The 115343-nt window shown below is 37.2% G+C and carries 96 protein-coding genes, 1 pseudogene and 1 riboswitch (1 of these 98 running past the window's edge); of the genes and pseudogenes, 42 read left to right on the top strand and 55 right to left on the bottom strand.

The annotated features are described in order from the left end of the window. From GVN22_RS05925 to GVN22_RS05910, 4 genes are all read right to left on the bottom strand, one after another. Positions 1-707 carry the 5' portion of an amidohydrolase family protein gene (locus tag GVN22_RS05925; RefSeq protein WP_166550128.1) on the bottom strand. The gene continues 574 nt to the left of window position 1, outside the view, so the window shows 707 of its 1281 coding nt (coding positions 1-707); its start codon is at positions 705-707; its stop codon lies beyond the left edge, outside the window. Between the two features lie 151 nt (positions 708-858). Next, complete coding sequence (locus GVN22_RS05920; protein WP_166550127.1) at positions 859-2184, bottom strand: TolC family protein; 1326 nt, start codon at positions 2182-2184, stop codon at positions 859-861. A gap of 108 nt (positions 2185-2292) precedes the next feature. Further along, positions 2293-3873, bottom strand: coding sequence for a DHA2 family efflux MFS transporter permease subunit (locus GVN22_RS05915; RefSeq protein ID WP_166550126.1), 1581 nt, complete (start codon positions 3871-3873; stop codon positions 2293-2295). A 313-nt stretch (positions 3874-4186) separates the two neighbouring features. Beyond that, positions 4187-5206 (bottom strand): HlyD family secretion protein, encoded by a 1020-nt coding sequence (locus tag GVN22_RS05910; RefSeq protein ID WP_205690798.1) that lies wholly within the window; start codon positions 5204-5206, stop codon positions 4187-4189. A gap of 449 nt (positions 5207-5655) precedes the next feature. On the opposite strand from GVN22_RS05910, the gene GVN22_RS05905 reads away from it, so the two are divergent. From GVN22_RS05905 to GVN22_RS05890, 4 genes are all read left to right on the top strand, one after another. Next, a complete protein-coding gene (locus GVN22_RS05905; protein ID WP_166550124.1) occupies positions 5656-6180 on the top strand; it encodes a MarR family winged helix-turn-helix transcriptional regulator in 525 nt (174 codons plus the stop codon). A 180-nt stretch (positions 6181-6360) separates the two neighbouring features. Further along, positions 6361-6825, top strand: a complete 465-nt coding sequence (locus GVN22_RS05900) for a cytochrome c (RefSeq protein ID WP_166550123.1) — start codon at positions 6361-6363, stop codon at positions 6823-6825. A 167-nt stretch (positions 6826-6992) separates the two neighbouring features. Next, entirely contained in the window at positions 6993-7316 is a 324-nt protein-coding gene (locus GVN22_RS05895) for a DUF805 domain-containing protein (RefSeq protein ID WP_166550122.1), read from the top strand. A gap of 241 nt (positions 7317-7557) precedes the next feature. After that, positions 7558-7920 (top strand): DUF805 domain-containing protein, encoded by a 363-nt coding sequence (locus tag GVN22_RS05890; RefSeq protein WP_166550121.1) that lies wholly within the window; start codon positions 7558-7560, stop codon positions 7918-7920. 263 nt (positions 7921-8183) lie between these two features. On the opposite strand, the gene nuoH is transcribed toward GVN22_RS05890, so the two are convergent. Next, a complete protein-coding gene (nuoH, locus tag GVN22_RS05885; RefSeq protein WP_166550120.1) occupies positions 8184-9275 on the bottom strand; it encodes an NADH-quinone oxidoreductase subunit NuoH in 1092 nt (363 codons plus the stop codon). A gap of 80 nt (positions 9276-9355) precedes the next feature. Further along, positions 9356-10528, bottom strand: coding sequence for a PLP-dependent aspartate aminotransferase family protein (locus GVN22_RS05880; protein ID WP_166550119.1), 1173 nt, complete (start codon positions 10526-10528; stop codon positions 9356-9358). A 392-nt stretch (positions 10529-10920) separates the two neighbouring features. Between GVN22_RS05880 and GVN22_RS05875 the strand changes: the two genes are divergently transcribed. Further along, a complete protein-coding gene (locus tag GVN22_RS05875; protein WP_166550118.1) occupies positions 10921-12201 on the top strand; it encodes an amidohydrolase family protein in 1281 nt (426 codons plus the stop codon). A 137-nt stretch (positions 12202-12338) separates the two neighbouring features. Here GVN22_RS05875 and GVN22_RS05870 read toward each other — a convergent pair whose 3' ends face one another. Next, complete coding sequence (locus GVN22_RS05870) at positions 12339-12926, bottom strand: DUF4202 domain-containing protein (RefSeq protein WP_166550117.1); 588 nt, start codon at positions 12924-12926, stop codon at positions 12339-12341. Positions 12927-13084: 158 nt separating this feature from the next. Here GVN22_RS05870 and GVN22_RS05865 point away from each other — a divergent pair, with 158 nt between their 5' ends. From GVN22_RS05865 to GVN22_RS05855, 3 genes are all read left to right on the top strand, one after another. Continuing rightward, on the top strand, positions 13085-13861 hold the full coding sequence (locus GVN22_RS05865; RefSeq protein WP_166550116.1) for a PspA/IM30 family protein: 777 nt from the start codon (positions 13085-13087) through the stop codon (positions 13859-13861). Between the two features lie 84 nt (positions 13862-13945). Further along, on the top strand, positions 13946-14503 hold the full coding sequence (locus tag GVN22_RS05860) for a TerD family protein (protein ID WP_166550115.1): 558 nt from the start codon (positions 13946-13948) through the stop codon (positions 14501-14503). Between the two features lie 20 nt (positions 14504-14523). Next, positions 14524-15129, top strand: a complete 606-nt coding sequence (locus tag GVN22_RS05855) for a TerD family protein (RefSeq protein WP_166550114.1) — start codon at positions 14524-14526, stop codon at positions 15127-15129. A gap of 252 nt (positions 15130-15381) precedes the next feature. Here GVN22_RS05855 and GVN22_RS05850 read toward each other — a convergent pair whose 3' ends face one another. Together GVN22_RS05850 and GVN22_RS05845 are read right to left on the bottom strand one after the other, a co-directional pair. Further along, positions 15382-16467 carry a carboxypeptidase-like regulatory domain-containing protein gene (locus tag GVN22_RS05850; RefSeq protein WP_166550113.1) on the bottom strand — a complete coding sequence of 362 codons (1086 nt, stop codon included), beginning with the start codon at positions 16465-16467 and terminating at the stop codon, positions 15382-15384. A gap of 291 nt (positions 16468-16758) precedes the next feature. Then, positions 16759-17034, bottom strand: coding sequence for a hypothetical protein (locus GVN22_RS05845; RefSeq protein ID WP_166550112.1), 276 nt, complete (start codon positions 17032-17034; stop codon positions 16759-16761). Between the two features lie 269 nt (positions 17035-17303). Between GVN22_RS05845 and GVN22_RS05840 the strand changes: the two genes are divergently transcribed. Together GVN22_RS05840 and GVN22_RS05835 are read left to right on the top strand one after the other, a co-directional pair. Then, a complete protein-coding gene (locus tag GVN22_RS05840) occupies positions 17304-18260 on the top strand; it encodes a TIM barrel protein (protein ID WP_205690805.1) in 957 nt (318 codons plus the stop codon). Between the two features lie 143 nt (positions 18261-18403). Continuing rightward, positions 18404-19219, top strand: coding sequence for a mechanosensitive ion channel family protein (locus GVN22_RS05835; protein ID WP_166550111.1), 816 nt, complete (start codon positions 18404-18406; stop codon positions 19217-19219). A 162-nt stretch (positions 19220-19381) separates the two neighbouring features. On the opposite strand, the gene GVN22_RS05830 is transcribed toward GVN22_RS05835, so the two are convergent. The 6 genes from GVN22_RS05830 to GVN22_RS05805 form a co-directional block, all read right to left on the bottom strand. Beyond that, complete coding sequence (locus GVN22_RS05830; protein ID WP_166550110.1) at positions 19382-20635, bottom strand: aspartate aminotransferase family protein; 1254 nt, start codon at positions 20633-20635, stop codon at positions 19382-19384. A 3-nt stretch (positions 20636-20638) separates the two neighbouring features. Then, positions 20639-21835 carry a hypothetical protein gene (locus GVN22_RS05825; protein ID WP_166550109.1) on the bottom strand — a complete coding sequence of 399 codons (1197 nt, stop codon included), beginning with the start codon at positions 21833-21835 and terminating at the stop codon, positions 20639-20641. A gap of 62 nt (positions 21836-21897) precedes the next feature. Beyond that, positions 21898-22749 (bottom strand): type 1 glutamine amidotransferase, encoded by an 852-nt coding sequence (locus GVN22_RS05820; protein WP_166550108.1) that lies wholly within the window; start codon positions 22747-22749, stop codon positions 21898-21900. Between the two features lie 245 nt (positions 22750-22994). Further along, the gene (locus GVN22_RS05815) at positions 22995-24098 is read right to left on the bottom strand and encodes a carboxylate-amine ligase (RefSeq protein ID WP_166550107.1); all 1104 of its coding nucleotides are present in this window, start codon (positions 24096-24098) and stop codon (positions 22995-22997) included. Between the two features lie 66 nt (positions 24099-24164). Then, positions 24165-25142, bottom strand: coding sequence for a RimK family alpha-L-glutamate ligase (locus GVN22_RS05810; protein ID WP_166550106.1), 978 nt, complete (start codon positions 25140-25142; stop codon positions 24165-24167). A 63-nt stretch (positions 25143-25205) separates the two neighbouring features. Continuing rightward, the gene (locus GVN22_RS05805; RefSeq protein WP_166550105.1) at positions 25206-25910 is read right to left on the bottom strand and encodes an esterase family protein; all 705 of its coding nucleotides are present in this window, start codon (positions 25908-25910) and stop codon (positions 25206-25208) included. A gap of 369 nt (positions 25911-26279) precedes the next feature. Between GVN22_RS05805 and GVN22_RS05800 the strand changes: the two genes are divergently transcribed. The 3 genes from GVN22_RS05800 (at position 26280) to GVN22_RS05790 (ending at position 31724) form a co-directional block, all read left to right on the top strand. Further along, positions 26280-27143 carry an esterase family protein gene (locus tag GVN22_RS05800; protein WP_166550104.1) on the top strand — a complete coding sequence of 288 codons (864 nt, stop codon included), beginning with the start codon at positions 26280-26282 and terminating at the stop codon, positions 27141-27143. Between the two features lie 160 nt (positions 27144-27303). Beyond that, positions 27304-29934 (top strand): DUF5686 and carboxypeptidase regulatory-like domain-containing protein, encoded by a 2631-nt coding sequence (locus GVN22_RS05795; protein WP_166550103.1) that lies wholly within the window; start codon positions 27304-27306, stop codon positions 29932-29934. Between the two features lie 26 nt (positions 29935-29960). Next, a complete protein-coding gene (locus tag GVN22_RS05790; protein WP_166550102.1) occupies positions 29961-31724 on the top strand; it encodes a DUF6119 family protein in 1764 nt (587 codons plus the stop codon). A gap of 103 nt (positions 31725-31827) precedes the next feature. Here the strand turns inward: GVN22_RS05790 and GVN22_RS05785 are convergent, their stop codons facing one another. Then, positions 31828-34344, bottom strand: coding sequence for a PIG-L family deacetylase (locus GVN22_RS05785; protein ID WP_166550101.1), 2517 nt, complete (start codon positions 34342-34344; stop codon positions 31828-31830). Positions 34345-34773: 429 nt separating this feature from the next. On the opposite strand from GVN22_RS05785, the gene GVN22_RS05780 reads away from it, so the two are divergent. After that, the gene (locus tag GVN22_RS05780) at positions 34774-36978 is read left to right on the top strand and encodes a sodium-translocating pyrophosphatase (protein ID WP_166550100.1); all 2205 of its coding nucleotides are present in this window, start codon (positions 34774-34776) and stop codon (positions 36976-36978) included. 301 nt (positions 36979-37279) lie between these two features. On the opposite strand, the gene GVN22_RS05775 is transcribed toward GVN22_RS05780, so the two are convergent. Both GVN22_RS05775 and GVN22_RS05770 read right to left on the bottom strand, forming a co-directional pair. Then, on the bottom strand, positions 37280-38110 hold the full coding sequence (locus GVN22_RS05775) for a rhomboid family intramembrane serine protease (RefSeq protein WP_166550099.1): 831 nt from the start codon (positions 38108-38110) through the stop codon (positions 37280-37282). Between the two features lie 143 nt (positions 38111-38253). Beyond that, complete coding sequence (locus GVN22_RS05770; protein WP_166550098.1) at positions 38254-39243, bottom strand: Brp/Blh family beta-carotene 15,15'-dioxygenase; 990 nt, start codon at positions 39241-39243, stop codon at positions 38254-38256. Positions 39244-39377: 134 nt separating this feature from the next. On the opposite strand from GVN22_RS05770, the gene GVN22_RS05765 reads away from it, so the two are divergent. From GVN22_RS05765 to GVN22_RS05735, 7 genes are all read left to right on the top strand, one after another. Continuing rightward, positions 39378-39989, top strand: a complete 612-nt coding sequence (locus GVN22_RS05765; RefSeq protein ID WP_166550097.1) for a TetR/AcrR family transcriptional regulator — start codon at positions 39378-39380, stop codon at positions 39987-39989. A gap of 119 nt (positions 39990-40108) precedes the next feature. Continuing rightward, on the top strand, positions 40109-41365 hold the full coding sequence (locus GVN22_RS05760; protein WP_166550096.1) for a TolC family protein: 1257 nt from the start codon (positions 40109-40111) through the stop codon (positions 41363-41365). Positions 41366-41416: 51 nt separating this feature from the next. After that, on the top strand, positions 41417-42352 hold the full coding sequence (locus GVN22_RS05755) for an HlyD family secretion protein (protein ID WP_166550095.1): 936 nt from the start codon (positions 41417-41419) through the stop codon (positions 42350-42352). Positions 42353-42363: 11 nt separating this feature from the next. Then, complete coding sequence (locus GVN22_RS05750; protein WP_166550094.1) at positions 42364-43272, top strand: ABC transporter ATP-binding protein; 909 nt, start codon at positions 42364-42366, stop codon at positions 43270-43272. 28 nt (positions 43273-43300) lie between these two features. Further along, positions 43301-44047: an ABC transporter ATP-binding protein gene (locus GVN22_RS05745; RefSeq protein ID WP_166550093.1), complete on the top strand. Its 747-nt coding sequence runs from the start codon at positions 43301-43303 to the stop codon at positions 44045-44047. Between the two features lie 32 nt (positions 44048-44079). Next, complete coding sequence (locus tag GVN22_RS05740) at positions 44080-45186, top strand: ABC transporter permease (RefSeq protein ID WP_166550092.1); 1107 nt, start codon at positions 44080-44082, stop codon at positions 45184-45186. Positions 45187-45300: 114 nt separating this feature from the next. After that, on the top strand, positions 45301-46419 hold the full coding sequence (locus tag GVN22_RS05735; RefSeq protein WP_166550091.1) for an ABC transporter permease: 1119 nt from the start codon (positions 45301-45303) through the stop codon (positions 46417-46419). A gap of 239 nt (positions 46420-46658) precedes the next feature. On the opposite strand, the gene GVN22_RS05730 is transcribed toward GVN22_RS05735, so the two are convergent. From GVN22_RS05730 to GVN22_RS05705, 6 genes are all read right to left on the bottom strand, one after another. Beyond that, positions 46659-47225, bottom strand: coding sequence for a 50S ribosomal protein L25/general stress protein Ctc (locus GVN22_RS05730; protein ID WP_166550090.1), 567 nt, complete (start codon positions 47223-47225; stop codon positions 46659-46661). A 63-nt stretch (positions 47226-47288) separates the two neighbouring features. After that, positions 47289-48230, bottom strand: a complete 942-nt coding sequence (locus GVN22_RS05725; protein WP_166550089.1) for a ribose-phosphate pyrophosphokinase — start codon at positions 48228-48230, stop codon at positions 47289-47291. A 524-nt stretch (positions 48231-48754) separates the two neighbouring features. Further along, positions 48755-49975, bottom strand: coding sequence for a LysM peptidoglycan-binding domain-containing protein (locus tag GVN22_RS28385; RefSeq protein ID WP_166550088.1), 1221 nt, complete (start codon positions 49973-49975; stop codon positions 48755-48757). 210 nt (positions 49976-50185) lie between these two features. Beyond that, the gene (locus GVN22_RS05715) at positions 50186-51289 is read right to left on the bottom strand and encodes a LysM domain-containing protein (protein WP_166550087.1); all 1104 of its coding nucleotides are present in this window, start codon (positions 51287-51289) and stop codon (positions 50186-50188) included. A 502-nt stretch (positions 51290-51791) separates the two neighbouring features. Further along, positions 51792-52292, bottom strand: coding sequence for a DinB family protein (locus GVN22_RS05710; RefSeq protein WP_166550086.1), 501 nt, complete (start codon positions 52290-52292; stop codon positions 51792-51794). A gap of 103 nt (positions 52293-52395) precedes the next feature. Continuing rightward, positions 52396-53340, bottom strand: a complete 945-nt coding sequence (locus tag GVN22_RS05705; protein ID WP_166550085.1) for a YafY family protein — start codon at positions 53338-53340, stop codon at positions 52396-52398. Between the two features lie 113 nt (positions 53341-53453). On the opposite strand from GVN22_RS05705, the gene GVN22_RS05700 reads away from it, so the two are divergent. The 4 genes from GVN22_RS05700 to GVN22_RS05685 all read left to right on the top strand — a co-directional run bounded on the left by GVN22_RS05700 (position 53454) and on the right by GVN22_RS05685 (position 58740). Further along, positions 53454-54929, top strand: coding sequence for an adenylate/guanylate cyclase domain-containing protein (locus tag GVN22_RS05700; RefSeq protein WP_166550084.1), 1476 nt, complete (start codon positions 53454-53456; stop codon positions 54927-54929). Positions 54930-55061: 132 nt separating this feature from the next. After that, positions 55062-55655 carry an HD domain-containing protein gene (locus GVN22_RS05695; protein WP_166550083.1) on the top strand — a complete coding sequence of 198 codons (594 nt, stop codon included), beginning with the start codon at positions 55062-55064 and terminating at the stop codon, positions 55653-55655. Positions 55656-55702: 47 nt separating this feature from the next. Further along, complete coding sequence (locus tag GVN22_RS05690; RefSeq protein ID WP_166550082.1) at positions 55703-57568, top strand: patatin-like phospholipase family protein; 1866 nt, start codon at positions 55703-55705, stop codon at positions 57566-57568. 356 nt (positions 57569-57924) lie between these two features. Then, positions 57925-58740 carry a universal stress protein gene (locus tag GVN22_RS05685; protein ID WP_166550081.1) on the top strand — a complete coding sequence of 272 codons (816 nt, stop codon included), beginning with the start codon at positions 57925-57927 and terminating at the stop codon, positions 58738-58740. 174 nt (positions 58741-58914) lie between these two features. Here the strand turns inward: GVN22_RS05685 and GVN22_RS05680 are convergent, their stop codons facing one another. Further along, positions 58915-59445 carry a DinB family protein gene (locus GVN22_RS05680; RefSeq protein ID WP_166550080.1) on the bottom strand — a complete coding sequence of 177 codons (531 nt, stop codon included), beginning with the start codon at positions 59443-59445 and terminating at the stop codon, positions 58915-58917. Between the two features lie 180 nt (positions 59446-59625). Here GVN22_RS05680 and GVN22_RS05675 point away from each other — a divergent pair, with 180 nt between their 5' ends. Further along, the gene (locus tag GVN22_RS05675) at positions 59626-61176 is read left to right on the top strand and encodes a M61 family metallopeptidase (RefSeq protein WP_166550079.1); all 1551 of its coding nucleotides are present in this window, start codon (positions 59626-59628) and stop codon (positions 61174-61176) included. 224 nt (positions 61177-61400) lie between these two features. On the opposite strand, the gene GVN22_RS05670 is transcribed toward GVN22_RS05675, so the two are convergent. The 10 genes from GVN22_RS05670 to GVN22_RS05625 form a co-directional block, all read right to left on the bottom strand. Continuing rightward, a complete protein-coding gene (locus GVN22_RS05670; protein ID WP_166550078.1) occupies positions 61401-62477 on the bottom strand; it encodes a Gfo/Idh/MocA family protein in 1077 nt (358 codons plus the stop codon). Positions 62478-62932: 455 nt separating this feature from the next. After that, positions 62933-63811, bottom strand: a complete 879-nt coding sequence (gene ygiD / locus GVN22_RS05665) for a 4,5-DOPA dioxygenase extradiol (protein WP_166550077.1) — start codon at positions 63809-63811, stop codon at positions 62933-62935. A 209-nt stretch (positions 63812-64020) separates the two neighbouring features. Beyond that, entirely contained in the window at positions 64021-64584 is a 564-nt protein-coding gene (gene cobC, locus GVN22_RS05660) for an alpha-ribazole phosphatase (protein ID WP_166550076.1), read from the bottom strand. 10 nt (positions 64585-64594) lie between these two features. Continuing rightward, entirely contained in the window at positions 64595-65371 is a 777-nt protein-coding gene (locus GVN22_RS05655; RefSeq protein WP_166550075.1) for an adenosylcobinamide-GDP ribazoletransferase, read from the bottom strand. 251 nt (positions 65372-65622) lie between these two features. Beyond that, the gene (gene cobT, locus GVN22_RS05650; RefSeq protein WP_166550074.1) at positions 65623-66663 is read right to left on the bottom strand and encodes a nicotinate-nucleotide--dimethylbenzimidazole phosphoribosyltransferase; all 1041 of its coding nucleotides are present in this window, start codon (positions 66661-66663) and stop codon (positions 65623-65625) included. Continuing rightward, a complete protein-coding gene (locus GVN22_RS05645) occupies positions 66660-67364 on the bottom strand; it encodes a diphthine--ammonia ligase (RefSeq protein ID WP_205690797.1) in 705 nt (234 codons plus the stop codon). Before GVN22_RS05645 ends, cobT begins: the two co-directional genes overlap by 4 nt. Before the next feature lie 37 nt (positions 67365-67401). After that, positions 67402-67905: a bifunctional adenosylcobinamide kinase/adenosylcobinamide-phosphate guanylyltransferase gene (locus GVN22_RS05640; protein WP_166550073.1), complete on the bottom strand. Its 504-nt coding sequence runs from the start codon at positions 67903-67905 to the stop codon at positions 67402-67404. 99 nt (positions 67906-68004) lie between these two features. Beyond that, positions 68005-68937: an ABC transporter substrate-binding protein gene (locus tag GVN22_RS05635; protein WP_166550072.1), complete on the bottom strand. Its 933-nt coding sequence runs from the start codon at positions 68935-68937 to the stop codon at positions 68005-68007. Positions 68938-69237: 300 nt separating this feature from the next. Next, positions 69238-69834 (bottom strand): DUF6580 family putative transport protein, encoded by a 597-nt coding sequence (locus GVN22_RS05630; RefSeq protein ID WP_166550071.1) that lies wholly within the window; start codon positions 69832-69834, stop codon positions 69238-69240. A gap of 63 nt (positions 69835-69897) precedes the next feature. Further along, a complete protein-coding gene (locus tag GVN22_RS05625; RefSeq protein ID WP_166550070.1) occupies positions 69898-71865 on the bottom strand; it encodes a TonB-dependent siderophore receptor in 1968 nt (655 codons plus the stop codon). Positions 71866-72027: 162 nt separating this feature from the next. Further along, positions 72028-72231: riboswitch (cobalamin riboswitch) on the bottom strand. Between the two features lie 390 nt (positions 72232-72621). Here GVN22_RS05625 and GVN22_RS05620 point away from each other — a divergent pair. From GVN22_RS05620 to GVN22_RS05605, 4 genes are all read left to right on the top strand, one after another. Beyond that, positions 72622-74919 carry a GH92 family glycosyl hydrolase gene (locus tag GVN22_RS05620; protein WP_166550069.1) on the top strand — a complete coding sequence of 766 codons (2298 nt, stop codon included), beginning with the start codon at positions 72622-72624 and terminating at the stop codon, positions 74917-74919. A gap of 364 nt (positions 74920-75283) precedes the next feature. Next, on the top strand, positions 75284-75667 hold the full coding sequence (locus GVN22_RS05615; RefSeq protein ID WP_166550068.1) for a hypothetical protein: 384 nt from the start codon (positions 75284-75286) through the stop codon (positions 75665-75667). Positions 75668-75859: 192 nt separating this feature from the next. Next, a complete protein-coding gene (locus GVN22_RS05610) occupies positions 75860-76201 on the top strand; it encodes a hypothetical protein (protein ID WP_166550067.1) in 342 nt (113 codons plus the stop codon). 44 nt (positions 76202-76245) lie between these two features. Next, positions 76246-76575, top strand: a complete 330-nt coding sequence (locus GVN22_RS05605) for a hypothetical protein (RefSeq protein WP_166550066.1) — start codon at positions 76246-76248, stop codon at positions 76573-76575. Positions 76576-76659: 84 nt separating this feature from the next. On the opposite strand, the gene GVN22_RS05600 is transcribed toward GVN22_RS05605, so the two are convergent. From GVN22_RS05600 to GVN22_RS05580, 5 genes are all read right to left on the bottom strand, one after another. Further along, positions 76660-78132, bottom strand: a complete 1473-nt coding sequence (locus GVN22_RS05600; protein WP_166550065.1) for a calcineurin-like phosphoesterase family protein — start codon at positions 78130-78132, stop codon at positions 76660-76662. Positions 78133-78436: 304 nt separating this feature from the next. Beyond that, complete coding sequence (locus GVN22_RS05595) at positions 78437-79873, bottom strand: SusD/RagB family nutrient-binding outer membrane lipoprotein (RefSeq protein WP_166550064.1); 1437 nt, start codon at positions 79871-79873, stop codon at positions 78437-78439. A gap of 10 nt (positions 79874-79883) precedes the next feature. After that, positions 79884-83339, bottom strand: a complete 3456-nt coding sequence (locus GVN22_RS05590; RefSeq protein ID WP_166550063.1) for a SusC/RagA family TonB-linked outer membrane protein — start codon at positions 83337-83339, stop codon at positions 79884-79886. A 145-nt stretch (positions 83340-83484) separates the two neighbouring features. Continuing rightward, positions 83485-84462 (bottom strand): FecR family protein, encoded by a 978-nt coding sequence (locus GVN22_RS05585; protein ID WP_166550062.1) that lies wholly within the window; start codon positions 84460-84462, stop codon positions 83485-83487. A gap of 89 nt (positions 84463-84551) precedes the next feature. Continuing rightward, the gene (locus GVN22_RS05580; RefSeq protein ID WP_166550061.1) at positions 84552-85136 is read right to left on the bottom strand and encodes an RNA polymerase sigma factor; all 585 of its coding nucleotides are present in this window, start codon (positions 85134-85136) and stop codon (positions 84552-84554) included. Between the two features lie 187 nt (positions 85137-85323). Between GVN22_RS05580 and GVN22_RS05575 the strand changes: the two genes are divergently transcribed. Then, positions 85324-86925, top strand: a complete 1602-nt coding sequence (locus tag GVN22_RS05575; protein WP_166550060.1) for a DUF1800 family protein — start codon at positions 85324-85326, stop codon at positions 86923-86925. A 239-nt stretch (positions 86926-87164) separates the two neighbouring features. Next, on the top strand, positions 87165-88727 hold the full coding sequence (locus GVN22_RS05570; protein WP_166550059.1) for a DUF1501 domain-containing protein: 1563 nt from the start codon (positions 87165-87167) through the stop codon (positions 88725-88727). A gap of 255 nt (positions 88728-88982) precedes the next feature. Here GVN22_RS05570 and GVN22_RS28380 read toward each other — a convergent pair whose 3' ends face one another. From GVN22_RS28380 to GVN22_RS28375, 3 genes and pseudogenes are all read right to left on the bottom strand, one after another. Next, a complete protein-coding gene (locus tag GVN22_RS28380; protein ID WP_166550235.1) occupies positions 88983-89186 on the bottom strand; it encodes a tail fiber protein in 204 nt (67 codons plus the stop codon). Next, positions 89187-89582, bottom strand: a complete 396-nt coding sequence (locus GVN22_RS05560) for a hypothetical protein (protein WP_166550058.1) — start codon at positions 89580-89582, stop codon at positions 89187-89189. A gap of 598 nt (positions 89583-90180) precedes the next feature. Further along, positions 90181-90369: pseudogene (locus GVN22_RS28375) on the bottom strand (T9SS type A sorting domain-containing protein); the annotation flags it as partial. A gap of 139 nt (positions 90370-90508) precedes the next feature. Between GVN22_RS28375 and dinB the strand changes: the two are divergent. From dinB to GVN22_RS05535, 4 genes are all read left to right on the top strand, one after another. Beyond that, a complete protein-coding gene (dinB, locus tag GVN22_RS05550) occupies positions 90509-91663 on the top strand; it encodes a DNA polymerase IV (protein ID WP_166550057.1) in 1155 nt (384 codons plus the stop codon). A gap of 60 nt (positions 91664-91723) precedes the next feature. Next, positions 91724-92383, top strand: a complete 660-nt coding sequence (locus GVN22_RS05545) for a cyclase family protein (RefSeq protein WP_166550056.1) — start codon at positions 91724-91726, stop codon at positions 92381-92383. Positions 92384-92535: 152 nt separating this feature from the next. Further along, positions 92536-92811, top strand: a complete 276-nt coding sequence (locus tag GVN22_RS05540; protein WP_166550055.1) for a hypothetical protein — start codon at positions 92536-92538, stop codon at positions 92809-92811. 66 nt (positions 92812-92877) lie between these two features. Beyond that, the gene (locus GVN22_RS05535) at positions 92878-94059 is read left to right on the top strand and encodes a nitrate/nitrite transporter (protein WP_166550054.1); all 1182 of its coding nucleotides are present in this window, start codon (positions 92878-92880) and stop codon (positions 94057-94059) included. On the opposite strand, the gene GVN22_RS05530 is transcribed toward GVN22_RS05535, so the two are convergent. Next, a complete protein-coding gene (locus GVN22_RS05530) occupies positions 94049-94666 on the bottom strand; it encodes a LuxR C-terminal-related transcriptional regulator (RefSeq protein WP_166550053.1) in 618 nt (205 codons plus the stop codon). The two genes, GVN22_RS05535 and GVN22_RS05530, sit on opposite strands and share 11 nt — an antisense overlap. 251 nt (positions 94667-94917) lie before the next feature. On the opposite strand from GVN22_RS05530, the gene GVN22_RS05525 reads away from it, so the two are divergent. Beyond that, complete coding sequence (locus GVN22_RS05525) at positions 94918-95721, top strand: sterol desaturase family protein (RefSeq protein ID WP_166550052.1); 804 nt, start codon at positions 94918-94920, stop codon at positions 95719-95721. A 70-nt stretch (positions 95722-95791) separates the two neighbouring features. Next, positions 95792-96577, top strand: coding sequence for a TSUP family transporter (locus GVN22_RS05520; protein WP_166550051.1), 786 nt, complete (start codon positions 95792-95794; stop codon positions 96575-96577). A gap of 210 nt (positions 96578-96787) precedes the next feature. On the opposite strand, the gene GVN22_RS05515 is transcribed toward GVN22_RS05520, so the two are convergent. From GVN22_RS05515 to GVN22_RS05500, 4 genes are all read right to left on the bottom strand, one after another. Further along, positions 96788-99115: a glycoside hydrolase family 65 protein gene (locus GVN22_RS05515; RefSeq protein ID WP_166550050.1), complete on the bottom strand. Its 2328-nt coding sequence runs from the start codon at positions 99113-99115 to the stop codon at positions 96788-96790. A gap of 406 nt (positions 99116-99521) precedes the next feature. Continuing rightward, positions 99522-99938 carry a hypothetical protein gene (locus GVN22_RS05510; protein ID WP_166550049.1) on the bottom strand — a complete coding sequence of 139 codons (417 nt, stop codon included), beginning with the start codon at positions 99936-99938 and terminating at the stop codon, positions 99522-99524. A 60-nt stretch (positions 99939-99998) separates the two neighbouring features. Next, entirely contained in the window at positions 99999-100658 is a 660-nt protein-coding gene (gene pgmB / locus GVN22_RS05505; RefSeq protein ID WP_166550048.1) for a beta-phosphoglucomutase, read from the bottom strand. 206 nt (positions 100659-100864) lie between these two features. Next, positions 100865-102769, bottom strand: coding sequence for a glycoside hydrolase family 13 protein (locus GVN22_RS05500; protein ID WP_166550047.1), 1905 nt, complete (start codon positions 102767-102769; stop codon positions 100865-100867). Between the two features lie 461 nt (positions 102770-103230). Here GVN22_RS05500 and GVN22_RS05495 point away from each other — a divergent pair, with 461 nt between their 5' ends. The 3 genes from GVN22_RS05495 (at position 103231) to GVN22_RS05485 (ending at position 107382) form a co-directional block, all read left to right on the top strand. Continuing rightward, on the top strand, positions 103231-104949 hold the full coding sequence (locus tag GVN22_RS05495) for an alpha-amylase family glycosyl hydrolase (RefSeq protein ID WP_166550046.1): 1719 nt from the start codon (positions 103231-103233) through the stop codon (positions 104947-104949). A gap of 74 nt (positions 104950-105023) precedes the next feature. Beyond that, positions 105024-106355 (top strand): MFS transporter, encoded by a 1332-nt coding sequence (locus tag GVN22_RS05490; RefSeq protein WP_166550045.1) that lies wholly within the window; start codon positions 105024-105026, stop codon positions 106353-106355. Between the two features lie 181 nt (positions 106356-106536). Beyond that, positions 106537-107382 (top strand): N-acetylmuramoyl-L-alanine amidase-like domain-containing protein, encoded by an 846-nt coding sequence (locus GVN22_RS05485; protein ID WP_166550044.1) that lies wholly within the window; start codon positions 106537-106539, stop codon positions 107380-107382. 126 nt (positions 107383-107508) lie between these two features. On the opposite strand, the gene GVN22_RS05480 is transcribed toward GVN22_RS05485, so the two are convergent. The 7 genes from GVN22_RS05480 to GVN22_RS05450 form a co-directional block, all read right to left on the bottom strand. Beyond that, positions 107509-108453, bottom strand: coding sequence for a universal stress protein (locus GVN22_RS05480; protein WP_166550043.1), 945 nt, complete (start codon positions 108451-108453; stop codon positions 107509-107511). A 180-nt stretch (positions 108454-108633) separates the two neighbouring features. Then, positions 108634-109065 carry a hypothetical protein gene (locus GVN22_RS05475; RefSeq protein WP_166550042.1) on the bottom strand — a complete coding sequence of 144 codons (432 nt, stop codon included), beginning with the start codon at positions 109063-109065 and terminating at the stop codon, positions 108634-108636. Positions 109066-109335: 270 nt separating this feature from the next. Continuing rightward, positions 109336-110613, bottom strand: coding sequence for a sodium:proton antiporter NhaD (gene nhaD / locus GVN22_RS05470; RefSeq protein ID WP_166550041.1), 1278 nt, complete (start codon positions 110611-110613; stop codon positions 109336-109338). Positions 110614-110649: 36 nt separating this feature from the next. Next, positions 110650-110901, bottom strand: coding sequence for a hypothetical protein (locus tag GVN22_RS05465; RefSeq protein WP_166550040.1), 252 nt, complete (start codon positions 110899-110901; stop codon positions 110650-110652). 147 nt (positions 110902-111048) lie between these two features. After that, positions 111049-112455: an aldehyde dehydrogenase family protein gene (locus GVN22_RS05460; protein WP_166550039.1), complete on the bottom strand. Its 1407-nt coding sequence runs from the start codon at positions 112453-112455 to the stop codon at positions 111049-111051. Positions 112456-112562: 107 nt separating this feature from the next. Then, entirely contained in the window at positions 112563-113786 is a 1224-nt protein-coding gene (locus GVN22_RS05455) for a nitrate/nitrite transporter (RefSeq protein WP_166550038.1), read from the bottom strand. A gap of 11 nt (positions 113787-113797) precedes the next feature. After that, positions 113798-114193, bottom strand: coding sequence for a carboxypeptidase-like regulatory domain-containing protein (locus tag GVN22_RS05450; RefSeq protein ID WP_166550037.1), 396 nt, complete (start codon positions 114191-114193; stop codon positions 113798-113800). A gap of 269 nt (positions 114194-114462) precedes the next feature. On the opposite strand from GVN22_RS05450, the gene GVN22_RS05445 reads away from it, so the two are divergent. Next, entirely contained in the window at positions 114463-115044 is a 582-nt protein-coding gene (locus GVN22_RS05445) for a TetR/AcrR family transcriptional regulator (RefSeq protein ID WP_166550036.1), read from the top strand. Positions 115045-115343 lie beyond the last annotated feature (299 nt).

Raw genomic sequence — 115343 nt, 5'->3', positions numbered from 1 at the left:
GCAACTAATGCATTCATTTCTTCTTGTGAATATTGTGGTGCTCCAACCGACTCCTCTTCTGACAATACACCAGCTGTAGCGGTAAATTTGATTAAATCAGCCCCATATTTGATATTATAGCGTACTTGTTTGCGAATCTCATCGATACCATCGGCAACACCTGAAATGGCTTTAAATGAAAGATATGGAGAAAATCCACTTATATCTGCATGTCCACCAGTTGCGCCAATAATAGGCCCTGAAACAAATAAGCGTGGACCAGCAATATGCCCAGCATTAATAGAACGTTTTAAAGCTACATCTATCAATTCTGGTGCGCCCACATCACGACAAGTAGTAAAACCTGCCTCTAAGGTCTTTCTCGCAAAAATGTGTGCTTCAACCGCATAATCAATTGGCGATTTGCGAAACAAATCCTCCATATAATTATCTGGCTGCGAGGTAATATGTGTATGACAATCGATAAATCCTGGTAATACTGTGGCTTTGGATAAATCAATTATCTTAGCTTGAGCAGGATATTTAAGATTTGTCCCTACCGACTGAATGATATTCCCTTTAACTATGATCGTTTGATTTTCGAGAAAAGTACCTTTCTCACTATCAAACATACGTCCTGCTTTGATTACAATTAATGAATCGGATGTTTGAGCGAAAACAGCTCCATGTAATAAAAGACCAACTAGTAGCGTCCAGATTTTTTTCATAAAGAAATGTGTTGATGAAAAATTGATTTAAGCAAAGGTAAGTATTATTTGGCTATCGGCTATCAGCTATTAGAATTTGACGAAACTCTTAAAAATAAAAAACTCCAATCCCGCAAAAGCAGCATTGGAGTTAACAACAGAGATTGTTTTTCTACCAAAATTTTAAACCTGACAAACGGCTCACTTCAAGTTTTGCCTGTGTCATCATGTATTGATATTGTAACTGTGTCAATTGAGCCTCACGCAAAGCAGTTTGTGCAGCCTCAATTTCAACATTGGTAATTACGCCATTTTTGTAACGACTCTCAGCCAATTTCAAGGCATATTGTGCTTGAAATACGTTCTTCTCTGAAAGATCTAGTTTGTTTTTGGCAATGTTATAATCGTTCTCAGCTGCATCCAAATCACGCTTCAAAGCTTGATTGGTTGCTTCAGAAGAATATTTCAACATTTCTTTACTCAATTTCGCCATTTCTGTCGAATAAGCTCCACGACCTCCTGCATAAATAGGAATAGTCATTTTTAAACCTAAAACTGTATTGAATTTAAAATCTTGATCGATTGGAGGTATTTCACCATTAATACGTGGCAAATAACCGTTTTTGATACCAAATTGACCTACTGCTGAAACGGTTGGAGCCATGCTCAATTGAGCAATTTTTACATCCTTGTCTGCAATCAAATCCTTTTCTTTGATATTTTGTAAATCAACATTATTTGTTTGTGCTTGTTCAAACGCTGCGGCAACGGTCAAATCAGCCCAAGATGCCGAAAAATCTGCATCTGTCGGAACCATTACTCGTGCATCAGCTCCAATCAATGAACTCAAATAAATCAACTGGCGGTCTAATTGTCCTTGTAAGTCAGTCAATCTCGTTTCAGCATTTTTATAACGAACTTGAATCGATACTCGATCGTAATCCAAAGCATCGCCTTGTTTCAAACGATCAGAGATGAGTTTTTCGTTATTAGCAACTAATTTCAACTGCTCTTTTTGTACTTCAATTGCTTTTTGTAGATACACAATTCCGTAGTACAAATTAGCGACTTGATAAGCATAATTTTGTTTCAAACCCTCTACATTGTTTTTAGAAAGGTTGGTTTCTAACTTTGCTTTTTCAATGGCTAACGCTTGTTTACCCCAATCGGCAATCGTATAATTGGCACCAACATTGGCATTGTAGTTCATATTCGGCTGAAAACGCAACTCTGTGGAAGTTGAACCAAAGGCAAAACTTGCCTTGGCAACTGGGTCAACACGCGTTACACTTAATTCAGATTGAACTTGTGGTTTTAATGCTGCTTCTTGAATTTTTGTTTTATAATCTCCAATCGAAATCAATTGTTGTTGTTCTTTGATTCTTGGAGAATAATCAATAGCAGCCTTCACCAACCGACCCAAAGCGTCCGTATTTTTATCTTGTGCAAAGGTCATCTGAGCACATAGGATAAGTCCGAAAACTGTTAATTTTTTCATTATCTTCTTTAAAATTATGTCTGTTAAAATAGAGGTTAAGGAATTGGGTCATAAGACATCCGTTGCAATTTTGTCAACAGATGCCTATTCCCCGTGACCTTATGCCTGTTAATGACTATCTGCTGCGGCTTTTGCAGCGGCTGCAATTTCCTCCTTGGTTTTCTTCTTAGTTCTTAACAATAAGAGTAAGGGAAAAATAGCGACGAAAAACAACGAAACTACTCTGTAAGTATCTAAGTAAGCAAGGTAATATGCTTGTTTGGCAACTAATCCTTCTAATTGAGCATAAGCCATCTTGGTTGCACCGAAGTAATCACCTGTTTTAGAGGCAAAATTGGCAATACTACCGTTGAGGCGCTGTACAAACAAAGGATTATCCATTGTCATATTAGCCATCAAGTCCGAACGGTGTTGAGCCGCAGAGTTTGTAACGTAGTTGTTTGCTAAAGCAATACCAAAGGCTCCTCCCAGTTGACGAATCATATTAGTTAGTGCGATACCCGCAGGATATTCTCTTTGTTGCAAACCAGCTACTGCTTGGTTGATCAATGGCATTTGAAGCATAGCTACCCCTAATACACGACATACTTGCATCGGAAAGAAATCCCATTTGCCCATTTCTGGTGTGGCAGTACCACTATAGAATCCAAAGAATACAAATATGAGAATCCCGATGGCCATATATGGTAAAGGAGAATCTCCTGCTGCCATACGTCGTCCAATCACAGGGAATAGCACAACTCCAAGCATGGTTGGCGCAATTAATGACAAACCCGTTTCGAGTGGCGTAAACCCATTGATACGCTGAACCATTACTGGATACACAAATACTGAGGTAAACAAACCAAGGCCTGCCACAAAGGTAAATATGGTAGAAAGCCCAAAAACTTTGTATCTAAATATCTTCAGGTCTACAACAGGATGTTCGGTGGTTAATTCTCGCCAAACAAATCCAACTAAGCCGACAGCTGCCGATAAGCTCAAGATTACGATAGTTCTTGATTCAAACCAGTCATCTGACTCTCCTTTTTCTAATACATATTGTAGAGAACCAATACCTAGCGTGAGTAAGAAAATCCCTGGATAATCAATTACAATTTGACTTTTCTTCTGTCCTTCTCCTTCTTTTCTTTCAATATAAAGAATCGTCAAAATCGTGGCAGCAATACATATTGGAATATTTACGAAAAATATATCTTGCCATGTAAAATGTTCAACGATATATCCACCCAATGCAGGACCTAAAGTCGGTCCAAGGATAATACCCATCCCGAAAATACCTGATGCTATAGGTCTATCTTTAGGTTCGAAGGCATCAAACAAAATTGCTTGTGAGGTCGATAGCAAGGCTCCTCCCCCTACACCTTGTATAAATCTCCAAAATACTAATTCCCAAAGTCCATGAGAAGCTCCGCAGAAATAGGAAGAGACACCAAATAATAGAATAGAACCTAAGTAATATGTTTTTCGTCCGAAGTAATCTCCTAAAAATCCCGTCATTGGGATAATGATTACGTTAGCGATGGCGTAAGAAGTTACTACCCAAGCTACGTCCTCGATTGTAGCACCCAGCGAACCAGCCATCTGGTTGAGGGCTACGTTAACAATTGTGGTATCCAAAAGCTCCATCACCGCTGCCGAGATGGTGGTTATCACAATCATTGCTCTTGCTAATCCTTTAGCCGCCATAGTTAAAAATTATTTTAGTTTCGAAACTAAAGCTGAGCAATTCAAGAAGTGTTGGATATGTCTCCAATCAGTCCCTTATCATTGGTAGTCAATATCTACATGAGGCATTGTTACACTTGATATCAAATGGCTGAAGAATTACAATTATGAATTGTGAGTCTAATCTAGATTCAACAATTGACAACCGCGCAATCCCTTGCTTATTTCTTCACCTCAATTTGTCTTTAGATAAGCAAAACCCTAAATCGTGATTACTCACAAAACTTATCTAAGCCTCCACTTCTTATAACCAATTACCCAGCTTTATCTCGAATTATTTTACAGGAACAGAAACCTCTAAAGAAAGACCTGCACGTAAAATATCTTTGTTTTTAGCAATATCCTCAATTTCAATTTTCACAGGAACTCTTTGAGTTACTTTTACGAAGTTACCTGAAGCGTTATCTGGTGGCAACAAAGATGCTTTAGCACCAGTTGACTCTGCAATTGAAATGATTTTTCCTTTTAATGGACGGTTTGGATACGCATCCAATACCAATTCTGTTTCGTCTCCTACTTTCAAACGAGAAATTTGATTCTCTTTAAAGTTAGCTACTACCCAAAATTGTTGGTCTTGCACTACTGTCATCAACGTTTGACCAGCTTGAATAAACTGACCAGCCTCTACAGTTTTCTTACCGATACGTCCTTCAGATGGAGCGTACACTTTAGCATAAGAAAGTTTTAATTCTTGCTGTGCAATTTTTACTTTTTTGACAGCCAAAGTTGCTTCAGCTTTATGCAAAGCCGCTGTCAAAATTCCCATTTTTGACTTGTTTGACGCGATGTCCTGTACAGCAGCATTATATTGAGCTACTAACACATCGTAGTTTGAACGAGAATCTTCTGCTTGTTTTTTAGTAATGGCATTGTCTGCTACCAAGGCATTGTCACGGTCAGCATCACGTTTTGCTTTGTCACGACGAATAGCGGTAGCTTTCAAGTTAGCATCCATCGCTACAAGGCTCATTTTTAAGTTTTGAATGTTTGCTTTAGCATTCTCCACGTCAGTTTCTGCTTGTAACAAATCTGCTTTCAATTCCTCTAAAGCTAATTTTCCCTCTTCTGAATCAATTTCAATCAGGAGTTGGTCTTTTTTAACCACATCATAATCTTTTACAGAAATTGATTTTACATAACCTGATGTACGAGGCAATACTGGTACAAAATAAGACTCAATCTGAGCATTATCTGTATCCTCATGCGTCTGAGAATATTGATATTCTCTATATCCCAAAAATCCACCTACTGCGACTACTGTTAATAGAATTAACTTTGGCAATTGCTTTTTCATTGAACTCTGATTTTCCATAATTTTTATAAACTTAAATAATCATTGTATTTGGTCTACTCGCTGTTTGCTTATAGAATCAATTCGTACAGATGGCCCCTCGAACTAATCTTTTTTACTGCTTCTTCAAATGGTAAGAGATGAATATGTATAAGAAAAATTCAATTTGTGTGTGAATTGATGATGCAAAGGTAAACTAAGTTTACTAAATTAGTCAAGTAAGTTGACAAATATTTTTTCATTTATTAACTTTGTATCAGATTCAACGAAAAAACAGTCAAAATTTCCTTGGATTATTCATCTTTTTGGTAAAAGATACTTAAAACTACTACTGCAATTGTCTGTAACAATTCGTAATTTTGAGCTTCTAAGCCCCAAGATGATATAAAATGATTTGTACCACAGAATAACCGAGGTATTGTTTTTGTACAAAACAGTACTCTTAAACAGTTATGACAGAAGAGGATGTAATAAAACTCAAACAGTTCCGTGACAGCAAGAATCGCTTGATGGGACGTCTCCTAAATCGCTCATATCGATATATGTCCACATTGGCCGTAAAATTTTTGAATGAGCGTGGCTATAATAATTTCCGTGTTGGTCAAATAGTGGCCCTAGTCAATATTGATGTAGAAGGAACTAGTGTAAATAAAATTGCGCAAAAGGCAGGCATGACCAAACAAGGCATGAGCAAACTCATCAAGGAATTGGCTGATGAAGGTTTTGTATATACTGAAAAAGACCCAAGCGACGCTCGTGCTTTAATTGTTAAACTCACAGACCTAGGCGTCAGATGTATTTTAGACTGGAAAGCATGTACAGAGTATATCGACCAAAACTTTGAGGAGGTGATCGGTGCAGAACAATTGAATATACTCAAGGATATTTTGAGGAATCTGGTTGATAAATATGAAGAAATGATAGAAACAGGTGAAGTGACTTGTGAGCCCATTCCGTTAGCTTTTATCAAGAAATAAATATCAGTTTTTTAGCCAATTAATATCATTGAAGGAACTGAGCTGATTCCTGAAATTGCATACCAAATAATAGAATATAGCATAAAAATTAAGGCAATTATTCCAATCTGTGTACCCGATTTGGGATATTATCTTTATTTTTGCCCTGCTATTTTCCTCCAAGGCACTAAAAACAAAAAAATGGAAAACAAAATTTTCAAAACCCTACGTGTAGTAAACACCCTTTTAATTGTAGTTGTAGTTTGCTTTATTTTTACTTTATTGGCGTTTGCGATGATGCCTAGCCAAGCCGAAACTGCGGCAGCTGGTGCTACTTCAGGAGCAGTCCCTGTAGCTGCGGCTCCAGCAGCACTTTCAGCAGAAGCGACAAAAGGTAAAGAAATTTTCACAAACAACTGTGCAGCTTGCCATGCTTCAACCGACGAGGTTGTAGTTGGTCCAGGATTGAAAGGAATCGAATCACGTAGAGATGCGGCTTGGGTTGAGAAATGGGTACAAAATCCACAAAAAGTGTTGGCTGGCGGTGACAAATACGCAAACGACCTTTTCAAGAAATTTAATGGTACTCAAATGACAGCTTTCCCTAATTTAGGCACTGAGGACATCAAAAACATTTTGGCATTCTTAAAAGAAAGTAACCCTTAAGAGCAAAATTACTTTAAACAAAAAGGCGAACTAATTGACAAAATTGGTTCGCCTTTTTGTTTGTTTAATGTAGTATATTAATAAATATCTTATCAACTTTACAAATTTCAATTTCTTTAAATTATATTGCCTAACAATAGATTTTCGCCACTAAAACCTATCATTTAATGTTTAAAGCACCATTCTCTTTCAAAGGTCGCATTCGTAGAACCGAATATTGCCTTTCGTTTATTATCTATATCCTAGGTCTTATGTCTTCCTTTATCACTTATGAAATCATTGATCTTGTAGGAATTAATATGGAAAAAATCATCCATACTTATATCCTTTTAGGATCTTTCTGGCTGAATTTGGCGCAGAGTGTAAAGCGTAGTCATGATAGAGGAAATAGCGGCTGGTTTATCATTATACCTTTTTACACGATTTGGTTGTTTTTTGCAAAAGGTAAGTCAGATACAAACAGGTATGGACCTAATCCTAAAAATAAATAACTATTACTACATAGAATCACTCAAAAGTGCCAATGCAAAATAAAATGGCATTAATATGCTTTAGGTTGTAAGCTGCAGGCATTAGACAAAAGGTTTATCTATTTCGAGAGAAATACTTTTTGACGTTTAGACTTGAGCTTAAAGCGGGTAAAATTATTTTAATGTTGCCCACTAACTTACTTCTCGATTCTCAAATAAAGTTTTATGTATCATATTTCTCCACTTAAAAACTCTTCTTCAAATGTTTAAAGATTGCTTTGGTTTCGAAGGACGTATTCGCCGACTCGAATATGGTCTAACATATATCATCGTCGTTGTTGGTATCAACCTAATTTTTGTATTTGGTGGTTTTCTAGGCAAGTTTTCTAATCTTTTTTTTATCATCACATTTATTCCTCTGGCAGTTTTCAGAGTGGCTCAAGCAACCAAGAGATGCCATGATTTGGGTAATTCTGGCTGGTTTCAGCTTATTCCATTTTACACTTTCTGGTTAATTTTTGCGGATGGGCAACTCACTAGGAATGAATATGGCTCAAATCCGAAAGCTATTAAGCAAATAGATATTAGTCAATTAGGAAAACATTTGGAAGATGACAATCACTAAACATGAGTCATCCCTAATTTAGGGATTATGTTAAAATTTCTATTCTAGTAGTAGAGACGCAATGATTGCGTCTTAAGCCAAGTTATATTTAGGATAGTAGCATCAAAAAAGCGGTTGGGAAATATTTCCTAACCGCTTTTTTGATGAAAATTTGGAGAATAACCCTAATCCTAAAATTCGAGATGACTCATATCTGTTAAATAAACGCGTAGTTAAAAAGTTTAAACAGCTTCATGCTTTAACCTAGAGAAGATTATCCTCTGCTAAATCATCAACATTCTCCAAATGGCAGATAAAAATACTGCTAAAATAGAAAATGGGGTTAGTACTTTCCACGTCAAATACATCAATTGGTCAACACGCAAGCGCGGGAATGTCCATCGAACCCACATTTGTACAAAAATGAGCATATAGGCTTTGGCTAACAGCCACACAAACCCCCAAATTGCTCCAGACCATGAACCTGGTTCCCCAGAAGTCCAATTCGCTAATTTGACAGAACCAATATTAGGAAAAGGCGAATTCCAGCCTCCTAAAAACAGGATAACAGCTAAAACGCTTACTAATAGCATCATGCCATATTCTGAAAGGAATATCAATGCCCATCGCATTCCTGAATATTCGGTGTGAAAACCACCAACTAATTCTGATTCAGCTTCGGGTAAATCAAAAGGTGCACGGTTACATTCTGCCAAAGAAGCAATAAAGAAAATGATAAACACGCCAAAGAAGAATGGAACTCTGAAAATATTCCATGTCAAAAACCCTCCTACTTCAGTTACATCAATTCCTAAAGACTTCAGACCAAAAAGATAATTATCATGACCTGAAAAAATACCTTGTTGTGTACTTATTTCTTGCAGGTTTAAGGTTTGAGAAACCATCACGACACACAAAACTGACAAGCCTAACGGAATTTCGTAAGACACAATTTGTGCAACTGAGCGCATAGCACCTAACAATGAATACTTATTGTTAGAAGACCAGCCAGCCATTAAAACCCCAATAATATCAATTGAGACAATTGCCAACAGATAAAATACGCCTATTTGTGCTTGTGAGCCTTGTAGGTATTCGCCTGGACCAAGCGGTATTACCGCGAAACCTGCAAATATTGCCACAAAAATCATACAAGGTGCTGCTAAAAACAGCCACTTATCCGCCAGTTTGGGTACAATATCTTCTTTTAACAAAAGTTTGACTAAGTCTGCAATCAGTTGAAGTGAACCGTATTTTCCTACAACCATAGGTCCCAAACGATCTTGCATAAAGGCAGAGACTTTGCGTTCGGTATATACGCCAATCACAACATTTGCTAATACTAAGCTCAAACAAATTAGTAATGCAACGAACATATCTTATTCTTTTAATATTTCGTCGTTGAGCAAAAAAGTATTCGATTTATCTCTATATACTCTTTTGCTCAAAAACATTATTATTCAGCAATTGCTTTTTCTAGCGCTTGTTGGAAATCTGCAATTAGATCTTCCACTGACTCTAAACCTACAGCAATACGTACCAATCCATCGGTGATTCCCACCTCAGCACGTTGTTCTGCACTTAACTTAGAGTGTGTAGTCGATGCTGGGTGTGTGATAATCGTGCGAGTATCTCCCAAGTTTGGTGAAATAGAAGCAATTTTCAAGTGTTTCGACATTTTGTTTACCACTTCAAAACCACCTTTTACATCCATCGTCATAATAGCACCACCCATTTTCATTTGTTTCTTCGCTAATTCATATTGTGGGTGCGAAGTCAAGAATGGATATTTTACCGAATTTAGTGCATCGTTTCCTTCCAAAGCAGAAGCCAACTTATGAGCATTTTCTGAATGCTTCTCCATACGAAGGTGAATCAACTCTAAGCTTTTTGATAAAATCCAAGCATTGAATGGCGACATAGATGGACCTGTATGACGAGCAAAGAAACGAATTTCTTTAATCAAGTCGGCACGACCACATACTACCCCACCCAAAACACGACCTTGTCCGTCAATATATTTCGTAGCTGAGTGAATTACTAAATCTGCACCCCAATCAGCAGGAGTTTGAATAACTGGCGTAGCAAAACAGTTATCGACAGCCAAAATCAAGTTATGTTTTGCTTTCAACTGAGCGATTGCTTCAAGATCGATCAAATCCAAACCAGGGTTTGAAGGACTTTCACAAAACAAAAACTTGGTATTAGGTTGAATAGCATTTTCCCACTCTTCAATATTATGTCCATCTACGTATGTACAAGTGATACCCCATTTTGTAGTGATTTTGCTCAAAATCTGAATCGCGGAACCAAACAGCGCTTTTGATGCTACCACGTGGTCGCCTTGCTGTAATAATGCTGCCATAGCTGCAAAGTTGGCAGCCATACCCGAAGCAAAAGCAAGTCCATCTTCCGTGTTTTCGAGCATACACATTTTCTCTACAAACTCATCCACGTTGGGATTCATATATCGAGAATAAATATTTCCTTCCATTTCTTCTGCAAAAATGGCTCTTCCTTGCTCGACATCTTCAAAAGTAAAACTTGAAGTAAGGTACAATGGCACTGAATGTTCACGATTGTGTGAGCGTTCTGCCTGAATTCTGATGGCTTTAGTTTGTTTCTTCATCTTGGCCCTCCATTTTCTACCAAAATCATCGGTCAATTTTGGTAATTTGATTTCGTTTTTGATTAACAAAGGTTTTTTCAAACCTACGCTTTTTATAAATCTAAAGCGATTTTTATCTCTGTTTCTTCGACTTCCTCTTATAATACTCGATAAAATCAATATACTAAATTGGGTATTTCTTTAAAACAAAAGAATCTGACCCCTAAGTTACGCCCAAAAGCTCGAATGGCGAGCAAAAATCGTCTCTTTTTCAAAAAGAAGCGACATTTTTCGATTTTATAATTCTGAATTCTTATTTTTAGGAAGTGGTATATAAATGTTGATCTTGTGATTGAGTTATCAGCATCCCACTTTTCACCGCCATTTTGGCTAAACTACCTTTATTAACAAACATGAAAAAAACGCTACAGACCATCGCCGCTATTGCGATTTTCAGTACGGCTTCACTTGCCCAACGCACACTTCTTCACTGCGGTACATTTATCGATGTTACCAAGGGAAATACCCAAAGTCAGGTTACTGTCATAGTCGAAGGCAAAAGAGTCACAGGAGTACAAACAGGCTATCTGGCTCCTAAAGGTACCGACAAAGTCATTGATTTAAAGTCAAAAACCGTTATGCCTGGCCTAACAGATATGCACGTGCACATTGAGGGCGAAACCAGTAAAGATCAGCTGGTAAAACGTTATCAATTTAATCAAGCAGATGTAGCTTTTGAAGCAGCTCGTAATGCCAAGACTACGCTCATGGCTGGATTTACCTCAGTGCGTGACTTGGGCGGTTCGGGTGTGAATATCGCACTTCGCAATGCGATCAGTAAAGGTATTGCTGTAGGTCCTCGTATTTATACGGCTGGCAGAACTATTGCTACCACAGGAGGACATGGCGATCCGACCAATGCCTTGAGCGAAAACTACACTCCAGATCCACACATGGTTACAGGAGTTATCAATGGCGCTGAGGAGGCACGTCAGGCAGTTCGTCAGCGTTACAAAGATGGTTCTGATTGTATCAAAATCACGGCAACTGGTGGTGTTTTGAGTATTGCTAAAAATGGGAAAGCTCCACAGTTTCAAGAAGACGAGTTAGAGGCAATTATCAAAACAGCTAAAGACTATGGGTTTCATGTGGCAGCTCACGCACATGGTGCTGAAGGAATCAAGCGTGCGGCTAAAGCAGGCGTAACAACGATCGAGCATGGTACTTTTATGGATGACGAAGCCATTGACATCATGAAACAAAAAGGTACTTACTTAGTGGCTACAATCTTAGCTGGTAAAACTGTTGCCGATTCTGCTAAAGTCCCTGGCTATTATCATCCTCTGGTTGTTCCAAAAGCTTTGGAAACAGGTCCACTTATCCAGAATATGTTTGGAAAAGCTTACAAAGCAGGTGTAAAAATTGCTTTTGGTACCGACTCTGGTGTGTCATTGCATGGATTAAATGCCTACGAATTTCAATATATGGTAGAGGCTGGTATGCCAGCAATCGAAGCCATTCAAGCGGCCACCGTAACGCCTGCTAAGATTTTAGGTGTTGAAAAAGATCTTGGGTCAATTGAAGCGGGTAAATTTGCTGATATTATTGCTACCGATGGTAATCCTTTACAAGACATTACTCAAATGCGTAAAGTAAGCTTCGTGATGAAAGATGGTGTTGTTTATAAGCAGTAGGGGTTGCATTATTCGTTAGGCATAGAATCTGCTATTCAGCGGCTCTTTTTGAACAAAATTTCCAATCGGGTGCGACTTAAGTCGCGCCCGATTGGAAATTAAACGTTTTAGTGTACAAAATGACTCATGTTTTTCTCCTACCCCAATCGCTCCAACGCTTTTTGAATCAAGGCTAACCCTTTTTCGCTGTAAGACAATTGTAAGGCAAAACTATGACCGTGAGCATCCATCTTCAACAATGATTTTCTGATAATCTCAATCATTTTTTCTTCATCATGTTTTTGAAAAAATGCTTCGTATTGAAACTCCAAGAAAACTAAACAAAGTGCATTTTCGATGGTTTGAACATCGGCATCCTGTTTAATTTTTTGTTTAGTAATTATTTGCTTTACTCTTTCTATTACAGATTCATTATATCCAACTTGCTCCAATATCTTAGCGGCTGTTTCGGCATGAAACTTTCCTAAATCCTTTCTCCATGTCAAATATCCTACTTTCCCATCAGGATAAGTATTGCGAGGAATACTCCAACGTCCAATATGTTGACTTCTCGATGCTAATTGTAGCTCTTCACTTGCTTGAGGATCTAGTTTCAGAACCCATTCCGAACATTTCAATGCCATAAAATATTCTTGTGGATAGATTTCTCCATTCCATTCAAATGAATTGGGGTCTTGTTTGTTATAATCATCGAACTTTTCGAAAGCTTGAGTAATTTTTTCCATATATTTAGAATAGTGTTTGATACCTGTTCATTTATTTTTGATTCTATCCAAAGCTACAGCACATCATCCACACTAGCAACCAATCATCCCGATTTTGCTTGTTAGTTCAAGATTAAACCTGTTAAATTTCGAACAAATAAACCAAAACATGATTTAAAATGTGGTCTGACTTACTACAAATCCTATTTAACCATGAAAAAAAGTCCTCCACCGACCCTAACCCTCAAGACCCAAACGTTTTGTTGGCGCTGGCCGAAAAAGAACTCATTAAAGCGATTGCTGATGCCGAACAAGTAAAACGTGTTGCCCAAAATAATTATCATAGTCTTCTCGCCAAAGCGGAGGAACTTCAAGGGCAAGCCAATCAAATGTATCAGGCTGCGCAAAAATCGTTACAAACTGGCAACGAGGAACAGGCTCAACAATGGTTACGCAAAAAATCACTCGTCGATGAACGTATTAGTGAGTATAAAACATTGTTGGCTCAAGCTCAACAATTACTTCATCAACTTGAAGCGCAGCATCAGGATTTACAATTTCGCCTAGAGTCTACTCGGCTAAAAGGTCAGATGCTGATTGCCAAAGTTGAAGCGGCCAAGACTCAAAAGCTAGTGGATGGAGTACAAAATTCCGAGAATTCATCTGCATTCGAGCAAATTTCAGTTTTGGAACAGCAGTTTCAAATCAAAGAAGATGAGCGAAGCATGCGAGAGGAATTACAGCAAAATGATACGATAATAAAAAAGGCATTTGAAGAAATTGCCTTTCAACAAAGTATTGAAAAAGATTGGGAAAAACTCAAATCGGAAAAAGATTTGAAATTAAATGATAAACAAGCTAAAAAAATAGAGGACTTTTTTAGCAAAACAAAAGAAAACCCAACTGAGAAACCTCAAAGCGATAAACAGAAAAAAATTGACGATTTCTTTAAATAGACAAGATTTTATACCATTTCAAAAATTAGGTAGCTCTAGTCTGAAACCTGTTTACTATTTTAAAACACTTAAACTCAAAACAAAATGGCAATCAATCTCAAAAAAGGCGGTTCAATCAACCTATCAAAATCAATGACGAAGCTCAACAAACTGATGATTGGGCTTGGCTGGGAATATGCATCTATCCCTGTAGACCTCGACGCCTCAGTGTTCATTCTGGGTGCTAATGGCAAACTCTTATCTGATGAGTATTTTATTTTTTACAACAATCTAAAAGCTCCTGACGGCTCAGTGCAACATACGGGTGACAATCGTACTGGTAGCGATAATGATGACGATGAGGTTATTTTAGCAAACCTAGATAATATCCACCCCAACGCCACCGAAATCTGTATTTGTGTAACAATACACCAAGCACTACTCCGTAATCACACCTTCGGAATGTTGCGTGATGCCTACATACGTATAGTGGATATGGATACCAAGGCGGAGGTAGTAAATTATGATTTGGATAGTTCACATAATTCAGAAAATTCCCTAGTTTTTGCAAGAATCAAAAAATCAGGCAATGAATGGTATTTCTATGCAGATTCTCAAGGTTCAACCTCCGAATTGCAAGCACTAGTTGATATGTTCGTTTAATAGAAAAACACCTTAATTTCATGATAAATCTGACCAAAAACAGCCGTATTTCTTTAGAGAAAAACGGTACTCAACTCAAAGAAATTAGTATCGGACTAGACTGGGGAAGTATTCAACATTCATTCTTGTTTGGGCTTTTGAAAGATTCTACTGCCGTTGATTTAGATGGGTCTGTTTCGCTTTTTGACAGTGACAAAAAAGAAATTGAAACCGTATATTTTCACAATCTAAAATCCAGAGATGGAGCTATCAAGCATAGCGGTGACGATAGAGTTGGTGATAGCAGCGCCGACAACAAGGATAACGAAATTATTTATATCAATCTTGAGCAAATAAATCCTAAAGTCACATCGATTTTCATTTATTTAAACTCCTACAAACAACAAGATTTTGCATCAATTCCTTATGCCAAAATCAAAATTGTAGAAGGGAAAAACCATAATCCACAACAGACTTTTGCTACTTACAATATTGCCTCAGACGATACTTATAGTGGATATGTCTCTATGATTATGGGTAAAATCGAAAAACTCAATCACAACTGGACTTTTACTGCCTTGGGAGATCCAATTAAAGCGAAGAATATTAAAGAGACTGTCATGTTGATTCAAGACAGATATATGTAGATTGTCAGAGTGCTTTTAATTGCCATTGCTGGAGTTTTCTTCAGCAAATTAGCGTCAGCAACAAACCGACTTATTTATCTCCTCGATACCTGATTTGTTGCTGACGCTTGTTTCATTGGAAAAAACTCCAATGAAGGCGAAAGAAAACATCTTCTGTATTGTCATTGCTGGAGTTTTATCCAGCGAATTGGCGTCAGCAACATATCAAACTAGTTATGCTCCCTAAATTTGACGTAACTTATTATTCATTGGTTATTCTATGATAAAATCTGCTGGCAAAGACACAGAAAGTCCTTCATTAGCCCAAAAACCTGTAAGAATCATACCATTTGGTTTTATTAGCCAACCTCCTTTTGAAAAAGTCAGAGTATTATGGGGAAGAATTACCATCGCATTTTTATAAGGATAATCTGAAAAGATTGGATTTTCCTCCTCTCTATCCATCAAAAAAACTAATAACTGTTTATTGGTAAAAAGAATATGTTCATCTGTCCTTTTATCATGAAAATAAAAGTCCGAGAGCTTACACGGAATAATATTTTTCTTAATAATTTCCTCATAAACAAAGGTATTAAAAGTATATGTCTTCTCTTTAAAATTAGTTTGAAATACCTCAAACTTATCTTTTTTAAGTCTATTGTTGGCAAGAGAAACCAAAAAATTCCGAAACGACCTTTTGAATGCGATTTTTCTATTTTTGTTCCAAATAAATTCTTGTTCAGCATCTTTAGGCACTAACTTCTCGAAAAATTGATCAATAATGGATTCTGATTCGCTACCATTACACTTAAAATATGACATTTGTATTGTTATTTTATAACCCAAAGCATCATTTTGAACATAAAAAGGTTCAACAGCAGAAGCAAATAAATTCTTATTATCATCATATTGAAGCCTTATTACATCTGGGTTCAATATCTTGCATTCTCTAGCAAAATCTGATTGTCCCAACAATGCTGTCTGAAATAACTGCCATTTTCTTTTGAAATCTTTAGGTTGTTTTGCTGTTATAGTAACTTCTGGGATGGCTATTGACTTTAGAGAAAATGTAAAATTTTGCTCTGTGCCTAATTGCTGAGTAATATTTTCTCTCAAGCCTTGAAAACCCACAAAGGAAACCACCAGTTCTATATTGGGAATTGTATTTGGAATTTGTAGTTTGAAACTACCATTTGAATCAGTTGTAGTCCTAAAAGAAGTGTTGTTGGCAAAAACATTAGCAAATTCAACAGGCTTTTGTTTTTCGTCGATTACTTTACCAGTGATTTCCCAAAATAATTTTTGAGAAAAAGAACTCTGAATATTTAACAGATAGATGAAGAGTAGTAATTTTTTCATAAAAATAAGTTTGTTAATCTAACTAAAAATGAGAACTAGACAATAGGCTCCAAACATAATATTAAACCATTTAAATTCAGACAATTACAGATTATAATTACATTATAATCTAGCAAAACCGATATTTTTATAAATAGAAGTAGTTTTAACTTTTTGCCGTTAATGCAGTTGCTGGAGTTTTCTCCAGCAAATAGGCGTCAGCAACTTATCAACGTACTTATATCCTATAAACTTGGCTCGTTGCTGACGCTAGTCTCTTTGGAGATAATTCCAAAGAGGGCTAAATCTTATTTAGGTAAGACAAACACCTTCCTCATAGTGGAAATGGTCAACTGATGCACAACTAAATTGTCCAATGTATTTGGGGCTTTTTTGATATTCCTTTTTGATATCGAAATATTTTTTTTCAATTGCCCAATCATACAATAGCATATCAATTGGGTATAAACTTAGTATACCTGTCAAAGAATAGCGTTTAATAACTTCCTCAGCTTTTTCCTTACTTTCAAATATTCCTGCTGGAAAATTCGCCCCTTCTCCCATAAAAACATAGACTTGGTTTTTCATTCTTTATATATTAATGTACTGATGAAATTACAGCTTTTAATTACTCTATTGGAAATTTCTCCAGCAAATTGGCGTGAGCAACCCATAAGCGTACTTATATCCTCTAAACTTGGTTAGTGACGCATTAAGCTCATTGAAGATAGCTTTACCTAGGGCAAATATGGCATGTAATGGATTTATATTTCAAAAAAATCAATTATTCTTTTTGATACAATAAAGCAAATATTTACATTTACATCTATAAATAATCTAAAAACTATCCAATTATAATGAATACTAGAAGAGATTTTCTGAAAACTTCAGGTGGTGCTTTAGCCGCAAGCTTATTACCTTGGAATAATTTGTTTGCGCAGGCAGGTCTGGTTAACAAAGTCGGAATTCAATTATTTTCTCTCCCAAAAATGCTCGATAAAGACTTTGCAGGTACAATGCAATTCTTATCTAAAATGGGCTACAAAGAAATTGAGCTATTTGGACCTTATCCATTTAGTGCCGAAGCTGCCCGTGAAAGTTGGAGTAAAGTAACACCGATGCTTGGGTTTAGCGGAAGTGGTTATTTCGGAAAATCAGCTAAAGAAGTAAAGCAAATTCTTCAAGATAATGGTTTAAAAACTCCTTCAGCACATACTGATTTAGCAACGCTTCTAAATAATATGCCACAACTTGGAGAAGCTGGACGCACTTTGGGTTTTGAATACGTGGTATTGCCTGCCATTCCTGAAGACCGTCGTAAAAACTTGGATGACTACAAAAGAATTATCGACGATTTTAATAAAATTGGTGAAAATGCAAAGAAAGAAGGCTTAAAGTTTGGTTACCATAACCATGGATACGGGTTAAGTAAAATGGATGGAATTGTTCCATTAGAGCTGATCATGGAAAAAACGGATCCAAATTTGGTTTTCTTTGAAATGGATATTTATTGGACAACCGCTGGTGGACTTGACCCAATTGCATTATTGGATAAATACAAAAATCGCTATCACATGCTCCATTTGAAGGATATGAAGGAGAAAAAACGCTTCTCAGGTGATGGTAATAGCTCTAACCAATGGTTTGAATTATTCCCATATATGACATCTGCTGGTGATGGTGTTTTGGGTGTGAAAGAGATTGTTGAAAAAGCTAAGCAAGTGGGTGTAAAACACTATTTTGTAGAGCAAGATTTAGTAGCTAATCCAGATGTGGCTTTAAAGAAAAGTATCGATTTTATTAAGTCGGTTTAAAAATATTGACCTGAACATTACTATCCACTATTAATTCGTATGAAGGGAGACTACAACGGTCTCCCTTTTTTGTTTTCAAAGGTGACTATTCCAAGCAATTACGTCCGAAAGTCAAATTATTCACTTAAACCTCACTTATTACCATGGACGTTAGTTTCTCAAATCTCAAAGACCAAATCTTTCTTGCTATTACACAGTATGGTGGAAAAATTTTATTAGCACTTATCGTTTTTATTATTGGTCGTAAAATTATCACAAAAGCCTCTCAGCTTTTAGGCTCCAAAATGACCAAAAGTAATTTTGACAAAGATGTCCAGCCATTTCTAATCTCTCTCGTTTCGGTTGGTTTAAACATCATGTTACTGCTAAGTTGTGCAGGTATTTTAGGTATTCAAACCACTTCTTTTGTTGCTGTACTAGGAGCAGCTGGCTTGGCTGTTGGATTAGCATTACAGGGGAGTTTATCAAACTTTGCTGGTGGTGTATTAATCCTCATTTTCAAACCTTACAAAGTTGGTGACCTGATTAGTGCACAAGGATTCACAGGAACGGTAGAATCGGTACAAATATTCAATACTATTTTGGTAACGCCAGACAACAAAACATTGATTTTACCCAACGGATCATTAGCCACATCTGCAATCACCAATATTAGTGGCAAAGGAACAATACGTGTAGATATGGTTTTTGCCGTGGGAAATCAAAATTCGTTAGAATCAGTCAAAAAAGCATTTACAAATGCGGTGAAACTATGTCCTACTGCTTTACAAAACATTGAACACGATATTTTGCTCAACTCAATGACCAAAAATGCGTTAAAATTTGATGTGAGAGTTTGGACGAACTCTGAAAATTACTGGGCAACTTATTATGGTGTTACAGAATTGGTATATGAACACTTGAAAAAAGAAGGTATTGAAGCACCTAAAATTCATTTAAACTTGCATCAATTATCATAGAACGAATCTTTTTTGAGTTTAAGAAAAAGGTTACTTTTAACACTTTTCACAAAAAAGGCTATCGAAAACAATTTTCGATAGCCTTTTTTGATGCTTAGATGCAGGATGATAAATCCGTAGACGCAAAGCATTGAGTCTCTACGATGGATACCTTATATTTTCTTACTCAATACATGAAAGTATAATTTCACAAGCAGTTCTAATTTGTTCCTCTGTGATGATTAAAGGTGGAGCAATTCGCATCGAATTATCACAAAACAAAAACCAATCTGTCAATAAACCTTTTTCAATCGCTCGGTCGATAATCCCCTTTAGTTCATCAAAATCAGCAAATTCTACTGCCATCATCAAGCCTTGATTACGGACTTCTTTGATTTTGGGATGCACTAACAATGAACGAAATAGAGCTGCCTTTTCAGGAACTGACTCATACAGTTTCTCTCCTCTAATCAAATTAATTGTTGCCAGCGATGCTGCCGCCGACACAGGATGTCCGCCGAAAGTAGTAATATGCCCCAAAATCGGATTATCCTTAAATACACTCATTACTTTCTGATTCGCAATAAATGCTCCGATAGGCATACCTCCGCCCATTCCTTTGGCACTGGTAATTACATCTGGATAGACACCAAATTGCTCAAAAGCCCAAAAGCTTCCTGTGCGACCAAAACCAGTTTGTATTTCGTCAATAATTAAAAGTGCTCCTACCTCATCACATTTTTTTCGTAATGCCTGAAAATACGCTATGGTTGGCACTCTTACCCCTGCTTCTCCACCAATGATTTCGATAATAACGGCGGCAGTTTGCTCGGTGACTTGCTCTATATCAGCCATATTCCCATGCGTGATATTTTTAGTCATTGGCAATAGAGGTCTAAAATTTCGTTTGAAATTTTCACTGCCTGATAGCGACAATGCACCCTGTGTAGCGCCATGGTAAGCGTTATAGCAAGATACAAACTCTGTTCTTTGTGTGTATCGTTTTGCCAACTTCATTGCTCCTTCGATGGCTTCAGTGCCAGAGTTGGTAAAATATACATTGTCCAACACAGGTCTATCTCCTGCGCTTGGGGTTAGCGAATCTACCAAAGCTTTGGCTAATTGCACCTGTGGACTTTGTACAAATTCTCCATAAACCATCAAGTGCATATATTTGTCGACTTGGTCTTTTATCGCCTCAACGACTTTGGGGTGACGATGCCCCACATTGGATACCCCAATACCCGAAATCAAATCTAGATAAGACTTTCCTTCTGTGTCATATAAATAAACCCCTTCGGCACGCTCGATCTCCAAGGCTAATGGAAAATCTGAGGTTTGGGCTACGTTTTTCAAAAATAACTCACGCTGCGTAATCAAAACCGTAATGTTTAATATGTGATGAAGCCACAAAATTACGAGATTTTGTGGCTTCATTTCTTATTTTTCCATAAAACAAACTGTTCCCCCCACCCAATCAAAGTCTTTATTGAACCTCACCCCTATCATTTCACCTCTGGACAAACGAGCAAGGTTGGTCAATAAGGTTGGTTTGGGAGCTCCTTGTTCCCAGCCATACAATAGACGAATTTCAGCTTTTACTTTGCTTCCGTCCGTGGTTTCGATGACTGGTAAATATTTGACTTTCCTTTGTAAAATATACTCAGCAGGATTTTCAACTTCCTGTAAGTCGGATTCGGTAATATTGATTTTCACGCCACTTCCTGCAAAAGAAAATAATGGTTTTAACACATAATTTTCTAAATCTTTCGGAAAATCTCCTTGAAAATCAGATAGATAATGGCTTTCGGGGATATATTGATGATTGAATAATGGCAAAATGTATTTACTAATCCTGAAAAACCAATTGGGATGTCCAACCCATTCTACGTCTACATCGTCTGTAAAATTAAATGCCGTTTGAAGCCCAGGATAATTAGCCAAATCATCAAATATCAATCGATTATAAATACGATTGATTGGGACAAGCTCTCCTGAATCTTCGTAAAAGAGTAATTTTCCCTTCTTAATAATCTTGGTAATGCATATTGCCTTTACCCCCAATAATTCCTCAGTGACTTTAAAATCAATTCTCGTTTTTTGTGTTTCGGGATAAATTTCCAGCAAAATAACATTTTCAGGTTTTTCTTCTCCGACAATTAAATTTCTTAAAAACTCCACATATTTTGGTCGAGTCAAATCATTAAACAGAAAATCAAAGTTATCAGGAATAGGATATTGATTTTGAAACTGTTTTGAAAGAAAATATTGAAAAGCAAATAACGAAGGAAAGCCTTGCAATTCAATCAATTGAGGCTCAATTTCTCCCTTCTCATTTTCACAAATGGCAAAATCTATCGCCAAAAAGGAAGAATTCAAGTTTTCACGAGGCACATTTTGCCCGTAAGGAATAGCCTTATTTGTTTTTTCCTTAAAATCTGTTGAAGTTAATACAGAAATGATATGCTCACAGGCATCTAGCAATTGATTTTTAAAAGATTTTGGCACAAAAACAGGAGTTTCCGCCACTCGAAAATCTAATTGTTGAGGATATTCACGGTGAATCGATGCAAGGAATTGCTGATAGGTATCAGAAGAAAATTGAGCATTAAAGTTTTGTCGAGAAGCTTTATGCATATTTTTCAATCGGACGGCCCTATCCGAGGGTATTTATCGTGAACAGATAGGGCCATCCGTTGTTAATTCTGTGAAGTAGTTTTGAAAATTGCTGAGGTAGCAGTTTTCAAAAAATTAGGTAAAATCACGGCTTCTGTCAACAAAATCTTGTCTGGGTCGGCCAATTGTTCTACCATACTATTATATTTTGCCAAACCATGCGATTTGACCACGGCCTGTCGCTTATCTTCTTTTTGTAAATAACGCAACATCCCTTCGCCATCGGCTTCTGGGTGAAACTGCGTCCCGAATACCTCTTTAGAAAAACGAATGGCCATAATAGCACGTTCCAAATTTACATGCGGACGTTCCTTTTCTAACCGTAAAATAGTCACACCCAAATCCTTAATGCGCTTTTTGTTGGGACGAACCAATTGATAATCTCTAGAGTCGACCACATAAAAAGGTTCTGGCAATCCATCAAAAAATGGTTCTGAACCAGCCTCAGTCGTACGATGTACAGGAAAAACTCCAAAGGAAGTACTTCTACGTTTAGAAACCATTCCTATACCCAAATGACGAGAGACCAATTGAAAAGAATGGCAAATCAAAAACATATATTTAGGTTTTTGAATACCTGCGATGACTTCTTCACCACGATTATAGGCAAAAATGGAATCTATAAAAGTAAAATATGGAGCTTCCCAAGACTCGCCAGATTCGAGAGGACTCCCTGGACCGCCTGTAGAGATATAAATATCATAACTCAGGTCTGGCAATGCCATTTCGGCACGAACGTTATAAATATTGTATTGTAAAGGAATATGAGATTCCTCCTCAAAGTTTTTGATCAAATTTAGGATACAACGCATACCTTCATTGGCTACGTTGTCGTACATATCGAGAATGGCTATTCGGAGACTATTATGATTCATCTGAAACAAAGTTGATGGAAATGCTTTGGGATTATTAGTGGAAGCACTTGTCTTTAGAAACTAGCTTTTATTACCTAAAGTGCTTAATTACTTAATATTAGAATGTAAAATTAGCCATTTTAAGTCATTTTTCGGGCTAAAATTTTACATTTCCCTAATCTTTATTTCTCAAAAACTTTATTTAATTTTTATTTCAAATAGTCAGAATATTCAGCCAAGAAATATTATTTTGTATTTCTTAAATCTTAAAAAACACCTAGCTTAGTTTCTTCAACGATATAGTCCACTACCTTTTTCAAATCTCCTCCTGATTGCTCAAAAACGGCCAATTGGCGATCTGCACCAGTGCCATTATCCAAAATTGTACGAATATATTCTACTTCATGACGACTTCCTAGTTCGTCTAACACATCGTCTACAAAATCGAGTAGTTCATCACAAAGATTGCGATAGGGAACTTCCTCTTGCTTGCCGAAATCAATCAATTTCCCCTGAATACCATAACGTGCAGCACGCCATTTATTTTCGTTGATCAATACTTTTCGGTAGCTTCTAAAATTGAGATTTTGTTTCAACAATTTATAAATTTTGGCTACCAAAGCCTGCATCAAAGCCGCCAAACATATTGTTTCGTCAGCACGCATAGGAATATCACAAATACGAAATTCAATGGTATTGAAGTAAGGATGTAAGCGAATATCCCACCAGATTTTTTTACCATCGTCAATACAATTTGTTTTTACCAACAAATTGACATAATCATCATATTCGCTTGCAGAGGCAAAAAACTCAGGGATACCTGTACGAGGGAATTTGTCAAAAACCTTTGAACGATAGGATTTGAACCCTGTGTTACGACCACACCAAAAAGGAGAATTGGTAGATAAGGCATATATATGGGGCAAGAAATAACGAACAGCATTAAGTATTTCTAGACCTTGATTTCGGTTTTCGATACCGACATGGACATGTAGACCGAAAATTAAATTTCCTCTTGCTACGTCACGCATTTCATCGATGAGAGCATCATAACGTGGATTGTCCGTAATAAGTTGGTCTTGCCAGTCAGCAAATGGGTGAGTTCCTGCGGCTGCTACTTTTAGATTTTGGGCATCAGCCAGCTCAATGATATGTTTGCGAAGATAAATTACCTCATCACGAGCTTGTTGGATATTGTAACAGATATTCGTACCAACCTCCACTACTGCCTGATGCATTTCGGCTTTTACTCTTTCTTGTAAACTGATTTTCCCCCCTTCTACAATTTTGGACATGTGCGAACGCAAATCTCTCGTTTCAGGGTCTATTGTTTGAAATTCTTCTTCAATTCCTAGGGTAAATAATGACATAGTTATTTGCGGTTGGGTGGTTTGATTGAGAACTATGTTGTTTCCAAACACAGTTCTCAATAAGGTCTATTTTTCCATCATTTTATCGCGTGCTACGCCTGCTACGGAGCTACGAACAAATGTTCCCCAAGTAAGATTATCTTTTCCTGGCTTATGCTTTTTGGCACGGTCAATAGCAAACTTCGCAGAGGTTTCGACCACCCATTCAAAGTTTTCTTGACCGACTGAATTAACATCTGCATCTGGCGCAGGGTTGCAGAAGTCAATCGCATAAGGAATACCATCGCGCACAGCAAACTCAACTGTGTTGAAATCATAGCCGAGAGCATGGTTTAGCGCCAACACATAGTCTTTGACGGTAGCTAAAAGTTTCTTAGCAGCTGGTCCCGTTGGCAGCTGAGCATCATAACGCAAATGATGAGGATTTCTTGGTTCGTAAGGCATGATACGTACATCTTTGCCACCGATACAGTAACAACGGAAATAATCCGTAAAGAGAATTTCTTCTTGTAATAGCATCACCAATTGCCCTGTTTCGTCATAAGCATTAAATAGCTCATCGGCGTCACGTACTTTGTACACGTTTTTCCAACCACCACCAGAGTGAGGTTTCATATAAGCCGGGAAACCAATATAATCGAAGATATCGCCCCAAGGCATAGGAAATTTCAAGTTTCTAAAAGAGGTATCAGAAGTATCGTCTGGGCGAACTTTTGAGGGTAAAATCACAGTTTTAGGTACAGGTACACCAATATTTACTGCCAACGCATTATTAAAAAACTTTTCATCAGCACTCCACCAAAAAGGATTATTGATTACGGCTGTTCCTGCCATGGCGGTATTTTTCAACATCGCTCTATAATAGGGTACGTCTTGTGAAATACGGTCGATAATTACATCATATCCAGAAGATTCTCCTTGAACTACTTTATCAATCAAGGCTCTTTCAGCGACAATTCCCTTTGGCGCAATCTGATTCACGCGCTCTACAAATGCTTCAGGAAAAGTATTCTCCATTCCATGTAAAATACCGATTTTCTTCATAGTTTTATTCGTAAGTTTTTTGTTGAGTGAACTTTATAAAATTTCTTTTAAGTTTATTTTTCGTTAAATCCTTGACAGATATTCTGGAAACATTTCTCTCCAAATTGGCCAATCGTGCGTTCCATGCCAGCGCACATCTAACCAATGATCAATATGTTTGCTTTTCAGTATTCCTGAAAGCCTCTCCGTTTCTGGTCTACAAAAATCCGCGTTACAAGTACCTAGTATGATATTCATTTGCCACAAATCTGCATTATTCAAATTTGGCAAATAATCTGGCGGGTTATTAAAATATACCTGATCATTGTAAAAACCATTGAGGAAGGAACGAATATCAAAAGCAGCTCCCATGGTAAAGAGATGAGAAACCTTGTCGGGATGTCTAAAGGCAAAATTTGCGGCATGAAAACCGCCAAAGCTACAGCCTGCAACTGCCACCTTTGCTACGCCACATTCTCGCTGAATGGCAGGAATCAGCTCTTCGTTTAGGTATTGATCATAATAGATATGGTTTTGGATACGCTCTGAAGGGTGAAGGTGTTTGGCATACCAAGAGTATTTGTCTATACTATCAGGACAATAGATTTTGACTTTCCCATCATTAATCAAACCTTTGGCAGCGTCAATGAGCTTGAAATCTTTGGCCTCGTAATAACGCCCCATGGTAGTTGGAAACACAATCACTGGATATCCCCAGTGTCCATAAATTAAGATTTCGTTGTCAGCCCCCAAATGATGCGAGTAGTATTTGATGTATCTTTCCTGCATAAGGTTAATGGTTTTTGAAGTGTTTGGGCTATTCGAGGTAAAGGTCAAAAATTGTATTTCAAAGGAAAAACGGTGCTTTTGACTCTCTCAAACTTGCATTCCTTGGAGGATTTTCTCTTAAAAATAGGCATTGTTTTTTATTTTCAAAATTTTTCAAAATAATTAACTCATTAATTTATTGTTTATCCGAAGAATCCTCCAAGGATTCTGTATTTTTCAGGAAAATCTCAAATTTCGTTCCCCAATACAAGGTTATTGGCAAAATTTGTACTTTACCAATGTTTAGGGTGAATCATTCTTGAGTTATACAAATTCAGGCGAACATTCTCGAAGAAAAGCTTCTATTTTCAATCAACAAACTCTATTTTTATGAAACTGACTTTAACCTTGTTAGGACAATTACTCTTTTTTTCATTAAGCTACTCACAAAAAAATATTAAACCAGTGCAGCAAACCACATATAAAAACGATAGTATTTATTCACAATATCTTCAAAGAACTGTCACCTTATCTATCATTATTCCTACGCAACACCAGCAAAAATTATCATTGCTTTTGGTCAACGATGGGCAAGACTTTCCAGCGCTTGGTATGCAGGCTAGTGTAGAGTCTATTTTAGGCGATAATCATATTCTTCCTTTTCTGACGGTGGGTATTCATTGTAATCATGAAAGAATTTTAGAATATGGTACAGCTGCACAGGCAGACTACAAAAATCGAGGAACAAAAGCTGGACTTTACACGCTTTTTGTCATTAACGAACTCATCCCTTATTTAGAGCACCATTATTCCTTAAAGAGAGAACCTGAAGCTCGAGTGCTCGCAGGATTTTCTTTAGGAGGTTTATCAGCATTTGATATTGTTTGGCATCATGCCAGTGTATTCTCAAAAGTCGGAGTGTTTTCTGGTGCTTTGTGGTGGAGACAAAGAGAGGAAGGATATACCGACGAACACGATCGAATTATTCATAAATTGGTGCGTGCAGGATTGTATAAGGCTGGATTGAAATTCTGGTTTGAAGCAGGAACCAATGACGAAAAAGACGACAGAAATAATAATGGCATCATCGACGCCATCGATGACACCTTAGATTTGATGAAAGAGCTTCATCAAAAGGGATATAATGCAAATGCTGACACCCATTATCACCAAGTTGAAGGTGGCGAACATAATCCTCAAACCTGGGGAAAGGTTATGCCAGTGTTCTTAAAATGGGCATTTGAGAAGCCATAGATACTTTTTCTTAATTTTTGTTAACAATAAAACACTATATCCTATAACTGACTATCTTGCCAACGAGTCCAGAGTTCCCTATTTTTCTCTATAAACTCAACCTCAATCCTACTCTTCTCAATCGCCTGATAGAGAAGATACAAACCCCATTTCTCACTATATGAAATTACTACAGTCCGTAATTGCTTTTATTCTATGCTGTTTATTTTCTAATGATTCGTTCGCTGAAGGCGGAATTAAAGGCAGTATTAAAAACGTCAAAGGCGAGTCGCTCTCATTTGCATCTATCATTATCAAAGGACAAAATAAAGGTACGATGGCCAACGAAGATGGCTTGTACGAATTGTCCCTACCAAGTGGAACCTATACAGTGGTTTTCCAATATTTAAGTCATAAGTCATTAGAAAAAACAGTAAATGTCGAAAATGATTATGTTACGCTCAACGTAAGCCTAGAGGAACAATCTATTAGTCTCAACGAGGTAAAGTTTTCCGCTAAAACAGAAGACCCAGCCTATACTATTATGCGCAAAGCCATTTCAATGGCAAGATTTCATATTTTAGAAGTAAGCAACTACAATGCTCGAACGTATGTAAAAGGAACGGGGAAAGTCAACTCCGTTTCGAAACTTCTCAAGGCTGTAGCTGGCAATAAAATGGAAAAAGAATTAGGATTAAAAATTGGACAAACCTATATTCTTGAATCAATCAACGACATCAATTTCTCACAACCCAATACAGTAAAAGAGAAAATTGTTTCAAGCAGAAGTAATTTCCCTAAACAAATCCAGTCGAGTAGTGGTAATATTATCACTTTTGCCAGAACCAACTTCTATGTTTCCAACGTTGGAGGCGTTGTATCACCTTTATCTCCGTCGGCATTGGCGTATTACAAGTTTAGTTTTGAAGGTATGTTTGAAGACCGTGGGGTGCAAGTCAACAAAATTAAAGTTACACCCAAATCATGGGGCCCAGATGTTTTTTCAGGAACCATCAATATCATCGAAGATTCGTGGGCCATTCATAGTCTAGACTTAAAGTTTAACGACGAAAATGGCAATTACACCTTAAAACAACTTTACGCACCATTCAAAGACGTTTGGATGCCTGTATATATGGATTCTGGATTCAATTTCGATGCTTTTGGAATTGTTGCTGAAGGCCGCTACGTAACCAACGTTCGCAATTACAATGTAACTATCAATCCTAAATATCATCAACAGCCCGTAGTAATTGACGAGAAAATCGATAAAGCAGAAGCGAAAGAATTGAAAGGTCAAAAAGTAGATAAGAACTTAGCGTTAAAACAGCAGTCGATGACACGCAAGCAGCTGAAAAAAGTGTTGAAGGATTTAGAAAAAGAAGACAAAGCTGAGAAAAAAGCCCAAAATCAAAACGTAGATGTCGTGCGAGATTATAGTCTGGATGTTGATTCCCTGTCTACCAAGCGCAACAATGATTTCTGGAATACTGAACGCCAAGTTCCGCTTACTGAATATGAAGTAATAGGCTACAAACAAGCAGATAGTTTGAATAAAGTCAACGAAGGACAAATTAAGAAGGACTCACTTAAAAACCTTCCAAAATTCAAATTAAGCCACATTTTTGCTGGTCATACCTATAACTATGGTCCACGTACTCCTTTGTATGGTTATCAAAAAAGTTTGATTTACTCGTCGCCATTGATGCCGAACTCCAATGTTGATGGTTTTTACTACAATACCGTAGAAGGCTTTTATTTGGAATCAGGATTGAAATATATCAAACGTAATAAGCTCTTGAGTAGAATGGAAATTGGCACAGACTTACGCTATTCATTTGGAAGAGAAAAATTAACAGGATTGTTGTATGGCACCTACGTGCATAATTATACCCAAATTTCGGTTAAAGGTGGTCAGTTTGTTTATCAATACAATCAAAATCAACCTATTACCTCTTTGGTGAATACCTTCTATACTTTGTTATTCGAACAAAACTATATGAAGTTGTACGAAAAAACTTTTGCTCAGATAGATTTTCGTCATCAATTTTCTCCAAAAATTACAGGGACTATAGGTTTAGAAACTGCTGAGCGCCATATTTTGGAAAACGCAGCTAATGCAAAGCCTATTTTTGACAACAAGAATAGAGAGTTTTCGAGTAACTTACCAATAAGCAGCGAGTTAGCCAACGTCTCTTGGAGTAATCATTCTATACAGTTTCTCAACGCAGGATTAACGATTCGTCCTTTTGCTAAAACAAGTAAATTTAACGGACGTGAATTTATTTCAAACTACCGTAACCCTAATTTCAGAATCAGAAGCAAATGGGGCTTTAGCAAAGCGGGAGACTTTAACAATACTGAAATTGAATACGAACAGGTATTCAATCTCAATCGACTAGGCGACCTTCGCTTGATGGTAACTGCTGGTGATTTCTTGAAAAAACCAAGCTATTTCCTCGACTACAAACACTTCAATGGCAATCAGGTTTTGTTCAGAAGAGAAGGATTGTTTAATTCATTCAGAAATCTAGATTACTACAACTACAGCACAAACGGCTCGTATATTGAAGCACATGCACAACAAGATTTTAGATCGTTGCTGTTAACAAAAATCAACCTATTGAGATTGTATGGTTTGAAGGAATCAGTATTTGCCAACTATTTATACACAGGCAACAAACACTTCAACTATTTAGAAGTCGGATACGGAGTTTCAGGTATAGGAAAAATATTTGGCTTGGAAGTCGTAAGCAATTTTATCAATGGCAAATACGATGCAACAGCTTTGAGAGTGAAGTTTAGTAGATAATCTAAATTGTCTAAATCTTTGATACTATGGTAGCGAAACAGTATACGGATCTAAAAGTCTATCAAATTGATAAAAACTTTTACGAATTATCTGAATTTAACGAAAATGAAAAAATTATAAATTTTATAATCAACTATCATAAAACAAACTTCAAAAGTATTCATAGAGTTGAAAGCTCTACAGAAGAATATACATTAAATGGTATCAAGTATAATTTATATAGTTTTACTGAAGGGGAGAAATCATCTGTGTGGACTAACTATTTTCCCAAGTCTTTAAGTAAAGAAAATGACTTCGTTACCAAAAGTACTTCATTCGTACTATTCTGTATAGTAGAAGAAAATATCTTTTGTGTTATAGGAGGGAAAGGAATATCTGTGATTAAAAGATATTTAAACCCAACATTTGGACTTGATATATATGAACGAATTGCCAATCCAATGACTGATACTGTTCAAGAAATGGAATCCAGAGGTATTTCAGGCAAACTTACTTCTGAACAAGTTATATATAGAACTGAACAAAGACTCCAAGACATATTGAGTATAGGAAGACTTTTAAAACGTGTCAGTATAACTTTGAGCCAAGAAATTCTAGATAGTATTTTTGATTTTTTGGACTTTGATGATTTAGAAAATAAATCCGTCGAAATAGGAAGTGCATTTTCATTAAAAACTAAATTAACCTTCCAACAGCTACATATATTACTTGAAAAACTTAATGAAATATCGAAATTCGAGAATAGGACATCGATAAGTAGATTTGAAAGAATAAGGGATGAACCTTTTATCAATCAAACTTTGATTCCAACTTTACTTGGAAAGCTCAGAGATGAGGCCGTTAACCTTTCAAATCCTCAAGGAAGATACAGCCTTCCATTTGATATTGACTTTTTACATCCGAATAAATTAAATAAATTTTATGAATGCGAAACATATAAATTATTTTTCAAAGGTAAACAGAACGGTTTCTATGAAACATCAAACAGATTTAACTTATTTAAAGAAGGTTTAAAAGGTATTTATGAACAAGTTAGCCCTTCAGATCCATTTAGTTTTAATTCAATCCTATTGGGAGTAAGAGTAAAAGGATACAAAAATGGAGAACTCTTGACAGATGCACCATTTATTAGCCATTTAACTTGTGAATTAACCTTAATGAAAACAAGCTATTTCAAAATAGACAATCTATGGTATATAGTGAAAGGAGACTTCATAAATTCAATTTCATCTACATGTATAGAATTGATTAGCAGAGATTTGGTCTCCCCTAATCCACTAGAATTAGAATGGAATCGAACCACGCAAAATGAAGGAGATTATAACTTGTCTTATGAAAACTTGAAGAATTATTTTGTTTTTGACAAGGTAATATTTCAAAATATTGAGCTTTGTGACATTCTATACGTTTCGAATAATACATTATATGTAATTCATGTAAAAGAAGGTTTTGATGCTAAAATAAGAGATTTAACTAATCAAATCTCTATATCATCCAGGCGACTATGGAATGATTTAAAAAGCGACAAAAGTTACCTTAAAGGCATTTACGATAGATATAATGATATGAAAAGAAATCATAAAAACATTTCATGGATAGATTTTGAAATGCTTTTTACAACGAAAGAAATCCGATATGTATTGGCATTTACTTCGAGTTTTAAAGGAAAATCTTTTTTTGAAAATTATGAAATTCATAAATCAAACATTGCTAAATTCTCAATAATAAATATAATTAGTGAGCAGTCTGAAAGCTATCCAGTTAATTTTGCAGAAATTAAGTATATATAACTTAAATAACGTTTTTGACAGTTTAAAATAACAAAAGGCACAAAGCGAGAAATCTCACTTTGTGCCGTTGTGCCTTAATCACTTTGCCTCTAACTAACTCAACCTATTTCCCTACCGAAATCAAGTTAGCAAATAGTCTGTATGCACCTGAAACACCTGCAGGAAGTTGGCGGAAGAAAGCATACCCTGTAAAGATGTAATTACCTTTTCCATATTTGGCATATAATAAACCTCCATCTGCTGGTTTTTCGTTAGGGTCGTTAGATGAAATAATGGTTTCATATTTACCATCCCATTCGTTTGAGAAATACAAACCTCTTTCCTGAATCCAGCCATCAAAATCCTTTGCTGTAATTTTGTTTGGAACATTCAAAATCGGGTGTTCTGGTTTTAAGAATCTAATCTCCGCTTCCTCCACCGTTACACGGTCACGCGAAAGTTTAAAATCATAAGGACCTAAACCACCATCAACTTTTTGTAGGTTATTATTTACCTGATATTGCACAACCATATTACCTCCATTTTGAACATATTCCATCAATTTCTTTTGATAGAATTTCAGGCGTGGCTCCGTATTATAAGCACGTACACCAACCACAATAGCATCGTATTTGCTCAAATCTTCATCCAATTCTTTCTCACCTAGCATGGTTACTTTATACCCAATCTGACGCAATGCCGAAGCCACTTCGTCACCCGCACCCATGATATAGCCAATATTATTGCCCTTTTTCTTGATATCTAATTTTACAATTTTGGCCTCTGCTACAGGAAATAACGTTTGAGGAGGAATATGGTCATAGGCAACTGTCAATAAACCTTTGTCTGATGTGCCACTTGGCGTAGTTACCACTGCACGGAAGGTTGCTTCGCTTGCTCCTGCATGGGTAATATCTGCTGGAGACACCTTAAACACCACCTTTTGTTCTTGGTATTTATTCGAAAACTGAAAAATAGTTGTCGTCGGGTCAACCTTCCATCCTTTTGGTACTTCAAGCGCTACACTACCACGAGCATCTGCTTTGTTCGCCTTCAGTGTTACCTCCACTTCCTTGGGTTGATTATCAGCAAATACATATACTTTGTCAGCAATGTTGGCAGTTACTTCAGGACGAATTTCGTAAGTACGGTACAACTCGCCTCTAACTTCGTCGGTGTATTTGTAGATAACTGGCGTTTTGAAAGTAAAATCTTTGCCCTCAATCGTAAAAGTAAGTTCAGCTTGTAAATCGGCAGGTTTTTCGGGTAAACCGATAATAGAAGCATCATCTACACGGTACATTCCTTTGCCCATTTTCTTTTCGGCTAACCAATATGGTTGTGTCAAAGGTTGGTTGGCAGGAATAGTTACAGGAAAAGTAATACGATTCAACTCATTATTGCCAAGGGATTGAGTCATAGTTGTATCTTTTTCAAAACCTGTCAAGTGCACTTTTTTCAGAGAAACATTTGCATCAGAACGTTTGATATAGCTTAACGCAACATTGACTTTTTCGCCACGAACTGCCGAAAACTCATTAGGATTTGCTTCAAAATAAAGTCCAGAACAAGCTACAATTAGGCTTTCTAGTTCTTTTTTCTTTTGAGTTTTCCAGTATTCATCCTGAATACCTTCTACCTTTTGGTAAGCCTTTACCAAAATAGGCACAATAGTTTCAGGTTTTTCTGGATTAAACTTTGAAACAGCTTCATTGATTAAATCCTGAATTCCTTCACTCCCTTTTACACGACTCCAAGTGATATCTACACCATCAAAAGCATCTTTTGTTGCCTTTTCACCCGCTTTGTGAACCAAATATTCAGGGCGGGCGCCACGACCACGAGGAACACCAAAGCCTTGAGATTTATGTTGAGAACGGCTTTCAGCAGCAATTTCGTTATAAGATTCACCCAAAAGAGGATTATACACCCCAATATCAACTTGGATAAAATCTTTCTCCGCAGGCTTTTGGGTTTGTGCTACTGTTCCAAAATTGAAAGTATTCCACACAATACGCTTTGCTTGCCAAGGTTTTACAAATTTTAATTGTTCTGGAAACTTTGTCGGGTCGGCGGCAGCGGCAAATGCCTCCTCTGCCAATGCTGCCGAAGCAGAGTGATTACCATGTCCTGCACGTGCATCAGGCGGAAAACGACAAATAATTACATCAGGACGCAAATTGCGAATACGCCAAACGACATCACCCAATACAGCATCTTTTCCCCAAATTTGAAGCGTTTCTTCCGTAGTTTTTGAAAAACCAAAATCATTGGCTCTTGTAAAATATTGTTCAGGACCATCTATTGAACGTGCCGCCAAAAGCTCTTGAGTACGAATCAAACCCATGAGTTCGGCTTGTTCTGGACCAATCAGGTTTTGACCACCATCGCCACGTGTAATCGACAAATAGGAGGTACGGACTTTTCGCTCTTTTGCCAACCAAGACAACATAATGGTATTTTCGTCGTCTGGGTGAGCAGCGATATACATTGCCGAACCTAATACATTTAATTTTTTTAGATTGAGAATCATTTCGCCAGTAGGCATAGGCTTGATAGCTTGGGCAGTTGCACCAAAACTTAAAGCCGAAGCCGCCAACACTTGGCAAATCAAACGGTTTAACGGGTGGTTTCTTCGCATGAGAATAAAATCAATTTTTATGAAGTCTTTTAAAGGCAGTATTCCTCTCTACAATAACTACAAATCTAAACTTTTCCTTTGGGTGTTTGTCGCAATTCAGACCAATCGTAAGGTAAACTCGACCAATTGGAGGTAGCAACAGATTTATGTAGTCTATCTACAGAGTCGAGAATTGATAATTATCAGTACTGTCTTAGCATTTTTCTTTTCTTTTTCTGGTCAAAAAACTTACAATTTGCCCATCGGTAGGTATCAAAGTGCTCCGAAAACAATCATATAAATTAAATACAATAAAATCTTGGAATAATTTTTTTATACCAAAGCAAAAATTATATTTGCATAGTAGGGCATTTTGCCCAAACACAAACGTAAGTGTTCTTATAAATCTCATTTACTCAACATTTTAACCAACCAAACTATTTAACTCTTATGAATGACATTATTTATTTAGTTCCTGCTCTGGGTCTCGTTGGCTTGTTGTACACATTTTGGCGTTTTAATTGGGTTTCGAATCAACCAACTGGTGACGAAAACATGCAAAAACTCTCAGGATATATTGCCGATGGAGCCATTGCTTTTCTTAAAGCCGAATGGAAAATTCTAGCCTACTTTGCAATTCCAACCGCTATCCTACTTTTTTGGTTAGGCTCTGACGAAGGAACGCCAGACCATCCTATTCATTCTTCACCAGTAATTGCCTTAGCCTTTTTGATTGGGGCTGTATTTTCGGCCACAGCGGGTTATATCGGAATGAGAGTAGCAACCAAGGCCAATGTAAGAACAGCTCAGGCGGCTCGTACTTCCTTAGCAAAAGCTTTAGAGGTGTCATTCACTGGTGGTTCAGTAATGGGTATGGGTGTTGCAGGCTTAGCAATTCTTGGTTTAGGCGGTTTATTTATTGTATTTTATCAAATGTTCGCTGCAGGTCATGAGCTTACTTCTGTAGAAATGAAAAAAGCTATTGAAGTACTAGCAGGCTTTTCACTTGGTGCCGAATCTATCGCGCTATTTGCTCGTGTAGGTGGTGGTATTTATACAAAAGCAGCCGATGTTGGTGCTGACTTAGTGGGTAAAGTAGAGGCAGGTATTCCTGAAGATGACGTACGTAACCCCGCTACGATTGCCGATAACGTGGGGGACAACGTAGGTGACGTGGCTGGTATGGGTGCTGACTTATTCGGCTCGTATGTAGCAACTATTCTAGCAACCATGGTATTAGGTCAAGAAATCCAAGTGACAGATCATGTAGGTGGGTTTTCTCCTGTCATTTTGCCAATGTTGATTGCAGGTGTTGGACTTTTGGCATCTTTGGTATCTACCTTTTTTGTAAGAATTTCTAGCGAAACGGCTTCAGTTCAAAATGCTTTGAACTTGGGGAACTGGCTTTCTATTGCGATTACTTTTGTTTCATCATATTTCTTGGTTCATCATTTATTACCCGAAACCCTTAATCTTCGTGGATTTGAGTTTACTTCGAATGGCGTATTCCTTGCTATTATTGTTGGTTTGGTGGTAGGAGCCTTGATGTCTGCTATTACCGAATATTATACTGCGATGGGCAAACGTCCTGTTTTATCAATCATTGAAAAATCAGGGACTGGACACGCTACGAATATCATCGGTGGTTTGGCTGTGGGTATGGAATCTACAGTATTACCAATTCTAGTATTGGCGGCAGGTATTATATTTTCTTACAAATTTGCAGGCTTATATGGCGTATCTATTGCAGCAGCAGGTATGATGGCAACTACGGCCATGCAGTTGGCGATCGATGCTTTTGGGCCTATTGCAGATAATGCTGGTGGCATTGCCGAAATGTCTCAATTACCTTCTGAGGTACGTGAGCGTACCGACAATTTGGATGCTGTAGGTAACACTACTGCTGCCACTGGTAAAGGTTTTGCTATTGCTTCTGCGGCATTAACTTCGTTGGCATTATTTGCAGCATTTGTTGGTATTGCAGGTATCAAAGCAATTGATATTTATAAAGCTGATGTTTTGGCTGGCTTATTTGTTGGCGGTATGATTCCATTTATTTTTAGTGCATTGTGTATTTCTGCCGTAGGTAAAGCTGCGATGGAAATGGTAAACGAAGTACGTCGTCAGTTCCGTGAAATTCCAGGTATTATGGAATACAAAGCTGAACCAGAATACGAAAAATGTGTGGCTATTTCTACGCAAGCTTCTATTAGACAAATGATATTGCCTGGTGCAATTGCCTTAATTTCGCCAGTACTCGTTGGATTCACTTTTGGTCCAGAAGTATTAGGTGGTATGTTGGCAGGCGTGACGGTATCAGGTGTATTGATGGGAATGTTCCAGTCAAATGCTGGTGGCGCTTGGGACAATGCTAAAAAATCATTTGAAAAAGGGGTTCAAATCGATGGTGTAACCTATTACAAAAAATCAGAACCACACAAAGCTTCAGTAACTGGTGATACCGTTGGTGACCCATTCAAAGATACTTCTGGTCCATCGATGAACATTTTGATTAAATTGATGTCGATTGTTTCTTTGGTAATTGCACCTTATATCGCAGTAAAATCTGATGCCTCTGTAGGACAAAAAGAATTACAAAAAATTGAAAAAACTGCGGCAAAAGTTGTCAAGATTTCAACTTCGAACAAGAGTTAAAATTTTCTCATGAGTCATCCCTAATTTAGTGATTTAGTGATTGAGCGAATTAGTGATTATTTTTAATCTAGATTTTACTAGTAGAGACGCAATGCTTTGCGTCTAAAGAGATGTCATGTTGAAATATAGTATGTAAAAAGGCGGTCGAAAAACTAATTTCGACCGCCTTTTTACATAAACAATACAATGGTTCACCTTGTAAATCCCAATAAGTACAAACAAGAGGTCTCTATTTTAAATTATTACAAAATTAGGGATGACTCATGCTTATTGAAGTACCACCTATATCCCTCGCCCTTTTCTAATTCATTCTTTTGGAATACTCCTCCAATGCAGCCTTTTCACTGGTGCTTAAGCTGTCAATTCCTTTGGATGCGATTTTGTCCAAAATTTCATCTATTTCATGCTGTTTTTTAGCCTTATTGGCATTGTATCTTTCATCAATGGTATCATGTTGTTGATTATTTTTGAAATAGAAATTGTCAATCAATAACAAATAAGGACGAGTCACAATGATATAGATAAATACCAAAGATGGAATTAAGAGTAGTAAAATAACCCAGAGATTTTCCTGTAAAATTTCAGGAATGAACAGAATTGCGAACAACATTCCAACAATAGCTCCGCCTAAATGGGCATCGTGTCCAATATTGTCTTTATTGGATTTGATTCCATAAATAGATACACCTAAATATAATAGCCCAAAAACCCAAGCTGGTAAAGCTATAGGAATAAACATAATTCTTAAGTCCATTTCTGGAAATACTGCTATCGATGCAAACATTATCCCAAATACCCCACCAGAAGCGCCCACCGAGGTATATCCATCGTCTTTTCTGTGAATTAATACCGAAATAAGGTTGCCTCCCACTATACTTCCCAAATAGAGAATTAAGAACTTAGCTTCTCCGAAAATATTAATTGTAAGTCCTGAAAATACATACAAACTGTACATATTGAAAAAGAAATGTAGCCAGTCGACATGCAAAAAACCTGAGGTCAACAAGCGTTTATAGTCCTTTTGTAAGAGTACTGGAAAAACGTGAAATTTATACTTATCGAAAAATAGGAAGTCACGAAAACCCTGATAGGTGAATACTAAGGTGATTATGATAATGAATAATGCAATCATGGCTAAGAGTTATAAAATGAATTAAGACTACTAAAATACATTTTTTCACATAACAAACTAAATCCTTCTTTAGGTCTTTATCAAAAACACAAAAGCCCCAAATGTGATTATTGGGGCTTCTGTGTACAAAACTTTAACTTTTTTTAAGAAATCTTATCTCGATTAATCTGTCCCACGAGCCATTGATGCGGAAATGTCGTACACATCACCAACAAATACATCATCGGAATAGGATTCATACTTTTTGCAAAAGCTGCCCAGAAATAAGCATACCCCAATGTCATCACTACAGCAATTAAGGTAATCGGCATGGCATGTAACCACAACTGAAAAGCTGAGTTTGTACTACGACCTTCGGGCAAAAAGTAACGATGAGCATCTGAAAATGCATTCACGGCGTGCCAGCCACCAAAATACAATGCCATTGCAGGTAATAAAGGCAGATATTCACACAATACCAAGATAATCACTAGAGATATAACTTTTCTTGCTGTGAATTCAGAAGGGTTTCGATATTGAGCAAGAAACAATAATAGTAGCGTGATCATACAAACTACTCCAATAATCAACTCTTTTGATGCCGTTAACATCAACCAAATTTGCATCATCAGCATATCTTGACGCGTAATACTTGCCCACAGAATACTGGCTTGACTGCCATGTCCTAGAAAAAGCCACAGTACAATCATCATTCCATAACTATAGCGAGTCCAAGTCCACAGAAAATTGTTAGCTTGTGGTGATTTCAAATCAGACTCACCAATATGCCATGCGGTAATTAATAAAAACAAGAAAACGCTCCCAGTTGGCCAATACCACCATAGCGCTCCAAATAACACAATAGCGAGAAGATAACGGACATAAAAAGTCCATTTTTTATACACTTTCCCTGTTCTTTTAAATAACTCTTGTTCCAACCAAATATCCAAGGTTCGGTGAGGAATCCCTATAAAAAATACAAAACCAAAGGCAAAAAAGATTTGTACCCAAATAGACAAACTTCCCTGTAGCTCTTGCCATAGTAGCAATAATACGCCCAAAATAATCGTCAAACTTGTCGGATTGTAGGCAATTTTCTTCAAATACTTTACCACGTGCGATTGAATTTTTACTTGAATGGCAAAGGTAATCAATTGTTGTTGCTTATTTATAATGTGCTATTGTGTTGAAAAAATTTCCAAGATTTATTCCTTAAAATCTTGACTTTGTCAAAGAGATTATTTTCCTTTGAATCATATTTAACCAAATGGTTAAACCTTTTGATAAAATGGAAGTAGAGATAACAACAGAGGAAAAGATTTTAATTGCAGCAAGAAAGGTTTTTATCGAAAAAGGCTGGGATGGTGCCCGTATGCAAGAAATTGCAGACAATGCTGGTATCAATAAAGCGCTATTACACTATTATTTTCGTAACAAAGAACAATTGTTTAAAAGAGTATTGGCAGGAATTGTAGGAAAACTGATTCCTAATCTCAATACAATTATTCAATCTGAGCAGCCCATTTTTGAAAAGATTCAGGCATTTATTGATGCCTATCTCGATTTCCTGTTGGCTAATCAAGAATTACCACTTTTTGTCGCGAATGAGTTATCACGAAATGCCAATCTTATTGTAGGTGCTTTTGAAGAAAATGGACTCAAACCAATGGTTGGTCAGATGGTCATGGAAATTTTCCAAGCTATTGAAAACAAACAAATTAGACCTATCAATCCTGCACATCTTTTGATGAGTATTGTTTCCATGTGTGTTTTTCCTTTCATGGGAAGGTCAATTTTTCAAAAAGTCTTGATGCAAGTCCCTGAAGAAATGTATCAAGAATTATTAAAACAACGTAAAAAAGAAATTTACGAAATGGTTTATCATTCAATCGTTTTGTAAAATTTCCTTATTAAAGTAAGAGTAACAAATCAGTAGTCCGCCCAATGTATTACCTACTTATTTGTTGCTTTTTTAAAGATATATTTTTAACCAAATAGTTAAACATTTTAGTTAAAACCATGAGAAAAACCATTTATATTCTCCTCATTAGTTTGATTGTCAATCATACACGTGCTCAGGAAGTGCTTCCTTTGAGCCAGTGTTATACCTTGGCAAAACAAAACTACCCCATTGCCAAACAAAAGGGCTATATCAATGAGAATTTGGAACATCAAATTGCACAACTCAAAAGCAATTTCAAACCACAAATTGACATTATTGGTCAGGCAACCTATCAGTCAGATGTAACTTCTGTGCCCATCAAAATTCCTAATATAGACATTCCGCAGATTTCTAAAGACCAGTATAAATTGTATGCTGAGGTAAAGCAAAATCTGTATGATGGTGGTATAACCAATTCTCAAATTTTGGTACAAAAGGCTGCTGCTCAGACCGAACAGCAAAAACTTGCAGTTGAGCTCGACAAACTAAAAGAGCGTGTCAATCAGAGTTATTTTAGTGTATTGTTGAGTCAAAATCAGCTCAAATTAATTGACATTATTAAAAACGAATTACAGTCAAAAATCAATAAAATCAAGGCTGGTATCCAAAATGGCGTTAGTACACAAGCCAATTTGAATCAACTAGAAGTAGAAATTTTGAAACTTGATCAACGTATTGGTGAAGTAAAATCTCAGGAATTGTTGGGGAAGAAAATCCTAGGGATGCTTATTAACCAAGATTTATCCTCAGCCCAATTGATTTCACCTCTGCTAACCAATAGCCAAGAAACCAAAATTCAACGTTCTGAACTTTCTCTTTTTCAAGAACAACAAAATCTTTTGAGTACACAGGAGCAACTTATTACTGCCAAAAATATGCCTAAAGTAGGGCTATTCTTGCAAACAGGCTATGGGCGTCCTGCTTTGAATATGTTAGAAAATGACTTTAAAGGATATTATATCGGAGGGGTACGATTCAATTGGTCTTTAGGAGGATTATACACAAAAAAGCATGAAAAAAGCCAGTTGCTAATTTCTTCCAAAAATGTAGATGCGCAACAAGAAGCTTTTTTACTTAATACCAATATTGCTTTGCAACAATTGGATGCTGAAATCAAAAAGCTGGATAATATGATTGAGTTGGACCAAAAAATCATTGTTTTACGAGAAAAAATCACTAAAACCTCTAGTGCACAACTCGACAATGGTATTATCACAGCAAGCGATTATGTAACTGACCTTTCTGCCGAATTACAAGCCAAAGAAAATCAGTTAATTCATACACTACAACAAGCACTCAGCAAGGCCAATTATCAAAGCACATTAGGGCTTTAATCTTCTTTTCTTAGTTACGAAACGCGAAATTCGCACAACCCAATATTTGAAATGAAAAAGCAATTTATATTCATATCTCTTGTAAGCACGCTTATTTTTTCTTGTAAAAAAAATGAACAAACTTCGGATGCTACAGGCACTTTTGAAGCTACAGAAACCATTATTTCGTCAGAAGTGGCAGGTAAAATCCTCCAACTCAACCTCGAAGAAGGTGACACTTTAGCCTTAGCTCAAAAAGTTGGAAATATCGATGTAGCAAACTTACAACTTCAAGAAGCCCAGATTGAAGCAAGTATCAAAAGTTTACCACAAAAATTCAATGATGCTTCAGCTCAAATCAAAGTTTTGGAAAATCAAATTGCTGTTCAGAAAGAGCAGTTGCACATCCAACAGAGAGAATTCCAACGCTTAACGAATTTAGTAAAATCAGAAGCCGTTCCGAGCAAACAGCTTGACGATATGGAAGGAGCTATTGCCCTGACCAAAAAACAAATCAGCGTACTAGAGAGTCAAATCAGTGCTCAAAAAACACAAGTCACTATCCAAAATCGTAGTATTAACAGTGAACTTTCGCCACTCGAAAAACGTGCCGATCAGGTGACCGACCAAATCAAACGTGGCGAGATTATCAATCCTGTTCGAGGTACAGTGTTGACCAAATATGCAGAACAATACGAAATGACAGCACCTGGAAAAGCGCTTTACAAAGTTGCTGATTTATCAGAAATGATCTTGAAAGTATATGTTTCTGGAAATCAATTAACAAAAGTGCAACTCAATCAACCCGTAAAAGTGCTTATCGACAAAGCAGAAGGACAGTCGGACACCTTACAGGGTAAGGTTTATTGGATAGCCTCAAAGGCAGAGTTTACACCAAAAACCATTCAGACCAAGGAAGAGCGAGCCAACTTAGTATATGCGGTAAAAATCCGTGTAAAAAACACTGGTGCATTGAAAATTGGTATGTATGGAGAAGTGATATTTTAACCCCAAAAGCTATGAATGCAATCATTGCAAATCACCTTTTTAAGTCATTTGAAAAAGGCAAAATCAAGGCATTGGAAGACATTTCTTTTGAGGTCAAACAATCAGAATTATTTGGACTAATCGGACCAGATGGCGCTGGAAAAACTACGCTATTTAGGATTCTTGCCACTTTACTATTAGCCGAATCTGGAGATGCAAGTGTTGATGGCTTGGATGTAAAGAAAGACTATAAAGCAATCCGAAAAAGAGTGGGCTATATGCCAGGGAAATTTTCCCTGTATCAAGATTTGAGCGTAGAAGAAAATCTCAACTTTTTTGCGCATGTTTTTGGTACTACTATAGAACAAAACTACCATCTTATCAAGGATATTTACCAACAGCTAGAACCTTTCAAAACTCGTAAAGCAGGGAAATTATCGGGTGGAATGAAGCAAAAGTTAGCCTTATGCTGTGCTCTGATTCACGAGCCAAGCGTATTGTTTTTGGATGAACCCACTACAGGAGTTGACCCCGTTTCGAGAAAAGAGTTTTGGGAAATGCTGAAATATCTTAAGTCGGAAGGTATCACGATATTGGTTTCAACACCCTATATGGACGAAGCCAGTCTATGCGATAGAGTTGCTTTGATGCAAAAAGGGAAGATATTAGATATTGATACGCCTGTGGGTATTATTGAGAAATATCCGAAAAAAATCTGGTCTATTCATGCCCCCAATATGTATGCCTTATTGCAGGTAGCAAGAGCATTTCCGAATACGCATACCTGTTTTGGTTTTGGAGAAAGTCATCACCTGACGCTCAAAAACGATGATGAGGATTATCAAGCTTTTTGTCAGTACGTTCAAACGCATTACAAAGAGCCTTTCCAAATCCAAGAAATTACAGCTACCATTGAGGATTGCTTTATGGCTTTGTCCTGATGCTTTCAAGAAATAAAATGTGCCAAACATGGAAAATAAAGAAATAGTCATTCAAGCTCAAGGACTAACCAAACGTTTTGGGGATTTTATCGCCACCAATGCCATTACCTTTGAAGTTTACAAGGGTGAAATATTTGGTTTTTTGGGAGCCAATGGTGCTGGAAAAACAACAGCCATGAAAATTCTCATTGGCATATCCAAACCCAGCGGAGGCGAAGCAAAAGTCGCAGGTTTTGATGTGTATTCTGAAACCGAAGATATTAAAAAGAATATCGGATACATGAGTCAGAAATTTTCACTTTATGAAGATTTGACCATCCGAGAAAATATTCGATTCTTTGGCGGAATTTATGGTTTAGACCGAAAAACCATCAAAGAAAAAACGGATGTATTGCTCAAAACACTAGGTTTTGAGGCTGAGGCAGACAAATTAGTCTCTTCTCTCCCATTGGGCTGGCGACAAAAACTGTCATTTTCGATTGCAATTTTACATAATCCTAAAATTGTATTTTTAGACGAACCAACAGGCGGAGTTGACCCTGTAACTCGTCGTCAGTTTTGGGATTTAATCTATGAAGCCTCCAATCGTGGCGTGACTATTTTTGTCACCACACATTACATGGATGAAGCCGAATATTGCAATAGAGTGTCAATCATGGTAGACGGAAAAATCGAAGCACTCGATACTCCAAAAAATCTTAAAAAGCAGTTTCAAGCCGAATCTATGGACGATGTATTTCACCAGTTGGCTCGTAAGGCAAAAAGAAGTGAGTGAGTTGGTACAAAACACTATTAAATATTTCAACCATGAAACTATTCTTAGCATTCATTACCAAAGAATTCAAGCATATTCTGAGAGATACTCGAACCTTAATCATTCTGTTTGGGATGCCCATTGTTCAGATTATCCTCTTTGGCTTTGCTTTGACCAACGAAGTAAAAGATTCTCGCATTGGTATTTTGGATTACTCAAAAGACCAAGCAAGTCAACATATTATTCAGGAACTTGATGCCAGCAGATATTTTGATGTAGAGGCCAACTTTAGCAGTCCTCAGCAAATAGACCAAGCTTTTAAAGAAGGTAGAATTAGATTAGCAGTGGTATTTCCTGCCCATTTCAGACATTCTCTTTTTCAACAAAATACGGCTTCTATTCAACTAATAGCAGACGCCTCAGACCCAAATACTGCTACTACAGTAGTCAATTATGCCAGTTCCATTCTGAAATCATACCAAGACGAAGTGCTAGGCGAACAGACCTTGCCTTATACGATTCAACCAGAAATTCGTATGTTGTATAACCCACAGCTCAAAGGTGCATATAACTTCGTACCTGGGGTAATGGCAATGATATTGTTACTTATTTCAGCTATGATGACCTCGATTGCTATTGTTAGAGAGAAAGAACTAGGAACCATGGAAGTTCTTTTGGTATCGCCTGTCCCTCCTATTTTGGTCATTGTTACGAAAGCAATCCCTTACGTTTTGCTCTCATTTATCAATGTAAGCACCATCCTCATTTTGAGCGTAAACCTCCTCGATGTACCTATCCAAGGCAGTTTATTGCTTCTTTTAGGCGAAAGTATGCTCTTTATTTTTGCTGCTTTGGCATTGGGTTTATTTATTTCGACCATCACCAATTCTCAGCAAGTGGCGATGTTGGCATCTTTAATGGTGTTATTATTACCTACTTTGATTTTTAGTGGCTTTATGTTTCCTATCGAAAATATGCCCAAACCGATGCAATTTATCTCTAATTTGATTCCGTCAAAATGGTATTTCTTCATCGTTAGAGACGTAATGATAAAAGGATTAGGCTTCAAAAGTGTCCTAAAAGAAAGCCTGATTTTGGTAGCTATGACAATAGGCTTTGTGCTAATAGCTTTAAAAAATTACAAAACGAGGTTGGAGTAGTTAAAAGGAGGCATAAGGGGTAAGGCAAAGAGGCAATAGTAAATAGAATTTTAACTTTCAGAACATTACTGTTGCCTAGTGCCTCTTGCCTATACCCTATTAATTCAAACAATCATGAAAACACTACTTTTTTTACTAGAAAAAGAGTTTCGGCAGATATTTCGTAACTCATCGATCATTCGTATCATTTTTGTGATGCCTATTATCCAGCTGATTGTTTTGCCCATAGCAGCCGATTATGAGGTAAAAAACGTGAATATTGCCGTAGTCGACCACGACCATTCGAGTTATTCAAGACAGCTGGTTCAAAAAATTATCGGTTCAGGATATTTCCGATTAGTTGAAAATACAGATTCTTACAAAAAAGCACTCAAAAGTGTTGAGCAAAACGATTCTGATGTAATCATCGAAATTCCTGCACATTTTGAAAGAACCTTAATCAAAGAAAATGAGGCTAAATTATTACTTGCGATTAATGCCGTAAATGGCACAAAAGGCAACATGGGTGGGGCGTATCTCAACTCCATTATCAAAGATTTTAATCAGGATGTGCGAACAGATTGGGTTACCTTTCCAAGAATGAATCCTATGCCATTATTAGATATTGTTCCTCGTTTTTGGTACAACACCCGTATGAATTACCAGCTATTTATGGTTCCTGGGATATTAGTTATTTTGGTAACAATGGTCGGAAGTTTCCTAACAGCATTGAATATTGTAAAGGAAAAAGAAGTAGGAACTATTGAGCAAATCAATGTTACGCCTATCAAAAAACACCATTTTATTTTGGGTAAATTGATTCCATTCTGGGTATTGGGTTTGGTCGTAACTGCTATTGGTCTGACCGTCAGTAGAGTCGTATTTGGTATTGTTCCGGTAGGGAGTTTGCTTGTGATTTTTGGCTTTACAGCTATTTTTCTATTAGCCGTTTTGGGACTTGGACTACTCATGTCTAACTTTTCAGATACACAGCAGCAAGCCATGTTTTTTGCCTTTTTTATGATAATGGTCTTTGTCCTAATGGGTGGTTTGTACACCTCCATAGATGGTATGCCTGAATGGGCGAAGATTATGACAAAGTTTAACCCTGTTGCCTATTTTATCGACGTCATGAGATTGGTTGTGATAAAAGGTTCAGGTATTTACGAAATCAGGAATCATATTTTTGCCATATTGAGCTTCGCCATCGTATTCAATGGATTAGCCATTTGGACCTATAAAAAGCAAGTGTAATCTGAGTGATGAGTTGTGAGTTTTGAGTGCGGAATTGTCCTTGTCTAAAATAGGTTTCTTACATTTTTTTCATCAGTAGAAGCTCCGTAGGAACTATGGTTTGCTCGCAGTAATCCTTGAGAAAAGACTTTTAGTGCATAATTGAAATGATTAGATTTTGAAAAAATTAAAGTATTCTCACAAAAAAACCGCTCTGTAAATTACAGAGCGGTCATCTATCAGTAATGGATTTGTGAAAATTAAGAGTTTATTTTTCCTCTCAATGCACGTGGGATATCGATTGTAGCAACTGGGTTAGTTGGGTTGTTCAAGATAGAAACACCTTCAACTTTCAATTTGCTAACTTTGATAGTTTGTCCCAAGTCCAAACCTGTAATATCTGCTTCAACAAAATCAGGAATGTTTTCAGCTAAACCTTTCAAAGTAACTTTGCGAAGTTTCTGAACCATTTTACCCCCTTTTTGTACACCTGGAGCGTTACCAACGATTTTCACTGGAACGTCAATTTTGATAGCTTTACCATCAACGATTTCCAAGAAGTCAACGTTCAAAATAGTTTCGTTAACTGGGTGGAATTGTGAATCTTGTAAGATTGCACGACGGATTTCGCCTTCAATGTTCAATTCAACTTCAGCAACTTCTGGAGTATAAATTAATTCACGGAACAAAATCATTGGAACTGCAAAGTGAACTACATCTTGTCCACCGTACAATACACATGGAACTAATGATGCATTGCGTAAATCTTTCGCTGATTTTGTACCTAAAGTTTCTCTTTTGAAACCTACAACTTCAATCTTTCTCATTTGAGTGATTTTTGTGTTACTAGCCTTTCGCGAACTGCTATCTTCTAGTAACTGTTTAAGTAATTATTGTTTTATGAAAAGTGAACTGATAGACTCGTGGTCACGGATTCTTCCGATAGCTTTAGCAAACAATTGTGCTACTGAAAGAACTTTAATTTTATCACACTCTTGTTTGCTTGGAATGGTGTTTGTCACAACCAATTCTGTCAATACAGAGTTACTGATATTTTCGTAAGCATTACCAGATAATACTGCGTGTGTAACAATAGCTCTTACTGATTTGGCACCTTTGTCCATAATCAACTGTGCAGCTTTACACATCGTTCCACCTGTATCAATCAAGTCATCGACTAACACAACGTCTGCGCCTGTAACATCTCCAATCAATTGCATCGAAGCAACTTCATTGGCACGTTTACGGTGTTTGTCACAGATAACCATTTCAGCGTTGAAGAACTTCGCAATGTTACGAGTACGAACTACACCACCTACGTCTGGAGAAGCAAACAAAATGTTATCTAAGCCTAATGATTTCAAATAAGGCACAAAGATAGCTGTTCCTTCCAAATGATCTACAGGAAAATCGAAAAATCCTTGAATTTGTCCAGCATGTAGGTCAACTGTCATCAAGCGGTCAGCACCAGCGGCAGTCAAAAGGTTAGCAATTAACTTTGCACCAATACCTACTCTTGGTTTGTCTTTACGGTCTTGGCGTGAGTAACCGAAGTATGGAATTACCACTGTTACATAGTGCGCCGAAGCACGACGAGCTGCATCAATCATCAATAACAATTCCAACAAATTATCAGCTGGTGGAAATGTTGATTGAATCAAGAAAACATCACAACCTCTGATTGATTCATCAAAACTTGGAGAAATCTCACCGTCTGAAAATCTCTGAATTGTAGTTGAGCCTAATTCTTTACCGAAATACTGAGCGATTTCTTTTGCTAAATATTCAGAAGAAGTCCCTGCGAAAATTTTAACTTGATTTATGGAAGCCATTTTTTGTGGGGGTACAACGCCTTGCGTTTGCGAAGTACTAATTATTGTTGGATCTGTTTGCAATCGTTAATACCCAATTTTAAAATTTTCCGCAAAAGTACAAAATCCAGCGGATAAATGCTAGCAATCAAGACCTGTATTTTTGATTTTTCAATGCTTTTTTTTCTATACACCTCGCTAAATGGTTATATCTTACCGAAATGCCTCTCTTTCGAGCTAAACAATGAATTTCAAACTTAAATAGCGTCAATCAGACACATTTGCTATGTTCTAATTAACGCCAAATCTATACTACATTTTTTTTCTGGAAATAATTCAGCATTTCCTCAAAAAATACAATTCGTTATTCTCTATTAAGATGGAATGAAGGACTTCAAACTATTGCAGATTTAGGATTTCTGATTTCGGAAATAAAGTAAAATCCCTCTGTTTTTTCACAAAAAAAAGTAGATTACAATTCCCAAATCCAACATCCGATATCTGAAATGGATGGGTATTACATTCCTTCGTACACTACTAATTCTCTATCCATAATACTTATCAAAGCTAAAACCACTATTCAAAAGTTTCTGTGTACGGTCTTTTTTCCACTGTTCCACATCGTTGTTGATGACGGCCTGCACAACACTTCTTTCATCGATTGAACCTAATCCCGAAGCTGAATAAATACCCTGCGAGCTGGCCGCTTGAGTAACCGCTTTTTGGAGTACTGCCAACGAACCAGATAGTCCTCTGTTGACGGCTAAATCTACTCGTAACGCTATGCCTCCCTCTGAAAATAAAATGCGATTTAAAGGCACTTGTTGACCAAAGATTCCAATGCCCGTTGTTTCCGACAGTGCTTTATTCATGTACTCCTCCTGAGCGATTTGAATCTGAGCTCGTATCATTTCTCTTTCAAAACCTGAAGCGATAAATACACCCGTCAATTGCAAATCGTTTGCCACAGCCGTAAATGCTGCATCGCCAGAAGCCCCTCTGACACTTACCACTGGTGCACCATAACCTGAAACATCTATTCCGAACTTGCTAAAAGAATTGTAAAAAGCATCGCTATTGTTCTGCTTCATTCTTTGTAACACCTTACTCAAAATCGAACCACTTGCCGAAGCTCCTGTAAACTGAATAAAACCAAATGAAAAAATAGCTTTGTCATAACTATTCACAGCATCAAAACAGCCTTCATTTTTACCAATAAAATGTAATACGTCTGCGTAAAAAGGCTTTGGTAACAAATCTTCAAATTGGTAACGTTGTGAATCAAATGTCGATTTACCAAAATATGAAACCCCTCTTGGGTTTACCAAATTAGGTGAGGGATAGTTATCACGCATAGTACCCGTTGAGTCTGTTCCATAACTTGATGGATACGAAATCACAATGCTGTTATAGCTGCCTTTATTGTCTTTTCTTACCACAAAAGAGGAAATACTTGAGGCTGTACTGCCACCACTTCCTGAACCTGAATAGCTACTTCCTCCTCCTGACGAAGAGCTACCATAATTTGAGTTGGAGTTATTCGGATAAACAGGATCCGTATTGGGGTAAACAGGATTATTGCTAGGATATACAGGGTCACTGTAAGAAGGGGTATAGCCTCCTCCTGAGGAAACATTTAGTGTCTGACCAATCGAAATATTATTATCATACAGATTATTAAATTGCTTTAGCTGATCTACACTAATATTAAATTTTTTCGCAATACTATAAAGAGTGTCTTTGGGTTGTACGGTATAAGTTGCCATAGTTTTGTGTGCAATACATTAAAAGGTTCGGTTGATTTTCGAAATTAAACAAATACTATGCAGAAAATAAAGTATAGGTTCATAACTGAGTAAAAGGCACTGCTGGCATGGGGAATAGCATTGAATTATCAAACCATTTCGGATCGGAGATTGCGGATTAAATGTTTCCGAAATCCGCAATCTTCAATACGAAATGGTTTTTACAATGGTTTATTTCCAGAAACTAAAAGATCCATCCAATAACTTTAGAATTCTTTGCTTTTTCAGCGCGTCTGGCTCATTTTGTGCCAATACCTCCACTACCCTACGCTCATTGATTTTGGCTAATTGCATACTGGTAGAAAGTTTAGACTCTTTCGCCACCTGGGTGATTGCCGCCTGAATGGGAGCTAATGACCCCGTAAGACCACGATTAACAGCCAAATCGATGCGAATTGCAAAACCTCCTTCTGTTTTGAGAATTTCATTAAGCGCTATCAACACGCCATTTACATTGACTTTTACTGTAGGCGCTACCGCCTTCATGACGTATTCCTCCAAAGCTAATTCTACCTGTGCTCTCACCATGCTGCGTCTATAACTACTAGCAATAAAAGCTCCTGTCAAAGATAGATTATTCGCTACCTCCATATACGCAGCATCGTTTTCCAAGATACCTTTAGTAGTTTCAACTCTAAAAACGGGCTTGGCTCCTGCTATTATATCCATGCCATACTGACCAAAACAGTCATTAAAGGCGTATTCATCTCTTTGCTTAAAACGATACAAGACTTGAGACAAAATTGAGCCTGAGGCCTGAGCTCCTGTAAATTGCAAAAAACCAAATGAAAAAATGGCTTTGTCATAGCTATTTACCGCATCAAAACAGCCTTCGTTTTTGGCGATATGATGTAATACCTCCAAATAAAATGGCTGTGGACACAAATCTTGAAAATAGCTAGTATTCGTCTCAAAGGCATTTTTTCCTGCATAACTTACGCCGTTGGAGTTTACCCTGTTGGGCGAAGGGTAATTATCTCTGAATATCCCTGTTTTTTGGACTCCTGCTGGGGTCGGATACGAAATCGTAAAGGTATTATAACCAACTTTGGGGAGTTTCTCTACTAAAAATATATTGCGCTTCTCGTAAATTGACTTAACTGTTGTAACAGGTTTGTTAGGTGTTATAGGCGATGGCAACGAAACAATTAGATTCTGGCCGATATTAAGATTCGTAGAAACGAGGTTATTGAGTGAAATAATCTGCTCAACGGTCAAGCCATATTTTTTAGCAATGCTGTAGAGGGTTTCTTTGCTCTGAACGGTATGCGTCATAGGTTATCGTGGGTTCTAATAAATGATTTTGTAAGAAGGTACGAATGTACGGAATTCGCTTCAATTCATGGCGAAGCTGAATAAATAGTTGAGTGATAAAATCAAGGGAGACTTCTGGAACCTTTCGAGAAAGGTGTCGTGGAGAAAACCAATAAATAACTAAATAAGCGGATTAGCGTAAAGGCTCTTTGCTATGCTGGGCTAACTACCTTTGTTGGGGACGGCGTAATGGTTGGAAAGATTTTAAAATTGGCTTTTTTAGGTTAATAATCATAAGTTTAAAAATGGTTTTGTGTCAAAGTAGTTACGTATGAAATGACTTAAAAGAAGAAAGAATATGTCCATCAATGATAGATTTATTGCTGTTGAATTATGAGAAAATGACAAATACCATTTTTCCCGATAATCACCTTTATACGTCAATTATAACTATACAAATAAAACAAAGAAAGGATACTAATCCAAAGATTAATATCCTTATTATTCAAAATATTGATAATTGTTAAGCAAAACTCATATCATCGGCACTAGGACCATAACTTCCAGGGATTGGAATGTTTAGTAATCTTAAAAATACTCCTAATTGTGCTCTATGATGAATAATTTGGGAAAAAGTCATTCGAATCACATCCACCTTAGGATCTGAGCTGTAAATAGTTTCTCCTGCACGTAAAGTCCATGGTTTGTCGAAAGTACTTACATCGGCTGTTGCAAGTGCATCACGACAATCTAACAAGTTTTTTTCAAAGAAATCTACTAATTCTTCTGAGGTGTTGATTTTAGGTAAAGAGTAAGGATTTTTTTCAAAATCTAATTCATCGGTCTCCAATACCATACGAACCCAAGAAGGTAATTCTGCCACGTGAATCGACAGGCTTCTTAATGTCATACTCTTAGGATGTGGTTGCCAATCCAGTTGGTCGGCAGGTACAATGCTCAACATCTTACGAGTTGTTTTGGCTTCATTTTCAAGCTCTTGCTGGAGTGCTGATAATACGGTCATGGTTTTAAGGTTTAATTATTTTGTTTTTGATTGAGAACACTACAAAATAACAAGCCCATAGTGACAGCCCTATGTCAGTAGGGTTGACATTTTTTTACCATTTCTATAATTTTTCCAAAATTTTCAAAACAATACCTTTCACCATACCTTTAAGTTCAAGTGGCTCTAGGATTTCGGCATATTCGCCAAAGTTCAAAAACCAATGCGCAAAACCTCTGATAGAAGCCGTCAGAAAAGTCATTTCTACTTTATCGCCCCTATCTTTTTGGTCGACAAAACCATTGTAATATTTCTGGTCACCAAAGTAACGTAGTACATTTTTTTGTACCAAAATCTTCACTAAAGTCAGATTTTCTCGCTGACTAAATTTGGGCAAATAGGTCTGCAAGGAAGGATGCTCGCCTGCAAAGGCTTGATGTGTATTTCTCAGTTCCTTAATTCTATCAATCCTAAAATGTCGGTAGTCTTTTCTTAAATGACAATAGGCAATCAAGTACCAAGCGGTAGCCTGTAAGAATATCCCCACTGGTTCAATAATTCGCTGACTATCGACTTGACTATGATTGGCAAAATAAAGCATTTCCACACATCGTTTTTCGGCAATACTTTGTAGTAAAGTTTGGATATGACTGCTTTCATCATGATGCTTAGGTAAGTAGGGATTATCCAACACCTCAATATGACTTGAGATAGTATCCAGATAATCTTTTTCGGTCATTTTCAATACTGCCTTTACCTTAAAAAGAGCAGACTGATAGGTATTTCGAGTTTGTTCATCGGTAAGTTTTTCCACCAATTTTTCAGCCGTCAAAAAGGCCGTTGCTTCTTCTTTGGTAAACATGACAGGAGGCAACCTATAACCTTCCATCAAACTATACCCGATGCCAGCTTCGCCAATGATGGGTACACCCGCCTCCTCAAGCGTACGAATATCGCGGTAAACGGTACGAAGACTTATCTCAAATCTATCGGCAAGCTCTTGGGCTTTTACCACTTTTTTGGATTGAAGCTGTATCAAAATGGCCGTTACTCTATCAATACGATTCATGAGAATATAGTTGTTCTAGGTTTGGGGTAAAATAATTCAAGACGCAAATTTCGTATTTCTTAGGCTGATATAAAATTCCTTTTAGTATATTTAAGCTACACTTCGAACGAATTATGAAAACTAAAACGCTCATCTGCTGCTACGCTATTATTTTCAGTTTATCGATTCAATTCTCTTTAGCACAGAATAGAACCATTGAACTTTGGAAAAATCGTTTGCAAACTGAAACCAGAGAAATCCCCAAAACAGATATTCTTTTGAATCTTTCGAAAGAATATGAGCTCGAAAATAACCTCAATGAATCATTGATTTACGCCAATCAAGCCCTGAGTCTGGGAGAAAAAGCCAACTACAAAAAAGGAATGGCATTTGCTTATCTGCAACTTTCGTTGGTCAACGGGAAGTTGGGCAATAAGTCTACTGCTCGCAAACAGCGTAATAAGGCTAACGACCTGCTCGAAGAAATCAACCAACATATTGGAAATGACATTGTTCAACTACAAAAACAGCAACTATTAGCCGAAGAAGAACTCAAAAAAGACCAAGAGGAATTGGCTTTACAAAAAGAAGAAGCCGAAAAAAAACGCTTAGAACTGGAACAGAAAAACGCTGAAGTAGAACAGTCAAAAGGCGAAGTAGCTCTTTCCTTACAAACCATTAATGAACTAAGTGGGGATATTTCGGAGAAGGAATCTATGCTTCTCAAAAAACAAAGACAACTCGATAAGCAAGCTGACAAAATCAAAATTCTTCGCCAAGAAAAAGCCATTCAAGACCTGGCACTCGAAAAACAGAAAGTCGTTCAAAAACTGATGTTAGTAATTGTTGGAGGGATTTTATTGTTGGTGCTTTTTCTATTGATTTTGTATTTTAACAAAAAACGAAGTAATCGGAAATTAGAAGAAAAAAACGAAATCATCGAAGTAGAAAAACAACGTTCTGACGAATTGTTACTCAACATTTTGCCTTCCGAACTGGTTGATGAACTAAAAGAAAAAGGGACTGCCACCACTCAGTATTACGAATTGGCAACAGTCATGTTCACCGACTTTAAGGGTTTTACTCAAATCAGCGAACAGCTTTCTCCACAGGAATTGATAGAAGAAATAGACTACTGTTTTAGAGGCTTTGACTTGATTCTTGAAAAATACCCGTCTATCGAAAAAATCAAAACCATTGGTGATGCCTATCTCTGTGCTGGAGGTATACCGATTCCCAACGCCCAACATCCAGTAGCAGTCATCCGAGCAGCATGGGAGATTTTGGCATTTATGAAAAAACGAGAATTACAGCGAAAAGACCAAGGAAAACCCTATTTTGAAGTTAGAATTGGCGTGCATTCGGGTCCATTGGTAGCAGGTGTAGTGGGTGTCAAAAAGTTTGCCTATGATATTTGGGGCGATACCGTTAACACCGCCTCTCGTATGGAAAGCAAAAGCGAAGTTGGCAAAATCAATATCTCTGGTAATACATATCAGTTAATTCAAAATCACTTTGCTTGTCATTATCGAGGAAAAATTCAGGCAAAAAATAAGGGAGAAATTGATATGTATTTTATTGAAAAACCACTCAGTAATAATGCTGAATAGTGAGTAGTGAATGTAAATTTTTAAATATCAATACTATGTCTCTTATGAAATGATAAAAACATTTTGCTGACCACCCATTACTGATTGCTGAAAACCCAATTATAGTACTTATCACATTTGGATTACAATAAGATGAACCTCGCATTAGCTCGAACATATATCTTAGAACGATTGACGAAGGAACTCTCTCCTGCTTTTAGCTATCATCATGTCAATCACACGCGCTCTGTCGCAAAACGAGCGCAAGAAGTCGCTTCTTCTGAAGGTATTTCCGACGAAGAAAGCCTTATCTTATTGGTTACAGCATGCTATTTTCATGACGCAGGATTTCTCATTTCGTACGACAATCATGAAGATGTTAGCTGTCAAATTGCAGAAGAAATTTTGCCCAACTATGGCTATAACATGGCACAGATTTCAGTCATTAAAAATTTGATAAAAGCAACCAAAATCCCCCAATCGCCTGACAATTTACTCGCAAAGATCTTGTGTGATGCCGACCTAGATTATTTGGGTGGAGCTAATTATTACGCCATTGTTGAGACTTTACATCAGGAGCTCTTGCATTTTGAACGTCTTGACTCAAAGCAAAATTGGACGCAAATCCAGATAGATTTTCTAGAGAAACATTCTTATTTTACCTCAACAAACCAAAAAGAACGAACAGAAGAAAAGAATAGAAGAATAGAAGAGTTACGCTCAAGCCAAGATACCTCAAATGGCTAAGCTCAAAGTCTACTTTCAAACAAATCTCAAATCGAACAACTTAAACTATGCAACAAAATTATCCAATAAAAGACTATCAACATGATTTATTGGTAAATAGTCTATCCAGTGTTTTCGGCAAATTTGATACCCAAATGCTTGGACTCATCGAGCCGCAATTGGAGTGGATAGAATTGGCTGGAGGCGAAATCTTATTTAGACAAGATGAGGTGGACGATTCTTTGTATTTTGTGATTAGCGGTCGTCTTCGAGCATATATCACAACAGCTGAAGGTGAAAATTTGACCGTAGGAGAAATTATCAGAGGTGAAACGGTGGGAGAAATGGCTCTGTTTACAGGCGAACCGCGAGGCGCCAGTATTGTGGCTACCCGCGATAGCGTATTAGTAAAACTAACAAAAGCGCTTTTTGAAGAAATTTTGAAGGCATATCCGCTGATTTCGATGAGTGTTTCCAAAATTATCATCAATCGTCTTCGCAATTCTCAATCGCTCAAAAAAAACGTTAAAAAACCTGTTAATATTTGTTTTGTAGGAGTTTCTCCTACCCTGAATCACGGAGATTTCATAGATAAACTTTTTCCCTATCTCGAACGAAAAGGCAGAACATTAATACTTTCGTCTGATCTCATTAATCATACCCACGAAACAGAAAATTTGGCTCAAGCCGCCAAAAGTGATACCGCACATTATCGAAAACTCAGTCAGTGGCTCGACGAACAAGAGTCTAAATATGACTTGATGTTGTACCTCTGTGATAGTGCTAACACCGAATGGACCAAACGTTGTATCCGTAATGCCGACGAAATTTATCTACTTGCCTCGGCAGAAGATTCACCAGCGTTGACAGCTTTTGAAAAAGAGATATTTATCAAAACACAGGCCAAACCAGCTGTCAAAAACCTAATCTTGTTACACGATGAAAGAACCAGAATTCCTCACTTTACAGATCAGTGGTTAAAACCTCGCAATGTACAAAGGCATTTCCATATTCGACCCCACCTAATTGCTGATTTACAGCGACTTGCAAGGGTTATTTCTGGCAATGCCATTGGTTTAGTACTAGCAGGTGGAGGCGCCAAAGGCTTTGCACATTTGGGTGTATATCAGGCACTGAAAGAATTCAATATTCCTATCGATTTTGTGGGAGGCACAAGTGTTGGCGCGATGATGTCTTCTTTGGTTGCTTTTGATATTTCTCCTGAAATAGCAAAACAAAATGCCAGAAAAGGCGCGTTTTTCAACCCAACCAAAGATTATACCTTATTGCCATTCGTGTCTTTGATTAAAGGACATAGAATCGAAAAAATGATTTCTGATAGTATTGTCAGTAGTGTTGGAAAAGAGGTAAATATCGAAGATACTTGGATTCCCTGCTATTTTGTCTCTAGTAATTTTACGGAGGCTCGAGAAGTATTACATACCAAAGGCTCTATTACCAAGTATTTGCGTGCCAGTAGCTCTATTCCAGGGGTTTTTCCTCCTGTGATAGACAATCAAGATTTTCTAGTAGATGGCGGGACATTCAATAACTTCCCGACGGATATTATGAATAAAATGGGCGTTGCCAAAATCATTGGAGTAGACTTTTTTATTGATAAACCCAACAAACTCTCTATTACCAAAATGCCTTCTGGTTGGGAAATTTTAAAAGATAGATTTCGCAGTAAAAAAGACCAAAAATACCGAATGCCCCTCCTCATGTCTATCATTTTGAATAGCACAGTGTTATACAGCGATGCCAGACAAAGCGAGACTAAAAAATACACAGACCTCTATATCAATCCAGATTTACGCAAATACAGCATTCTCAATTGGCAAGCTTTTGATGAAATCTACGAAATCGGCTATCAGCATGCCAAAAAGATGTTTGAAAATATGTCAGAAGAAGAATTAAGATTTTATAGAGAATAGTTTTGTTAGAAGCAAACTATTGAAACTTACCTACCTATTTTGTGAGAAAAAGATGATTAGATGAAACGAAAAGTTCTTGACCAACAATTCCAATTAGCGGGTGAATTTATTCACCCGTGACAAAAAGGTTCAAATAATTTAAAATTTATTTTATTCAATTTTTTAGCAAAATAATATCATTTTCAACTTGGTTTTGCAACGAAAAAAGCCCATATTTCGTTTAATAAATAGAGGATTGAAACCACATATTCCATGATGAAAGTTAATACAAAACCTGCTTTTCAAGAGTGTTTTGTTCTTTTATTCAATATAACTTGCTTTCCATAAATGAGTAGAAAGCTTAAAACATCAAGGCTATGAAAAAGGTGATTGTTGCAACGAATTTTTCGGAAGAAGCCGAAAATGCTACTATATATGCGGCACAAGCTGCGGCTGCATTAAACTTGGAGTTGGTATTGTTCAACCTACATAATGTGTCTATACACGCCCTGAACGCCCGTACTTCAAGTAATTCAATGAATCATGGATTAGCCTTAGCGAAGTTAGAGTTGGCTGAAGCTGCCCAAAAACTCGAAAAAGAATACCAAATCAAAGTAACACCTCATATTGCTTCTGGAGATATAACTGACGAACTAAATCGTTGTTTTGTAACGCATGAAGCAGATATGCTTGTTTTGGGAATGCCTGAGAAATCGGTTGAACAAGATTTATTAGGGAATACCACTACTCTGGTTATCAACAAAATCAAATATCCTATTATGGCAATTCCTAAAAGTGTAAAATTTGAAGGAATCAAAAAAATTCTATTTGCCTGTGATGTCACCAAAGGCGTTCATGGTATCATTTTGGAAAGAGTGAAATCTGTTGCCAGAAGTTTTGGGGCTAAAGTGGAGGTGTTTTATGTTTGTCGCAAACAGCATGAGCTCAGTGCGGTAGATACCGAGCATTTGGACAGTATCTATGCAGGGTTGGATGGTATCGACTATTCTTACAACAACGTAACTTCTGATAGTGTAGTCGAATCTATTAAGGATGAAATAAAAGAAACCAGTTCTGATTTATTGGTGATGGTACCATATAAATATGGCTTTTTGAGCTCTATGGTTCATAGAAGTAAAACCCGTATGATGGCATCTGAAAGTAATGTTCCTTTACTTTCACTGAACCTTTAGATTATTGAGTGATTTGAGATTGAGTGAATGAGCGATTATTATCATTGATTAAAACATAAATTGAAATAACTGATTCGAGACAAAGTCAAAACTATTGAATCACTTTTATCTGTTTTGTCCCGTATTAATAATCACTCATTCACTCAATCCTAATTCACTAAATTAACCAAAGCTCTAGAAAAGCTTTTCCTGCGGTGGCTTCGCTCCTGCCAAACGAATATAAACCGTTGTTTGACCTCTGTGGTGTGTTTGATGCTCAAAACACTTAGTAAAGGCTGTACCTCTAGTCATCTCAAAACGATTAAATAATTTGATCGTTTCTCCCATTTTATCTGCTGGTACTTTTTTCAAACTATTAATCACAAAATCATATCCATCCAATACAATTTTAGAGACATTTGCCTTAGACTTATCCGTTGTTTTTTCCAATTCTCCTGGACCAAAAGCACTTTTTTCACCAGAAGCTGCTGCTGCAAAACCGTAGTTACCATCTGTCAAGTGTAACATTTGTTCAGCAAATGAGCGCATTTCTGGTGTGGGCTTCAAGGCATAACCAGACTCTGGCATTGCATCGAGATATTCCTTTGTATAGGTCTTGGCTCTTTCCCACTCTTTTATCATTTCATCCTTAGATGTTTGTGCGTTTGCAAGGCTAGAAATAGCCAAAAACAAACAAATCATTGAGAGTAATTTTTGAAGTTTCATGAATTGGATTGTTTAGAAATAAATATTCTTCGAAAGATAAAACACTCAGTCCAGTCATTTTCATAAATCAATTCAAAAATTATCCATTCTTAGCAAATTTTAACCCAAACGTATATTGCATCGAATAATTAAGTAAATTGTTTTCTTTACCTTCATTAACCTTTTAATTGCACAATTTCGATGAATAACTATTTCAAAAAGGGTTTTAAGCTACTAGTGATTGGATTATTTGTAGTTTTTCAAAACGCAACAGCCCAATCTTCTAAAAAAGCACTATTTAATTATACCATTGATTTCAGTAAGCCTCAAAATCAAACTTTTACCGTTGAATTACATAGCAGTGGATTTCCGAAAGACACCTTAGATTTTACGATGCCTCAATGGATGCCAGGGTATTATCAAATTATGTCTTATGCCAAACAAATCAGTAAAATTGAGGCAAAAGATGCTAAAGGAAAGTTGTTGACGCTTAACAAAAAAGGGGATAATGTTTGGCAACTAGTTTTACAAAAAAATACACCCTTTACCATCAACTATTCGGTAACCGCCAAACGCAATTTTGTTGCAGCGGCCGTAGTAGATACCACTCATGCCTACGTTGTTACTACAGCAGCTTTTTTGTATATACCCGAATTTCTTCAGAGCCCAGTGCATGTTAAAGTAAAAACGCCTTGGAAAGATGTGACTACTGGTTTGACACCAGTTTCAGGGAAAAAACATGAATTTACTGCACCAGATTTTGACATTTTATACGACTGCCCTATCCTTTCGGGAAGTCTTGAAGAGTTACCATCGTTTGTAGTTGGTGGCAAAAAACACCGCTTTGTGGGTTATAAAATGGGCGAATTCGACAAAGTTCGTCTTATGAACCAGCTTCAAAAAATTATCGAGCAAGCTACAACGCTTATTGGCGATATTCCTTATAATGAATACACTTTTATTGGAATCGGTCCAGGAAATGGCGGCATTGAGCACTTGAACAATACAACCGTTAGTTTTACAGGCGAAAAACTAAGCAATAGAGATGTTGAAATAAAGATATTGAACTTTTTGACGCATGAATATTTCCATCATTATAACGTAAAAAGAATTCGTCCTTTTGAGTTAGGTCCATTTGATTACAGTCAAATGAATCATACCAATCAGCTTTGGATCAGCGAAGGTTTGACTGTATATTATGAGTATTTATTAGTCAAAAGAGCGGGGCTAATCTCCGAGGAAGAAGTGTTAACTAATCTTTCAAGAAACATCACGAATATTCAAAACAACCCTGGCAGATTACATCAATCCCTAGCGCAGGCCAGTTATGATACTTGGAAAGACGGACCTTTCGGAACATCTGGAAAAGATGCTTCAAAATCAATTTCTTATTACGAAAAAGGCCCCCTAGTAGGCTGGATTGTTGATTTAGCTATTAGAAATGCAACTGATAACCAAAAATCATTAGACAATGTCATGAGCTATTTGTATCACTATTATTACAAAAAACTCAGTAGAGGCTTCACGGACGCCGAATTCCGTCAGGCTTGTGAAACAATTGCAGGACAATCACTGAGTGTAGAATTTGACTATATCTATAGCACCAAAGAGTTGGATTATGCCACTTATTTGGGATACGCTGGTTTGGAAGTAAAAGCCGACGACGCAACTCACAAATGGACTGTTTCAAGAAAAGCTACTGTTACACCTAAGCAAGAGGCTATTTTAAAAAGTTGGTTAGGAGAAAAATAACAATTCCTAATCGGTTGCGACTGAAGTCGCAACCGATTAGGAATTTGTAAAATACCTCTAGTAAGTAAGAAGACGTTATTAGTTAATAGTATATTCGTTATTTGAAGGCACTCATATTCAAAAAGTTATAGCAAACTTTCACCTCAGATATACTATTAAATTAATATTTCCTACTACTTATATTCAAATAACAGATACACCATTAACTGATAACTTCACAGTAGCTACAACATCACTGGCAACCCAGTTTTGACAGATTCGTCACAAGCAAACGCAATTCTTAAACTATTAACTGCATCTTCCACGTGGTCATCTAAGTTCAGGTCTTCTTGGATTGCTTTTAAGAAGTATGCTTGCTCTCTATTACAAAGCTCTTGATGATCTGGCTCGTCGGTGAGGTTAATCCATTCATCAGGTTTAGTAAAAGCATTATTTCCATCAATATCCGCATAGTGTACACGCAAAGATTCCGTTTTAGTATGGGCATCCACATTATCAGATTTGCCTACGCCACCTGCTTCTTTGGCAACAATCGATACACAGCCTTTTGGTCCAATAACATCTTTGACAAAAAACGCCGTTTCGCTCATCATTGGTCCCCAACCAGCCTCGTACCAGCCCACTGAACCATCTTCAAAGCGAATTTGTAATTGACCATAATTATAATTTCCTTCGGGAATATCATTGGTCAATCTTGCACCAATAGCATTGACTTGCAATGGTTTAGAACGAGTCATTTGACACATCACATCAATATAATGAACGCCACAATCTACAATCGGACTAAGGCTTTTCATCAAATTTCTGTGCACATCCCACATATAGCCATGACTTTGTTGATTGAGATTCATGCGCATAACCAAAGGACGTCCTAATCCAGAAGCAACCTCTACAAATTTTTCCCAGGATGGGTGATGTCTCAATATATATCCAACAACAACTTTCTTATTTTTCTCTTTTGCTTTAGCAGCTACTCTCTCAGCTCCAGTTACGGTGTCAGCCAATGGTTTTTCGATAAACACATGACAATCAGCTTCTAATGCCTGAATGGCAAAGGTTTCATGGGTATCAGGATAAGTCGAGATACAAACTGCATCGGGTTTAGTAGCTTCTAAGGCTTCTGTATAGTCATTAAAAAGAGCATAGCCTCCTCCTAATTTGTCATTGAGCACCTCCTTACTTTTTCCTGTAGAAACAATTCCGCAAATCTCGAAATTTTCTGAATTGTGATAGGCTGTGGCGTGCGAGGCACCCATATTTCCACAACCGACAACCAATACTTTGATTTTTTGAACTGACATGTTTTTGGTAGTTAAATCAATTTAGATATGTGTATGTAATCTGTTTGTTAAAACAATCAACTACATCCAATATCTTCATGTTTTATGAAAATTGGATATGATGTGATTTCTCACTGTTTAGCTCAAATCTATGAATTTATGCTGAATTTATTGTCCTGCCGAGTGAAGTTCCTGAGAGAAAAGAGCATAGCAACAAAGCCACAAAGAGAAGTAATAGTTTTTGCATTTCAACTCAAAATATATCTATGTCTTATTTTTATTGTATGCACTAAGTAATCGTGAAGACTAACTAGTTCAAGACTTAGTCTTGGACTCATTTTTTTATACAGTTTTAAACTGTATAAAACGATAGTTTGAGACCAAGCCTCAAACTATCGTAGCATATAATCTTATTTTAGAGACTATAAGCGCTTTCACAAATAACTGATATACAACCAACTAATAACATCTTATACTTATGATATTTTGAAAGAAGTCATCGATATTGCTCCTAAAACAGTCTTATCGTTGAATACGCTCACTTGTTCTTGGGCTTGCTGTGTTCCAAGCGTATAAAGCAATGGTAAATAATGGTCTGGTGAAGGCGCAGCCAATTGTACAGCCGAGCCTAAACTTTGGTAATTAATCAGAGATTTATGGTCTTGATTTACTGCCATTTTTTTCAACATTTCATTAGCTTCCAATGCCCAATCATACCCGTATTCTGGCAAACGAGCTTTGTCCCAAGCCAAACGGCGGAGGTTATGAACGATATTCCCACTCCCTACAATCAATACGCCTTTATCCCGTAATTTGGCAATTTCTTTTGCCAAGTCATAGTGATATTGTGGTGCTTTGGTATAATCTAAGCTTAACTGCAAAACAGGAACATCGGCCTTTGGATAAATATGCTTAATAACACTCCACGCACCATGATCTAAGCCCCATTGTTCGTCGAGACCAACCTCTGTGGTATGAATCGCTTGCTTAGTTTCCAAAGCAATCGAAGGACTTCCCGGTGCAGGATATTGCACATCAAATAAAGCTTGAGGAAAGCCTCCAAAATCATGGATGGTTTTCGGTTTGGGCATGGCAGTAACAAAAGTACCTCTCGTTTCCCAGTGCGCCGAAACACAAAGAATGGCACGTGGTTTAGGTAAATCCTGTCCTATTTTCTTCCACCCTCTCGAAAACTCATTATCCTCAATTGCGTTCATCGGACTACCATGTCCTAAGAAAAATGCAGGCATTCTCTCCGTCTTTGGAGCATTAGCCAATTCGTTTAAAGCCTTGATATCCATATTCATAGTGGCTGGCAATATTGCCATAGCCTTTAAAAACTCTTTGCGATTCATGTATATACATTAAATTTCTATAAAGGTAACAATAATTATTATCTATTCATTTCATGAACAGTAAAATTTAATGTATATACACGAAATATATTGAGTGAGTTTGGTATTGAGTGATTTAGAGATTCACACAAGAAGAGACGTAATATTTTACGTCTTTCATTTCTACACAAGGATAATTTAGCTTACAAAAGGATTTTTGAAGAGAAAATTTACAAGAACTTTACCTTAAAGAAGCCATATTGATATTGTATTTTGATTACTGCGCCATAATCAATATCGACTGCGAAGACTTTTTGAGCGGGAATTTCTAAAATTAAATGTAAAATCGTTCGTAATAAGCCACCATGGCAAACAATGATTTTATCGTTTGTAGTTTGTTGTAAAGTTTCTTCCCAAACAGCTTTTACTCTTTCTATCATTTGTGAAAAACTTTCACCATTGGGAGTCTGAACATTGACAAAGTCTTGCATCCAAATTTGACTTTCTTGCTCTGGAATATCGTTCCAAAGCTTCATTTCCCAATCACCAAAATTCATCTCCATCCACCTTTTATCTGTTTGGAATACTTTTTCTGGAAACAAAAATTCCATCAAATGAGTACAACGACTTAGTGGGCTTGAATGTAAATCAAAATCCACTTGGGTCGATGGAAGTTTCTTTTGTATAACTTTTGCTTCCTCCTCAAAGGTCTTTGCCAAAGAAACATCACTTTGCCCATAACACAGTCCCTTGGGAACATCTACAGAAGTATGTCGAATCAGATATATATCCATGATAAAAATCTTATTTTACTGTCCAAATTCCCACTAAATACAAATAGGCGATAACCTCTGTCAATTGTTGAATGCTACCTAAACAATCGCCTGTGTAGCCACCAAGCCATTTGGTAAAATACCTAGCCAGATAGGCTCGCATTAAGAATACAGGAATCAATACTCCAATAATTCTCCAATCTTGCGTGACATAAACAATGATTAACATTGGTATTAAAGCAAAGATAGAAGCAACGAAAAAAGCACTTATTCCTATTTTCTTTCCTATAGGTTTTGCCTTGCTTAGGGCATCTTCACGCACATATTCATGGGTAAAAATCATCGACAGCGCCGCATATCTACTGAGTGGATGTACCAACATGAGAGCATAAATTTGATAATCTTTTCCGATGTAAAAGAGGCTACTTACCTTTAAAACAAGCGCTAACCCAAGACCCAACAACCCGAATGTTCCCAAACGTGAGTCTTTCATAATATCCAATATTTTCTGTTTGGTCCAGCCTCCACCGAATCCATCGCAAACATCAGCTAATCCATCTTCATGAAACCCACCTGTTGTTAGGATACTTGCAACCAAACTCAAAAGAATAGCAATTGGGAAAGGCAATACCAGTGAAAATAGGTAAAAAATAAGGCTCGAAATAGCGCCTACAATCCAACCTATCACTGGGAAATAAACAGTTGCTTGGTTGAGCATATCCTCGTCATGTTTCATCCATTTGGGCACAGGAATACGAGTATAAAACATGAGGGCATTGAGAAAAATATGGAACTGTCGAGTTAGCATGATAAGATAATTTAATTTTTCTGATTTAGGCACAAGGCAACAGGCACAAGGCACAGAGTGTTAAAATGTTTTTCTGTAACAATAAATATGTTTTTGCCAAATGCCCAAAGCTGAAAGCCTAAAGCTCAAAAATTAAATTTTATTTTGCATTAATATACTGTAGGCATTAGGAAAAAATGTAATCATAATTTCATTAGAAACACTTTTATACTTTCAGCATACTTCATATAGCTACAGCTTACAGCCCAAAGCTAAACATTGGATACTCCTGCTGACTCAAAACTAGCCATTTCGTTCATAAAGTTTACCGCAGATTGGATAATAGGATATGCCAAGGCACAGCCTGAGCCCTCCCCTAAGCGTAAGTCCAATTTGAGTAAAGCATTGGCTCCTAGGAAATCTAACATAGCCTTGTGACCGCTCTCGTCTGATTGATGACAAAAAACGGCATAATGCGAAATATTAGGTTCAATTTGATGCGCTATCAAATAGGCAGATGTTGCGATAAATCCATCCACCAGTACAATCATACCTAGTTCGGCTGCTTGTAGCATAGCTCCTACCATTTGAGCAATTTCAAAACCACCAAATGCCGTCAAAACTTTTAGTGGGGTATCTAATCTGCGATGTAAATCTTGGGCTTTTTGTAGAAGTTGTAATTTAGTTTTTAGCGCTTGGTCATCTAGTCCCGTTCCTCGACCCACACATTCGGATAATGGTAATTTGCAAATTTTACTCATAATCAAGCTTGCTGAGGAGGTGTTGCCAATTCCCATTTCACCAAAACCAATGATATTACAACCATTTTCAAAAATCTTTTGAATGAGTGCAGCTCCTCTATCAATGGATTTTTGTCCTTCTTTAATACTCATGGCAGGCTCTTTCAAATAATTGTTCGTGCCAAAAGTATTTGGAATTTTATTGTGAATGATAGGAAGGTTTTTCTCAAAAGTACCATTAACACCTGCATCTACCACCTCTAGGGTAATGTTATGTTGACGACAAAAGACATTTATTGCTGCCCCACCTTGCACAAAATTCATAACCATCTGATAGGTCACTTCGGGAGGATATTTACTGATGCCTTCTTGTGCAGCACCGTGGTCACCTGCAAATACGACTAAATGAGGTTTTTGTAAGGAAGGATTTAAAGTTTGTTGAATCAGCGAAATTCGCAAAGCAAGTTTTTCTAATTGCCCCAGTGCGCCTAGTGGTTTGGTTTTGAAATCTATTTTATGCTGAATAGCCTCTAAAATAGATGAGTCAGGCACGGGAATATGGAACGTTTTCATAAAGGAATCAAATCTGTAAAGTAATGTGTTGTGCGGTGCATGTTGAGGGCTGCATCCTTGTATTCGTAGGTCTTGTCGACGGTCTCTCCTACCTCAAATTGAATTTCTTGGCTAAAATAGGGTGCTTTAAAAACGAATGTATGAAACTCACCATTTTCTCCGCAAGGGTCAATATTGGGTGGAAGGTCATTGACAAAGTCTTTGTCGAGGATTCTGCCGCAAAAACTTTTATCTAATAAGTTTCCATTCACACTAACCACAATGGTTTGAAAGCCCAAAGACCAAAACTCTTCTAGTAATTCCATCGAATCTCTTTTCCAGATAGGAAAAACACCTGTAATACCTTGTTGAGCCAAACGCTCCTCTCGGTGCTTACGAAGATCTTCTAAAAATATATCCCCAAAAATAGAGTGCGTAATCCCCTGTTCCAGTAATGGATTCAATGTCTCAGCCATTCGTTGCTGATATTCCTCCATGGAAACTGTTTCTGGTAAACGAAGCGTTACAAGAGGTTTGCCAATATTCTTGGCTTGCTGTTGGAGCAACTCTTCACGTACTCCGTGCATAGAAATACGTTTGAAGGAGTCATTAACCGAGGTAAGAAGCGTCTCGACACTCAAATTAGGGTCTTTTAGCGCATGATAAAGACTCAATGCTGAATCTTTACCTCCCGACCAGTTCATGAGGGCTTTGTGTGTCATGTTGAAATAATAGTTTAGGAGCAAAATTCAGTTAAAATTACTTAATCTGCACAGGAATCCCGCTTACCATCAAGGTTGCCTTTGTTGATTTTTGGGCAAGATATTGGTTGACCCATCCTTGCAAATCTACAAACTTTCGTCCCATTTCAGTTTCAGCGTGCACGCCCATTCCTAATTCGTTGGTAATAAAAATAATCGTAGCATTGAGCTTTGCCAATTCATCAATTTCTTGTTTGGCTTTGCTTAAACAAACCTCAATATCATTTTTTTCATCAATAAAAAAATTCGTCAACCAAAGTGTTACACAATCAATCATATACACCTTTTCGACTTCGATTACTTTACTGATATTTTTTTCTTCTTCTATCAAAGTCCAACGCTCGTCGCGATCGCCACGATGGCGCTCGATTCTTTTCTCAAAATCACCATCCCAATGCCTTGCCGTGGCAAGATACGTTGGGGATTGCGAAAAACTGAGGGCAAGATTTTGTCCGTAGCTACTTTTCCCACTTCTGGCACCGCCAGTAATCATCCAAATCATGGTATTATATTTATAGCTGTTGGCTTTAGGCTTTCAGCATTCGGAATTTCATTTACTTTAAGTAAGGACATTTTTACAATCGAAACTCAGCACTAATACCTACACCAATACTGATTCGTAGATATTTACGGCTTTGTGTTTTAAATGTGCTGGTATTTCAAAAATTTCAGGATGAAATAAAGCGGCTAATACCTCTATTCCATTCACTAGTGTTGACGCACTTGGTTGAGTAAACATATCAAAGTCAGCCAAATACACTTGTTTGTTCTGCACAGCTTGAAGTTCATCCCAGCCTTGTTGTTTTTCGAGCAGAAATAACTCTTCTCTAGCACGTTCGGTTTCGAATCCACAAGGGGCAATCACCAAAACTTCTGGATTATAACGTTTTATTTTATCAAAATCAGTCACAATACTGTAGCCCGCAGGATTACTTAGCATATCGATTCCTCCTGCAAAAGCAATTTGATAAGGTATCCAGTGTCCACAATTATATACGGGCTGAATCCATTCCAATAAGCTCACTCGTCTAACGGGTGCTTTGTGTTTACGTAGGGTATCAATTACCACGTCTATTCTAGCATTGAGTTTGGATAAATACTCATACGCCGCTTCTTCTTTTCCCAACGCTGTTGCAATCTGAATGGCACAATCAAATACATCCTTGAGATTTTTGGGTGTAAGTGCTACCAACTCAGGAACTTTTGGAAGTTGAGATACAGCACTAGCTGTACAAACGGTATCTATTTGACAAACTTCACAAACATCCTGTGTAAAAACCACATCTGGAGCGGCTTTTTCGAGACGCTCCTGCTCTACGTAATAAAGGCTTTTTCCTTGGGCTTTGTAAGAAGAGAAAATTTTATCAATCTCATCGCTCGTGTAGTTATTATCCTCCAATACACAACGCACCACAATTGCTTTTTCCTTTCGGGATTCCGTACTACATTCAAATGTCACACCATAAAGGTTTCCTTGAAGATTCATATCATAAATCATCTGGGTAGCAGCTGGTAAAAAAGAACAGGCTCTCATATTAAATAAATGGCTATGGGGTTTGGAGAGTAATTGGCTGTAAAGTTTGGGCTATCAGCTTTCGGCAAATGTTTCTATAGTTGCCGAAGAAACATTTTTAAACTTTTACCTCAAGACCTATTGAATTTTATTCAAAACAAACAAACTACTGATTATCAATAATTTACAATTCATTATTAAAAAAAAGGTGAGAACTACTATAGTTGATCCGAGTATATATTAAACAATAGGTTATAGGTATGATTGAGAAATTAAAGAGTGTTACTTTGAAAAATTAACCAGATTTTTCAGAACTATATACTAAGCTTGTTCAAAGGCAATATTGGGTAATTTAATTTTTGCAAATTCAATCGCGCCAAACATCACGGCACCATAACCCAATGTTCCTGCTAAAAAATTAAGCATATATGGATATCCTTGGATATAACATTGGATTAAGCCATTCAAATCTCTTGAAAGTGGTCCGCCTGTGCGAATATCCATACCTCCACCAAACCAAACACCAAAGTCAACCAGCAACCAAAATCCTACCGATGCAGCTACACCACTCAATAAGAAATTTTGAAGATTTACTTTTTTCATCAAGACTTTTCCTAGTAATACTATTCCTGCAAAAATGGCATAGTTATACATCCAGCCGCTATACATGATACCGTATTTTCCTCCATAAATTATCCCATTGATGATTAAGTCAGAAAATAAAAGTGTCAATAAAGGAAATGCGAAGGCTTTCAAGCGTTGAGTAAAATAAGTACCTCCAAATAAGCCCATAGCGCCAATTGGCGTAAAATTGCTCAAGGGATTGAGACATGAGGCGTTGATGAGACGTGCTGTTCCTACCAAAATTACAATTGATAGTAGCAGACTTACACGTGGATTTAGTTGTGTTTTTGTCATGTTTGTAATCGTTTTTACTGTTAGCAAGGCAGAAAAACAATGTTTTCTACCTTGCCTTGCTTTTTAGTGAATACTAAATACCGCTCCAGCCATAAAGTTACGACGACGGCTATTGTAGCCTGGCGCGTCTGAAAACTCCTTGTCTGTAAGGTTTTTCAAATCAAAGAATAATTTGATAGTCGAATTGATTTGATACTCTGTATAAAAATCTAATGTTGTGTAATTTCCGAGAACAACTTTTGCATCGTCGTAAGGACCACTACTTGCTTTGCTTACCGAACGAAGTGCTAATTGAGCTGACCAATTTTTCAAGATTTGATAAGCCACATTTACGTTAACTGTATGCTTTGGTCGACGGAAAAGATTGGCATAGGTGGTGTCTTTACCAGCTACTTGTGTAGTTACTTCGCCATCTACAAAGGTATAATTAGCTTTCACTTGTGCTTTGCCAATACCCCATTGAGCATCTACTTCAAACCCGTGGTCTTTTTGTTGACTCAAGTTTACATAACGTCCCCAAGGGTCTTGATTGATACTGATATAAGCAATCACATCTTTGATATTTCGATTGAAGTACACCCCACGAATATATGATTGGTGATTTTTGCTAAAAAATTGAGCACCGATTTCACCTGTTTTACCTACCTCTGGCTTCAAAGCTTCGTTGCCATAAGGAGAGAATAATTGGTATAAGGATGGCGCTTTGTAGCTTGAAGAATAGGTAGCTAATACTTTTAACCTTGACCCAACCCAATAGAACGGATTAACATTATACGTAAAGTTATTACCATAAATAGAATGATTGTTGTAACGTCCACCAAGCTCTAAACCAAATCCATTGAAGTCTTGTAAATTCAAAGAAGTGTAGCCACTAAACAAACTTGTATTGGCTGTTGAAGCTTTAATAGCTGGACTCTCATAAGGGCCATAGCTACTGATAGACACATACGTTTGGTCGGTATTTTGCCAGCGGTTTTCGACACCTAATACCCATTTGATTTTATCAGAAAATGTATGAGCGTAGTAAGCCTCCGCAAATCTTGCTACCCCACGATAGTATCCATAAGAATAGTTAGCAAATGCTCCAGCTTCTACATGTGCAGAATCATCGACATATACCCTTTGACCATTGGTTTGCTGAAAATTGACCGTTAACTTTCCATTTTTCAATTGGTAAGCACCGCCAACAGACCAAAGCAAGTTTTTATTTTCAAATGTATAGTCTTTTTCGTCTTTGAAAGCCCCTGCATCCAAGTCAGTTTTGTAATAATTACTCATCAAATCAGCTTTCAATGTTAAGTTTTCACCTACCTGTTGCCCCAATTTTACCTGAAAATTATTCTGCTTGAATCCGTCATTATCATAAGGAGTTTTGGCTGTTTCTGGCTGTTTAGCCGCAGAAATACCATTTGATTTAGTACCATTCCACGACAAACCATAGGTCGTTTTTTTGTACTGACCACCTGCATTTACACTAGCACGGTAGGTATCATAGCTACCACCTGCCAAACTTCCGCCAAGACCTAATTTTTTACCACTATTTTTTGTCGTAATAATATTAATGACACCTGCTACAGCATCAGAACCATACAAGCTAGACTGACCGCCTTTCAAAATCTCGATACGCTCGATTTGATCAATGGCAATCAAGTTGATGTCAAACGACGTAGAAGCACCAGAAGGGTCATATACAGGCAGGCCATCGACCAAAATCAAGGTATAACCAGCGCCTGCGCCACGCAAATACAAATCTTGGTTAGTACCAAGTGTATTCTGAGAACCAATTACCGTAAGACCAACTTGTTGATTCAACAACTCGCCTATGGTTTTACCTTTGCTACGTTGGATTGTAGCAGCATCAATTACTGTAACAACCTTTCCTGACTGAGACTGCTTTTGAGGATATTTGTTTGTACTAACCACTACCTCATCAAGTACCTGAGTCTTTTCTGAATTTTGAGCAATACTTTCTACACTTGCACATAAGGCAAGCATTACTACTGATGGAATAAACTTTGAAGAATAAAACATTTAGAATTTGAACTTCCATTTTTTTATTCACCCATTTCAAAACATTCATTCTAATACCGCAAAAGACAGCACAGAGAACTGTTTAAAAATGTTGATAATGGTCAATAAAAAAAGCGAAAATACTATGCGAACGCTCGATTTTTGCTCATCCTCCGTAAGCGCCTATCAAGAATAATCTACGGCAGGTCTCCTGACTTCACTCGTCAAACTCGAACCTTCCCGAATTGCTTCAGTGGTTATGAGGATTGAGTTGACACGATTGAGTGTTACAGTTGCGGGGACAGTTCAGGTATCACACCTGATTCCCTATTAAGCTTTGAGGTTTTTACTGGGAAAAACTAAAGCACCATAAACTGTTGGCAAAGTTAGGCAAAAAATTAGGACAAAAAAAATAGCGTATCAACTAAATCGATACGCTATTCCAAACTACACCAAATATTATTATGATAACCACAATGGTGGCTCTCGAAAGTCTTGTTTCATTGTAAAAGCACTTTGATGTTACAAATTTGAGTATTTATTATTAATAATAAAATAAGTAATTATACTTAATTGTTAGCAAAATTTATAGATTTAAAATAAGTGCTTTCTTAAATTACTCAAAAAAAACCAGAAAGTCACAAACTTTTATTTTTCGGACTCTCATGCAAATGCGTATAATCATTTCAAACAAATCTGTTAACTTCAAAGCCAATCTCAATTTTTTACATTAATTCTATAATCAAACATTTTTTTACTCCCTGAAATTTTAAAAAAATGACCCATTTTCTAAAAAACTCAAAAATCTTAACACTTTTATTCGGCAGTTTGACGCTCGGTACACAAGCCCAAACCGTTGATAAAGTAAATGACCCCGTAGAATGGATTAATCCGTTGATGGGTACAGCCTCAAAACCAAGTCTTTCTACAGGCAATACCTATCCAGCCATTGCTTTGCCTTGGGGGATGAATTTCTGGATGCCACAAACTGGAAAAATGGGCGATGGTTGGGCTTATACCTACGATGCCGACAAAATTCGTGGCTTCAAACAAACCCACCAACCAAGTCCGTGGATCAACGACTATGGTCAGTTTGCAATTATGCCTATCACAGGTAAAATTCGTTTTCATGAAGACCAACGTGCTAGCTGGTTTTCACACAAATCCGAAATTGCCAAGCCTTATTACTACAGTGTGTATTTGGCAGATCATGACGTTACGACCGAAATCACACCTACGGAACGTGCAGCTATGATGCGTTTTACCTTTCCCAAAACTGACAGCGCTTTCGTGGTAATTGATGCTTTGGATAAAGGTTCATTTGTAAAAATTATTCCTGAAAAAAATCAGATTATTGGCTATACCACCAAAAACAGTGGTGGCGTTCCTGAAAACTTCAAGAATTACTTCATTATTCAATTTGACAAGCCTATTACCTTTAAATCCGTTTGGAAAGCTAAAGAATTGCTTACGAATGAATTATCAGTAACAGATAATCATGTTGGGGCGGTTGTAGGATTCAAAATCTCAAAACGTGGTGAACAGGTAACAGCAAAAATTGCTTCTTCTTTTATCAGTTTTGAGCAAGCCGAAATTAACCTAAAAGAAGTTGGAAGCCAATCTTTTGAAGAAATCAAAAACTTAGGAAAAGGTATCTGGAACAAAAATCTTTCGAGAATCTCGGTTGAAGGTGGCAGCGTAGATCAAACTCGTACGTTTTACTCTTGTTTGTATCGTACCATGCTTTTTCCAAGAAAATTCTATGAACTAGATGCTAAAGGAAAGGTCGTACACTATAGCCCTTATAATGGTCAAGTATTGCCAGGATATATGTTTACAGATAATGGATTTTGGGATACTTTCCGTGCGGTATTTCCATTTTTCAACCTGATGCACCGTGACCTCAACTCTCATATTATGGAGGGTCTGGTGAATGCTTACAAGGAAAGTGGATTTCTTCCAGAATGGGCAAGTCCTGGGCACCGTGACTGTATGATTGGTTCAAACTCGGCATCGCTCATCGCTGATGCGTACATCAAAGGTATCAGAGGATTTGACATTGAAACACTTTATCAAGCAATGTTGAAAAATAGTGAAAATGAAGGTCCTTTGACATCAGTAGGTCGTAAAGGTGTGAAATACTACAACGATTTAGGATATGTGCCTTATGATGTAAAAATCAACGAAAATGCTGCTCGTACCCTTGAATATGCTTATGATGATTTCTGTATTTATCAGTTAGGAAAAGCATTAAATAAGCCTGCTTCGGAATTAGAGCGATTTGCAAAACGTTCACAAAATTACAAGAACCTTTATGACCCAAGTCATAAATTGATGCGTGGTAAAAATGCTGATGGGACATTCCAATCACCTTTCAACCCGTTCAAATGGGGCGATGCGTTTACAGAAGGTAACTCTTGGCATTACACTTGGAGCGTATTCCACGATATTAAAGGACTATCAAATTTGATGGGAGGTAAAAAGGAATTTGCTAATATGTTGGATTCTGTGTTTGTTGTTCCACCCGTTTTTGATGACTCATATTATGGCTTTGTGATTCATGAAATTCGTGAAATGCAAATTATGAATATGGGTAATTATGCACATGGCAATCAGCCTATTCAGCACATGCCTTATTTGTATAATTATGCGGGACAGCCTTGGAAATCACAATATTGGGTGCGTGAAGTAATGAATAAACTTTATCAACCAACGCCAGATGGCTACTGTGGTGACGAAGATAACGGACAAACTTCTGCTTGGTATGTTTTCTCAGCGATGGGCTTCTACCCTGTTTGCCCGGGTACTGACCAATATGTATTAGGTGCTCCATTATTCAAAAAAGTTACCTTATCACTTGAGAATGGTAAGCAAGTTGTCATTAAAGCGCCAAATAATAGCGCTGATAATAAGTACATTGGCAATTTGAAATGGAATGGCAAAGATTATTCTAAAAACTGGTTGAGTCACAATGATTTGCAAAAAGGAGCTACTTTGGATTTCTTGATGCAGTCAAGCCCAGCCACGAACAGAGGTGTATCGGAGACAGACATTCCTTATTCGTTTGTGAAGTAAAATTGTGATTATGGTTGTGGTACTTTTTTCAGAAACCCCATAGCTTTTACATATTTATTTAAGCAAAATACAACTTTTTGAAAGCGCTTTCTGATACTTTATCAGAAAGCGCTTTTTTAGTTTAAGGTGGGCAAGACGCTTAGGGTAACAATTTGGTAGTCAAGTTCCCTTGCAAAAATTCTTAACAGATACTCGATTTAATAAATCTACTAAAAGCCTGAGTATTTTGAGTATAGTAATCATAAAACGGTACATAGATATCTCGTTTAATAAGTTAAAGTGACAAAACTTGCCTTGTTTTCGTTTAAAGATAAAATTTGTACTTTATTAATAAATTCACTTAAATCTTAGGACATTCTCGCCTATGAAATCTCAACAACTATTCCTTGCTATAGGATTTGCTATTATTACTACTTCAATTTATCAAGTAATTTCAGTCTGGAACACGTCGATTACCTCCAATATTCCAGTGCTGTTTTTCAATGTTTTTTTACTGGCACATTTTGCTTTAGCTTTCAAACATGTTTTGGCATCACAGAAACTTTCCTATTTCTATGTAGGAGGGTTATTTGCAGCTGCGGGTATCAATGTATTTATGCTCAAAATGGAAGAAGCATCCTTGATTTCACAAGTTTTACTTACTGTTACAACCGTTTCATTGAATTACGTGAAAGCTAGTATTGACGAGCAAAATTGGGAGGAAGATAATTATGTTTCACTCGATAAGAGAGAATTAGTGGAATTGTAGATCATCGTTTGAAGCAAGCAATTCAGCTTTACAAAAATCCTTGATAATTATTCGTGTGATAATATTTACGCCGAAACATTATCAGGGATTTTTTATTAAATCGTAAAATATTAAGTCAAAATCTATTGGTTTTTTAATCACAACTTATTAATTTAGAACTAGTTCACCTTTCATTCTTTTTAAAACAGTTATATGAAAAAGTTCTTAATCCCTCTCCTGATTTTATCAATAGTGAGTTTGATACTTTTTTGTCATTTCTTCGTTGGTATTTACCCAACACTCGACCAATTCCAGCTATTTTATGGAAGTATTATTACGGTCACAGGTATTTATCATCTGTATAACCTCCGAACAATTCTCAAGTCAATAAACTCCTTTAGTGATTTTAATTGGGATTATTTTTCATACAGCTTATCTATCAGCATTTTTCAAATCGTCTGTAGCTATTCTGTATCAATCTGGTCTTTATTGGGGTTATTTTCTTTAAGTGCTGCCTACCGACTATGGAAAGTAGGCAAAAAAACACTATCATAACATTTTATTCCACTCAAATTATTTCACCTAAACTATCACTTATCATGAACCTTCACAAATGGATACTAGTAACTGGCATACCTATCATTGTCAACGTTTGTTTTGCACAATACAAAACACTTCATTTTCCTTTTGACCAAAGCTCTATTTTACCCCTTTTCTTGATACTTATCAACCTTGTACTTTTTTACTTTTTGAGTAAATACCTTAGAAATCCCGAAGGCAAAAACTCCCTTTTCCCCATAGAATATCTCTATGCTGGTTTATTGATCAATACAGGACTATTGTTCGATAACATGTCTTTAGTATTTGCCTTCATTACACTAGTCATTATCAATCTTAGAATGATAAGTTTAAAATTGGGAAAAGTATAAATATAAAACCCTTGGAACTGCTCAAGGCTTTTCCAAGGGTTTTCTTCAAGTACACCAATTTATTAAGCTAACATAACGGTCACTCTACAAATTAATTTTTTCCGTGTACTCATTCCCAAATCTATCAGTAGCTTTCACAACAATTGTTTTGGCCTGTGCAGAAGGTTGAGCAAAAAATAAATGATCTGTTAGCGTTGGATCAACGAATTTATGTTTTTTGGGTAAATCAGGGCCTGCAAAAAGCTCAATAGCTAAGGGGTCGAGTCCAATTTTTTGTTCCATTGCTCCTTTTGCTATTCCATCTTCCCACCATTCAACTTTCCATTTTTTATCCCAATTCCAAACATTGGCAATAATACTTTCTGGAAAATCCTTATTTGCTCCTTTCTGATACAATTTCAATTGATACGTGGCAGGTTTGCCTGTTCCTTTGTAATACCAAGAGATATTTCCACCATCAACCTGATACACGCCATATCCACTTGGTGAGCCATCCGTACAAATGGGACCTGTCCACCATGCACCGCAAACCGTTCCGTGGACGTGCTCGATGATATTGCCTTCCTCCCATTTTTCATTCACGTGGGTATGTCCCGACATAATATGTGCTTGGAATGGTTCTAGCATTTTGTACAATTGACGTCTATTGGCAACAGTTCCACCTAATTCTTCTTCTTTTAATTTATTGCGACGAGCATGACCCGTGTTAGTTGGAATATGCAGGCTCACTACAACTGTTGAACCTTTGGGTACAGAAGCCAAATCCTGTTCTAGCCAATGCAATTGATTTTCTGTGAGATACCCAACGTATTTCTTGGCAGTACCCATAAAAAACACATCATCCAGAACCACATAATGAACTTTGCCACGATTGAATGAATAGTAGGTTGGACCAAAAGTATTTTTAAAAGTTTTTGAAGAAAAATCGTCTGTTCTGGCATCCAAATCCATGTCATGGTTACCAATGACACTAAAAAATGGAATCTGAGCTTTTCCAAAAGCTGAAATATAATCATCCAATAATTCAAAATGATCCCAAACTAGGTCTCCACAACCGATACCATGAAAAAGAGTATCTTTTGGTGCTACTTTTACCAATTCAGCCAAATCTTCGCCCGACTTTTGAAGCTCCTCTGCATCCTTTTTAGAAATAATCTGAGGGTCAGCCCACACCACAAATTGGTGTTTGATATCGTCAACAGATAAAGGATTCATGGTAAAGTTTGCTTGAAAAGAACTTTTAGTCGTATCTATTTTTTGATAAAAACGAGCAACTCCTTTTTCATTCGGAAATTCATATCCTGATGGCACACTGATATATACAAACTCAGCTTGGGAATGTGCCTTGATTTGGTATTTACCATTATTATCGGTGCTAACCACTGTATAACCATCTGTCACTGATACCTGAGGAATACCTTTGCCGTTGGCAGAAACAGTACCTTTTATCGTGACAAATTCAGAGTTGGTAGACTGGTCATTTGCCAGCACAGAGGGTGTGCTTAGCACAGCCCCTCCTATTCCAAAATTCTTAAGAAAATTTCTTCTATTAAACATATATTTTGGTTGTTTTTGTAGCTAAATATTAATGCTGAATTGTGAATTAGTGGTGTAAGAAGGTTGAGTTTTATCTTTAAAATAAAATTGATGTAGCTGCAACCCTTGCGGTTGCAGCACTCAAAATGGCAACCGCAAGAGTTGCAGCTACACCCAAAAAACTATAAATAAGAACTTTATTGAACAAATAAAAACCTTTATAGAGCACTAATTCCAAGTGGCAATTTTTAAATATAAAATACTGATTATTAAAATTTTATACCCACAATTCATCACTCACAATTCAGCACTAACAATTACTTCCTTACTTCGTCCACCATGTTTTGGTATTGATATCATCTCCTCCCATTTGTGCTACTGCTTTGTTGTAATTAGCACGATTAAGTGATTGCGTCGATAAGGGATATTTCAGTCTCATAGGCATTTTTCCGTTGTTTTCAACACCTTTTCCAACTGGCAAAACAGGGTATCCTGTACGCTTATATTCAAACCATTGTTGCATATCATTGAAAAATAGAGCAATGTATTTTTGCGTCATGATTTGTTGGAGAGTTCCGTTATAGGCAACGCCCGAACGAGTCAAAAAATCCGTTGGTTGCGTTGCACCCCAATATTTCATAGAAGCAGAAATACCCTTCTCATAATGGTCTTTGGGGCTATCGGTGGTATATCCTTTGAACGCTGCCTCAGCCAACAAAAACTCTACCTCCGCATATTGCAAGATAGTACCTAAAATTAAAGAAGTTTTAAGGTTTTTGTTAAGTTTTGAAGAACTTATCGCGTTCATCGCTGGACCGTCGGCTATGGTGTAACCGCTTGGAATACCTGTGTATTTACCGCTGGCTTTGGTAGCCCAAATATCCAATCTTGGGTCAGACCAAGTGCTTAGTGTTTTGATAAAAAACTCAGAAACGGCATTTGCTCCGTTAAAATCATAATCACGGGCACTGGTAAAGGGATTTAGTAATGGGGTTACTTGGGTAAATTTCAAAGCAGCACTTTCGTCAGGACTCACCATTAATGGATATTTGTCGGGGTTTGCCAACATGGTTTTCAATTGAGCTTGGAAAGCTGGAGATTTGGCTTCACCACGCATTAATAGGCGTAAACGAAGCGAATTAGTAAATTTTTTCCAGCGCACTGTCCCAACAGTACTCTTGTCTGCTCCAAACAAGGCATCTTGTCCTAAAGTTAAGGTTTTACTTACGTCATAAAGCGCATTGGCAGTATCTAGCTTTGCTATCAAATCGGCATAGATGTCTTCTTGTTTATCAAAAGCGGGATTTACTACGTAATTTGGATAACCTTTCAATGCCTGTGAATAGGGAATATCGCCATAAATATCTGTCAAGTTCGCAAACAACCAAGCCTTTAAAGTAAGTCCGATAGCTAGGTAATTGGGCTGTGACATGGCTTTTGCCTTTTGAATCATATCCTCGATATTGGTCAATGACAAATAGTAATTGCTCCACATATAATCTGACTCACTCGGAAAAAGTACATATCGATGAAACACCGTATTGCCTTCGGTCAAAGAAACTGTCACTTGCATCAACTCATTATTGAGACGATGGCTTCGACTCAAACCAGTGTTAACTCCTTCCAAAATGGCAGTATTCATAAAACTGCCTGCTGTGGCGGATGATACCCCTTCTGGGTCGTGATTGAGTTCCTCCATGCCTTCTGTACAAGACGTCAGAGCTACGATAAGAAAAAGATATAAAAAGATAAGTTTTTTCATGTTATAAAAATTAGAAAGAAATAGTAAGGTTTGCTCCCATAGTACGCGTAGATGGGAATTGTCCAACTTCTAAACCTGGGGTGATCGTAGCATTATCGAGCGTAGATGTTTCGGGGTCAAAAGCAGGGAAAGTTGACCATACAAATAAATCACGACCATAAATTCCGATACTGGCAGTTCTTAAGAAAGTCTTACGAAGTATTTTTGCTGGAATCGTGTAAGCCAAACGAGCCTCGCGAAGTTTGACAAATGAAGCATCAAATGTATTAGCCTCCACATTGTCACGACCATACCATTTGTTGTAATACGTTACGATATTGGTCGCCTTGGTGGTATTTGGCACATATTGACCATCGGCATTGAGCGTTACACCTTGTCCAATGATGCCGTCATATCTACCTGCCAACGTGGCTGTATTTTTACCTTGTTCACCCAATATAGAATTTGTCAATGAGAAAATTCTACCACCTTGACGAATATCTAGCAAGACAGAGAGACTCCAGTTTTTGTATTTAAAATTATTAGAAATACTTCCCCTCCAATCAGGATTTGTATTACCTAGATTAACAAACTGGTCGGTAAGCACAGGATATCCATCTTTGTCAAATACAATTTGTCCTTCTGGCGAACGCTTAAAGCCTAGTCCGTAAATCGTTCCTAAAGGCTGACCTTCTCTCGCCTCCACAGTTACACGGCTACCAACATATTTTGCCAGTATTACACTTCCTGTTTCGTTGTTTAACTCCAATACTTTATTTCTATTCATCGACCAGTTTACGGTCACATCCCACGAAAAGCCTGCGTAATTTTTCACAGGATTGCCATTCAAGGTTAACTCGACACCATTGTTTACGACTTTACCCATGTTGATCAATGAAGAGCTATATCCTGAAGCATATTCCACTGGTGCATACAAGATTTGGTCAATGGTAGTTTGCTCATAAACGGTAGCGTCCAAACTCAAACGATTTTTGAAAAAACGCCATTCTGTTCCTGCCTCAAAGGAGTTATTTCTTTGGGGCTTTAAATTTGGATTGGCAATCACATTAGGACTTTCGAGTTCACCCGGGAAAGTGCCTGAGTTATAGATTTTTTCTAGATTATAGGTTCCTAAGCGAGCGTCATAGCCCACACTGGCGTAAGCACCACGGATTTTACCATAGCTTATCCAATTAGGCATATTAGTCATTTGAGATAAAACCAAACTCAAAGTGGCTGATGGATAAAAGAAAGAATTATTTTGTTTTGGTAAAGTACTACTCCAGTCATTACGACCTGTAACATCCAAAAAAGCAAAATCTTTGTAACCAAGGTTAACAAAACCATACAAACTGTTGATACGCTTTTCGGCACGGTCACTTTGGGTGAGTGGTAATTGTTCAGAATTTGCCAAATTATATACGCCTGGAATCACCAAGCGGTCAGCTAATTGATTGGTAAATTTTTGACTTTGTTTCAAAATATTTCCTCCAAAACTTGTAGTTACTTGCCAAGTTTTTTCAAGTGGCAATTTATATTTTAACAAAAAATCAGAGTTAGATTCGAGGTTAAATACATTTTGCTGACGGTACATACCCGCTTGAAATTTTTGGGTATTCTTAGGACGTTGTTGCGAACGAAATTCATAACCCATATCCAAACCAGTACGCACCGTTAAATCCAAGCCTTTCAAAATATTGTAGGTAGCCGACATAGTACCCGTTACATTATGACGACTCGATTTGTTCAGCATTTCATATACAATCAAATAAGGATTATCAATCAAAGAACTAAAAGGGTGATTTTGTTCCAAACCTTCTTTTCCTGGCAACCAGTAAGGCTGATACCAATCCAAATTAACATTCGGATTTTGGAACGCAATGAAGTACATAATCGACTGATTGTTGTAGCCCGTCGACGGAAGGTTATCGCTAAATTTATTGTAATAATTGACCTTCGCAGCAGTACTCAACTTCGCCGAAATCTGTGAATTATTTGAGAAACCTAAACTGATACGTTCATAGCCTGTGTTAGGCAAAATCCAGTTATTTTTCATTTGGGAAAGACTCAAACGAGTATTGCTTTTGTCTTTCACATTGGTAATCGAAATATTGTTTGACAGGGTTACACCTTGCTCAAAAAAGTTTTTGCGATTGTCTGTATAAGGTTTCCATGGTGTTCTTTCTGTAAAAGCTCCATTGGCATCACGCGGTGAGTCATATTGATAAAATGATTGACCATCAAATTTAGGTCCCCAAGCCGAACTTGTACTTTGCGTTCCTGCACCATCTGCCGTTGTACCATAGGAGTAATAATTCTGCCCTGCCGTTCCTTGCCCGTATTGGTATTGATAGTCTGGCCAACGATTTACTTGGTCAACACTTACATAAGAGTTAAAAGACACCCCAAGACCTTTTTTGTCTTTACTGGCGCTCTTGGTCGTGATAATAATCGCCCCATTGCCTGCACGAGAGCCGTACAAGGCTGATGCCGCAGGACCTTTTAGTACGTTGATAGACTCGATATTATTAGGGTCAATATCTGTTAGCGCACTTCCAAAATCAATTGGGGAATCGCCACCCAAATAGGCTCCATGTCCTACACCTTGAAAGGAAGTATTAATCGGTTCGCCATCGACCACGATTAAAGCACCAGGGGAATTGAAATCCAAAATACTTTCGCCACGCAATGTCACGCGACTGCTACCCATAGGTCCATCAGTCTTGGTCAAGTTCAACCCTGCGACTTTACCCGATAGTGCATTCATAAAGTTGTTAGATGGTGCATCCGTCACAGCTGAACCATCTAGTTTTTGGGTAGAGTATCCCAAGGCTTTCTCCTCTCTTTTGATACCTAAGGCTGTTACTACTACCTCATTGAGATATTTGTTATCCTCTGATAACTGAACATTGAGATGGTTTCTTCCTTTTATTGGAACCTCTTGTGAGGTAAATCCCACAAAGGAAAATAATAATACTGCGTCTTTTTCTGAGATGCTGATTTTGAAATTTCCATTCGCATCAGAAGTGGCACCTTTGCTGGTACCTTTTACCGATACGTTTACCCCTGGCAAAGCATCGCCTGTTTGAGCATCGGTGATTTTTCCACTTACCGAAGTATGGTCTTGCGACTTTGGGCTTGCTTTTAGGACGATTTGATTATTTCCAGAAAAACTAAAATCGATATTTCGGTTTGAAAAAATACTATTCAGTACTTGTTTCAAGTTTTGATTTTGGACCGAAAATGTGAGTTTATCTTTCTCCGAAATCAAACTTCCTGCATACACGAAACGTACACCTGTTTGTTTTTCGATTTGTGTTAAAACACTTTCTAGGCTCTGGTTTTGAGCCTGAACCGAAACTTTGTTATTCAATACTTCCTGTGCTTGGGATACTTGTGCATGACACATACCAAAGCCTAGCGCCAACGACAGTGTGGGCACTGAGATGATTCGCCTTATCATTAGCGAGAATCGATTTTTTTGCATAAGTTTGCTTAAGATAATAACCTATAAGGGCACCTTGTAAAAGGCGCTATGACGTGGGAATTGTTTGCAAGGTTAATGAAGCTCGACCCTTCATTGACCTTTTTTTATTTGTAAAATAGTCTAAAACTATATTTTGGACTCGTATTTATTGGCAAATTCCTGTGATAATAACCTCCTTTCCTTTGATTTGATATTGGATACCTAATGAAGATTGCATCAATTGTAGAACTTCTTCCAAGCTAGCATTTTCGAAAGAAGCAATCCATGTACAATCTAATAACCGAGGATTTTTGATTCGAAATGACACCTCATACATTCGTTCTAATTTCCTAAAAACCAAATCCATACGCTCACGTTTGAAGTAAATTTTTCGTTCCCTCCAACTGATTGACTCTCTGGCATCTTCCACATCTGACTGTTCCAAAACAGCTTTTCCATTTTGATATGTACATGTTTGATTTGGAAGAATTAAGCAATTACTAGTTCTATTATTTGCCATTTCTACAGCAACTTTCCCTGTCAATACCGTCACATTTGCTTGTATGTCTTGTGCATAATCATGCACATCGAAAGTGGTACCTTTCACCGTAGTGTTTAGGTGTTTTGAGCTCACTACAAAAGGCTGTTGAGGGTTGTGCGTTACCTCAAAATAAGCTTCCCCTTCTAAATATACGTGACGGGTTTGTCCCAGTAATTTTGTTGGAAATCGTAAACTTGAAGCACCATTCAGAAATACCTTTGTGCCATCTTCCAAAGTGACGGTAGCGTGTTCACCAGCCTTTGTTTTGATGGTCTGATAACTTAATTCATATTCGGGGACTGGTTGGTTGTATGTGACAATCCATTTCCAAGCTAAGAGAGAAATCAACAATAAACTCGCTGCCATTCCAGCACGAAGCCCCCATGAAGATGCCAAACGAATAATTGGGGCAACCTTTTTAGCAGAAACCTTCTGCCAAATTTCTTGTTGTGCTTTTGCTAAAGCCTCCTCGGTGTCGGAAGGTTGCAATGAACTATCCTCATAGAGCGATTGCGCCCATTGATCAAAAAGGGCTTTTCCTTCGGTGCTTTCTTGACCACTGAGGTATTCTCGTAAAATTCGCTCCTGCTCTTTGGAAATCATTCATGCAAAGGAAATGGGGATGTTTTCCTTTCCTTTCATGTATGTATTCGTGCAAGGTAAGTTTTGGTACTATGCTGAAATATGATTTTTTAAAAAAAAGTAGATAATAAAAGCCCAAGAGTTGCAAACTCTCTTAATCGAAAACGAACTACTTGTAGCGCTTTGGATAATTGATTTTTGACGGTTTGAGGGGAAATTTGAAGCTTTTGGGCAATCTGATCAACTGAGAGTTGCTCGAAACGACTAAGTTGAAAAACTTCTCTGCATTTTTCTGGCAAAACATCCACCGCTTGATGAATATGATTATTCAAATCATTGGTCAGGATGGTTTGCTGGGTCGAGAAATCAGACTCAGTGGAAGATTGAAGAATTTTCTGGACATAATCTTCTCGCACATATTGTTTTCGAATTTTATCCAATAGTTTATTTCTCACAATAGCAAACAAATAGGATTCCGAAAATACAGCAGCATCGATTTGTTCTTTTTGCATCCATAATTGCGCAAAAACATCTTGAATCAAATCTTGGGCATCCTCGGTATTGGGCGTGGTACGGCGTGCAAAGACATAGAGCTTTCGCCAGTACTTTTGATAAAGTACCTCAAATGCGTCGGAATCGCCCGCTTGCCATGCTTCAATTAAAGCAATATCATTTTGAAATTTAGTGTTTGTCATAACGCAAAACCAATTTTGCCACAAAGGTAAATCTTGATTTTTGCTAAGTCTCGACTAGTACATTATGCTTTTATTATGGTATTGTTAGGTATATTTTATTGTAAAGCCTTTTACTAGGTTAACGACAATAATTAAACCTTTTCAATCATTGAAAATCTAAAAGGTCCAACTCTAAGCACAACATACTATGACTTTTTCAAGTAAACAAATTAAAGGAGGATTGGAGGAATATAAAGGTGAATGGAGTACGCCACAGATTACTCACTTGCTCAAGCGGGTAATGTTTGGCGCCAAACCAGCCGATGTAAACTATTTCAAAACCAAAACTTTAAGTCAGTCCGTCGATGAATTATTAAAACCTCAATCGTTTCCTGAGCCTCCGCTCAACTATTACAATACGAGCGATTATACCGATCCAACAGGCATTGCACTTGGCGCCACTTGGGCATTTGCCGCTTACGGAGATGGCACGCTCAATAGTAAGAGGAGAAATAGCTACAAAGCTTGGTGGTTGCAACAAATGTTTTATCAAGGGCGAAGTATCCACGAGAAAATGATTTTGTTTTGGCACAATCATTTTTCTACCGAAGCAGATACCGTAAGTGACGCACGCTATTTGTACAAACATCACTCATTGTTACGAAAATTTGCTTTGGGTAATTTCAAGACCTTCGTTCGAGAAATGTCCATCGACCCTGCCATGTTGGTGTATTTAAATGGAAATAAAAATACCAAAACAGCGCCAGACGAAAACTACGGGCGAGAGCTACAAGAGCTTTTTACAATGGGAAAAGGCTCCGACTCAAAGTACACAGAAGACGACGTAAAAGCAGCAGCTAGAGTATTGACAGGCTATGTCGTAAGTGCTCTGACCATCGATTATAGCTTTACGCCAAGCAGGCACGATACCAGTGACAAAACCTTTTCATCGTATTATAACAACACGGTCATAAAAGGAAAATCAGGTACAGATGGTATGTTAGAACTGGATGAATTAGTCAATATGCTATTTCAGAAAGAAGAGTTGAGCAAGTTTATTTGTCGGAAAATTTATCAGTTCTTTGTGCATTATGATTTGAATGAAACCGTCGAAAAAAACGTCATCACGCCGCTCGCCGAAATTTTCAGAAAAAACAATTTTGAGATTACCCCAGTCCTTTCTACCCTCTTTAAAAGTCAATTTTTTTATGATGCACAGCTTTATGGAGCTGTTATCAAATCTCCCCTAGATTTAGTTATAGGAAACCTTCGTGAATTTGATGTGATATTCCCAAATCCGAAAACGGAATTTGTGGATGTCTACACGTTTTTTGTGGAAGTCGTTCGACAAGGTACGATTATGCAACAAAGTATTGGAGACCCTCCCAACGTAGCTGGATGGGCGGCTTATTATCAGCAACCGATATTTTACGAAGCATGGATTACGGCAGATACTTATCCCAAAAGAGTGCAATATACCGACACCATAGTTACTAATGGAATCACTCGTAATGGAAAAAGAATACAGATTGATGTCATTGCTTTTGCCAAGAATTTACCCAAACCCAACGATCCCAATTTGTTGATTACCGATTCCATTGCCTTGTTATACAAAGTGCCCGTTTCAGCAGAAAGAATTGAACAACTCAAAAGAGACATACTGCTTTCGGGGCAGTCGAGCGACTACTATTGGACCGAAATCTGGGATACCATGCTGGTAAGACCGCAAGATACCATGACACTCGTCAAGAGCAAATTACAATCACTTTACCAGTACTTATTGTCATTGCCAGAGTACCAACTAACTTAGTTATGAGTGATGAATTGTGAGTTGTGAATTAGTAGTGTTCTAAGGATTTCTAACTATTTCAGATTTGGGATTTCTGATTTCGGAAATATAGAAGCTTATTCTTCCGAAATCCAACATCCGAAATAAACAGTTTTTATAATCCTTCGTACACTAGGTGAATTGTAAGTGAAATATTTTACTCTAATTCATTTTGCACAATAAGTTGATTTCGGTATTTCTTCTATCTAAAATCTCTTTTTATGAAACGTAGAGAGTTTGTCCAGCAGTCTATATCAGGATTCTTAATGCCTGCATTACTCAGTGGTTTTTCGGTGAAAGCCTTGGGTAATGTTGCCAAAAATCAAAGTGGTGACGAAAACACGCTTGTGGTTATCCAACTGAATGGAGGTAACGACGGTTTAAATACCGTTATCCCTATCGATAAGTATGGGCTTTACAAAAATGCTCGCTCAAACATCGCCATTCCAGAGACATCCCTATTGAAGATTTCTCAAAATGATAATATAGGTCTGCACCCTTCTATGGCAGGAGGCTTGCATAACCTATTTATGGAAGGCAAAGCCAACGTAATACAAAGCGTAGGGTACCCCAATCCCAACTTTTCCCATTTCAGGGCAACAGATATTTGGAATTCGGCCTCAGATGCCAATCAGTATGTGTATAATGGTTGGCTTGGAAGATATTTGGCTTTACAACACCCTGCCTATCCCAACAACTATCCTAATGCTCAATTCCCCGACCCTTTGGCAATACAAATTGGCTCTACGGTGAGTACTGCTTTGCAAGGTCCTGTTTCCTCTATGGGAATGGCTATTACCAACCCTAGCAGTTTCTACAATTTGGTACAAAATAAGGTAGAAGATGCCCCAGATACTTTAGCAGGGAAAGAATTGAAGTTTTTGAGAGAAGTAGCCAATCAGACAAATTTATATGCCAGTTCTATTAGAGGAGCGGCAGGCAAAGCTAAAAATTTGGTTACCTACCCGAATACCAATTTGGCAGGACAATTAAAAATCGTGGCAAACCTTATTGGAGGAGGACTCAAAACGAAGGTGTATTTTGTCAATCTGGGAGGCTTTGATACGCACAGTAATCAGGTAAATACGACCGATACCACCACAGGAACGCATGCCAATCTTTGGAAACAAATCTCGGATGCCATCAAGGCCTTTACCGATGATTTGAAAGCAATGGGCGTATCCAAAAGAGTCGTAGGAATGACCTATTCAGAATTTGGACGTAGGATCAAATCTAATGCCAGTGGCGGAACCGACCACGGAGCCGCCGCCCCTTTGTTTATGTTTGGGGATATGGTCAATCCCATTGTATTGGGTACAACGCCAGATATTGCAGCTTCAGTTCAAACAGGTGACAATGTACTCATGCAATATGATTTTCGTTCGGTATATAGTTCTATTCTTGAACAGTTTTTATGTATGAATGCCAGTTGGAAGGACGATGTGTTGTTTAAAGATACCTTTCAATCTTTACCACTCATTCGGCCGCAAGCTTGTGGACTTACTCCTGTTGTGGATTTAGATTCTACAGGAGAATACATCTACAATTACCCCAATCCTTTCCAACAAAGTACGATTTTGGTATATACTTCAAGAGGCGGTCATAACCTGGTTCAAATTTTTGATAACGTAGGAAGGCTAATGGACACCCCAGTGGATGGGCTATATCCTGAAGGTACTTATGATATGCCTGTAGATACTTCAAAATGGAAAAATGGCGTCTATTATGCTCGTTTTCAAAATGACTCGTACCAGCAGATTAGGAAATTGATGAAGCATGGGTAAATGATATAAAAATGAGTAATTCCTAATTTAGCGATTGAGTGATTATATGAAAATTTGCATTCTAGCAATAGAGACGCAATGACTGCGTCTTAAGCTAAGTCATATCTAAGATAGTAGCATCAAAAAGCGGTCGAAAAATATTTTCCGACCGCTTTTTTGATAAAACTTGGAGAATAATCCCAATCCTAAAAATTTGGGATGACTCATGTTTCAATTAGTATACCTTTTTAAAACATCAAAGGATTACACAAAATATTAAAATGGGAATCTCCCTCTTACACAAATTATATATCGTATTGGTCTGTCATTAGGGTTTTTGGGGTTAGGTATATTAGGAAGTTTTGGTAAAGCAAAATTATCCGTCATGTTACCTCCAAATATTGGACCTAATAGAGCAAATAAACCAGACTCTTGTCTAGTTTTGAGTAATCTTCCGTCGCAAAATGCCCAATTGTATATTCAAGCAATATTTGGGCGAAATCCCCACCTCTCTTCAATTTTTAAACCCTCCACTAATTCAATGATGGTTGTACCTTTCTGAGGGAAAAATAATTCTTCATCTGGCTCGTGGGGGTTTCTATTGATACCCATTTTTACGTATGCTGGGATCATTTTGATTAGCAACATTAACGTATTTATCACTTCCAAATCATTGCCTTCAACTTCAAATCCAGACAGTTCATTGTTGTACTCAATACGGTAATTTTCAAAATTGATTTCTGTAAAATATCTCCCTGTCACTACTTCCCCCTTTTCCAACTTAGCTTTTTGCTCAAGAAAAGAAAATATTTGAACAGCATCCTTTTTTGATACATGTTCACCCATGTGCCAAGTAAAAAACTTTAATTGTTTCATCTTTATTTGGTTATTACCCTACTTAATGATTGAAGTTTTAAGACCTAAATTTATTGTAATTTGCGTTTTAGAACTCTATCTCAACCGACTAATATACCAAGATTATTTGGTTTGTTACTGAGACAAAACTCATCAGTAAGAATATTAGAATAATGGACTAATATTGAATTTCAAATAGTCATACCACTAGTACCACCCAACATTTATAAAAACCTAACACAATTATTATCAACGATTTGCATCGTCGTGATAACAATTTCTTGTAAAGACGATAATCTACAATCCACCTCAACAATTATTTCGGGCAAAATACTTTTCGAAGATATATAATATATAGTACACCTGTTCTCGGTATAAATATTTATCATTCAGGTCAAAAAATCAATTTTAGCAAAATCAAAACCCTATTTTTCACAACAGTTGATCTAAATGAAAAAGGAGAATATTCAATTTCTCAATTGATTCAGAGTGGGTCATATGAGGTTAGCTCAATGCTAATTTTAGCGAGAATGGAAAAGCCCCAAAATCAAATAGTGTCTATGGGTAGAAATAGCAAAAATCGACTATTACGAGTAGCAAGAATATCAATTCTTATCTTCTATATTTTAAAAGCTCCTGATTTATTTCCTTTGGAAGCTTTGAGGTAATATACACCATTTGAGAAGCTTTGTAGGCTGATTTGATTTTTACCTGAGTGGAGTTCAGCATCAAACACCGACTGTCCCAACATATCAAAAATTTCAGCTTTGACGTTTAGCTCATCACTTGTGATGGTGATATAATCGCTGGCAGGGTTTGGTTCTAATCTACCTTAGCTAGGTTTTTTATTTTAAAATAAATTATACAGCTAAAATCAACATTAAATTTATTTTTTAGCTTATTTTTGTATTCAAATAGATTCGTTTGAATAATTTTTGTAGCTAAAAATGGAAAGAGCAATTGTACACATGGACCTTGACTGTTTTTTTGTATCTGTAGAAAGACTAAGAAATAGTCAACTAAATGATAAACCTGTTATCGTAGGTGGTATGTCCGACCGTGGTGTTGTATCAGCCTGTAGTTATGAAGCCCGACGCTTTGGTATACATTCGGCTATGCCTATGCGTATGGCCCGACATCTTTGTCCCGAAGCCATTATTGTAAGAGGTGATTATGAATCTTACTCGCAATATTCAGACATGGTTACTGAGGTTATTGTGAGCAACGCACCACTTGTTGAAAAAGCATCGGTCGATGAGTTTTATCTTGATATGACTGGTATGGAAAAATTCTTTGGAACTTTTTCCTATGCTCAAAAGCTCCGAAAAACGATTATTAAAGAAACTGGATTGAGTATTTCTTTTGGGTTGTCGACGAGCAAAACGGTTTCTAAAGTGATAACCAATGAGGTAAAACCTGCCAACTTTGACATTGTACATATAGGTGCAGAAAAAGGATACTTAGCTCCCTTAAATATCCATAAACTTCCGATGATTGGCGAAGTAACGGCTCAAACATTGCGAAATATGGGTATTTCTAAAGTAGGAACTTTAGGTGAAATGCCCTTTAAAGTCCTCGAACGTACTTTCGGGAAAATGGGAAAAGTTCTTTGGGAAAAAGCTAATGGAATAGATTTGACTCCCGTAATTCCCTATTCCGAGCCTAAAAGTATGTCCAAAGAAGTAACTTTTCAGCAAGATACGACTGATATAGTTTACCTTCGGTCGGTCATGATACGGCTTACCGAACAATTAAGTTATGAGCTGCGTCAAGATGGATATTGTACCGCTTGTGTTACAGTAAAACTGAGGTATTCAAACTTTGATACTCATAGCAAACAAGTTGTAGTTGCAAGTACTTCTGCAGACCATATTCTGATACCTTTGATATTACAACTTTTCGAACAATTATATGAAAAACGTCTATTGATAAGACTTGTTGGTGTGCGTTTTACCAAATTGGTTCGGGGCGTCCAGCAACTCAGTTTGTTTGATCAAAGTGCCAAAATAGCACCGCTATATACCGCTATGGACAATATTCGTAGTCGTTATGGAATAAAAGCTGTTGGAAGAGCCATGGGGCAGTCGCCCAAACGTGAATGATTTGATAAACTTTTCCGTACATTTATTCCTGAATATTTATCAACTTTCATTTTACAAACCATGAAATTTATCGACTTAAGTCATACTATCGAAGACGGAACTGTTACTTACAAAGGACTTCCAGCACCCAAAATCTGTGATTTTTGGACTCGAGAAGAATCTAAAAATTGGTACGACGAAGACACTTCATTCCAAATTGGCAAAATTGAAATGGTTGCCAATACAGGGACTTACATTGATACCCCATTTCACAGATATGAGGATGGTAAGGATTTATCTGACATTTTAATTGAAAAAACTGCTCTCCTCGCCGCTGTCGTCGTCAGAGTTCCATATCAAAAGTGTAAGGCTATTGATGTCGATATATTCAAACAATATGACATCTATAACAAGGCGGTGTTGGTACACACAGGCTGGGATGAACTTTGGGAAAAGGATGCATATTATTCAGAGAACCCCTTTTTAACCGCAGAAGCAGCCCAATATTTGGTAGATCAAAAAGTGATTTTGGTTGGGATAGACTCATACAACATTGATGATGTTTCTGGAAAAACTAGACCCGTTCATACTATTTTACTCAAAAACGAAATTTTGATTGTGGAGCATTTGTGTAACCTCCACCAAATTCCTGATGGAGTAGCGATTCAATTTTGTGCAACGCCACCTAAAGTGAAAGGAATGGGAACATTTCCAGTTAGAGCCTATGTGGTTGTGGAATAAGTTACCTGCATTAGGCTATACGCTTTAGGCTGTAAGCCGTAGGCATTAGGCAGTGGGCTTTGGGAAAAGCATGGCTTGAGTTATGAAAAACATGTTAAAACTCTTTGCCTTGTGCCTGTTGCCTTTGAGCTTTCAGGTATCGGCTTTCGGCAGTGGGCTTTGAGAAAAAGCATGGCTTTGGTTATGAAAAACATGTTAAAACTCTTTGCCTTGTGCCTGTTGCCTTTGAGCTTTCAGGTATCGGCTTTCGGCAGTGGGCTTTGAGAAAAAGCATGGCTTTGGTTATGAAAGACATGTTAAAACTCTTTGCCTTGTGCCTGTTGCATTTGAGCTTTCAGGTATCGGCTTTCGGCAGTGGGCTTTGGGAAAAAGCATGGCTTGAGTTATTAAAACATGTTAAAACTCTTTGCCTTGTGCCTGTTGCCTAGTGCCTAAACTCATAACTTAAATCTTATTTTGCACGATTACATATTAGTTTTTGAGAAAAATAGACTATGTTAAATCTTATAAAAAATCCTAAGACTGTAACCCCAGTCGTGGTTTTTGCGCAATTTTCAGGAACTTCTCTGTGGTTTGCTGTCAATGCTATCTTAAAGGATATTCAACCCTTGTTTCCGCCCAATAATCATTTTTTAGGTAACATGACTTCGGCAGTGCAATTGGGTTTTGTTTGTGGAACCTTATGTTATGCCATTTTAGCCATTAGCGATAGGTTTTCGCCCAAATGGGTATTTGTTATCTCTGCTCTTTTGGGCGCTTTGCTCAACCTCCTTACACTTCAGAGCATGGGAAATACGACTTTGTTACTCAGCATAAGATTTGGCGTAGGTTTTTTTCTGGCAGGTGTATATCCCGTTGGTATGAAAATCATGAGCGATTGGCATCAGAAAGGATTAGGAAAAGCCTTAGGGTATTTGGTGGGAGCACTGGTATTGGGCACGTCCTTTGGTCACTTTTTAGCCGCAATACAGTGGCATTTTAATTGGCAAGCTATCATTATAGCTGCATCTATCTTGTCATCAAGCGGTGCATTATTAATGGCCATAGGCATAACAGATGGTCCCTATCGTCAAAAAATAGGGACATTTAGTCCAAAGGCAATATTAGAAGCATTTGCCAACCCCAATTTCAAACAATATGCTTGGGGTTATTTTGGACACATGTTCGAGCTCTATACTTTTTGGGCTTTCGTACCAGTCATTTTACAGCATTATCAAAGCCTCCACCATGAATCATTTTCTATCTCAGCATGGTCTTTTGGCATAATTGGCATGGGGATTTTGGGCTGTATATGCACAGCCGAACTCTCCCAACAACGTTTCACAAGTCGTCAGTTAGCTTATTTTTTCTTGATTGTTTCTGGATTTTGTTGTTTACTAAGCCCATTTATATGGCAGTTACCTTTTGAGGCATTTATAGGCTTATTACTAATTTGGGGATTTAGTGTAGTAGCAGACTCACCTCAATTCTCTACACTTATTTCACAAAATGCACAACCTGCATATCGTGCTTCAGCTATAACGATTGTCAATAGCATTGGCTTTGCTATCACAGTTTTAAGTATCATGTTTTTGCAAAATCTACAAGTTTTAATTGGTGTTGAATGGTTATTTTTCCCACTTTCATTCGGTATGGTCTTGGGATTAATTACCAAAAAACGAATACCTAACTATTAGCCTTAAAAGAATGTTCTGTTTTGAATCTGTTCTGAACAAATTTTATCAGCTCTCGTTCATTCGGTACAGATAGCTTATGATATATATTCCGTTTATGTGTATTGACTGTATGAACACTGATAAACAACTTTTCAGAAATTGAGCTGCTTGACTCACCTTGCATAACGTAAGCAATTACTTGAGCTTCACGTAGAGAAATACCATACTTACTAAAAAATGGTGTTTGATAATGATAGGTTTCGTTAAAGAGCTTTTGACTTGAATTTGTATTCAAAGCATTGATTTCGGATAGCAAATCATTTAAACCACTATTTAATTGAAAAACTTTGGTAACTACAGATGGAGTAGACATCCATTGGCTCACTCCTAACACAAAAGTAGCAAGATTAACATTTTGTATTGATAAGGCTTCAAGTAGGTTTGTCACTTGGTGGTGCGATTGTTGACAGTCAATCAACAGTATGTCTGGGGCAAAAGACTGAATACTTTGTGTAGATGCTTGTTCTAAAGAAAGTAAGTTGACAGATAAAATACTAGGGTTTGGCTCAAGAATAACTTTAAGGCCATCAGCCAATAACTGATGCTCATAAATGATCAGTAGATTCATATAATTAAGGATAATATTAGTGATAAAACTTTATTTTGAGTGATAAATACAAAGTAAAGCTTTGTTTAACAGTGGTGGTATTTGTTTTTATTTTACGGTGCAAAGTTATGATAATCGTTGATTTTCATACACTATTGCATGATTTTTTTAAAGCAAAATTTAAAAAATTAATCAGGAATAAGCTTGCTTAAAATAGGTTATATTTATATTAACAATCTTAATTCAAAAAAATCTTGGAAAAGTCTATTAATATGGAAAGACTAATAAACTACTTTTCTACCATTCCTTCGTCACATCGCTCAATAATTTTGGTGGGTGGTATTACTTTTTTCTGGCTGATTGAATCATCCTTACCACTATTCAAATTTTCCTATCATAAATGGCGCCATGCTGGTGTAAATATATTTTTTACGTTAACGACTATCATTGTCAATTTTTTCTTGGCATTTATTCTACTAAAATCTTCTGATTGGGCAGTTGCTCATCATTTTGGAATTATCAATTGGCTTCCTGTCATGCCTTTATGGATCTATGCTGTTTTAGGATTATTACTATTGGACTTGATTGGCGCTTGGTTTATCCATTGGCTTGAGCATAAAGTCAAGTGGATGTGGCGATTTCACATTATTCACCATAGCGATATGCAAGTAGATACTACCACTGCCAACCGTCATCATCCTGGAGAAAGTGTTTTTAGATTTGTCTTCACCACCATTGCTGTGGTCATTACTGGAGCACCAATGTGGGTTGTCATGATGTATCAGTCTATTTCGGTACTGTTATCACAATTCAACCACGCCAATATTACGCTTCCCCCTACTCTCAACAAAATATTGAGCTGGGTTATCGTTACGCCCGATATGCACCATGTACATCACCATTATGTGCAACCTTTTACGGATTCTAACTATGGAAATATCTTCTCTATTTGGGATCGTTTATTTGGTACATTTTCACATATTAATCCCAAAGAAATAGTTTATGGAGTGGATACTCAAATGAATGCTTCCAAAAATGAATCGATTTCTTCATTACTCAAAATGCCCTTCGAATGATTTAGCCGTAGTTTGAGGAAAATTTGAAGAGTTTGGGCTAATTTTGTAAAATCATCAACCCTAATTGCTCATGCTCCTTGACGATATTAGTCTTCAAACTCTTTCTTTTTTACTCATTTTTGCCTTTTCTGCTGGATTTGTCGATTCGATTGTTGGCGGTGGTGGTATGATTCAACTACCAGCTTTATTGATATTTTTACCACAATTTTCTATTCCAACTATTATTGGTACACACAAATTAGCTTCTGTGTCTGGTACTTTAGTGGCAGCTTCACAATATATCAAACAGGTAAAAGTTGATTGGAAGGTCATGTTACCTGCCGTAGCAATCACAGGGATATTTGCCCTAATGGGTGCTCGATTAGTCAGTTCACTTGACAAAGAAACCCTACGCCCCATTATTTTGGTGTTATTGGTATTGGTTTTAATATATACTTTGGTCAAAAAAGATTTAGGAACACATCATGCTCCCAAATATCATGGTAAGGTATTTTTCTGGGGAGTCATGCTCACTGGAGCTGTTTTGGGGTTTTATGATGGCTTTTTCGGACCAGGAATGGGTAGTTTTTTGATCTTTACTTTTGTATCAATTTTTTACTTAGATTTTTTACACGCCTCCGCTTATGCCAAAATCATGAATTGTGCATCGAATGTTCCTGCCATTATCTATTTTATGTCATCGGGAGATGTGTTGTACAAAGTAGCTATTCCATTGGCGATTGCCAACATTCTTGGATCAATAGTTGGCACTAAATTAGCGCTTAAAAAAGGGAGTGCTTTTGTAAGAATCTTCTTTGTGGTCGTTGTAATAGGTGTGATTTTACGCTTTGGCTATGATATATTCTTTAAGCATTGAGTAAGGTGGTGATTTAGTGAATTAGTGATTGTTTGAATTAATGCGGAACCACAAAGAAAAAATAAATAACTGAAAATCAAATAATTAAGTTACAATTAATAATGAGTAACAGAAAAGGGGACAAAAATATTTTTGTCCCCTTTTCTGTTACTATAATACTTAATGACTTATATATGGACGCAAAGTATTGCGTCTATACAAATTAGATAACTACGCCAATTCCGTAGCACCCAAGGCTACCACTACAGACGAAGTAGCTTTTACTTCGTAAGCTTCAGAGCCTACATTGATTGTAATATCTCCGCCCTCGAGGTTTTCGATTGTTACATGATCAGATGTAGTGATAATATTGAGAATATTGTTTCTAAATCTGATTTTGAAAGCAAATGATTTCCAATTTTCTGGTACAAATGGGTTCAAGTAGACTTGACCATTTCTCACACGCATGCCGCCAAATCCTTTGATTACAGACATCCATGTTCCAGCCATTGAAGTAATGTGCAATCCGTCTTCAGTATCATTGTTGTAATCATCCAAATCTAGACGAGCCGAGCGCTGGTAGAATTCGTAACTACGTGGCTTATCACCTAATTTGGCTGCAATGATAGAGTGAACACATGGGCTCAATGAAGACTCATGAACCGTCATTGGCTCATAGAAATCATAGTTACGACGAATTGTATCAATATCGAAATCGTCTTCAAAGAAATAGATTCCTTGTAAAACATCAGCTTGCTTGATGAAACAAGAACGAAGGATTCTATCCCAAGACCATTTTTGGTTGATAGGACGTTCAGTAGAAGGTAGATCTTTTACTTGAATCAATTCTTTATCTAAGAATCCATCTTGTTGTAAATAAACACCCAATTCTTTATCCTCCGCCAAATACATATTGTCGATGATATGCTGGAATTTACCAAATTCAGCTTCTTCATTCAAACTCAATAAAGCAACCAATTCTGCATAACGAGCACTATCGGTAGACTTGATATATTCTGCGGCTTCTTTGGCGTATTTCAAACACCAAACTGCTATATAACTTGTGTACCAGTTGTTGTTTACGTTGTTTTCGTACTCATTTGGTCCAGTAACGCCCAACATTACATATTGCTTTTTAGCAATTGACCAGTTAACACGTTGAGCCCAGAAACGAGCAATACCTAATAATACTTCAAAGCCATATTCAGCTAAGTAAGCTTTATCGTCAGTATAGTTGATGTAATCATAAATCGCATAGGCAATGGCTCCATTACGGTGAATTTCTTCAAACGTGATTTCCCACTCGTTATGGCACTCTTCTCCATTCATGGTAACCATTGGGTATAAAGCAGCTCCATCTTTGAAACCTAATTTACCTGCATTTTCGATGGCACGACCTAATTGTTTCCAACGATATACCAACAAATTACGAGCGACCTGTGCATCGGCTGTAGCCATGTAGAATGGAATACAATACGCCTCAGTATCCCAATAAGTTGAGCCACCGTATTTTTCACCAGTAAATCCTTTTGGACCGATATTCAAACGAGCATCCTCGCCAGAGTAAGTTTGGTTGAGCTGGAAAATGTTAAAACGAATTCCTTGTTGAGCAGCTACGTCACCTTCAATTACGATGTCGTTCATGTGCCATTTTGAAATCCATTTTTCTGCTTGCTCAGCCAGCATGGTATCGTATCCTTTGGCTGCAACTTTAGCCAAATACGCTTTTGCTGCTGGAAGAAGCTCTTCTACAGCATAATTTTCTGAAGAAAGATTACAAGCATATTTAATCAACGTAGTTTCTTGACCCGAAATAACGTCTAAGCTTACTTGGCTTGCAACGTATTTTTCTGCTTTGATGGGGAAACTTTGAAAATCAACCGATTTTCCGTCTTGAAGAATTTCAAACTTCTGACCAGTTACCACGTGGAAACCCGTCTTTTTAGTACGAAGCTCAATATAACCTTCCGCAAAAGCAGTTTCGCGATGAATTTCATCCCAGAACTTTTCGTCGTAGTTGGCATCCTTATTCTTGATATCACCATCAATAAACGGTGTCAGAGTAAGTTTACCGTCAAAATTCAATGGCGTAATCGAGTAGCTAATAGCACCCGATTCGTCGTCCACGATTGAGTTAAATCTTTTTGTATATACCTTGATTTGTTTTCCACTAGCCAAAGTTGCGATAAATGAGCGCTCCAAATATCCTTCTCTCATGTTAAGGACACGGCGGAAGTCTGCTACCTCACAACGATTCAAATCTAACTCTTCTCCATCGATTTCAACTTTGATACCAATCCAGTTGGCGGCATTCAATACTTTTGCGAAATATTCAGGATAACCATTCTTCCACCAACCCACACGGGTTTTGTCAGGATAGTAAACACCAGCTACGTAATTACCTTGAAGCGTCTTTCCTGTAAAGGTTTCTTCAAAGTTACCACGCTGGCCCATACGTCCATTTCCTAGGGAGCAAACTGACTCAGTGATTTCGTTGTATTCACGGTGAAACCCTTCTTCAATTATGCACCATTCGTCATGTTTTAAGTAGTTTTTCATTGTATTATAATGGATGGTTAATGGCAATGTATCTAACTATTTCCAATACTTCAATACTTTAGTATATCTTTTTCACGCAAGTTCTTGGAAATGTACAATTCCTTAAGTTGATTATTTTATTAGCCTGCTAAATTACTTCAATTCATGAAGATTGTCCTTGCTGTGCTAGGGTGTTTTTTTATACACAAAAAGTAAAAGAACTGTTTACCAAATACTTAGTTCCTTTCAAAATTAATTATGATAATTTAGAATAGTAAAATTAAAGCAATACAATAAACTAGTTCTTGATGCATTTCGTCGAAAATTGTATTTTAACATTTAGAAAAAAGCAGACCAAATAAAAATGCATTACTACATTTGTATTTGGTCAAAATGTAGTAATGCAAATGACACTTTTAATTAATATCTAATTGTTGAAGATTTCGTAATATAATTCCTCTAAATATTTAGTATCGAACTTCATTCCAGTCTTGTTGTCTTGAATTGTCATATTTAGAGAATCTAACACTCGTTTACGACCCTCTTCTCCTCTTTCCAGTATAATTTGTTCGATAAAGAACTTTAGAATTCTTTTTTCTTTTACCGTTTTTCCAACTATCGTAAATTTCTCACCCGTTTGAAGATTACGAACAGGTTGAAAACAGTTATCAACTAATCTTGTATTAGGCCATCCCAGAGCAACAAACTCTTCAGGAATATCTTTTCTTAGTTTACTTCTCGCTTTTAATGCACGAGCATTATAATAGGCGTTTACCTCATGATACAACTTAAGCACAAGAGCTTTATTATCAAAGAAAGAATCAACACTTTGGTTCATATTCATTTTAGTAGTGTTTTGCTATATGATTGACTAATTGAATCTGTTCAGAGGATACAAAACTATCTAATTTCGATTAAGATGTGCTAATTTCTCAACCGAAAAATCTTCGAAAGTAGCAATAACAATATCTGCTTCTGTCAAAATATCTGCCGAACCTACACCAACGGCTTTCATGCCACCTGCTTTAGCAGCTTGAACACCCGCTACAGCATCTTCAAAAACCACACATTCAGACGGTTGTGCACCTGTTGCCTCTGCTCCCATCAAAAATACTTGTGGGTCTGGCTTGCCTTTAGTGATATTATTACCATCGATGATAGCATCGAAATAGTCAAGCATTTGAATTCTTTCTAAAATCAACTTTGAATTTTTACTTGCCGAACCCAAAGCGATTTTGATACCATTGGCACGGAGAGACTTCAAAAACTCAGGTACACCAGGCAAAACCTCGTTAGGTGTCATTTGCATTACTAAATCCAAATACCATTGATTTTTCTTGGTCGCCCATGCTACTTTTTCCTCCTCGGTAAGTGTAACACCACCCCAATTCAAGATCAATTCTAGGGATTCCATACGGCTGATACCTTTCAACTGCTCATTTTGGTGTTCTGTAAAATCAAAACCCAATTCATTGGCTAATCGTCTCCAAGCTTGAAAATGGTAAACTGCTGTATCTACGATTACGCCATCTAGGTCAAAAAGGCACGCTTTTACTGTTGTCATTGTTTGAAAGTTTGGTTAATGGAAAAAAGAGAGGTTGGGAAAAATAACATTCCCAACCTTTTCTAAAGATTTATTATCACAAAGTTACAAGTAGTATCGATTAGAAAGACACTGAGGCATGGAGAATATTTCAGCGGTCGGGTATTTAATGGTGAATTTTATTACCCAATCACTTTCACTCTTTCATTCTCTTCATTTCCTTAAAACTACTTTTTCAACTCAATTACTTGAATTGACATGGCTGGAACCTTGATTTTTTGCAAAGAAGAAATGGTATTTCCTGAGACAACTTCTTTACCAGAGGTAAAGCCTCCCATAATTTCAGCAAAACGGTCAGTCGAGAGTTCTTTATCATCTTTATTCTGACTCATAACAATCATAACCGTTTGTTGTGCATCGTACCTGAAATATACATACATGCCATCTTGTGGTAAAAACTGCATTAATTTCCCAGTAGTTAATGCCGAGGAGTTTTTACGGAAATTAGCTAACGTTTTTACAAAATTAAACGCTTCATTTTCTCTCTCATTTCGTCCATTAGCTGTGAATTTACTCACTGCATCTTCAGCCCAACCGCCTGGGAAATCTTGACGAACTTCTGCATCAGAAGGATTTTTAAAGTTTTTCATTAATACTTCCGTTCCGTAATACAAATGTGGAGTTCCGCGGGTAGTTAACAAGAAACCTAAACCTAATTTGTATTTGTTCAAATCTTCACCAATAACTGAGAAATAGCGGTCTTGGTCATGGTTATCGACAAAAGTCATGTTTAAATCAGGATTTTGATATAGGGCATCCATTGATAAAACCTGATAAATACGATTGAAGCCTTTTCCCCAATCAAAATTTTGATTCAAGGCATCATTGATAGCCGTTTGCAATACAAAATCATTTGGTGAAGGCAAATTACTTTTGAAAGGCAAATTGATATTGTTTCTCACATGATACGCCTGACTGTAGATATTTTGTACCGCATTTTCACCTGTGATAAACATATCTGGATATTCCTCAAAAAGAGCAGCATTACAACGATTCATAAAAGGCAAATCATTATACTGATACGTATCTACTCTCCAACCATCAATACCAAAATATTCGACCGTCCAAAGTGCATGTTGAATCAAGTAATTAGCCACAAAAGCGTTATTTTGGTTTAGGTCTGGCAAGAATGGTACAAACCAGCCACTTTGCTGAACCTTGAAGTCTGATTTGTTTCCATGTAAAACATCTACGACTGGTTCGTCACGATATGAAGTATTGGTATAAGTGTCCCATTGATTCAACCAATCTTTTGATGGCATATCCTTCAAAATCCAGTGGTTGATACCCACGTGGTTGTACACTGCATCTTGAATCACTTTCAAGCCTTTTTTGTGTGCTTCAGTGACCATTTCCAAATAAGCTGCATTGCCTCCCAAACGACGGTCAACATTATATTGGTCGGTAAAACCATAGCCGTGATAAGCAGAACGCATTGCACCACCCTCGTTGGTTTGAGGCTGGTCATTTTCAATTACGGGATTCAACCAAAGAGTCGTAGCGCCTAACTCTTTGAAATAATCAAGATGTTGGGTAACTCCCTTTAAGTCACCACCATGACGAGCAAAAGGATTTTTACGATCCGAAACCTTATCGGCCATATCCTCAAACTTATCATTACTTGGGTCGCCATTGGCAAAACGGTCGGGCAATATCAAATAAATAAAGTCTTTAGAATTGACAGTTTGAGGCTTTTTATCACGAACACGCAATTCAAAAGGCTGTGTAATTTTTACGACTTGGTCTATAGCCTTCTTCTTACCTTTCTGTACCTGAATGGTCTTAGTCACTTCTACGTTGAACGTACCCTCTTTAGTTTCAGGGGCAATTGTCAAATCAAGAAATAAATAATTTGGATTCTCTACAGTATTTACTTTTTGAAGCGTAACGCCAGGGTAATTGATTTTGACGTCGGCGCCTTTCAAGTTTTTACCATATACCAATAATTGCAAAGATGGGTTTTTCATGCCCACCCACCAGTTTGTAGGGTTTACACGTTGGATACTTGGTGTTTGAGCGATACCCAAAAAAGTACTTCCCAAAAGCACCAAGGATAGAATTGTTTTTTTCATGTTTATAAAGAGATGGTTAATGGAAAAATGAGTCATTAAGCTATTGGCAATGAGCAGCAAGGCAGAAAATGTAAATACAATTAAACATTTCTAAAATACAAAAAAAATTACTCAAGATACCTTATGACAACTTTAAAAGTTTGCAATTTTTCAAATAAAATGAAGAAAATCCTAATAATAAAATCTTAAATTCGAGCAAAATTATCACAAAGCTATTAGCTACTTAAATGAATTGAATCTGTGCTAAACTGTGCTAATAGCCAAATATTATTCTAAAAATGCTTAAAAAACACTTCATTTTCCTAACAATATTGGGATGCATATTTCTGAATTGGGCATCCTTCTCGCAAACTAAAAAACGTCCGAAAACTCAAGTTTTGGTCAACAAGAATAATTCTAGTAAATTAAAGAATAAAGATAAATCCCTGACAAAAACTAAATCAAGCGAGAAAACGAAAATTATGACCCAGAAAAACGACAAGTTAGTAATTCTACAGATGATGTTCCACTTGTGGGGCAATACCAATTCAACCAACAAAATGAATGGTTCGGCTGCCGAAAATGGTGTGACTAAATTCAAAGACATCAACGATAAAGCGTTGAAAGAATTGAAAAAATTTGGCTACTCACATCTGTACATGACTGGTCTTATTGAGCATGCTACGATGGAAGATTTAACGGCGTTGGGTATTCCAAAAGACCATCCAGATGTAGTAAAAGGCCGTTGTGGTTCACCATTTGCTATCAAGGATTATTATGATGTAAACCCATTTTTTGCCACAGATCCTAGCAAAAGAATGGAAGAATTTGAGGCGATGGTAGCTCGTGTTCACAAAAATGGACTAAAGGTAGTAATGGACTTTGTACCCAACCATGTGGCACGTGTGTATCACTCAGACATGAAGCCTGCGGGTGTACGTGACTTTGGTCAAGATGATGACGTAAGTAAAGGCTTTGACCCACATAATAACTTTTACTATCTCCCTCATACTCAGTTCCAAATCCCTGATGGAGTAAACTCTCCTGTCAAACCAGAAGGTCCGTATATTGAGTCGCCTGCAAAAGCCTCGGGTAACGATGTATTTTCGTCAAAACCAACAATTGATGACTGGTTTGAAACGGTAAAATTGAATTATGGTGTAGATATTCTCAACGGACGTAGTCGTCATTTTGATCCAGTTCCATCTACTTGGATTAAGATGGTTGAAATCTTGAAATATTGGTCTGCGAAAGGTGTTGATGGTTTTAGATGTGATATGGCCGAAATGGTACCTGTAGAGTTTTGGCAGTATGCAACTTCAGCCATTAAAAAAGAATATCCAGAAATGGTATTCATTGCAGAAATCTACAACCCTCGTGAATACCACAACTATATCAAGGTTGGAGGATTTGACTATTTGTATGACAAAGTTGGTTTGTATGATGGACTAAGAAGATTAGTTGAGCAAAAACATGAAGCAACCGTAGAAGATATCACTCGCGTTTGGCAACATGAATCAGGGGATATTTCTGAACACATGTTACGTTTCTTGGAAAATCACGATGAGCAACGTGTCAATACACCAGCATTTGCCAAAGGAAATCCATTCGCAGCAGTGCCTGCCATGGTCGTTACAGCCACGCTTCACACAGGACCAGTGATGATTTACTTTGGTCAAGAACTGGGCGAAAAAGCTGATGGCAAAGAAGGCTTCAATCAAGCGGATGACCGTACCACAATGTTTGATTTCTGGGGAGTTCCTTCCCATCAGGCATGGATGAATGGAGGTAAATTTGATGGCGCAGGCTTAACCGAGGAACAAAAGAATTTACAAGCATTCTATAAAGGCTTATTGAAATTTGTCAATGGTTCTGAAGCAGTACAAAAAGGCGCATTCTTCGACCTTCAATATATTCAAAATCATGAGTATGATCGTCGTAAGGTATATTCATACTTACGTTATAGCGAAAATCAGAAGCTAGTAGTAGTTTGTAACTTTGACCATTATCAAGAAAAAAATATCAGTCTTCATATTCCTGATGGTGCATGGTCAGTCATGGGACTTGACCCTCAAGGAAATTATACCTTAAAAGGGGTGTATGAAGCAAAAGGTTCACAAAAAATTAATGCCAAAGAAAATATCTCTATCAAAGTAGCGCCAAACTCAGCGGTAATTTATGAGATTTCTTCTAAAAAATAGTACATTTGAAAGTGTAGAGTTTTGTGTTTGAACAAGACTTTACACTTTCACCCAATAATCCATTAACCATAAACATGAAAAAAATTAATAAACCCTTCTTGAGTCTGGCGCAGATTATCAATATGAGCGTTGGTTTCTTGGGTATCCAATTTGGCTTTGCACTTCAAAATGGTAACGCCTCACGTATTCTTCAAACTTATGGCGCCGATGTAGAACACCTTTCTTGGTTTTGGTTGGCAGCACCACTTACAGGAATGATTGTCCAGCCAATTATTGGACACTATTCCGATACCACTTGGGGACGATTTGGTCGTCGAAAACCTTATTTTTTGGCGGGAGCTATTTTAGCGGCAGTTGCTTTAGCATTTATGCCAAATGCTTCGTTTTTGGCAGGTGTACTTCCAGCAGTAGTTTTGGGAGCAGGCTTTTTGATGTTTATGGATGCCTCTTTCAATATTGCTATGGAGCCGTTTAGAGCCTTGGTAGCCGATAACTTGCCAGATGAACAAAATACAACAGGCTTTTCGGTACAAACTACTTTAATTGGTATTGGTGCAATTGCTGGTGGTTTTCTTCCTACAATTCTTAATAAATTTTTCAACGTATCGAATGAATCCATCAATGGAAATGTACAAGACAACGTTCTTTACTCTTTCTATGTTGGTTCGGTTATTATTCTTACTGCTATTCTTTGGACCGTTTTTACCACGAAAGAATATTCACCAGCAGAAAGAAAATCATTTGGTTTTGAAGATGAATCACACGATCAAGCTAGTTTAAAGGATATTTTCAAGGATTTTGCCCAAATGCCAACAACCATGAAACAGTTGGGGTTGGTACAGTTTTTCTCTTGGATTGCCCTATTCTCTATGTGGGTATATGCAACACCAGCTATCGCGCATCAGGTATATGGCTTGCCATTGGACGACCATAGTTCGAAAGCCTATAACGATGCTGGAGACTGGGTGAGCTCATTATTTGGCATCTACAATGGTGTCTCAGCTGTGTATGCTTTGGCTTTGCCAAAAATTGCTTCGTTGTTCGGTAAAAAAACTACACATGCCTTTTCTTTGGTTTGCGGTGGTTTAGGACTAATCTCCATTTTCTTTATCACAAATCCAGATTATTTGATTTTGAGTATGGTGGGTATCGGGTTTGCTTGGGCAAGTATCTTGGCAATGCCTTACGCAATTTTAGCCAACAGTATTCCTATCCACAAAATGGGCGTATATATGGGTATTTTCAACTTCTTTATCACTTTCCCTCAAATTGTAAATGGTATTTTTGGAGGTTTAGTAGTAAAACATATCTACGATTCTAATTCGGTATATGCGCTATTGCTTGCAGGTGTATTTATGATTTTAGGAGCAATATCTGTTATGTTTGTGAAAGAAAAACAATCATAAAATTTGGAATAGTTTATAGGCATTACAGGTTTTAGTTTAAGCTGTTAGTATTTAGATTTTTAGCGCTATGTCTCTCTATTTTTAATTCGACAATAGCACAATTAATCAGGATAAGTTTCAAATAAGAAGTTTTAATATTGCGTTAAAGAAATAAAAGCGCAACCATTTTATTACTACTACCGTGTCATTATTAAGAAAAGCATATCAAAATAAAAGGTTTAAGGCGATTGCCTTAAACCTTTTATTTTGTGGGATTAGTTGGGCAGGAATTGCTCAAGAATCAGACAAAAGTATTTTTGAAGCTACCATTCAAAAAAAGTATAATTCAGAACAAGGTCAAAGGGTGATTGAAATTGCACAATCATTTTTAGGAAAACCTTATGTAGCAAACACATTAGAAAGCAAAAAAGAAAATTTAGTCGTCAATCTTCGAGAGTTTGACTGTTCTACTTTGGTTGAATCCGTATTAGCTATTTCGCTGTGCAAAAACAATTCATTTGAGGAGTTCAAGCATAACCTCGAAACGCTTCGCTATCGTTTTGGTCATGTAAATGGATATGGCTCACGACTACACTACTTTACAGATTGGTTGAAGGAAAACGAACGAAAAGGGCTTATTAAGGACCAAACACAGATATGTGCTGGAAAACCGTACAAGAAAAGCGTGTCGTTCATGACCTCGCACCTACCGCTTTATCCTCAATTGGAAGATTATCGCGCACTTGAGGCAGTGAAAATGGCAGAAATAGAATTGATACGTAAAAGTTTCTTCTATATCCCTAAAGCCGAGGTTGCAAAAAGAGAATCGTGTATTCAAAATGGTGATATTATTGCTATCACAACCTCAAAAAGTGGCTTGGATATTTCGCATCAGGGATTTGCGATTGTGGTCAATGGACGAGTGCATCTATTGCACGCTTCACAAGATTTGAAAGAGGTCATTATTTCACCAGAGCCACTAGCAGAATACTTGGCAAAGCACGCTAGTCAAACAGGCATTATGATTTCGAGGTTGGTCAAGAAATAATGTAAAAACCTCAATCAGGTAAGTGAAAGATAAAAGCATCTATCATATTATCTGATTGAGGTTTTGATATTGACAAAATTTGACTGAATATGCTTCAAATCGTTTCTATTTTGTCTGGCTCAACTATTAGAGCACTGTACCTGAAAATGGATATCCGTATCCAAGGTTTTCCAAAATTTCTTCTGGAGTAGCTTCACTCTCTTTGATTTTAATCGAAATATCTGGACTTACTGACAACACTGGTATTCTCGAGTGATTCACCACTTGCTGAGAATAACTACCTGCCAAGTATTTTGCAAACGATGTTGTGGTAGAAGTTGTCATTACAATCAAGTTTACACCCTCGGTATTTGACATTTCTAACACTTTTCCTGCCAGATTTTCCCCTTCATAATTTGACAACTTAAACTGTTTGTTTTGACTAGTCAAAAACTGCGTAAATTGTCCCACAAATTCCTCCACTTTTGCCTTGTCATCTGCCTTTTCGTGGTCATTCAATCCTACGAGTAACCATTCAGGATTATCAGAAGGTGACAATAACGCCTCTGTGATAGGATATTTATCCAAAGCACCCAATACTGAACGAATCGGGAATAATACTTTGTGGATTCCTTCCCAGTGATAATGCGTTGGAATAGTCAAAACTGGGCATTTCGCACGTTTTACCACACTGTAAGCATTGGTACCTAGTAGGTCATCCAAGCTTGTTTCAGTACCATGACTTCCCATCACCAACAAATCTGCCTCAATCTCCTCTGCTGTTTGTACAATTAAAGGAGTTACCTCACCGTGCTTCACTACGCTTTCTACCTCCCAATATCCTTTACTTTTGAAACGATCATATAGTTTTTCTAAACGATGTTCATGTTCTTTATCAATACTATCTGATGTAATATCAAAAATTAAACTACCATCTTGAGCAAACATCAAAATTCCTGGCTCAATAATATGAAGAAGGTAAAGTTTAGCCTTGTGTTGTTCTGCAATATGGATTGCAGCTTTTAAAGCATTTTCTGAGGTTAGGCTGAAATCAATAGGTACTAAGATTTTTTCGATTCGCATACGTTCCATAGCACATAAGGGATTTAATTCAAATACTAATTACAAAATACTAACGAAATGAAATTACAAAAAATACAATCTGGAATAATTAAAGTTCAATTAAAAAAAAATTAGAAGATTTTAAGAAAAAAAACGCCCTCCTGTAGCTTTACAGGAGGGCGCTAAAAAATCTATAAACGTTAAGAAAATCTATCTTCTTCTTTTTCTTTTTGATTTAGATACAATTTTTTTGCTGGCAGCCGATTTGTATTGAGACTCCAATTCAGAAATACGAGCTTTGGTAGCTTCTACTTGCTCTTTGTTTGACTTATCCAAAACCTCATAACTTGCTGAAAGTTGGTTGTAGTCAGTCAACAAACGATTGTAACGTTCAGACAAGCTTTCCATGGTTTCTTTACCATCTTCTTGGCATTTCACGTAATCTTCTGTTTTCTTTTTGAACTGACTTTCGAGACTAAAGCGAAAACTACTAAGTTCTACGTTTTCTTCTCTTTCCTTCTTCAAAGTGTTTTCTAATTGAGCGGCTTGTTGTTGCAAAGCAACTAATTGTTTCGATTCGGTACAAGATGTTAGTGTCAAAGCAATCGCACCGATTGAAAGATATTTTATAGAATTATTCATAATCACTTAGAGTTATGCGTTTAATACTGGATTATAGTTGAATATAGGGAATACGTTCAATTCGAATCCCTAACCTTAGCAAACCAAATAAATAAAGTAAGGTTCTACAAATTTACAATAATGTATTGTGATTACCTTAATTTGCCAATTTTTTGGTACTGAATCCGAAAAAACATCAAAATTTAAAAAATATTCGTGTTAAAAGTGCTACTCTTTCAAAGAATTAACATTTTGTTATCATTTTTTTCGCTTAAATGCCCTTTTTTCTTCTTAATGTGTAAATGAATAGAGCCCCAAATACACGGCCGCACCAGCTATATACCCTAACAAAGCTATGAAGGATATTTTCTTGAAATACCACATAAAATCTATTTTCTCCATACCCATCACTGCCACACCAGCCGCTGAACCAATAATCAACATACTACCGCCCGTTCCTGCGCAATAGGCCATAAACTCCCATAATTTGGAATCCGTTGGAAATGCCTGAAGATCGTACATACCCATAGAGGCTGCTACCAAAGGGACGTTATCTATAACAGCAGAGGCAATACCGATAATGAATACAATCAAGTCTTGATTACCCAGAGTTTGATTCATCAACTCGGCAAAATGATGCAATTGCTCAGTACTTTCTAAAGCTGCAATTGCTACCAAAATACCTAAAAAGAACAATATACTAGGCGTATCTATTTTGCGTAAGGCATGTACTGCTGAGTACTTGGATTTTGTTTCTTCATCTTTGTCTTTATGAATAAGTTCTGACACCAACCAAACAGCCCCTAAGCCCATCAACATACCCATATAGGGCGGTAAATGTGTTACTGTTTTGAATATTGGAACAAACAATAATGCTCCCAAACCAACTGCAAACATCAAATTTCTCTCTGCATTAGGCAAAGCCATCGTATTTTCAAGTTTAGCAGAAAAGACGTTGCCTTTGGGTTTTAGGGTAAAATGTAAATAAAACAATGGTACAATCAATGAGACCATACTTGGAATTAATAACTGCGAAATCACGCCCATGGCCGAAACTTGCTTCCCGATCCAAAGCATCGTTGTTGTGACATCACCCAGTGGCGACCATGCACCACCAGCATTAGCGGCAATCACTACTAAGCCTACCATGATTTTTCGGGTTTCGCTCGATACCAAAATTTTTCTTAATAATGAAACCATCACGATGGCAGTTGTCAAATTGTCCAAAACTGCCGACATAAAAAATGTTAGAATTGCGACAAGCCACATCAAGGTCTTTATATCTTGTGTTTTGATTTTTTGGGTAATAATCGCAAACCCATCATGAGCATCTACGAGTTCAACGATGGTCATGGCTCCTAACAGGAAAAAAACAATTTCGGCAATATCGCCGAGGTGATGCGACAATTGTTCTGAAACGATATGAACATCAGTAGCATTGAGCGCATATACTGCCCAGCACAAAACACCTGTAAGCAAGGCTGTGGCAGTTTTGTTGATATGGATATTGTGTTCGAGTGTGATTGCTAGATAGCCAATCACAAAAATGAGAATCATCAATGTGGTCATTATGCAATAGTTTAGTTAAATGAATATTGTAGGATATTAATGAGAGGCTGCTTCTTGTGAATCTTGTTCGGAAGCATTGAGTTGCTTCTGAAGTTGATTTTTCTGGATAATAATAGAGTCATTCAATATTTTATAATGCGCTAATTGTTGAGAGCATGAATTACTTGATATACACAAGAAAATATTGACAATAACCGATAAAAGCAAAAACGCACTCAACACAATTACACGAAAAGGTGTTCTTTGTGGTGCAGCTTTCTTCATTTTAGTAGTAAGTTTGAGTTGCATACAATTCTATTTTTGAATAATTATGTTTTACAAAACAACTCAACAAGCTTCAACAACTCATGAAGAATTCCTTAGAATTTCATTAAATCATTGAAAATAAACCATTTTAAACAAAAATGGCGTAAGCTATTTCACTTACGCCATTTTCTATGACTTAATCCACCCTATTCCAAACGGTTTGTGGGTATTGATAATAAAAGTTTTCTTTCTAAAAAATTTCCTATAATTAGAGAATGTACCTTCAAATTCCAATGTTTCTGGCATCATTTGAGGGTGTTGCCCCACTTGCAAAACCTCCTCTAAGGCAATATCATTAATTGACAGATATGGTATTGAAAGTTTATCTCCTAAGGCTATTGCTTCGTTGGGTGTTTTTGAGAAAATAGCGCCTGAATGTGCCTGTGTGATACCGTTCACCCATTCGCAAATTTCTTCTGTATCTTGATAAGACATCACTGGCAAAATAGGAGCAAGCGTTTCTTCATTCAGAATTTTCATGCTTGGCTTTACGTTGGTAATAATAGTGGGACGACAATAATAACCACCCTCCCATTTTTCGCATTGTCCAATTCCTGTCAATAATTTAGCACCATTTTCTAAAGCTTCCCAGAGTTGTCCGTTAATGATATTGATTTGCGGTTCGGCAATAATAGGTCCAATTTGTCCAGACTCAGTGGTTGGATATGCCAACCGAATGAGGTTAGCTTTTCCGACTAATCTTGACAAAAACAAATGATAGACGTTTCGGTGAACGTACACTCTTTCAATAGAAGACGATGATTGTCCTGCATTCCAAAAACCACCCAGCAAAATTGCAGAAGAAGCATTTTCTAAATCTGCTGTTTCGGTAATAATAACGGTATTTTTTAAGCCATGCTGAATAGAAGAAGGCTTGAACAATTTATGAGCAATATCTGAAACTTGCCTTGCTTCGGTGGCAGTACCGTTATAACATACAAAATCAGCATTGGAACACATCGGCTCCAAAATATCGTCTGTGCCTTCTACAATGGAAAGTACTTCTCTGAGCCCTCGTGTACGATGAATCGTATGATTGAGGGTTCTAACAAACCTTGGTGTGACACAGCTTGGCTTCGCAATTACTGCACTACCTGCCAGCAAAGCAGGTATTATTTCCTTCATCAAGTGCGCAAACGGAAAGCACCAGCCGCTAATAACTCCCACTAAAGGAAAGGGCTCATAGTGATTCTGGAGCTTTAGCACAGGAATAGAAGTAGATAAACTTTCGGGCTCGCGTAAAATCTTCTTGGCAATTTCACACCAACTATCAATGGCACGAAGCACATAATTGAGCTCTTTCTCCGATTCAGTCTTTCTGCCAGTATCATCTATTAAGGATTCCAGTAAATCCGTAGAATAGTCTTCAATTAATGTATGCCATTGTTGAAGTACCCTTACTCGCTGTTCGATTCCTTTGGCCAACCAACCAGGTTGCGATGCCCTTAATGAAATCGTTCTAGAACGCACACCGTTTGCATCTACAGGTTGAATCGAAAAATCAAATTTGCCAGTTCTGGGGTTTCTTATTTCCATAAAATTTCTACGCTAAAAATTGGGCCTCTGTACAACACTAAGTACTTGTTATATCTCAGTCTTCTGACAAAATTAACTATTTAGATTTTTTCTCTAGGGAAAATAACCTATGTATTTAAACTTTCTTTTTTTCTCGAAAAAGCAACCAAAACTATTGCAACGATACAAAGCGTCAACATTACCTCAAATGAGGTATTGTAAGAACCTGTTGAAGCACGAAGCTGCCCGATTGCTCGAATCCCTATGCTACCTGCCAAGGTATCAATCATGGTAAACACCCCTAAAATCAAGCCATAAGATTTGCCTGCATAATGTTCTGCTATCAATAGTTGAATCATGGTAAAAGCCCCTGAATAGCCTATTCCGAGCACAATAGCTGAGATTGTCAACATATCGACATGGGTCAGACAGGTTTTTAGTAGCAATACACCAAGCCCTAACACAACGATAGACCCTAGCATAGCGTCTTTTTTTCGAATTTTATCACTGATATACCCAAACACAATTTTTCCGATAATACTACAAAAGAAAAATGAGGAAGCAAAACTTGCTGTTTGTGAAGGTGTTAATTGCAAATCAGACAGAAATAAATCCTTATTGAACAAAATACCATTAATGCAAAACCATAAGGCTGCTGTAGCGATCAATAAGGTGTAAAATGTTGGTTGTCGAAGCGCTTGCGATAAGGTATAATCCTGAAGAAAACTGTTTCGAGGCATTACTTCCTGCTGAAACTCCTCTTCCGAAGGACGATTTTTTAGGAGAAATTGAGCCAACATGATTATGCCAACCACAGGAATTCCTACATACATTGCTGCCACACGCCACCCTCCAGATGCTAAAAAATACCCCGTAGGTTTGCTCAAGATCGTTGCCCCAAAACTAGAAGCATTCAAAAATAACCCTAATGCGATACCTCTGTGCTTGTCGAACCAACGACTAATCAAATACACACTTGGAATCACCCCACCTAAACTTAGCGCAACACCAAAGAATACATAATACCATTTTAATTGCTCAAATGAGCTAATCATTGCTAAAGAGACAAACAAAACAGCCATAATAACGGCTGCTACCCCAAGTATAACTCTTGGCGCAAATCTATCTAATAACCATCCACAAAAAGGTGAGCACAGCGCCAATACCAGATACATATTGCTAGGCGCTTGTGTAATAACTCCTTTGGTAAGGGATAGTTCCTGAGAAATACTAGGGTAAAATAGCGGTAATGTATAAATACCAAATCCATTAGAACCAATATACATTAAAGACAAACCCAGCAATACCCACCATCCACGATAGAATTTGTTCATTCCTGTAAAAACTTTCATTTGTTTCAAAATTAGTCTAGCACTTTAGCATAAAAAGTAGGCAAATCTTTACGTTTTGGCAACATTTTTGAATTATGGAAGCCTACAGAGCGTAAACCGTTTGAATCTTCGTTCGATGATGTCAATAAAATTGTTAAATTTTGAGAATTTGTATTTAACTTAATTTTTAAAGGCTCATAGTCCTCCATTTCAACTACTAATATTGTAGATGTATTTTCGGTACGAAGACTAAATTTACCTTTGATATCCGAAAGAGTAGCTCGTTCGGTACCACCTTTAATAGTGATGTTTACCCCTTGAATAGGTTGTTGGTTATCTCCGTCTAAAATACGACCTGTTAAGATTTTTTGCGCAAATCCAGAACTCGCAAGACAAAGGAATGAAAATAATAGTAGGAGATTTTTCATAAGGCTAAATATTTTGAAACTTATTGTAAAATTAACAGTCATTAAGGCGAAAGTAGCCAATTTAGATAGAATAATTCGAATCCATAGTATATATAACTTACTTTGTTGGATGAGCAAAAGCACTTTTTTTGCCCTCCCTCGCTCAACAAACGACTATTAATCAACTGTTTTACAAACAGTTGATTCTTTCAAATAAGCTCTACGCTATTTTAAGACAGAAATTAACATTTATGAGCAATTTTGATAAAACAAGCGTGAACTAAGTAACGATGGCAAACATTATAAAAGAATTTGATAAAAAAGAAGCTATTTTGAACGCAACCCTTGAGCTAATTTCTAAGCATGGTTTTCATAGCTCCCCTATGTCAGAAGTGGCCAAACAAGCCAATGTAGCCGCAGGGACCATTTACCACTATTTTAAGAGTAAAGATGAATTAATCTGCGCTCTGTATGTAAGTTTGAAAGAAAGAACGACTAATCAACTACTCAAAAACGATGATGCTTCTAAAAATTATAGGGATAGGATTCGGGCGTTTTATCTTCAGAACTTTCATTATTTCACTAAAAACCCCAAAGAATTTTATTTTCTGGAACAGTTTTCAAACTCTCCGTTTTTACAACAAATTCCAAAAACAGATTTAACTAAACTTGAACAGCCTATATACGATTTTTTACGAAAAGCGGTCTTCACACAAGCAGTTAGAGATATTCCTCCTAAAATCATGATTTCTTTCGTGATGGGAAGTGTTGGTTCTCTTATAAAATTGCAGCTTTCAGGAGAATTTCAGCTGACAAGCTCAGACCTTGAATTAGCCTTTTTTACGTGTTGGGACGGTATCAAAAAACAATAACCAAACATAGGACATCCCTAATTTAGTAATTGAGCGCATGAGTGATTATATTAAAAAGTAGAGATGCAATTATTGCGTCTCAAGATGAGTGAAATCTAGTATAATAGCATCAAAAAAGCGGTCGAAAAATATTTTTCGACCGCTTTTTTGATGAAAATTTGGCGAATAATCCGAGTCTTAAAATTCGGGATGATTCATGTTCTGTTATTAGCGCCGTTCTGGTTGTCCTTGCCTAAAATAGGTTGCCCTGAGTTTTAGCCAAGTTAAAGTAATCAAAATAGTAAAATAGTTTGATTTGG

It is taken from the genome of Cellulophaga sp. BC115SP (assembly GCF_009905545.1).
In the GTDB taxonomy this organism is placed as follows: Bacteria; Bacteroidota; Bacteroidia; order Cytophagales; family Spirosomataceae; genus Flectobacillus; species Flectobacillus rivi.
Note: the sequence above shows the minus strand (reverse complement) of the source record. Positions and strands in the feature narration are given on the sequence as shown.

Excerpts from the sequence above, each read along its gene's own strand:
- GVN22_RS05920 (WP_166550127.1), bottom strand. The coding sequence starts at position 2,184 with ATGAAAAAATTAACAGTTTTCGGACTTATCCTATGTGCTCAGATGACC.
- GVN22_RS05915 (WP_166550126.1), bottom strand. The coding sequence starts at position 3,873 with ATGGCGGCTAAAGGATTAGCAAGAGCAATGATTGTGATAACCACCATC.
- GVN22_RS05910 (WP_205690798.1), bottom strand. The coding sequence starts at position 5,206 with ATGAAAAAGCAATTGCCAAAGTTAATTCTATTAACAGTAGTCGCAGTA.
- GVN22_RS05905 (WP_166550124.1), top strand. The coding sequence starts at position 5,656 with ATGACAGAAGAGGATGTAATAAAACTCAAACAGTTCCGTGACAGCAAG.
- GVN22_RS05900 (WP_166550123.1), top strand. The coding sequence starts at position 6,361 with ATGGAAAACAAAATTTTCAAAACCCTACGTGTAGTAAACACCCTTTTA.
- GVN22_RS05895 (WP_166550122.1), top strand. The coding sequence starts at position 6,993 with ATGTTTAAAGCACCATTCTCTTTCAAAGGTCGCATTCGTAGAACCGAA.
- GVN22_RS05890 (WP_166550121.1), top strand. The coding sequence starts at position 7,558 with ATGTTTAAAGATTGCTTTGGTTTCGAAGGACGTATTCGCCGACTCGAA.
- nuoH (WP_166550120.1), bottom strand. The coding sequence starts at position 9,275 with ATGTTCGTTGCATTACTAATTTGTTTGAGCTTAGTATTAGCAAATGTT.
- GVN22_RS05880 (WP_166550119.1), bottom strand. The coding sequence starts at position 10,528 with ATGAAGAAACAAACTAAAGCCATCAGAATTCAGGCAGAACGCTCACAC.
- GVN22_RS05875 (WP_166550118.1), top strand. The coding sequence starts at position 10,921 with ATGAAAAAAACGCTACAGACCATCGCCGCTATTGCGATTTTCAGTACG.
- GVN22_RS05870 (WP_166550117.1), bottom strand. The coding sequence starts at position 12,926 with ATGGAAAAAATTACTCAAGCTTTCGAAAAGTTCGATGATTATAACAAA.
- GVN22_RS05865 (WP_166550116.1), top strand. The coding sequence starts at position 13,085 with ATGTGGTCTGACTTACTACAAATCCTATTTAACCATGAAAAAAAGTCC.
- GVN22_RS05860 (WP_166550115.1), top strand. The coding sequence starts at position 13,946 with ATGGCAATCAATCTCAAAAAAGGCGGTTCAATCAACCTATCAAAATCA.
- GVN22_RS05855 (WP_166550114.1), top strand. The coding sequence starts at position 14,524 with ATGATAAATCTGACCAAAAACAGCCGTATTTCTTTAGAGAAAAACGGT.
- GVN22_RS05850 (WP_166550113.1), bottom strand. The coding sequence starts at position 16,467 with ATGAAAAAATTACTACTCTTCATCTATCTGTTAAATATTCAGAGTTCT.
- GVN22_RS05845 (WP_166550112.1), bottom strand. The coding sequence starts at position 17,034 with ATGAAAAACCAAGTCTATGTTTTTATGGGAGAAGGGGCGAATTTTCCA.
- GVN22_RS05840 (WP_205690805.1), top strand. The coding sequence starts at position 17,304 with ATGAATACTAGAAGAGATTTTCTGAAAACTTCAGGTGGTGCTTTAGCC.
- GVN22_RS05835 (WP_166550111.1), top strand. The coding sequence starts at position 18,404 with ATGGACGTTAGTTTCTCAAATCTCAAAGACCAAATCTTTCTTGCTATT.
- GVN22_RS05830 (WP_166550110.1), bottom strand. The coding sequence starts at position 20,635 with ATGAAGCCACAAAATCTCGTAATTTTGTGGCTTCATCACATATTAAAC.
- GVN22_RS05825 (WP_166550109.1), bottom strand. The coding sequence starts at position 21,835 with ATGCATAAAGCTTCTCGACAAAACTTTAATGCTCAATTTTCTTCTGAT.
- GVN22_RS05820 (WP_166550108.1), bottom strand. The coding sequence starts at position 22,749 with ATGAATCATAATAGTCTCCGAATAGCCATTCTCGATATGTACGACAAC.
- GVN22_RS05815 (WP_166550107.1), bottom strand. The coding sequence starts at position 24,098 with ATGTCATTATTTACCCTAGGAATTGAAGAAGAATTTCAAACAATAGAC.
- GVN22_RS05810 (WP_166550106.1), bottom strand. The coding sequence starts at position 25,142 with ATGAAGAAAATCGGTATTTTACATGGAATGGAGAATACTTTTCCTGAA.
- GVN22_RS05805 (WP_166550105.1), bottom strand. The coding sequence starts at position 25,910 with ATGCAGGAAAGATACATCAAATACTACTCGCATCATTTGGGGGCTGAC.
- GVN22_RS05800 (WP_166550104.1), top strand. The coding sequence starts at position 26,280 with ATGAAACTGACTTTAACCTTGTTAGGACAATTACTCTTTTTTTCATTA.
- GVN22_RS05795 (WP_166550103.1), top strand. The coding sequence starts at position 27,304 with ATGAAATTACTACAGTCCGTAATTGCTTTTATTCTATGCTGTTTATTT.
- GVN22_RS05790 (WP_166550102.1), top strand. The coding sequence starts at position 29,961 with ATGGTAGCGAAACAGTATACGGATCTAAAAGTCTATCAAATTGATAAA.
- GVN22_RS05785 (WP_166550101.1), bottom strand. The coding sequence starts at position 34,344 with ATGCGAAGAAACCACCCGTTAAACCGTTTGATTTGCCAAGTGTTGGCG.
- GVN22_RS05780 (WP_166550100.1), top strand. The coding sequence starts at position 34,774 with ATGAATGACATTATTTATTTAGTTCCTGCTCTGGGTCTCGTTGGCTTG.
- GVN22_RS05775 (WP_166550099.1), bottom strand. The coding sequence starts at position 38,110 with ATGATTGCATTATTCATTATCATAATCACCTTAGTATTCACCTATCAG.
- GVN22_RS05765 (WP_166550097.1), top strand. The coding sequence starts at position 39,378 with ATGGAAGTAGAGATAACAACAGAGGAAAAGATTTTAATTGCAGCAAGA.
- GVN22_RS05760 (WP_166550096.1), top strand. The coding sequence starts at position 40,109 with ATGAGAAAAACCATTTATATTCTCCTCATTAGTTTGATTGTCAATCAT.
- GVN22_RS05755 (WP_166550095.1), top strand. The coding sequence starts at position 41,417 with ATGAAAAAGCAATTTATATTCATATCTCTTGTAAGCACGCTTATTTTT.
- GVN22_RS05750 (WP_166550094.1), top strand. The coding sequence starts at position 42,364 with ATGAATGCAATCATTGCAAATCACCTTTTTAAGTCATTTGAAAAAGGC.
- GVN22_RS05745 (WP_166550093.1), top strand. The coding sequence starts at position 43,301 with ATGGAAAATAAAGAAATAGTCATTCAAGCTCAAGGACTAACCAAACGT.
- GVN22_RS05740 (WP_166550092.1), top strand. The coding sequence starts at position 44,080 with ATGAAACTATTCTTAGCATTCATTACCAAAGAATTCAAGCATATTCTG.
- GVN22_RS05735 (WP_166550091.1), top strand. The coding sequence starts at position 45,301 with ATGAAAACACTACTTTTTTTACTAGAAAAAGAGTTTCGGCAGATATTT.
- GVN22_RS05730 (WP_166550090.1), bottom strand. The coding sequence starts at position 47,225 with ATGAGAAAGATTGAAGTTGTAGGTTTCAAAAGAGAAACTTTAGGTACA.
- GVN22_RS05725 (WP_166550089.1), bottom strand. The coding sequence starts at position 48,230 with ATGGCTTCCATAAATCAAGTTAAAATTTTCGCAGGGACTTCTTCTGAA.
- GVN22_RS28385 (WP_166550088.1), bottom strand. The coding sequence starts at position 49,975 with ATGGCAACTTATACCGTACAACCCAAAGACACTCTTTATAGTATTGCG.
- GVN22_RS05715 (WP_166550087.1), bottom strand. The coding sequence starts at position 51,289 with ATGACGCATACCGTTCAGAGCAAAGAAACCCTCTACAGCATTGCTAAA.
- GVN22_RS05710 (WP_166550086.1), bottom strand. The coding sequence starts at position 52,292 with ATGACCGTATTATCAGCACTCCAGCAAGAGCTTGAAAATGAAGCCAAA.
- GVN22_RS05705 (WP_166550085.1), bottom strand. The coding sequence starts at position 53,340 with ATGAATCGTATTGATAGAGTAACGGCCATTTTGATACAGCTTCAATCC.
- GVN22_RS05700 (WP_166550084.1), top strand. The coding sequence starts at position 53,454 with ATGAAAACTAAAACGCTCATCTGCTGCTACGCTATTATTTTCAGTTTA.
- GVN22_RS05695 (WP_166550083.1), top strand. The coding sequence starts at position 55,062 with ATGAACCTCGCATTAGCTCGAACATATATCTTAGAACGATTGACGAAG.
- GVN22_RS05690 (WP_166550082.1), top strand. The coding sequence starts at position 55,703 with ATGCAACAAAATTATCCAATAAAAGACTATCAACATGATTTATTGGTA.
- GVN22_RS05685 (WP_166550081.1), top strand. The coding sequence starts at position 57,925 with ATGAAAAAGGTGATTGTTGCAACGAATTTTTCGGAAGAAGCCGAAAAT.
- GVN22_RS05680 (WP_166550080.1), bottom strand. The coding sequence starts at position 59,445 with ATGAAACTTCAAAAATTACTCTCAATGATTTGTTTGTTTTTGGCTATT.
- GVN22_RS05675 (WP_166550079.1), top strand. The coding sequence starts at position 59,626 with ATGAATAACTATTTCAAAAAGGGTTTTAAGCTACTAGTGATTGGATTA.
- GVN22_RS05670 (WP_166550078.1), bottom strand. The coding sequence starts at position 62,477 with ATGTCAGTTCAAAAAATCAAAGTATTGGTTGTCGGTTGTGGAAATATG.
- ygiD (WP_166550077.1), bottom strand. The coding sequence starts at position 63,811 with ATGAATCGCAAAGAGTTTTTAAAGGCTATGGCAATATTGCCAGCCACT.
- cobC (WP_166550076.1), bottom strand. The coding sequence starts at position 64,584 with ATGGATATATATCTGATTCGACATACTTCTGTAGATGTTCCCAAGGGA.
- GVN22_RS05655 (WP_166550075.1), bottom strand. The coding sequence starts at position 65,371 with ATGCTAACTCGACAGTTCCATATTTTTCTCAATGCCCTCATGTTTTAT.
- cobT (WP_166550074.1), bottom strand. The coding sequence starts at position 66,663 with ATGAAAACGTTCCATATTCCCGTGCCTGACTCATCTATTTTAGAGGCT.
- GVN22_RS05645 (WP_205690797.1), bottom strand. The coding sequence starts at position 67,364 with ATGACACACAAAGCCCTCATGAACTGGTCGGGAGGTAAAGATTCAGCA.
- GVN22_RS05640 (WP_166550073.1), bottom strand. The coding sequence starts at position 67,905 with ATGATTTGGATGATTACTGGCGGTGCCAGAAGTGGGAAAAGTAGCTAC.
- GVN22_RS05635 (WP_166550072.1), bottom strand. The coding sequence starts at position 68,937 with ATGAGAGCCTGTTCTTTTTTACCAGCTGCTACCCAGATGATTTATGAT.
- GVN22_RS05630 (WP_166550071.1), bottom strand. The coding sequence starts at position 69,834 with ATGACAAAAACACAACTAAATCCACGTGTAAGTCTGCTACTATCAATT.
- GVN22_RS05625 (WP_166550070.1), bottom strand. The coding sequence starts at position 71,865 with ATGTTTTATTCTTCAAAGTTTATTCCATCAGTAGTAATGCTTGCCTTA.
- GVN22_RS05620 (WP_166550069.1), top strand. The coding sequence starts at position 72,622 with ATGACCCATTTTCTAAAAAACTCAAAAATCTTAACACTTTTATTCGGC.
- GVN22_RS05615 (WP_166550068.1), top strand. The coding sequence starts at position 75,284 with ATGAAATCTCAACAACTATTCCTTGCTATAGGATTTGCTATTATTACT.
- GVN22_RS05610 (WP_166550067.1), top strand. The coding sequence starts at position 75,860 with ATGAAAAAGTTCTTAATCCCTCTCCTGATTTTATCAATAGTGAGTTTG.
- GVN22_RS05605 (WP_166550066.1), top strand. The coding sequence starts at position 76,246 with ATGAACCTTCACAAATGGATACTAGTAACTGGCATACCTATCATTGTC.
- GVN22_RS05600 (WP_166550065.1), bottom strand. The coding sequence starts at position 78,132 with ATGTTTAATAGAAGAAATTTTCTTAAGAATTTTGGAATAGGAGGGGCT.
- GVN22_RS05595 (WP_166550064.1), bottom strand. The coding sequence starts at position 79,873 with ATGAAAAAACTTATCTTTTTATATCTTTTTCTTATCGTAGCTCTGACG.
- GVN22_RS05590 (WP_166550063.1), bottom strand. The coding sequence starts at position 83,339 with ATGCAAAAAAATCGATTCTCGCTAATGATAAGGCGAATCATCTCAGTG.
- GVN22_RS05585 (WP_166550062.1), bottom strand. The coding sequence starts at position 84,462 with ATGATTTCCAAAGAGCAGGAGCGAATTTTACGAGAATACCTCAGTGGT.
- GVN22_RS05580 (WP_166550061.1), bottom strand. The coding sequence starts at position 85,136 with ATGACAAACACTAAATTTCAAAATGATATTGCTTTAATTGAAGCATGG.
- GVN22_RS05575 (WP_166550060.1), top strand. The coding sequence starts at position 85,324 with ATGACTTTTTCAAGTAAACAAATTAAAGGAGGATTGGAGGAATATAAA.
- GVN22_RS05570 (WP_166550059.1), top strand. The coding sequence starts at position 87,165 with ATGAAACGTAGAGAGTTTGTCCAGCAGTCTATATCAGGATTCTTAATG.
- GVN22_RS05560 (WP_166550058.1), bottom strand. The coding sequence starts at position 89,582 with ATGAAACAATTAAAGTTTTTTACTTGGCACATGGGTGAACATGTATCA.
- dinB (WP_166550057.1), top strand. The coding sequence starts at position 90,509 with ATGGAAAGAGCAATTGTACACATGGACCTTGACTGTTTTTTTGTATCT.
- GVN22_RS05545 (WP_166550056.1), top strand. The coding sequence starts at position 91,724 with ATGAAATTTATCGACTTAAGTCATACTATCGAAGACGGAACTGTTACT.
- GVN22_RS05535 (WP_166550054.1), top strand. The coding sequence starts at position 92,878 with ATGTTAAATCTTATAAAAAATCCTAAGACTGTAACCCCAGTCGTGGTT.
- GVN22_RS05530 (WP_166550053.1), bottom strand. The coding sequence starts at position 94,666 with ATGAATCTACTGATCATTTATGAGCATCAGTTATTGGCTGATGGCCTT.
- GVN22_RS05525 (WP_166550052.1), top strand. The coding sequence starts at position 94,918 with ATGGAAAGACTAATAAACTACTTTTCTACCATTCCTTCGTCACATCGC.
- GVN22_RS05520 (WP_166550051.1), top strand. The coding sequence starts at position 95,792 with ATGCTCCTTGACGATATTAGTCTTCAAACTCTTTCTTTTTTACTCATT.
- GVN22_RS05515 (WP_166550050.1), bottom strand. The coding sequence starts at position 99,115 with ATGAAAAACTACTTAAAACATGACGAATGGTGCATAATTGAAGAAGGG.
- GVN22_RS05510 (WP_166550049.1), bottom strand. The coding sequence starts at position 99,938 with ATGAATATGAACCAAAGTGTTGATTCTTTCTTTGATAATAAAGCTCTT.
- pgmB (WP_166550048.1), bottom strand. The coding sequence starts at position 100,658 with ATGACAACAGTAAAAGCGTGCCTTTTTGACCTAGATGGCGTAATCGTA.
- GVN22_RS05500 (WP_166550047.1), bottom strand. The coding sequence starts at position 102,769 with ATGAAAAAAACAATTCTATCCTTGGTGCTTTTGGGAAGTACTTTTTTG.
- GVN22_RS05495 (WP_166550046.1), top strand. The coding sequence starts at position 103,231 with ATGACCCAGAAAAACGACAAGTTAGTAATTCTACAGATGATGTTCCAC.
- GVN22_RS05490 (WP_166550045.1), top strand. The coding sequence starts at position 105,024 with ATGAAAAAAATTAATAAACCCTTCTTGAGTCTGGCGCAGATTATCAAT.
- GVN22_RS05480 (WP_166550043.1), bottom strand. The coding sequence starts at position 108,453 with ATGGAACGTATGCGAATCGAAAAAATCTTAGTACCTATTGATTTCAGC.
- GVN22_RS05475 (WP_166550042.1), bottom strand. The coding sequence starts at position 109,065 with ATGAATAATTCTATAAAATATCTTTCAATCGGTGCGATTGCTTTGACA.
- nhaD (WP_166550041.1), bottom strand. The coding sequence starts at position 110,613 with ATGACCACATTGATGATTCTCATTTTTGTGATTGGCTATCTAGCAATC.
- GVN22_RS05465 (WP_166550040.1), bottom strand. The coding sequence starts at position 110,901 with ATGCAACTCAAACTTACTACTAAAATGAAGAAAGCTGCACCACAAAGA.
- GVN22_RS05460 (WP_166550039.1), bottom strand. The coding sequence starts at position 112,455 with ATGGAAATAAGAAACCCCAGAACTGGCAAATTTGATTTTTCGATTCAA.
- GVN22_RS05455 (WP_166550038.1), bottom strand. The coding sequence starts at position 113,786 with ATGAAAGTTTTTACAGGAATGAACAAATTCTATCGTGGATGGTGGGTA.
- GVN22_RS05450 (WP_166550037.1), bottom strand. The coding sequence starts at position 114,193 with ATGAAAAATCTCCTACTATTATTTTCATTCCTTTGTCTTGCGAGTTCT.
- GVN22_RS05445 (WP_166550036.1), top strand. The coding sequence starts at position 114,463 with ATGGCAAACATTATAAAAGAATTTGATAAAAAAGAAGCTATTTTGAAC.